Consider the following 113757-nt stretch of genomic DNA (forward strand, 5'->3'; position numbering starts at 1 on the left):
CGTCCACCGCCAGCGAGCACCTGGGGCGGCTGGTCGCGGGCGGGCTGCTGGCCCAGGAGCGGCAGGGCCGTCACCGCTATGTCCGGCTGGCCGACGAGCGGGCCGCGCACCTGGTGGAGGAGCTGGCCTCGCACGCGGCGCCCGAGAGCCCGGAGCGGCCGCGTTCCCTGCGGGCGGCGAGCGTCAGCAGTGCGCTGGCCCGGGGGCGTACCTGTTACGACCATCTCGCCGGACGGCTCGGCATCCGGATCACCGAGGCGATGACGGCACGGGGGCTGCTGCGGCAGGACACCGGGTTCGCGCTGACCGAGGCGGGCCTGGAGTGGTTCGCCGCCCTGGGCATCCCCCTGGACCGGTCGGCCCGACGCCCCCTGGCCCGGGGCTGCCTGGACTGGACGGAGCGGCGGCCCCATCTCGCGGGGGCGGCGGGGGCGGCGCTGTGCGCGCATGTGCTGGCGGTGGGGTGGTGCGAGCGGGTGGGGTCGGGGAGGGCGGTGCGGGCTACTTCGGCGGGGGTGGGAGCGCTGTCGGACCTCCTGGGCATCGCCCCGGGCTCCCTCGACGACCGGCCCTAGCTTCCGGCCTGTCCGGCGGCCACCCAGCGCGTCCGGCGTTCGAGGACCGGCCAGCACCCTCCCAGCCCGTCCGGCGTTCGAGGACCGGCCAGCACCCACTCAGCCCGTCCGGCGTTTGAGGACGGAACCGGGGCTCGGGACGGGCAGCACCTTTGCTTCCGGGCCACGGAGGGGTCGCCCCGTACCACCACCAGGGTTCCGTCCTCAATCGCCGGACGGGCTTAAGTGGGCAGGGCTTCGTCCGTGAGCGGCGGGCGGGAAGCGGGCTTAAGTGGGCAGGGGGCCGTCCGTGAGCGGCGGGTGGACGGGCTTTAACGGGCAGGGCTCCGTCCGTAAGCGGCGGGCGGCCGTCGATTGACGGGGGTTGACAATTCGGTGGGGGGCGAAGCGTTTCGGCTTTACGGTCGTGGCCATGACGACGACCCCGACACCGCTTCCGGCCTCCCCACCGGCCCACCCCTGGCGAGCCACCGCCGCAGCCTGCACCACCGTCGTGCTGTGGGCCTCCGCCTTCGTCTCCATCCGCAGCGCCGGCGAGTCCTACTCCCCCGGCGCGCTCGCCCTGGGCCGGCTCCTGGCGGGCACGCTCGTGCTCGGGGCGATCCTCCTCGTACGGCGGGAGGGGCTGCCCGGGCGCGGCGCCTGGCGCGGAATCATCACCTCCGGCGTGCTCTGGTTCGGGCTCTACATGGTGGCGCTCAACTGGGGCGAACAGGAGGTCGACGCCGGGACCGCGGCGATGCTGGTGAACATCGGGCCGATCCTGATGGCCCTGATGGGCGCCCGCATGCTCGGCGAGGGGCTGCCCCGCCGCCTCCTGCTCGGCATGGGCATCTCCTTCTCGGGCGCCGTCGTCGTCGGCCTCGCGATGTCCGGGCACGGCAGCTCCTCCGTGCTGGGCGTGGCGCTCTGCCTGCTGGCAGCCGTGGTGTACGCGCTGGGCGTGGTGAGCCAGAAGCCGGCGCTCGCGTACGGTTCCTCGCTCCAGATCAACACCTTCGGCTGCCTGATCGGCGCCGTCGCCTGCCTGCCGTTCACCGGGGTGCTGATCTCCGAGGCGGCCGACGCGCCGATGTCCGCCACGCTGAACATGATCTACCTGGGCGTCTTCCCGACCGCACTGGCCTTCACCACCTGGGGCTACGCGCTGGCCCGGACCACCGCGGGCCGGATGGGCGCCACCACGTACGCGGTCCCGGCGATCGTGGTCCTCATGGCGTGGGTGCTGCTGGACGAGGTGCCGACCCCGCTCGGCGTTCTCGGCGGGCTGCTCTGCCTGGCCGGGGTGGCGGTCTCCCGGAGCCGTCAGCAGACTGGGCCCACACGCGGAAATCCCGCTGGGCCGGTGGAGGGAAGCCGTCATGACACGGAGGACCGGAGCGCAGGGCGACCGTAAGAAGGCCGAGAAAGCCGAGAAGGCCGACCGCGAGGAGGCGGGGCGGGCGGCCCGTCACGGCGGGCCGTATCTGGACGGTTTCGGTGTGGTCGACAGCGGGGACGACGATCCGGTCCTCGTGACGCCGAAGGGCCACGCCCGCGACGCCTGGCGCGAGGACTACCCGTACGACCGCAAGCTGCGCCGCCGCGACTACGACAAGGCCAAGCGGGCGCTCCAGATCGAGCTGCTGAAGCTCCAGCACTGGGTGAAGGAGCGCGACGAGCGGCTGGTGATCCTCTTCGAGGGGCGGGACGCGGCGGGCAAGGGCGGCACGATCAAGCGGTTCACCGAGCATCTGAATCCGCGTGGTGCCCGAATAGTGGCGCTGGAGAAGCCGACCGAGCGCGAGCGCACCCAGTGGTACTTCCAGCGGTACACGGCACATCTGCCGAGCGCCGGCGAGATCGTGCTGTTCGACCGCTCCTGGTACAACCGCGCCGGGGTGGAGCGGGTGATGGGGTTCTGCACGACCCGCGAGTACCTGGAGTTCATGCACCAAGCGCCCGGCTTCGAGCGGATGCTCGCGCGCGACGGCATCCACCTGGTGAAGTTCTGGTTCTCCGTCTCCCGCAACGAGCAGCGCAACCGGTTCATGATCCGGCAGATCGACCCCGTACGACGGTGGAAGCTGAGCCCGGTCGACCTGGCCTCGCTGGACAAGTGGGACGAGTACACGGAGGCCAAGGAGCTGATGCTCTTCCACACCGACACGGCGGACGCGCCGTGGACGGTGGTGAAGAGCAACGACAAGAAGCGGGCCCGGCTGGAGGCGATGCGGCATGTGCTGGACCGCTTCGACTACCCGGGCAAGGACCCGGAGGTGGTCGGAGTGCCGGACCCGCTGATCGTGGGCCCGGCCTCCCGGCTGTTCGAGGAGGGCGAGATGGACGCCCGGCTGCTGGGGCCGGTCGCCTCGACCTCCCGGACCACGGACTACTAGAAACGGACTACTGGAAGACGACCAGCGCCCGGCCGCCCTTGCCCGCGATCATGTTGTCGAAGGCGGCGGGGATGCCGTCCAGGGCGATGCGTTCGGTGACCATCATCGACAGGTCGAAACGGCCCGCGCGGATGTGGTCGGCGAGGGCGGGCAGGTCGCGGGCCGGGTCGCTGTTGCCGTAGACGCAGCCCGTGAGCGACCGGCCCCAGTGGAAGATCTCCAGGGCGTTGAAGGTGACTTCCTGGTCCTTGCCGCCGATGCCGACCACCGTGGTGCGCCCGCCGCGCCGGGTGGATTCCCAGGCGGCCCGGATCGTCGCGGGCCGGCCGACGCACTCCACGGCCACGTCCGTGCCCTGGCCGCCGGTGAGCTTGCGGATCTCGCGCGGGGTGGTGGCGGAGGCGATGACGTAGTCGGTGGCGCCCGCCTGCCGGGCCAGCTCCTCCTTGGCCGGGGAGACGTCGACCGCGATGATCCGGGACGCTCCGGCGATCCGGGCGGCCTGGAGCACCGCGAGGCCGACGCCGCCGATCCCGAAGACGACGACGCTCTCGCCCTCGCGGACCCGGGCGCTGTGGTGGATCGCGCCGTAGCCGGTCAGGACCGCGCAGCCGAGGAGGGCGGCGTCGGTGAGCGGGATGCCGTCGGGGGCGGGCAGCACGCAGTTGGCGGCGACGACGGTCTCCTCCGCGAAGGCCGCGACGTTGAGGCCGGGGTGGAGGTCGGTGCCGTCGGCCGTACGGGCGTGGAGGTTGGCGGTGCCCTTCAGGGCGTCGGCGCAGAGCCAGACCTCGCCGATCCCGCAGTGGAAGCAGGAGCCGCAGGAGGGCGCCCAGTTGAGGACCACGCCGTCGCCGGGCGCGACATGGGTGACGCCCTCGCCGACCGCCAGGACCGTACCCGCTCCCTCGTGGCCGAGGACGGCGGGCACCGGGACGCGCATGGTGCCGTTGGACAGGGACAGATCGGAGTGGCAGACCCCGGCGGCGGCGAGCGCGATACGCACCTGGCCGGGGCCGGGGTCCGGCAGGACGATATCGGTGATCTCCAGCGGAGCTCCGACGGCGGGCAGTACGGCGGCGCGGACCACGAACAGGCTCCTTACGAGTTACGAGGAAAGGGTTACGGGGTCAGAACTGGAGCGACTTCGTCTGGAGGTACTCCGCCAGACCGTGCGGCCCCAGCTCGCGTCCCACCCCCGACTGCTTGTAACCGCCGAACGGGGCCAGTGGGTTGAACCGTCCGCCGTTGATGTCGACCTGCCCGGTGTCCATCCGGCGGGCGAAGGCCACCGCCTCCTCGTCGTCGGCGGCCCACACGGCCCCGGCGAGCCCGTACACGGTGTCGTTGGCGATCCGGAGCGCGTCGTCCACGTCCTCGTACCGCAGGATCGAGACCACCGGGCCGAAGATCTCCTCCTGGGCGATCGTCATGTCCGGGGTGACGTCGGCGAAGACGGTCGGGCTGACGTAGTAGCCGGTCTCCAGCGGCGCGTCCGGGCCGCCCGCGATCAGCCGGGCGCCCTCCTCGACGCCCTTGGCGATGTAACCGCGCACCCGGTCCTGCTGCTTGGCGTTGACGAGCGGGCCGACCCGTTCGCCGGGTACGTACTTGGTGACGGCGTTCGCCGCGAGTTCCACGGCCTCGTCGTACCGCTCGGCGTCCACCAGCATCCGGGTCCAGGCGCTGCACGTCTGGCCGGAGTTGGTCATCACGTTGGCGATGCCGACGTTGACCGCCTTGGCGAGATCCGCACCGGGCAGGATCACATTGGCGGACTTGCCGCCCAGCTCCAGGGCGACGCGCTTGATCGCGGCCCCGGCGGTGGCGCCGATCTGCCGGCCGACGGCGGTGGAGCCGGTGAACGAGACCAGGTCGACGCCCTCGTGGGCGGCGAGCGCCTGGCCCGCTACCGGTCCGACGCCGGTGACGAGGTTGAAGACCCCCGGCGGCAGACCGGCGGCTTCGGTGGCCTCCGCGAAGAGCTGGGCGGTCAGCGGGGTGTCCTCGGCGGGCTTGAGGACGACGGTGCAGCCCGCGGCGAGCGCGGGGGCGACCTTGGCGACGATCTGGTGGAGCGGGTAGTTCCAGGGGGTGATCGCGCCGACCACACCGACCGGCTCCAGCAGCACGGTGGAGTTGCCGATGCGCTCCTCGAAGGTGTGGCGGGCGGCCAGTTCGGCGTACGAGGCGGCCACCAGCACGGGCACGCCCGCGTGGACCATCTGCGACAGCGGCAGCGGCGAGCCCAGCTCGGCCGTGATCGTCTCGGCCAGCTCGTCCTTGCGGGCGGCCAGCGCGTCGGCGAGTGCGGTGAGCCGGGCGGCGCGCTCGGCGGGCGGGGTCGCGGCCCAGGCGGGGAAGGCGGCGCGTGCGGCCCGTACCGCCGCGTCGACGTCCTCGGCGGTTCCCGCCGGCACATGGGCGATGACCTGCTCGTCGGCCGGGTTCACGACCGCGATCGTGTCCTGGCCGACGGCGGGCCGCCACGCACCGTCGATGTACATCTGGTCATGGGCCTGCATGGCTGTTTCCTCCCGGACGTGCTGTGCGGAGCGCCGAAGCCGTGCGGCGCGGGCACACGACGCACCCGCCCAAACTAGCGCCGTTAGTTTTCCGGCGCCAGGGAGCCTTCCGAGACACCGGTCACGCCGGGCGCGCACGCCCCGGCGCGGGCCGTCTTGCCGGAACAGCATGAGGCCTTGCCCGGACGGCGGCCGCCGGGACAAGACTGGGACGAGTCCGCGCACCCGGACCGCACGACCGCACGACCGCCTGACCGCACGACCGCCCGGACCGCCCGACCGCCCGACCGCCCACCGAGGAGGCACCATGACCGCCGCGCCCCGCCCTCGCCGACGTCCCCGCCGCCGGGACACCCCGCCGCCACGGACCGGCGGGAGCGAGATCGAGGTGCTGCGCGGCTTCCTCGACTACGTACGCACCTCGGTCGCCGCGAAGGTCGAGGGTGCCCCGGAGCCGGAGGTCCGCACCGCCGGGGTGCCCTCGGGCACGAATCTGCTCGGCCTGCTCCACCATCTGACCTTCGTCGAGCGGTCCACCTTCCTCGGGGAGTCGGTCGCCGACTGGCCGGCGACGTTCCGTGCCGCTCCCGAGGACGGTGTGGCCGAGGTCGTCGCCCGCTACCGGAAGGCGGTCGCGGAGGCGAACGACGTACTCGACATCTGCACCGACCTCGGCTCACCGGTGCCGCACGCGCGACCGAACGGCCCTGCTCCCAGCGCCCGTTGGGCGCTCACGCACATGATCGAGGAGACCGGCCGCCACGCGGGTCACGCGGACATCCTCCGCGAACTGATCGACGGCTCGACCGGGCGCTGAACAGGACCAAGTAACCCCCTAGGGAGTGTCTTCCAGCCCTGGAACGTCGTGGGGCAGCGGGCAGATGCGGCGGCCGTAGTGGTCGAAGACGTACAGATGGGCCAGGTCCACCAGCAGCGGCACCTGTCCCCCGGTCCGCAGCCGCATATCGGGTCCGGTGCGCACGACCAGGTCGCCGGAGGGGGCGGAGGGGTGGTCGGGGCCCCGCATCCCGGTGGGGTCCCCGGCCGGTTCGTCGAGGGCGACGACCGGGCCGCTGACGCGGCCGGCCGCCCGCCCTCTGAGCCGTTCCAGCACGCCGACCCCGCCTCCGCCGCCCGCCGCGGCCCGGCGGCGGCGCGGCATCGCCCGGGGCCGGGCGGATTCGAGGTCCGGCACGACGGCGGGCCGCGAACCGGTCCTGAGGTGGACCAACGCCTCGTGCCCCTGGTACTCGACGTGCTCGACGATGCCGCTGAGGGCGACCTCGCCGGGCCGGGCCCGACTGGGCGGGGCGATCCGGACCGCCTCCGAGCGCAGCCCCACGATGATCCGCCGGCCCTGCTGGATCCGGAGCAACTGGTGGTCGGGGCTGAGGGGTTCGGGCAGGGCGAGGCGCTGACGGCCGAGGTCGATCGACATCCGGCCCTCCAACGGGGCGTGCACGACGGCCTGGAGGAGGTTGATGCGCGGGGTGCCGATGAAGGCGGCCACGAACACGTTGTCCGGCAGGGCGTAGACCTCGCGGGGCGTACCGACCTGCTGGAGGACTCCGCCGCGCAGCACGGCCACCCGGTCGCCGAGGGACATCGCTTCGGCCTGATCATGCGTCACATAGACCGTGGTGACGCCCAGTTCCTTGGTCAGCAGGGCGATCTCGGCGCGCAGATGGCTGCGCAGCTTCGCGTCGAGGTTGGAGAGCGGTTCGTCCATCAGGAACACGGAGGGGCGGCGGGAGATGGCCCGGCCCATCGCGACCCGCTGGCGTTCGCCGCCGGAGAGCTGGGCCGGGTAGCGGTCGAGGACGTGCTCGATCCCGAGCATCCGGGCGGTGGCCTCGACGCGCGCGGTGGTGTCCTCGCGGGGGTTCTCCAGCTTCAGCGGGAAGCCGATGTTGGCCCGGTTGGTCATGCTCGGGTAGAGCGCGAAGTTCTGGAACACCATCGCCATGCCGCGTTCGCGCGGCGGGGTGTGGTTGGCGTACTCCCCGTCGAGGAGCAGTTCGCCCTCGGTGATCTCCTCCAGGCCCGCGATCATGCGCAGCACGGTGGACTTGCCGCAGCCGGAGGGGCCGAGCAGGACGACGAACTCGCCCGGATCGATGGAGAGCGTGAACCGGTCGACGGCCCGCCGGTCCCGGCCGTAGCTCTTGCTGACTTGGTGCAGGGAGATCGCGCGCGTCATGAGGGTCCGCCCGGAGGGAAGTGGTGGCATCGCGGTGGGGAGCGGCTGTGTGGAAGCTAGCCCACCGGGCGGGGTGTGGGAATGACTCGCGCGAAGGTTGGGGCGTACGGGGTGGTCACCCGGAGGGGTCGGCGCCGTTCCGGACGGCCGGCGGTACGGGGGTGGCGTCCGGCGGTACGGGGTCCTGCTCCGCCGGGTCCGGTGGTACGAGAGCCGGATCCGGCGGTACGGGATCCTGCTCCGCCGGGTCCGGTGGTACGAGGGCCGGGTGGGGCGGTACGGGGGTGGGCGCCGTGTCCGCGGCAGGCGGGGCCGGCTTCGTACGGGCCTCGCCGCGCAGTCCGAGTCCGGCCGCGCCGAGCAACAGCACGCCGAGCAGCGCGAACGGGGCCGCCACCCCCACCGCGCCCGCGATCAGGCCCGCCGCGGCGGGGGCGGCGACCTGGCCGAGCCGGTTGCCGGTCAGCCGCAGCGCGAGCGCGGTGGACCGGGCCTGGGCGGGGGCCGCCCGGACCACGGTGGTCATGGACAGCGGCTGGCCGACGCCGAGGCAGAAGCCGAGGACCGCCAGCATGACCGCGAGGACCGGGACGGACACGGGCAGGGCGACGCCCGCGCAGAGGAGCCCGGCGAGCAGGCAGCTGGTGGTCAGCAGGGCCCGGCGGCCCAGCAGCCGCAGCAGCGGTGTCATCACCAGCCGGCAGGCGATCGTGGCGGCGGCCCGCAGGCTGAGCAGCAGTCCGACGGTGGCCGGTGCGATGGAGCGGTGTTCGCCGACGACCGGCAGATAGGCGGTGAGGATGTCGGTGGCGGACAGCACCGCCATGCTGATGAAGATGCCCGCCGGGACGCCGCGCGCGCCCAGGATCGCCCGGACCGGGACCTTGTGGCCGGGGGCCGTTCCCGAGCCGGTGGGCCGGCGGTGCTCGATGCGCCAGAGCGAGGTGAGGGCGACCGCGCAGACCCCCGCCGACACGAGGAGCGCGAGGGCGCTCGTACGGCCCAGCGCACCGCTGTCGGCGGAGATCAGCGCACCGGCCGCGATCGGTCCGATGAGCTGGCCGAGCGAGGCGCCGATGGTGAAGTGCCCGAAGTTGCGGTCCTGTTCGTCGGGGGCGGACTGCCGGGCCACGATCGACTGCGCGCCGATCACGAAGCACAGGTGGCCGAGGCCCATCACCCCGCTCCAGGCGGCCATCGCGGGCAGCGAGGAGACGATGCCGCTGAGCGCGCAGCCGCCGGAGATCAGGAGTACGCCGAGCGGCAGCAGGGGCGCGCACCGGCCGTGGTCGGTGCGGCGGCCGAGCGGCACGGCGACGAACAGCGGAAGCAGGGCGTAGACCCCGGCGATGACGCCGACGGCCGCCTCGTCCGCGCCCAGCGCGAGGGCCCGGTAGGAGACGGCGGGCCGCGCCATCGACACCGCCCCCTGCGCGAAGGCGAAGGCGATGACGAGGCGCAGCAGCCAGCCCCGGCCGGGCCCGGTTCGCGGTCGGACGGTCATCACATGATGCCGAAGAGGATGCCCGCCGCGAGCACCACGAGCGAGGTGAGGACGGCCCACTTGACGGTGAAGCGGGTGTGGTCGCCGAACTCGACCTTCGCCATGCCGACGAGGACGTACACGGCGGGCACGAGCGGCGAGGACATGTGCAGGGCCTGACCGGCCAGCGAGGCGCGGGCGATCTCCAGCGGCGAGACGCCGTGGGCCGCGCCCGCCTCGGCGAGGACGGGCAGGACGCCGAAGTAGAAGCCGTCGTTGGACATGAAGTAGGTGAGCGGCAGGCTGAGCACGCCGGTGACGATGGCCATGTGCGGGCCCATCGCCTCGGGGACCGCGCCGACCACCCAGTCGGCCATGTGCTCGACCATGCCGGTGCCGGTGAGGACTCCGGTGAAGACGGCGGCGGCGAAGACCATGCCGGAGACGTTGAGGACGTTGTCGGCGTGGGCGGCGATCCGGGCCCGCTGGTCGGGCATGTGGGGGAAGTTGACGGTGAGCGCGAGGGCCGCGCCGAGCAGGAAGAGCACCGGGATCGGCATCAGTTCCATGATCATCGCCGTCAGGAGGGCGGCGGTGAGACCGGCGTTGAACCAGTAGAGCTTCGGGCGGAGCGTGGACCGGTTCGGGTCGAGGCCCTGGAACTCTTCGTCGCCGTCGCCGTCCCCGTCGCCATCTGCGGCATCGGCTCCGGCGCCCGTACCCGTACCCGTGCCCGTACCGCCTGCCGAGGCCGCGGCGCCCTTGCGGAGGCGGTCCTCGCCACCGGTGGCTCCGGCGCCGACGCCGGCGGTCACGGTCTCCGGCTCCGGCTCCCGGGCCAGCGCCTCGTCGAGGGTGAGCATGCCCAGACGCTTGCGCTCCCGGCGGCCCAGCACGTACGCCAGCACGAACACGGCGAGCAGCCCCATGGCCAGCGCCGGGATCATCGGCACGAAGATCTCGGAGGCGTCCAGCTTGAGGGCGGTGGCGGCGCGGGCGGTGGGGCCGCCCCAGGGCAGGGTGTTCATGACGCCGTTGGCGGTGGCCGCGACACCGGTCATCACGACCAGGCTCATTTTCAGGCGTTTGTAGAGGGGATACATCGCCGAGACGGTGATCATGAAGGTGGTGGAGCCGTCGCCGTCCAGCGAGACGATCGCGGCGAGCACCGCCGTACCGACGACGATGCGCATCGGGTCGGCCTTGCAGAACCGCAGGATGCCCCGCACGATCGGGTCGAACAGGCCGACGTCGATCATCACGCCGAAGTAGACGATGGCGAACATCAGCATGGCGGCGGTGGGCGCGAGGTTGCCGACGCCTTCGATGACGTAGTCGCCGAGCTGCGCTCCCTGTCCGACGGCGACACAGAACAGTGCGGGGATCAGTACCAGCGCCGCGATCGGCGACATCTTCTTCGTCATGATCAGGACCAGGAAGGTCGCGATCATGGCGAAGCCGAGGATTGTCAGCATGGGGGATACCTAACGTTCATCCTTGAACTCCCACCGGTCTCGGCGGTCGGTCCGGATGACGTTAGGGGCCTCCTCGAAGAGTTAACAAGACGTTGACGCGTGAGCAATACGAGCAAAACCCCAGGTCAACGCGGTAGTGCTAGTGAGCTGGGGTGACGGAGACCGGGATGGCGTTCAGGACCGCCGTGCCGGACAGCGGATCCAGGAGCGTGCCGTCGAGCAGCTGGTTCACGTTCGCCCCGGGGTCGGCGGCGGCGACCGACATCCGGGTGCCGGGGCGGCTGTGGCCCCAGCCGTGCGGGAGGCTCACCACCCCGCTGCGCACGGTGTCGGTGATCTCGGCGGGGGCTTCGATGCCGCCGCCCGACGACTCGATGCGGGCGGTGTCCCCGTCGGCAAGACCGAGGCGGGCCGCGTCGTCGGGGTGGATCTGGAGGGTGCAGACGTTGGACCCGCCGGTGAGCGAACCGACGTTGTGCATCCAGCTGTTGTTGGAGCGCAGATGGCGGCGGCCGACGAGGACGAGCGGGGCGGGCCGGTCGCCCAGCGCCCGGCGCAGCCGCGGCAGGTCGGCGGCGATCGGCTCCGGGAGCAGTTCGATGCGGCCGGAGCGGGTGCGCAGGACCTCGGGGACGCGGGGTTTCAGCGGGCCGAGGTCGATGCCGTGCGGGTGGGCGAGGAGCCGCTCCAGGGTCAGCCCGTACGGGCCGAGGCGCAGCATCAGGTCCAGTCGCCGTTCGGGGCCGTTCTCGCCGGTGAGTTCGGCGGCCAGCTCCTTCGGGGCTCCGGCCCGGGTGAGGGCGGTGTCGACGGCCAGGTCGTCGACGGCGGAGGGCGGCGCGCCGTGCATGCCGCTCACCGCGAGGATCAACCGGGCGTGGATCTCGCTCTCGTCCATCCGCCCGTCCTCCAGGGGCACGGCGGCGCGGGTGTAGCGGACCTGGTTGTGGACGGCGAAGTTGTTGAACGCGAAGTCGAAGTGGGCGCTCTGCGAGGGCGGCGGCGGGGGCAGGACGACGTCGGCGCGGCGGGAGGTCTCGTTGAGATACGGGTCGACGCTGACCATGAAGTCGAGCCCGTCGGCGAGGGCCGCGTCGAGCCGGTCGCCGTCGGGTGCGGAGAGCACGGGGTTGGCCGCGATGACCACCAGGGCGCGGATACGGTCCTCGCCCGGGGTGTCGATCTCCTCGGCGAGGGCGGCGATGGGGAGTTCGCCCTTGGCCTCGGGGTGCCCGGAGACCCGGCTCGCCCAGCGGCCGAGCGCGAAGCCCTTGCCGGGGGCGGCGGGGCGCGGCGCGCGGGCCGTGGCGGAGAGCGGGAAGAGGGCGCCGCCGGGCCGGTCGAGGTTGCCGGTGAGGATGTTGAGGACGTCCACCAGCCAGCTGGCGAGGGTGCCGTGCTCGACGGTGCAGCTGCCGATGCGCCCGTAGACGGCGGCGGTGGGCGCGGCGGCGAGTTCGCGGGCGATGGCGGTGATGGTGTCCGCGTCCACGTCGCAGGCGGCGGCGACCGCGTCCGGGGTGAAGTCCGCGAGGGCGTCGGCGAGTTCGTCGAGCCCTTCCAGATGCCCGGCGAGCGGCCCGGGGTCGGCGAGCTTCTCGTCGATGAGGGTGTGCGCGAGGGCGGCCAGCAGCAGGGCGTCCGCACCGGGCCGGATCGCGACGTGCCGGTCGGCGAGCCGGGCGGTACGGGTGCGGCGCGGGTCGATGACGGTGAGGGTGCCGCCGCGCCGGCGCAGGGCCTTGAGCCGGCCGGGGAAGTCGGGGGCGGTGCAGAGGCTGCCGTTGGACTCCAGCGGGTTGGCGCCGATCAGCAGGAGATGGCCGGTGCGGTCGAGATCCGGTACGGGGATGGCGTGCGCGTCGCCGAAGAGCAGGCCGCTGGAGACGTGCTTGGGCATCTGGTCCAGGGTGCTGGCGGTGAAGACGTTACGGGTGCGCAGGGCGGCGAGCAGCAGGGGCGGGTAGAGGGAGCCCGCCATCGTGTGCACGTTGGGGTTGCCGAGGACCACGCCGACGGCCCCGGGCCCGTACGCCTCCGTCAGGGCCGGCATCCGTGCGGCGATCAGGTCGAACGCCTCGCCCCAGGTCGCCTCGCGCAGCTCCCCGTCGTCGCCGCGCACGAGGGGGACGCGCAGCCGGTCGGGGTCGGCGTCGAGCCCGCCGAAGGAGGCGCCCTTGGGGCAGATGAAGCCTTTGCTGAAGATGTCGTCGCGGTCTCCGCGCGCACCGGTGACGGTGGTCCCCTCGATGGTGAGGGTGAGGCCGCAGGTGGCCTCGCAGAGGGGGCAGATACGCGGTGCGGTGCGGGAGTCGTGGGACATGGGCCCTCCCCGGGGCGGCTGCGGCGACGGCACACGGACATGGGCCGGGCGGGCGTGGAAGCCCCGGCCCGGCCGAGCATACCGACCGGTACGCACAGTGGGGAGGTCTCGCACGGGGAAGAAGAGGGGAGCGGGATGCCGTCGCTCAGTCGAGCGTGTGGGCGAGGTAGGACCTGACCAGGGTCCGGGTCTCGGCGACGATGGCCGCGTCGCCCGTCGGCTCCGTACGGAAGGCCAGTTGCAGCAGCGCGTCCGCGGCCTCCACGCTCACCAGGATCGCCCGGGACAGCCGCTCGTCGGCCCGGCGGCCGAGGTGACCGGCGAGCAGCACGGCGAGCCGGTCCGCCAGCCGCCGGTTGGCGTCGTCCGCCGCGCCCTCGGCGGGAAACGGCGGCCCGAAGTCGACGAGCGCGAACCCGGGGACGCTCCGCTTCATCGCCAGGTACTCGTCGAGCACCGCGTCGATGGCGGCGCGCCAGTCGTCGGCGGGAAGATCCGCGAGCCGGGCGGTGATGCGGTCGGCGTAGGTGTCCAGGTTGCGCAGCGCGAGGGCGTCGACGAGCGCGCGCTTGTTGGAGAAGAAACGGTAGACGGAGCCGATGGGCACTTCGGCGCGCTCGGCGACGGCCCGGGTGGTGAGCTGCTCGTAGCCGGTCTCGTCGAGGAGACCGGCGCAGGAGTCGAGTATCCGGGCCAGGCGGTCGGCGCTGCGCTGCTGCACGGGGGCGCGACGGAGGTTCGGGGTGACATGGGGCTGAGGCACGGGCCCATGATGCCGTGCCCCTACCGCCCGGCGAACGGCAGCCGCCCGGCAGCCGCCCCCGCGGACGGCGCCGCGACCGCCGTGCGGGACGCCGCACACGCCACGAATGGCGCGATGTATGCCGTTGACGTGCCCCGCTCCTATTCCTACGGTGGTGCATAGGATTCGTCGTCCGGCGGGTCCGAGGGCTTTCTTGGGCACCGGGAGTGCGGGATGAGCGCGATCGACCAGGCGAGGAAGACGGCCGAGGGGCTGACGTATTCCTCCGGCTTCGGCAACGAGCACAGCTCGGAGGCGGTGCCCGGGGCGCTGCCGCACGGCCGCAACTCCCCCCAGCGCGCCCCGCTCGGGCTGTACGCGGAGCAGCTGAGCGGCTCCGCCTTCACCGAGCCGCGCGCGGACAACCGCCGCTCCTGGCTCTACCGGATCCGCCCCTCGGCCGCCCACCCGGCGTTCACCCGGACCGACAACGGGGGCCTGCGCTCGGCGCCCTTCACCGAGACCGTGCCGGACCCGAACCGGCTGCGCTGGAACCCGCTGCCCGACCCCGCGCCCGGCACGGACTTCCTGAGCGGTCTGTGGACGCTCGGCGGCAACGGCGACACCACCCAGCGCGCCGGGATGGCGATCCACCTCTACAGCGCCAACGCCTCGATGACGGACCGCGTGTTCAGCGACTCGGACGGCGAGCTGCTGATCGTTCCCGAGCGCGGCGGACTGCTGCTGCGCACCGAGCTGGGCCTGCTGCGCGCCGAACCGGGCCATGTCGCCCTGATCCCGCGCGGCGTCCGCTTCCGGGTGGAGCTGCTGGAGGAGACCGCGCGCGGTTACGTCTGCGAGAACTACGGCCGCCCGTTCGCGCTGCCCGACCTCGGCCCGATCGGCGCCAACGGCCTGGCGAACGCCCGGGACTTCCTCGCCCCGGTCGCCGCGTACGAGGACCACGAGGGCCCGGTGGAGGTGGTCAACAAGTTCTGCGGGAACCTCTGGTCGGCGACGTACGACCACTCGCCGCTCGATGTGGTGGCCTGGCACGGCAACCACACCCCGTACGTCTACGACCTGCGCCGGTTCAATGTGATCGGCACGATCAGCTACGACCACCCCGACCCGTCGATCTTCACGGTGCTGACCTCGCCGTCCGACACCCCGGGACTGGCCGGGGTGGACTTCGTCGTCTTCGCGCCGCGCTGGCTGGTCGGCGAGGACACCTTCCGCCCGCCGTACTTCCACCGCAATGTGATGAGCGAGTACATGGGGCTGATCGACGGGGCGTACGACGCGAAGGCGGACGGCTTCGTGCCCGGCGGCGGCTCCCTGCACAACATGATGTCGGCGCACGGACCGGACCGGGAGACCTTCGACCGGGCGAGCGCGGCGGAGCTGAAGCCGCAGAAGATCGACGACGGTCTGGCCTTCATGTTCGAGACCCGCTGGCCGGTCACGGCGACCGCGCAGGCGGCCGGCGCCGGCCATCTGCAGCGCGGCTACGACGACGTGTGGCAGGGTCTGAGCCGCAACTTCCGGCCGTAGGCGGCGGAAGGCCGGAAGGGTACGGGACGGGGACGACGTGACAGAGAGCCACGGACAGGCCGGGGCGGACCACGGTGCGGAACAGCCGTGCCGGCCGCCCGCGTTCGCCCCCGACTCGCTCGTCCTGAACCGGAAGCTGCCGCTCTGGTACCAGGTCTCCCAGTCCCTGCGGGCCTCCATACTGGGCCGCCCGCAGGACGCCTCCGCCCGGCTGCCCACCGAGGAGCAACTCGCCGCGCACTACGGCGTCAGCGTGCTCACGATGCGCCAGGCGCTCAAGGAGCTGGAGACGGAGGGGCTGATCAGCCGGCACCGGCGGCGCGGCACGTTCATCGAGCCGCGCGCCCGGCGGGTCTCCCCGGTGCGGCTGCTGGGCTCGGTCGACGCGATCGTGGCCCAGCAGTCCGGGGAGGCGACGACCGTTCTCGGCCACGGCCCGACGGCGGTGCCCGGTGATCTCGCCGAGTTCTTCCCGGGCTGCTCCGAGGTGACCTGCTACCGGCGGCTGCGCCGCGACGGCGAGAGCGACGAGCCCACCAACTGGGCGGAGAACGCGGTACGCCCCGACATCGCCGCCCGGATCGACGTGGCCGACCTCGAACGCTGGCCGATGACGAAGGTCCTGCGCGATGTCGTCGGGGTGCGGATCTCCCGGATCACCGACACGGTGGAGGCCCGGCTCGCCGACCCGGTCACCGCCGAGCTGCTCCAGGTCCCGCTGCTCAGCCCGATCCTGCACTACACGGGCGTGACGTACGACGCGGAGGGGCAGGTGGTGGACGTGGCCCGGATCCGGTACCGGGGCGACCGGTTCTCCTTCTCCGTGACGGTGGAGGCCCACTGACCCCGCCCCACGGGGCCACCGCCCGCCGTTACGATGCGAAAGCGTCACGGCGGACAGGGGAAAACGGGACACGGGACAGGGGGACGGCTCGGTGGCAGCGCGCAGGACGGCGGCGGCCGGATCCGGCGGGGACACGGCGTTCTCGCCGCTCGACGCGTTCGTGCCGCTGGACGAGCTGATGCCGTGGTCGGTGCGGCCGCTGCGAACCGGCCGCGCCTGGGTGAGCGGCCCCGACCCGGTGGCGCTCCGGGCCCGCTGGGAGCGGCTGGCCGGTGCCGACGCCGCCGAGCAGGAGCGGCTGTTCGCGCCCACCCGTTCCCGTACGCCGCACACCTCGGTCGCGGCCCTGCCCGGCCAGTCGACCGGTACGGCCCGCTTCGCCCGGACTCCCGGCCCCTGCCCCGACCCCGTACGGATCCTGCACGGCCCCTACGACGAGCAGTGGCTGCTGCCCGACCACCGGCTGATCGACGCGGCCCGTCCGGAGCTGTGGCGGGTCGCCGACGGGCAGCAGCTCTTCGCGGTGGAACACAGCTCCGCCCCCGAGGACGCCGGGCCCGCCCTGTCCGTGACCGCGCTGCCGCCCGACGGGCACTCCCCCGCCGGGCGGCCCGGCCGGATCAGGCCGCTGTACCGCAGGCCCGGCGGCACCGAACCCAACCTCGCGCCGGGGCTCCCGGAGCTGCTGCGCGGGCGGCTCGGCGGTGGGGCGGACCCGGACGCGTTCACCCCGGAGGCGGTGCTGGGCTGGATTCTGGCGGCCGCCCGGCCCGCCGCCACCGGTCTCCATGTCCCGTTGCCGGCCGACGCGGAGGTGTGGTCGTCCGGGGTGGCGCTCGGCCGGGAGCTGCTACGGCTCCAGTCGCGCGGGGCCCGGGGCGGGGAGCGGCCCCGGCTGCCGGGCGGGCGCAGGCCCTATGTGCGGGCGGCGCTCCCGGCCCGGCCCACGGAGCTGTCGTACGACGCCGGGGACGAGGCGCTGGTCGTCGGCGACGGCCGGATCTCGCCGGTGCCCGCGGCGGCCTGGGAGTTCACGGTGGGCGGGGTGCGGGTGCTGGAGCTCTGGTTCGGGCGCCGGGCGGCAGCGGCGGCGGGCCGGGCGCCGGAGGGGGCGGCGCCGGACGGTCTGGACGCGGTCGGTGCGCGCGGCTGGCCCCGGGAGTGGACCTCGGAGCTGCTCGAACTCATCACCGTACTCGCCCTGCTGGACGGCACCGCGGGGCCCCGCAAGGAGCTGCGGGCCGCGCTGGAGGCGGGTCCGCTGATCGGTCCCGCCGAGCTGCGGGCGGCCGGGGTACTGCCGGTCCCGTCCTCGGCACGGCGTCCGGCCTCCGTCCTCGGACACCAGGAGGAGGGCCCGGAGGGGCAGTTCGCGCTGCTGTAGCGGCGGTCCGGGCCACGGGGAGTGGCGAAAGCGCCGGTCAGCGGGTATGCACGGGGGCATGAACTCCTTGCCACTCCCCCTCGACGGCATCACGGTGGTGGCCGTCGAGCAGGCGGTCGCCGCCCCCTTCGCCACCCGTCAGCTGGCCGACCTCGGGGCCCGGGTAATCAAGGTGGAGCGCCCGGACGGCGGCGACTTCGCGCGCGGTTACGACACGGCGGCGCGCGGTCTCGCCTCGCACTTCGTCTGGTGCAACCGGGGCAAGAAGTCCCTCGCCGTCGATCTGAAGGACCCGCGCGGCCTGGCGGTGGTCCGTGAACTCGTCGCCGGCGCCGATGTGTTCGTGCAGAACCTGGCCCAGGGGGCGGCGGCCAGGCTCGGGCTCGACGCCGCCTCGCTCTGCGCGGCGCACTCGCGTCTGGTGGCGGTCGACATCTCCGGTTACGGGGCGGAGGGGCCGTACGCGCACAAGCGGGCCTACGACATGCTCGTGCAGTGCGAGGCGGGGCTGGTCTCGGTGACCGGGACGGCGGAGCAGCCGGTGAAGGCGGGCGTTCCGGCGGCGGACATCGCGGCGGCGATGTACGCGTTCTCCGGGGTGCTCGCGGCGCTGCTGCGACGGGCGACCACCGGGCGGGGCGGCCCGGTGGAGGTCTCCATGCTGGACGCGCTGGCCGAGTGGATGGGCCACCCGCTGCACCAGGGGATGCACGGCTCCGCTCCCCCGGCGCGTACCGGTCTCGCGCACTCGGTGATCGCGCCGTACGACGCGTTCCCCACGGCCGACGGCGAGCAGGTGCTGCTCTCCGTGCAGAACGACCGGGAGTGGCGGCGGCTGGCGGAACAGGTGCTCGGGCGGCCCGAGTTGGCCGAGGATCCGGACTTCGCGACGAACGCGGCACGCACCGCGAACCGGGCGCGGACCGATGCGGCGGTGGGCCGGGCGCTGGCGGGTCTGACGGGGCGGGAGGCGCTGGCCGGCCTGGAGGCGGCGGGGATCGCCTGCGCGCGGCTGAACACGGTGGCCGATGTGGCGGCGCATCCGCAGCTCGCGGCCCGGGACCGGTGGCGGGAAGTGGAGTCACCGGTGGGGCCGTTGCGGGCGCTGCTGCCGCCGATCACGCTGCCGGGGAGTGAGGAAGCGCGGATGGGTGCCGTTCCGGCGCTGGGTGAGCACACCGATGCGCTGCTGCGAGCCCTGGGGATGACGGACGAGCAGACATCGGTGCTGCGCCGGGACGGGGTGATCGCCTGACCTGGTCCGTCCCGAGCGGTGGGCCGGTCCGGGGCGGGTGATGCCGTGCCGTGGGTCAGCGGCGGCTGCCGAAGAGCGAGCGCCGCAGTCGCCGCAGCGGCGCGAAGAGCGACACACGTGCGCTCCTGCTCCGGCGGGTGTGCGCGGCATCACGCGAGGTCAGCTCACGCATCAGCAGCGTCGCTTCCGCCGACTCGCGCTGCGGGACGACGGGGCCGCCGAGCACCGCGAGATGGCGGTCGAGGCGCGTACTGGTCGCACCGCTCCCGCATGTGATGGCAGGCACACGCGGCCTGCTTCGCACCGTTATCTGTTCCATGTCACTCCCCACCCGTACGAGGGCACCCGGTCCGGGCAGGTTAACCCTATCGTCCCGCGGTGACACCCGTGTATCCCGGCCACAGGATTGCGCACACACATACGGAGGTTGACGCCCCGTTACCGAATTCGCGCGATTCCAGGGCGACTTCGGACAGTTCGCACGGTTCACGCGGTTCGGAGGGTTTGCCCGACCGCCCTCCCGCACGGACCGTGCGAGGGGGCGACGGACGAGGGAATCCTCAGGACACGAGGCTTCGGAGAGCGGGGTTTCAGGAGGCGGAGTTTCAGAGAGCGGAGTTGAACACGGGGAGGTAGCCGCCCGACTGTCCGGCGGCGGTCGGGTGGTAGGACTCACCGATGTTGAGCCAGTTCACGCTGTGCAGCCAGGAGTTGCTTGAGCAGATCTCGTGCCCGGTGAAGGTCGTCCTGACGTCGCCGAAGGTGAAGCCGTGGTCCGCCGCCCGCTTGGCGGTGGCCGAGTTGAGGTGGTCGGACGCCCCGTTGATGGCGGCGCGTTCCTTCTCGCTCAGCCCGGCGATGCAGCCGCCGCCGAGCTGGTAGAAGCGGGGGTAGCCGAGGACGACGACCTGTGCGGAGGGGGCCTTGGCGCGGATGGCCGAGTACACGGAGTCGAGCCTGCCGGGCAGGGTGGAGTCGACGTAGGCCCTGGCGGTGGCGATCCGGTTGAGGCAGGTGGCCTCGGACTGGAGCACACAGGTCGTCATGACGTCGGCGAAGCCCGCGTCGTTGCCGCCGATGGAGATCGAGACGAGGTCGGTCGAGGCGTTCAGCCTGCCGAGCTGACTGCCCGTGACGTCTCCGGTCCTGGCTCCGGAGCAGGCCGCGAAGTCGAAGGTGGTGGGAGAGTTGGCGGCCGCCCAGAGGGCGGGGTAGGCGCGGCTGCTGCGCTTGCAGCTGGAGCCGTCGTAGCTGCCGGCTCCGACGCCGGAGGAGTACGAGTCGCCGAGGGCGACGTAGTCGACGGCCGCGGCGGACGAGTCGGCGTTCGCGATCCCCGCACCGGTGAGGGCGAGGGCGGCGCCGAGCAGGAGAGAGGACGAGAACGCCACGAGTCTGGACATTTTCATGGAACCTCCTTGAGCAGGGGGTATCTGCGCTACTCCGTAGTAGCAGCACCCTCACCGCACCGGAAGTGTTCATGCCAAAAATAGGAGTGCTGTGCTTCCGTCCGCCCCCGGAAGTTCAACGGGCGCTCCTCCGAACCTCCTTGTCGCCCTGTGAAACCCGGGTGCACGGGGTGGCGCCGTGCCGGATCATGGGCGCCATGCCTGACTCCCCCGAATCCGCTCTGCCGATCCGGCTCACCGTCGACGACAGCGATTCACCGTCCGACGTCGTCGACGCGCTCTTCCTCGGCCGCTTCGCGACGGGCGAGCAGCCGTACGCGCACAGTTCGTCCCTCGACCGGGTCAAGGCGGATGCGACGCTGCTGCCGCCGGACGCCACCGTGCTGCGGGCCGCCCGGGACGACGACCGCAGCGCGACGCTCGCGGAGGGCGAGGGCTGGACACTGCTGGCCTCCCGCTGGAACCGGGGCGCGGACGTCACCGTCACCGCGACCACCCCGGAGCTGGCGGAGCGGATCCTCGGCCGGGCCACGGACGGGGCGCAGGACGAGCCGGAGCCCCAGCCCGACAACGTGACCATGGGCTTCTGGTACGTCTCGCCTCGCCGCGGCCCGTACCGCACCACTCGCCGGATCACCGCCGGCAGCTGGGACGAGGTCCGGCCCAACTACACCGCGCCGGTGGCCGATGCCATGGGCCGGCTGATGAAGGTGACCCCGGACGACATCGCGGGCCGGCTGCTCCTGCTGCACGGCCCGCCCGGCACCGGCAAGACGTCCGCGCTGCGCACCCTGGCCCGTTCCTGGCGCGACTGGTGCCAGGTCGACTGTGTGCTGGACCCCGAGCGGCTCTTCAACGACGTCGGCTATCTGATGGACATCGCGATCGGCGAGGACGACGGCACGGCGAAGGGGCGGTGGCGGCTGCTGCTCCTGGAGGACTGCGACGAGCTGATCCGCGGCGAGGCCAGGCACACGGCGGGCCAGGCCCTGTCCCGGCTGCTGAACCTGACCGACGGTCTGCTCGGCCAGGGCCGCAACGTCCTGGTGGGGGTCACCACCAACGAGGACCTGGAGCGGCTGCACCCGGCGGTCGTACGGCCCGGCCGCTGCCTGGCCAGGATCGAGGTCGGCCCGTTGACCCGTCAGGAGTCGGTGGCCTGGCTGGGCACGGACGAAGGGGTCGGCCGGGAGGGCAATTCCCTCGCCGAGCTGTACGCGCTGCGCCGGGGCATCGGCCCCGCGTCGGTGCCGAAGCAGGACGCGGGGGCGGACGCGGGGCTGTACCTCTGAGGCTCCGACGCCGGGTGTCGCGGGTGAGACGTCGAGTGCCACGCGCGTGACGCCGGCTGTCATGAGCGTCACGTCGGCTGTCACCGGCGTGACGCCGGGCGTCACGGGCGAGGGCTTCAGTCCCCGTACGCGGCCCGCACCGCGTCCTTCGCCAGCGACAGGGCCTGCTGCCGGGTGAGGCCGAGCCGTTCGGCGGTCTCCGCGTACAACTGTGCGGCGGTGGCGGCCCGCTGCTCGGCCGCTCCCCCGGCGGCCGCGACGAAGGTTCCGTTGCGCCCCCGGGTCTCGATCACCCCGTCCGCCTCCAGGGCCCGGTAGGCCTTGGCCACGGTGTTGGCGGCGAGGCCCAGCTCCTCGGCGAAGCCGCGTACGGTCGGGAGCCGGTGGCCGACCGGCAGCGCGCCGGAACGGGCCAGTTCGGAGAGCTGCGTGCGCAGTTGCTCGTACGGGGCGATGCCGGAGTCCGGGTCGAGGACGATCTTGTCAGTCACGGTGCCGATTCTCCCCCACCGGCGGAAAAAGGGGAGGCGTTCGGGGCGCGGCTGCGCATACGGTCCACCGCATGACTGTGATCGTGCGCGATTTCCGGCCGTCCGACGCGGAGGCCTGGACCCATGCCCGCCGGGCGTCGGTCCCCTGGATGGTGGCCACCCCCGAACAGGTCGTCCACGACCTCGCCCACGCCCATCCCGACCGGCACTACCGGCTGCTGGTCGCCGAGGAGGACGGCGAGATCATCGCCACGGCACAGGCGGGCATCGCCCACGACAGTTCCGAGCCGGGGCAGGGCTACTTCACCCCGCAGACGCTTCCCGGCCGCACCCACCGCGGTGCGGGCTCGCTGCTGCTGCGCACGGCGGAGGAGCACCTGGCCGATGTCGGGGCCAGAGTGGTGTACGCGTGGGTGCTGGACAACCCGGAGAGCCTGGAGTTCGCCCGTAAGCGGGGCTATGAGCCCAAGCGCTCGGCCCACTTCCAGCGGCTGGACCTCGCGGGCGGGGCCCTGCCGCCGCGCCGGGAGCTACCGGCGGGCGTCGAGCTGCGGCCCGGGTCCGACTTCGCGGACGATCCCCGGCCGCTGTTCGAGGCGGACGCCGAGGTGACGGCGGACGAGCCGGGCGACATCACCTCCGAGCTGGACGACTACGAGGACTGGCTGACGAACATCTGGCGGCACCCGGCCTTCGACCAGGGGCTCACCTCGGTGGCGCTGGTGGACGGGAAGGTGGCGGCGTTCAGCGCGGCGACCACCGACGGCGTACGGACGTATCTGAGCGCCATGACCGGCACCCTGCGGGAGTTCCGCGGGCGGGGCCTGGCCAAGCTGGCGAAGAACGACTCGCTGCACCGGGCGCGGGCGGCCGGCTACACGGACGCCTACACCTCCAACGACACCGGCAACGGCCCGATGCTGGCCGTCAACGCCTGGTTCGGCTACGAGATCTGCGCGACGGAGATCCGCCATGTCCGCACCCTCCCCTGAGCCCCGGGCGGGTCGTACGAAGGGCCTGGTCGTCGCCCTGTCCAAGGCGGGCCGCACCAAGATCAGGTACCCGGCGGAGCTGGTCCGCGACGACGGCGTCCGCGTCACCGTCCGGGCGCCCTGGGCCGCGCCCGGGGTACGGGACTTCGGCTTCGTCCGGTTCGAGCCGGGCGACGTGTTCACCGAGCACTACTGGCGGGACCGGTGGTTCGCGGTGAAGGAGGTCCGCACCGGCGACGGTGTGCTCAAGGGCTGGTACTGCGACATCACCCGGCCCGCCGTGCTCGCGGACGGGGTGCTGGCGGTCGAGGACCTGGATCTGGACCTGTGGGTGTCGGCGGACGGCTCGTCGGTGCTGCGGCTGGACGAGGACGAGTTCGAGGAGAGCGGTCTGGCCGGGCGCGACCCTGCCGCGGCCGGAGCGGCGGCCTCGGCCCTGGACGAACTGGAGGCCCTGGCCCGGGCCGAGGGGCTGGCCGGACTTCTCGGCTGACCGGCACGGCGGGGTGCACCGGTCACGTCGCTCTTCTCGGCCGACCGGCGTGGCGGGGTGCGCCGGTCGGTCGGCCGAGCCCGACCGCCGGTGGAACAGCTCTCAGCCCTGCGGCGGCACGTCGGGCCCGTCACGGCGGTCCAGCCGGGAGAGAACCTTGGCGTACACCATGGTCGCCGCCGCGATGACGGTCGCCAGGACCGCCAGCGCGAGGATGCCCAGCAGCGCGGGCCACTGCCGCAACTCGCTGTGGCAGAGGGGGCTTTCGGACAACGGGCCGATCAGCGGACCCCGGCACCTCGCTCTGCCGTCGAACTCCGGGCCGTAGTCGGCGAGCATCAGGAACGCGAACCATCCCCAGACCACCAGGGCCAGGAACATCCACGCGATCGACCAGGAGTCCATCCGGCGGGCGTCCCGCCGGCCCTGATCCGGTGCGACGTCCGTTGCGGGCTCTGTTGCGGCGGGCGTCGGCGGCCCGGTCTCCTCGGCTGTCATCTCTCCCCCGTGACCTCGGTGAACGTACGCCAGTCCATCACGCACGGCACACCGGATGCACGGCGGCCCCGTACGGGCGGGCTCGGCGGCTCAGGGGCGGGGCAGGGAGCCGGCGACCAGCTCGACCTCGTATCCCGCCGGGTCCTCCAGATAGGCGGCGTGGTGGCCGTCGCCGCCCGCGTACGGATGGCGGTCGGGGAACAGCAGCCGCCAGCCGTACACCGGGGCCTCGGCCACCAGGGCGTCGAGGGCGGCCCGGTCCGCGATGTGGAACGCCAGGTGGTTGAGCCCGGGGCGGCGGCGGTCGTGGCCGCCCGCGATCAGGTCCGGCGACTGTTCGAGCACGACATACGCGTCGCCGCGCCGCCAGCTGCGGCCGTGGGCCCAGTGCTGGTACGGCACATGGCCGAGCCGGTCCAGCAGCCAGCCCCAACTGCGCTCCGACGCCGCGAGATCCGCGACCCACAGCTCGATGTGGTGCACCCGGCCGGTGGTCTCCCCGGCGGCGGGCAGCGGGACGGCCCGGCCGACACCGCCCGGGACGTACGCGATCGGCTCCCCGTCCCGATGCCAGTGGATCATGAAGCGCTCGCCCGCCCGATAGCCGTCCAGGCCCGCACGGCAGTACGCGACCATGTCGTCCGGGAGCGCGGCCAGCGGGAACCAGTCCAGCTCGGAGCACTTCTCCGGCTCCGCGTTGCGCGGCGGGCGCTCCGGGTCGTACTCCGCGACGAAGAACCAGCCCATGCGCGCCCCGCCGCCGGGGCCCCGGTGCTGCATCACCAGGGCCACCCGCAGCTCGTCGGGGTCCAGTTCGAGGCCGATCTCCTCGGCGGCCTCCCGGATCATCGCCTCGCGGACGTCCTCGCCGTCCTCCGCGTGGCCGGAGGGCATGTGGAGCAGCCCGTCCGCATACCCGGTGTTGGAGCGGCGGGCCAGCAGGACCTCCGGACCGCGCCGCAGGATCAGATGGACGTCGACCACTTCGGTGTGCCGGTACGCCGGCATCGCGCGGGCGACCAGCGCATAGCGCTCGTCGTCGACCTTCTTGCCCCAGAGCCGGCTGTCGGGGGCCAGGTCCTCGTGGTGGATGCGCTCGGTGTGGGCGGAGAGCAGGGCGGTGAGCGCGGTGGCGGACAGACCTGCGCCGCCCCACACCCCTTCGATCAGCACGAGCCGCCCGCCCGGCTTCAGCAGGCCGAACCAGTGCTCCAGGGCCGCTGCCGGATCGGGCAGCAGCCAGACGACGTGCCGGGCCACCACGACGTCGAACGCCCGCTCGCCGACCGGAGGCCGGGCGGCGTCCCCGACCAGGACCTCCGCGCCGGTCCCGACGAGCTTGGCCCGGGCCTTTTCGGCCATGCGGGGCGAGCGGTCGACGGCGGTGACGCGGTGGCCCTGGCCCGCGGCGAGCAGGGAGAGACTGCCGGTGCCGCACCCCAGGTCCAGCACATCGCCGCGGGTGGCGGGCAGCCAGCTCTCCAGCCGCCCGGCCCAGGCGTCGCGCACCGCGGGGTCGAGGAGCCCGTGGTCGGGCTCCTCGTCGAAGGATCCGGCCGCCGCGTCCCAGTCGATCGTGGTCATGGCTCCGATGCTCTCAGCCACCACTGACAGTGCGGGACTCCTCCGCCGTTTTCCGGCCACCGCGCAGCCGTGCGATCAGCCGGCCGATCAGCGGCCAGGCCACGATCAGCGCCACGATCACGTAGACCGTGACCGAGAACGGGGTGTTGACGAGGCCGGTCACGCTGCCGTCGCTGATCTGGAGCGCGCGGCGCAGCTGCTGTTCGGCGGCCGGGCCGAGGATGACCCCGATGACGGCGGGCAGCACCGGCAGCCCGTACCGCCGCATCCCGAACCCGATCAGCCCGATGACCAGGAGGATCACCAGGTCGAGGGACTCGCCGCCGACCGCGTACGCGCCGACGGCGGCGAAGAAGAGGATGCCCGCGTAGAGATAGGGGCGCGGGATCCGCAGGAGCTTCGCCCAGACGGGGGCGAGCGGCAGGTTGAGGGCGAGCAGCAGCACCATGCCGACGAACAGCGAGGCGATGAGCCCCCAGACCAGCTCCGGTTCGCGTTCGAACAGCAGGGGCCCCGGCTGGATTCCGTACTGCTGGAAGGCGGCCAGCATCACGGCGGCGACGGCGGTGGTGGGCAGCCCGAGGGTGAGCATCGAGACGAGCGTCCCGGCGGCGGAGGCGGAGGCGGCGGCCTCCGGTCCGGCGACGCCTTCGATGGCGCCCTTGCCGAACTGGTCGCGGTGCTTGGAGAGCCGCTTCTCGGTGACGTAACTGAGGAAGGTGGGGATCTCCGCGCCGCCCGCCGGGATGGCTCCGAACGGGAAGCCGATGGCGGGCCCGCGCAGCCAGGGTTTCCAGGTGCGCTTCAGATCGGCCCGGCCGAGCCAGGGCCGGCCGACGGGGATCGGCTTTCCGGTGGAGCGGCGCAGATGGGCGGCGACCCAGAGGGCCTCGCCGATCGCGAAGAGCCCGACCGCGACGATGACCACGTCGACACCGTCGGCGAGTTGGAGCGAGCCGAAGGTCAGGCGCTGCTGGCCGGTCATCTGGTCCAGGCCGACCAGTCCGATGGTGAGGCCGATCAGGAGCGAGGCGATGCCGCGGATGCGGGAGGCGCCGAGGACGGAGGTGACGGCGATGAAGGCCAGCACCATGATGGCGAAGTAGTCGGGCGCGCCGATGCCGATGGCGAGCGACGCGACGGTCGGGGCGAGGACGACCAGCAGGATGGTGCCGATCATGCCGCCCGCGAAGTGGCCGATCGCGGCGGCGGCAAGCGCCTGGGCGCCGCGTCCGGCCTTCGCCATCGGGTTGCCCTCGATCGCGGCGACCACGGCGGCACTCTCACCGGGGGTGTTGAGGAGGATCGAGGTGGTGGAGCCGCCGAACATCGCGCCGTAGTAGATGCCCGCGAACATGATGAACGCGCCGGTCGGGTCGAGTCCGTACGTCACCGGGAGCAGCAGCGCCACGGCCATCGCGGGTCCGATGCCGGGGAGCACGCCGATGGCCGTGCCGAGCAGGACGCCGATGGCGGCCCACATCAGGTTCATCGGGGTGAGCGCGGTACCGAAGCCGTCGATGAGGGAGTTGAGGGAATCCATCGGTCAGAGCACCCCCATCAGCGGGCCGCCCGGAAGGGGGACACCGAGCAGGTTGTCGAAGACGAAGTAGGTGAAGAGGGAGAGCCCGGCCGCGATGAGCGGGTCACGGTCGTGGTGCCGGCTGCCGAGGGCATAGGCGGAGCCCCAGAAGAGCAGCGCCCCGGCGATCGGGAAGCCGAGCGGGCCGATCAGGACGGCGGTGGCGAGGAAGACCCCGGCGAGCAGGAGGACGGTGCGCCAGTCGGCCGGTTCGTCGAGGTCGACGTCCTCGCCGCCCTCGGCCTCGCCGCGTCCGCCGCGCAGCACGTCCACGGCGAGCAGGGCCCCGACCAGCAGGAGCCCGGCGCCGACGACGAAGGGGACGGTGCGGGGGCCGATGGGACCGCGCTGGGCGATGTCGACGTTCATGGTGAGGGCGTCGGTGAGCACGAGCGCGCCGAGCGCGAACAGCAGCACGCAGACGCCGAGTTCGGAATGCTCGCGCAGCCAGGCGCGGGCACCGCCGCCCGCTCCCGCGTCCTCGGCGGGTTCGGTCGATTCGTTGGTCACAGTCCCAGCTCCTTGAGGACGGTGGCGACGCGCCGGTCCTGCTCGTCGAGGAAGTCGCCGAAGGGTTCACCGGCGAGGAAGGCGTCGTCCCAGCCGTTCTTCTTCATCGACTCCTTCCACTGCTTCGAGGCGTGGAGTTCGCGGATGAGACCGGTGAGCTTGTCGCGTTCGGCTTCCGAGAGACCGGGCGGGGCGACGATGCCGCGCCAGTTGGTGAACTCGGTGTCGAGTCCGGCTTCGCGCAGGGTGGGGGCGTCGAGGCCCGGCACCCGCTTCGGGCCGGTCACGGCGAGCAGCCGCAGCTCGCCCGCCTCGATCTGGTCGCGGTACTCGCCGAGGCCGGAGACCCCGAAGCCGACCTTGTTGCCGAGGATGGAGGCGAGGAGTTCGCCGCCGCCGTCGAACGGCACGTAGTTGACCGTCCTCGGGGCGATGCCGGCGGCCTGCGCCATGAGCATCGGGGCGAGGTGGTCCGGGCCGCCGGGCGAGGATCCGCCGCCGACCGGGACGTGGGCCGGGTCCTTCTTCCAGGCGGCGAGCAGGTCGGCGATGGTGCGGTACGGAGACTTCTTGGCAACCACCACGATGTCGGGCTCCTCGGTGAGCCGGGCGATCGGGGTGGTGTCGGCGAGGGTGCTCGGGGACTTGTTGGTGTGGACGGCACCGACGACGCCGAGGCCCATGGAGAGCGCGAGCTTGCCGTTGCCGTGTTCGCCGACGAGCCGGGTCAGGCCGACCGTGCCGCCGGCGCCCGGCAGGTTGAACACCTCGATGTTGTGGGTGAGTCCGGCGTCCTCGGCGTTCTTGGCCATGGTGCGCGCGGTGATGTCGTAGCCGCCGCCGGGGGTGTTGGGGACCATGAAGCGGAGCCCGGGAATCTGGGTACCGGTGTCCGAACCGTCACCGGTGGAGAGCAGGGGCGGCCCCACCACCACCAGCAACGCGGCCCCGAACAGGGCGAGGAGAGTGCGCAGTCGCACGGGTTCCGCCTTTCGCTGTGAAGTGGCCCACATGTTGCCTGCGCGTTAAGAAGCTGTCTCTCTTCCGGTATCAACGGACGTTGTGGTCGTTGCGGTCGCGCCCTAGCGTGTCGGCGTGACAACTGTGCTGGTGGTGGACGACGACTTCATGGTCGCGAAACTGCACAGCCGCTATGTGTCCGCAATGGACGGGTTCACGGTCGCCGGGGTGGCGCACAACGGCGCGGACGCCCTGCGCGCGGCCGAGCGGCTGCGCCCCGATCTGGTGCTGCTCGACATCTACCTGCCCGATATGGACGGGATCGACGTCCTGCGCGCGCTGCGTGCGGCGGAGGAGCGGGACGCCTCACGCCCCAGCACGGACGCCCTGTTCATCACGGCGGCGAGGGACGCCGGGGTCATCCGGGCCGCGCTGCGGGCAGGGGCCCTGCACTACCTGATCAAGCCGTTCAGCCGGTCCGCCCTCCAGGAGCAGATGCGCCATGTCGCCTCGCTGCGCACCCGCCTGGACGAGCTGGGCGAGGCCCGCCAGGAGGACGTCGACCAGATCTTCGGCCCCCGCCCGCCCGGCTCGCGCGAGCTGCCGAAGGGCCTGGCCGCCCCCACGGCCGAGCTGGTGGAACGCACCCTGCGCGACCACCCGGAGGGCCTGTCGGCCTCGGAGTGCGCCGAGGCGGGCGCCCTGTCCCGGGTCAGCGCGCGCCGCTACCTGGAGTACTTCGCCGGTACGGGCCGGGCGGCGGTGACCCTGCGCTACGGAGGCACGGGCCGCCCGGAACGCCGCTACCGCTGGACGGGCTGAGCCCGCACGCCGCACCGGCCCCGGGTCGGCACGCACACAGGCCGGGGCCACCCACCGGCACACCGGCCCGGCCCCCGCGCCCTCAGACGGCACCGCCGCCGCACCGCTCCTCCCAGGTGTCGCGCACGATCGCGTGGGCCCGCCGGAACCGGTGGTCGGGGTCCTCCGCGAGGTCGACGGGGGCCTGGAGCGTCACGGCACGGCTGTCCTGCCGTACGAGCTGGATGAAGGTACGGGCGCTCGGCCCACTGCCGGTGCGCACCGTGGTGACGGCCCGTATCTCCTCCCAGCGGCACAGCTGCCGGGTGGGCCAGACCCCGGTGGTGACCCCGTCCTCGTCGATACGGGTCCCTCCGGCGGACTTGCGCCACGAGTGCACCGCCCCCGCCACCACCGGCAGACAGACGATCGCCGCCACCCACAGCGGCAGAGCGGCCCCGCTGCCCGCGCCCATGTACAGGGCGGCGAGTACATAGGTCGCCAGCCACCCCCCGGCGATCCACCGCCACAGCCGCCGCTGCGCGGGAAGCACGGCGTACTCCAGCGGCAGACGCTCGTCCCGCACCGCCTCGTCCTCGCCCCACCGGTTGACCATGACCGTCCGCCTCCCCCGTCGCGCTTCCGCGCCCTTCACCGTCGAGTATCGCGCCCCCCTTCCTGAGCCCCCTCTTAGCCCCTCCTTAAACGCACCATAAGGATCGCCATCACCCCCTCCCAGCAGGCCTTTTCGACCTTCCGAGCGGCTAGCTTGCTGATCGCCACCCCCCAACAGCTGTGCCGCAGCAGTGCCGTTCAGAAGGAGTCCATCCATGACCGCTCGTCGCAAGGCCGCCGGCATCCTCGCCCTCGGATTCGCACCGCTCGCACTGGCCGGGCTGACCGCCACCCCGGCCGTCGCGCACGGTTCGCTCACCGACCCGGTGAGCCGGGTGTCCGCGTGCTTCGCGGAGGGGCCGGAGAGCCCGAAGTCGGCGGCGTGCCAGGCGGCGGTCGCGGCGGGTGGGACGCAGGCGCTGTACGACTGGAACGGGGTGAACATCGCCAACGCGGCGGGCAAGCACCGTGATCTGATCCCGGACGGCAAGCTGTGCAGCGCGGCCAACGACAAGTTCAAGGGGCTCGACCTGCCGCGCGCCGACTGGCCGGCCACCGCGCTGTCGGCGGGCAAGCACACCTTCCGGTTCCGCGCGACGGCCCCGCACAAGGGGTCGTTCGAGCTGTACATGACGAAGCCCGGCTATGACGCCACGAAGCCGCTGGCCTGGTCGGACCTGGAGGCGAAGCCCTTCGCCGAGGTCACCGACCCGGCGCTGGTGGACGGTTCGTACGTCTTCGACGGAACGATCCCCGAGCGCTCCGGACGGCAGCTGGTCTACACGATCTGGCAGCGCTCCGACTCCCCCGAGGCGTTCTACGCCTGCTCCGACGTGACGTTCGGCGGCAAGTCGGCGGGCAGCGGGTCGACGGAGAAGGAAGAGGGGAAGGGCGAGCAGGGTTCCGGTGGTGACGCCGGCGCCGAGGCTCCGGCAGCGGTTCCCTCCGCGCCGTCCGAGGACGCGATCGCCGAGGGCGCCGAGAAGTCCTCCGTCGAGCACAACGGCCACGGCGACGACGACGCGAACACCGGGGCGAAGGTCAACGTCGCCGCTCCGGCCGCCCCGCAGGACAAGGGTGCGGACCAGGCCGAGGGCAACGCCCCCGAGGTCAACACCGCGAGCAAGGACGAGGTACTGGCCGAGACGGGCGGCTCCGGCAGCAGCACGTACCTGGCGATCGGGGGCGCCGGAGTGCTCGCCGCCGGTGCGGCCGTACTGTTCGCCTCGCAGCGCCGGCGGGCCGCCGCCTCAGCGGGGCGCCACGGCCGCTGACCGCCGCAGCACCCCTCTTCGTACCCCTGCCGCGTCCCTCCGGGACGTCGGGCGCGGCAGGTCATGACGGGCCGGGGTCCGCCGTCCGCACCATCGGACGGCGGGCCCCGGCCCGTTCACGCGCGACGGGTCAGCCGATGACCGAGGCGCAGGTGGTCGGCGTGGCACGGGCCGGGTCGAGGGCGTTGGCCACTTCGTGGAAGGCGATGCGGTCGATGGTCCCGATCGCCACGTGCTCGGACAGGTCGAGCGGGCACAGGTCCTGGAGGAGGACATTGCGTACGTTCGGCCCGTCCAGGTACTGCGTACGGTACGGCGTCACGACCTGGTCGTACTTGGTCGCGATGACGGTGTAGCGGACCCCGGGGACGGTGTCGCCGCCCGCCGTGAGCTTGGTGATGAAGGGCGATCCGGCAACCTGGTCGGCCAGTCCGGGGGTCTTGTCGTTGATGAACTTCTCGACGCCGGGGAAGAACGGCAGCAGTTGGGTGAGGCCGAGCAGCGTGGTGCCGTGGTTGTCCGGGGCGATGCCGACGAGGGCGTTGACCTTGTCTGCGCCGCCGAGGAACTTCAGGTAGTAGTTGGGCATCATGCCGCCCTGGGAGTGGCCGACGAGGTCGGCCTTCGGGGCTCCGGTGGCGTCGAGCACCTTGTCGACGAACACGTCGAGCTGTTCGGCGGACTTGTCGATGGGCCCGAGGCCGTGGAAGAACGGCACACCGGGGAGCTGGCCGTAGTCGAGGGAGAAGACGCAGTAGCCCCGGTTGACCAGATAGGGCGCGAGGACCAGCCAGTTGTCGATCGAGTTCCCGAAGGTTCCGTGGACCAGGACGACCGGGCGGGGATGGGCGGCGGAGGGCTTGCAGGAGTAGTCGTTCCAGCCACGCGATGTGGCCGCTTCGGCGGCGGGGGCCGCGCTCGCGGTCGCCGTGGGGGCGACGAGAACGGTGAGGGCGAGGAGCAGGGCGGCGAGCAGACTGCGCGCGCGGGGAACGCGCGCAGCACGGATCCAGGGCAGCATCGTGGGATCTCCTTGCGGCTCAAGGGAGGTGCGATGGCGGTGCGCCCTGTGGCCCGGACCACAAGCTTTATGTGCTCATGCCAAATTACGCACGAGTAAGGTGGGGAGGGAAGTTACGCGTCGGTAAAAAATGGCGGGGCGGGGAGCGCTCGTTCCCGGCCACCGACCCCGCCGGCCACCCGTCTCCCCCTCTCGACGGGTGACGCGCGGCCGGCCGGTGATGGGCAGTCGGGTCAGGAAGCCGCCGACCCCGCCGTGGACGTCGACTTGCCGACCCCTCCCGTTTCGCCCGCCGCCCCTTCCTGATCCGCGGCTTCACCGGCGCGCCCCACGTTCCGGAGCAGCACCGTTGCCGTGACGGCCAGTGCGAGCATGACCGGGACGGCTCCCATCGCGATCCAGGCGAGGCCCTGGGCGAAGGAGTCCCTTGCCACGGAGACGAGTTGGGCCCCTGTCTCCGCGGGCAGTCGGCCGGCGGCCTCAAGGGCCGCGGGCAGGTTGTCGGTGACCGTCTCCCGGGCGGAGGCGGGTACGCCGTCCGGCACCGAGCCCGTCATCCCGCCGTGGTAGGCGGCGTTCAGCACACTGCCGAGGACCGCGATGCCGAGGGCGCCGCCCAGTTCCTGGGTCGTCTCCCCCACCGCGGCCGCCGAGCCCGCCTGCTCGGGCGGCGCGGCGTCGACGATCATCCCGATCCCGAGGGACGAGACCGGCATCAGGCCGGCGAACAGCAGCGACACGGCCGTGACGACGATTCCGATCCCGGATCCGCTGTCCACCTGCGCGAGCACGGTGAAGCCGACGGCGGCGACGGTGAGGCCGGCGCCGAAGACGTACGCCTTGCCCACCTGGGCCGCCACGCCCTGGGCGATGAACATCGCGAGGGTTCCGCTGACGACCATCGGCAGGCTCCACACCGCCGACTCCAGCGGCTTCATGCCGACCACCATCTGGATGTACTGGGCGATGAGAAACTGACTGCCCAGCATGAACACCACGGTCAAGGTCAGCGTTCCGAGGGAGACGCTGAAGCCGCGGTTCGCGAAGAGCTTCATGTCGAGCAGCGGGTCGGTGAGCCGACGCTGCCGCGCGACGAAGAGGGCGCCGATCACAAGACCGAGCACCAGGGCCAGCAGCGGTAGCCAGGCGACGCCCTCCTTGGCGAACTCCTTCACGCCGAACACGACCAGCAGGACGGCGGCCAATGACATCGCGGCGCTGGTCAGGTCGAGTCGGCCCGCGTCCGGGTTACGGACCTCCGGAAGCACCAGCGGGCCCGCCACCAGCAGGAACACCATCACCGGCACGGCCACGAGGAAGACCGAGCCCCACCAGAACGCCTCCAGCAGCACACCGCCGACCAGCGGGCCGACCGCGCCGCCCAGCATGAAGCTCGTCATCCACACCGTGATCGCGAAGCTGCGCTGTTTGGCGTCGTGGAACATGGCGCTGATCAGCGACAGCGTCGAGGGGCCCAGCACCGCACCGGCGAGACCGAGGAGGGCACGGGCCACGATCAGCGTCTCGGCGGTGGGCGCGTAGGCGGCGAGCACCGAGGCGAGGCCGAAGGCCACGGCACCGATCATCAGCATCCGGCGGCGGCCGATGCGGTCGCCGAGTGTGCCCATGGTGATCATCGCGCCGGCGATGACGAAACCGTAGACGTCGGTGATCCAGAGCAGTTCCGCTCCGGAAGGCTCCAGATCCTTGCTCAGGGTCGGCAGCGACAGATGGAGCACGCTCATGTCCATGATCACGAGCATCGCGGGCAGCGCCAGCGCCGCCAGCCCGATCCACTCGCGCACCCCGGCGCGCGGCGCGGTTTCCGTGTCCACCGAAATCTCCCTTCCGGGCCGCTCGACCCGTCGGGCTTACCCTAGGTTTTGAGCTTTCGATTGGTAAGGGCTTACCTGTCGCTCAGCCCCGGACCGGGCCGATAGCCCGCAGGCCGGACCACCGGTCCGGGAAAACATTCGAGAAGCCGCCCGGCACAGAAAAGCGCCCCGCTCCGGGGAGCGGGGCGCCGGCGAACAGCGGTTCATCTCACGTCGTCATGGCGCTCGCGCGCGGCGACGATGTCTCCGATCCGATGCGTGATCCACTCGACCAGGCCGCTCAGCGTCACCGCCAGTTCCCGTCCCAGGGGGGTGAGCGAGTAGGTCACCTGGGGCGGCACGGTGGCTTCGACCTCGCGGGCGATCAGCCCGTCCCGCACGAACACCCGCAGATTCTGGGACAGCATCTTCTCGCTGATGCCGCCGATCCTGTCCCGCAGCACGTAGAAGCGCATCGGCCCCTCCTGCAACGCGGCCAGAATCAGCACCCCCCAGCGGCTGCTGACGTGGTTCAGCACCGTGCGCGCCGGACAGTCCGCCGTGAAGGCGTCGCTCATCGCGACCGCCCTGCCGTCCTCGACTTCGGGTTTCACGTTCGCATTCACCCCCATAGCTTACTGCTGGGTATGCCCTTACGAAACGAAAGTGAAAGCCTACTCCCTACGCCGTTCGGCCCCGCCCCGACTGCGTGAACCCTGCCCCGCCCGGACGGTGGGGGCATGACTTTCGTCGACGAGGTGAAGAACGCCGTCACCCCACGGGCCGCCCTGCTCGTCATCGGTGTGGTCGCGCTGCAACTGCTGTTCATCGCCTCCTACGTCGGAGCGCTGCACAAGCCGAAGGCGACGGATGTCGCCTTCGGGGTGGTGGCCCCGCAGCAGATGTCCCAGCAGCTCGTCGACCAGTTGGACGGGCTGCCCGGCGGACCGCTGGACCCCCGTGCGGTGAGCAGCGCGGCCGAGGCGCGCCGGCAGATCATGAACCGTGACATCGACGGCGCCCTGATCGTCGCGGCGGAGGGCCGCACCGACACCCTGCTGGTCGCCTCCGGCGGCGGGACCGCTCTGGTCACCGCTCTGGAGCGGATCCTCACCGGGGTTGAGGACTCCCAGGGGCGGGCGGTGCGGACCGTGGACGTCGCCCCGGCGTCCGGCGAGGACTTCAACGGGCTCTCGTCCTTCTATCTGGTCGTCGGGTGGTGCGTCGGCGGCTATCTCTGCGCCTCGATCCTGGCGATCAGCGCCGGCGCCAAGCCCGCCAACCGGCAGCGGGCGGTGATCCGGACCGGAACGATGGCGCTGTACTCCGTCGTCGGCGGCATCGGCGGCGCGCTCGTCGTCGGGCCGGTCCTCGGCGCGCTGCCCGGCAGCTTCTGGGGGCTGGCCGGTCTGGGCGCCCTGGTCGTCTTCGCCGTCGGCATGACCACGCTCGCCCTGCAGGCCCTGACCGGGATCGTCGGCATCGGCCTGGCCGTCCTGATCATCGTCATCGCGGGCAACCCGAGCGCGGGCGGCGCCTTCCCGCTCCCGATGCTCCCGGACTTCTGGCGGGCGATCGGCCCGGCCCTTCCTCCGGGGGCGGGCACCTGGGCGGCCCGTTCGATCGCCTACTTCCGGGGCAACGCGATCACCGGACCGCTGCTGGTGCTCTCGGCCTGGGCGGTCGTCGGTACGGCGCTGACCCTGTTTCTGTCGCTGCGGAAGCGGACGGACGCGGATCCGGTGGACGCCACGGTCACGGCCGCCGCCCCGGCGCCGGGCGCCGGCGGGTCGACCCCGGTCTGACGTCGGGCGGGGTCCTTCCCGCCGCCCTTCGCCTTCGCCCCTTTCCTCCGTGAAGATCCGTCTGTGGGGCCGCCGTGACGGCGGCCCCATCTGACGTACCGCCCAATTCTTGATGTCCGGTCCGTGCGATGACTAGGCATGACAGGTACATGGCTACATGCTGTTCCTGCCCCTCGTACCACCCGACGAGGAGCACGGTCAGGACCCCTTCCTTTCACCCCCACGGAGGTCGCTCATGCTTCGTCGATTCACGGTCCCGCTCACCGCGGTCGCGCTGTCGCTCCCGCTCGCCCTGATCACCGCCGGTTCCGCCTCGGCCGCCCCCGCCGACAAGCCTCAGGTGCTCAGTTCCTGGACCCAGACGAGCGCCTCCAGCTACAACGCGTGGAACGCCGCCCGCAACAACCAGGGCGCCTGGTCCGCGTACGGCTTCGACTGGTCGACGGACTACTGCAGCAGCTCCCCCGACAACCCCTTCGGCTTCCCGTTCCAGAACTCCTGCGCCCGCCACGACTTCGGCTACCGCAACCACAAGGCCGCCGGTATCTTCCCCGCCAACAAGGCCCGGATCGACTCCGCCTTCTACGAGGACCTCAAGCGGGTGTGCGCCGGCTACTCGGGCGCGACGAAGACCTCGTGCAACAGCACCGCCTGGACCTACTACCAGGCCGTGAAGATCTTCGGCGTCTCCCCGGCGGACGCGGGCTCCCGCAACCTGCCCCAGGCAGCCTGAGCCGACCGCGCCACGGCAACGGGAAGGGCCCCCGGCGAACCGGGGGCCCTTCCTCGCGCCGTCGTGCGGTGGAGCGGTGGCGCGTCAGCCGATCTCGGCGCCGTAGGCGGCCAGCGCCTCCGGAACCGGCTGGAAGAAGGTCGTGCCGCCCGAGGAGCAGTCGCCGCTGCCGCCCGAGGTCAGACCGAGCGCGGTGTCGCCCGCGAAGAGGGCGCCGCCGCTGTCGCCCGGCTCGGCGCAGACCGTCGTCTGGATGAGGCCGTTGACGATGTCGCCGTTGCCGTAGTTGACCGTGGCGTCCAGCGCGGTGACCTCGCCGTCGTGCACCTGGGTGGTGGAGCCGCTGCGGGTGACCTGCTGGCCGACCGTCGCGTCGCCCGCCTGGGTGATCGCCTGGGTGGAGCCGTCGTAGAGGTTCACCTCGCTCGGGTGCGCGATGTCCGAGGTGTACTTGACCAGGCCGTAGTCGTTCTCCGGGAAGCTGGAGCCCTCGTTCGCCCCGATCTCCGAGCCGCCCTGGGTGTCCGACCAGCTGGTGACCGACTCGGTGCAGTGGCCCGCGGTCAGGAAGTACGGCTCGCCGTCCTTGACCACGTTGAAGCCGAGCGAGCAGCGGGAGCCGGAGCCCCAGATCGCGTCGCCGCCCGCGATCAGCGGCTTGAACTCGCCCGCCGCCTTGTTCAGTTCGGCCTTGCCGCCGAGACCCTCGACCACGGCCGAGAGCTTCTTCCAGGCCGCGCCGTCGACCGTGCTGTCGGCGGTGACGAGGACCTTGTTGCTCACCGGGTCGACGGCCCAGGAGGTGCCCGGGATGGTCGCCTTGTCGGTGAGGGTCTGCCGGGCCGACTTCAGCTCGGCGAGGGAGTTCTCCACGATTCTGGCCTTGCCGCCCGCCTGGCGGACCCGCTCGGCGCCGGCCTCGTCGACGACGTTCACGACGAGGGCCTTCGCCGTGCTGTCGTAGTACGAACCCGCCGCGGCCGTGCCCAGGTCACGGTCCAGGGCGGTGGCCAGCTTTCCGGCCGCGTTCACGCCAAGGGTCTTGACCGCGAACTCCGGCACATCGTCACTGGCGTTCGCAGACTGGAACGTGAATCCCGCTGCGACCAGAGCGACGACGGCCGAGCCGGCCAGCGTCGCGCGCTTCCTCGATATGCGTCGATGCTTCAACTTCGACCTCCTGTGGGGCCGTGCACGGAGCAAGTGGGGTGCTCGTACACGGAGGATGGGGCGCCCACTATTCCGAGGCCTCGATACGCACACAAGGCCGACTTCCAGACGTGCACACGACACAGACGCTTCGCACGCGAGGCGTTCACCTACCCCGGGTCACGCCACGTCGGTTCCGTTCGCGAACACCCGGTGCAACCGTCGACCGCCCCTGGGTGAGGACTAGGCCTGTCCGATTTTCGCCCCTGCCGGTCCGGATGGTGTGCCCACCCGTCCGGATGGCGACGGACCTCGTCCGCTTCGTCCGCCGGGAGCCTCCCCGTACCTTCACAGTTCCTGTGGTCGAACAGTCCCCGTAACGCCCCTGATGGGTCATCATCGAAAAGGCGGCACGCGCCCGCCGGGTGACCGAGCGGAGGAGGCACGGGGTGCGCAATCGGGTGCTCACGGCGGACGGCCGGCATCTGATGGTGGAGCGGATGGGGGATCCGCGGGGAAGACCGGTGTTCCTTCTGCACGGCACCCCGGGCAGCAGGCTCGGCCCCGCTCCCCGGGGCATGGTGCTGTACCAGCGCCATACGCAGCTGATCACCTACGACCGCCCCGGATACGGCGACAGCGACCGGCACGAGGGCCGCCGGATCAAGGACGTCGTCGAGGACGTCCGGGCCATCGCCGACTCGTTGGGCCTGGAGCGGTTCGCCGTGGTGGGCCGCTCCGGCGGCGCCCCGCACGCCCTGGCCTGCGCGGCGCTGATGCCGGAACGGATCACCCGGACCGCGGCGCTGGTCAGTCTCGCGCCCCCGGACGCCGCCGGTCTCGACTGGTTCGACGGGATGACCGCGTCCAATGTCCTCGCGTACTCCACGGCGGCGGACGACCCGGACAGCCTGGCGGAGTCCTTCATCGTCCGCTCCGCGCAGATCCGGCGGAACCCGGTCCGGCTCCTGGACGATCTGCGCCGGGAGCTGACCGACTCCGACCGGATGGTGGTCAACGACGCGGGGATCCGGTCCATGCTGCTGCGCAACTACAGCGAGGGGCTGCGCCATTCGGCGTACGGCTGGATCGACGACGCCCTCGCGTTCTGCAGCCCCTGGGGGTTCGATCCCTCCCGGATCACCGGCGAGGTGCTGCTCTGGCACGGGGTGCAGGACGTCTTCGCCCCGGTCGGCCACTCCCGCTGGCTGGCCGGGCAGATCCCGGGCGCCACCGCCGTACTCGAACCGTCGGCGGCCCACTTCGACGCGTTCCCCATGCTGCCCCGGGTCCTGGACTGGCTGCTGGACGCGCGGGAGCACCCGCACCGGACGCCGACGGCCGTGCCGGGAGGGTGAGCCCTCCCGGCACGGCCGGTCCACGGCCGGTCACACCGACATCGGCTCCAGTTCCCGCCGGAACCGCTCCTCGGTCCGGGCGACGCGGACCAGCGGATGGTCGTCGCCGAGCTGCCGCGACAGCTCGGGGACGATCTCCGCCCGCAGCTGCACCGCCTGGTCCTCCCGCCCCATGGCGTCGAGTGTGACCGCCATGTTCGAGGTCATGGCCAGGGTCTCGGGATGGTGCGGACCGAGCGCCTCGCGCAGCTGCCCGGACAGCCGCTGCTCGGTCTCCAGCACGATGTCCAGCTCGCCCCGGTCCGCGGTCGCGCTCGCCAGGTTCATCACGCAGAACAGGGTGTTGGGATGCTCCCGGCCGAAGGTCTCCCGCATGGCGGCGACGACCAGCTTCAGCACCCGCTCCGCCGCCTCCGGCTCCCCGGCCCCCGTCAGATAGACGCCGAGGTTGTTCTGCGCCGCCAGCGTGTACGGGTGCTTCTCCCCCGGCACCTTCATGTACTGGTCGACGACCTCCTGCGCGGTGTCCCTCGCCTCGGCGCTCTCGCCCGCCGCGAACAGGTCGGCGGCGAGGTTGAGGTCGCAGGCCAGCGAATCGGGGTTGGCGATGGTGTACTTCGCCCGGTAGCGGGCCCGGGTCGCCACCGTGAGACGGCGCGCGTCCTCCAGCCGGCCGGCCCTGCGCAACGACACCGCGAGGCTCTTCGCGGCGCTCAGCGTGGCCGGGAAACTGCGGCCCATCGTCTCCTTGAAGCTGTTGTACGTCGTGCTGAGCAGCCCCACCGAGTCCTCGTACCGCCCGACCTCCCGCAGGTCACGGGCGAGGTTCATGGCGGAGGAGAGGCTGTAGGGGTGTTCGGCTCCGAGCACCTGGGAGCGCAGGTCGTAGACGTCCTGGTCGATCTCCCGGGCACGGGCGTACTGGCCGACGCTGCGCAGGTTCAGGGCCAGGTTGTTGGCGGCGGCCAGGGTCCGCGGGTGGGAGTCGTGGAAGATCTGCCCGAACCCCTCGTGGGCCTCGGTCGCCATCTCGATCGCCCGCGCGTAGTCCCCCAGCAGACCGAGGTCGATGGCCAGGCTGCTGGTGGTCATGTACGTGTGCGGGTGCTCGGGCCCCAGCACCGCCCGCTGGCGTTCCAGGGTGAACTCGTCCAGCTCCTTCGCCTCCACGTAACGACCGCGGGTGCGCAGGATGTTGGAGAGGTGGAAGCAGAGGTAGAGGTACTGCAGATCGCGTTCGCCCAGCTTCTCCTTCCAGATCTCCCGCAGTTCGTCGCCCAGCGCCCCGGCGGTCCTGACGTCGCCGCGCTTCCAGAGGTAGCGGACCCGGTCGATCAGGAGCCTGCGGGTCTCCGGCTCCTTGCAGTTGCGGGCGTCGGAGGGGCCGAGGTGCGGCCAGATCGTGGCGAAGCGCGGCCAGGTCTCCGGGTTGTCTATCGGCTCGTCGTCGTCGGGCCGGGCCCCGGCGAGGATGCGGTGGACGACGTGCCGGGCCTCGCGCTGCTCCTCCTCGCTGAGCTGCGCCTTGATCACGGCCTGGACGAGGCGGTGCACCTGGATGGAGTTGGAGACCTGGTCGACCTTGGCCAGGGCGAACCGGCCGATCTCCCGGATGACCCGGCCCAGCACCAGCTTCTCCTGGAGCGAGGAGTCGTACGGCTTCAGCGCGTCGATCATCTCCTTGCTGTAGAGGAGGTTCGCGGAGATCGGCTCCGGGGCGAAGAAGGCGCAGAGCTGGAGCAGCCGTACGGCGGCGGGCGAGCGCTCCTTGAGCCGGGCGATGGAGATGTTCCAGGTCGCGGCGACCGGTTCCGGGTAGCCGGCCGGCTGGTTGAGCGCGAGGACCTGGGGCGCCTGCTGGGCGAGCTGTTCGAGATAGGTGTCGATGGGGGTGGCGGTCTCCGCGATCCAGGCGGCCGCCTGCTCCACGGCCAGCGGCAGGTCGCCGACCGCGGTCGCCACCTGGGCGGCGTCCTCGTCGCTGAGCCCCGGGGCCCGGCGCTGGAGGTGCTCGATGGACTCCTCGCGGAGGAAGACGTCCACGGGCAGCGCGTCCCCGTGCTGGGACCAGCTCTGGTTGCGGGAGGTCACCAGGATGTGGCCGGAGCCGCCCTGCGGGAAGTAGCGGCGCAGCTGCTCGGGGTCGTCCGCGTTGTCGAAGACCAACAGCCAGCGGTCCGAGGGCACCCCGCGCCGCAGCAGGTCGACGGCCTCCTGGGAGGCGGCCGCCATGTCGTCGCCGCCCTGGGCGCCGAGCCGGACGGCGAGTTCGGCGAGCGAGGCGACCACGTCGTCGGGCTGCTCGGACGATATCCACCACACCAGGTCGTAGTCGGCCATGAAGCGGTGCACGTACTCCAGGGCCACCTGGGTCTTGCCGACGCCGCCGAGTCCGTACAGCGTCTGCGGCTGTGGCAGGACGACGGCGAGGCCGCCGCCGAGCTGGTCGCGCATCCGCTCCAGGACGAGCGAGCGTCCGGTGAAGCCGGGGTTGCGGGGCGGCGCGTTCCAGATCCTCGGCACGGTGCCGGGGAAGCGGGGTCCGGGCGACACCCCGTCGGCCACCTGCACCGGGCGGTCCAGGGCCCGCATCACGGCGGTGGTGGCGTGCACCTCGTCCAGCCGGAACAGGTCGACGGGGTTGCGGTCGATGTACGGAGAGGTCAGGCGTACGTCCCCGACCCGCAGCGGGACCAGCCGGCGGCGGCCGCTGCCCACGGCCTCGGCGGCGGTGCGTTCCCACAGCTCGACCGCGCGCTGGGACTTCAGATAGGCGCTGGAGAGCAGGACGACGGTGCGGGCGGCGTTCTCGGCGTTGGTGTCGGCCTGCTCCTCGGGCGGGCGTTCGGCGGAGACGTCGCGCGGCACGACCCGGAAGCCGGCCCGGGTGAGAATCGATTCGAGCCAGTCGGCCCACATCCGGTTCTCCGCCACATAGCTGAGGTGGAGATCGGCGGGCAGGGCGGGCCTGCGCCGGGTGAAGGCGTCGCGGATCCGCAGCCGGATCTCCTCGCCGATCGGGGGCATCGAGGTGATCTCCCGGTCGGTGATGACCGCGGTGAGCCGTTCGAAGGCGGAGAGCAGCGAGTTGGTGAGACCGGCCTCGTCGCCGAAGGTGGCGAGCGTCTCCTCGTAGGCGTAGTACGGGCGGTAGGGGATCTCCACCGCGCCCCAGTAGGCGGTGAGTTCGTCGCCGGACAGATCGCGGGGCAGCCGGTCGAACTTGAGCCGGGCCAGCGCCCGTCCGGCGTCGGCCTTCTCCTTCTCGCCCTCGTCGATGCGCATCGGGACGGGGTAGAGGGCGATGGGGCGGCCGGTGTTGCGCTCGGCGATCTGGCGGGCGACGGAGGCGGCGCCGTCGATGGACTGGTCGCTGAGGGTGAAGCAGTCGACGAGCACGTCGGGGAGGTGGACGGTGCAGATGTCGGCGATGTCGCTGAGGCCGGTGCGGCTGTCGATGAGGACGTAGTCGTAGTTGGCCTTCATGTCGTCGCGCAGCGCGTCGAAGAAGTGGCCGCCGCCGAAGCGGTCGTAGAAGTTGTCCCAGTCGAAGGTGGAGACCGTCGCGGAGTACTCGCGGTTCTGCCGTCCGGCGGAGACGAAGTCGAGCGTGCCGCCCTGCGGGAACTCCCAGCCCAGCGACTCCGGGGTCAGCGACACGGCGTGCGGCTGGATGCGGGCGTAGTCGCGGTGCCAGTCCTCGGCGCGCTGGGCGGGGCTGGTCGCGGCCCAGGCGTACTCGGTGATCAGGTCGATCACGCCGGTGGTGGCGCCGAGGGTGGCCGGGTCGAGGAAGGGGTGGAAGAACCGGTGCAGCCCGGGGGCCTCCAGGTCCCAGTCGACGGCCAGCACCCGCTTGCCGTTGGCCGCGAGGATCCAGGCGACGTTGGCGAGCGCCATGGTGCGCCCGGTACCGCCCTTGTACGAGTAGAAGGTGACGATGCGCCCGTCACGACCGGCACTCATAGGTCCTCCGCTTCCGTCGCAGGGTCGTGCGGGTCGGGTATGTAGCTCGTGGCGCCCATGGGGCCGGTGAGCCGGGTCCGCTCGCCGGATCCGCCGCCGGGTCCGGGCGGGTAGGCCTTGGCGTGCTTCAGATACTGCTGGGCGGCCACCTCGACGACCTGGGGCAGGAGCTGGCCGAACGCCTCCATCGTGGGCACTCCCTTCGCCGCCGCGCGGCACAGGGCCCGGCCCTGGCCCATCTTGATCGGCATGGTCGCTTCGAGCTTCTCGATGAGCTCGGTCTCGGCCGCTCTGCTCTGGTGGTCGTCGCGGCTCCACGGCACGACCATGGTCACCCAGGGCCGGTTCTCGGCGTCGAAGGCGGCGAGCCTGCGGCGGTGGTCCTCGTCCCGAAGGGCCCAGCGGTCGACGAGCAGGATCTCGGGGGTGCTGGGCGGGGCCTTGCCGTCGTGCCGGTCCTCGTCGAACGAGGTGATGACCGCCTGGTAGTTGAGCGAGCGGACCAGTTCCTCGGCCACATAGGCCAGTGGGCGGGCGGCGGCGGGGTAGTAGGGGTTCCAGTCCTGGGGGTGGTCGCCGTAGTGGTCGCTGTTGCGGCCCTCGGGCAGATCGTGGCGGGTGGGCGCCGCGATGGTGATCTGCATCGGCCGGGGTGCGCCGACCCCGCTGCTGGGCGAGCCGAAGGCGCTGGGCGCGAGGCGGTAGTCGACCGGCCGGCCGGTGTCGATACGGACCGAGTCGGCGACGCTGACGATGCGTTTGGCCAGTTCGTAGACGGCCCGTTCGTACTCCTCGGCGAAGAGCCGGAGTTTGATCAGACCGTAGAGGCCGTCGCTGACGTACCGTTCCCCGAAGTCGCGGTGGTTGAACTGCAACCGCTCGGCGGAGCCGGGCAGTTGGCTCGGCGGCACCGGCACCCAGAGGGCCGGGACGATGGCCTCGGCGGGCTGGTTGGAGCGGGCCCGGTGGTGGATGGCCCGCTGTTCGAAGGCGTACCACTCCTTGCCGCACATCTCGCTGGCGAAGTAGCGCGGCGAGAACAGCGGAACGAAGACCCGGCAGGTGGCGAGGACATCACCGAGCCGTTCCGACCAGCCCTCGCCGGAACGTATCTCCCGGTCCATGAATCCCGCGGGCGCGCCCGCGGGTAAGTCGGTCATGGCCATCACATGACCGCAGAGATCCTGGAATAGCCGCTCGACCCACATATCGGGGTCCGTGCCGCCGCCGTACCCCGGTGTGTGGGCGTAACTCAGAAAGAAATACGGCCGATGGCCCACCGCTCGCTGTTGCGTCGATGCGTGCACACGACCCCCGTCCTGTGTGAGCACTCGCATCCCAGAAGGAGGAAGGGAGTGCAAGCGAACTCATCATTCCGGAGCGGACCGCTTTCCACCCCCCTGCCGTTCGGTCATTCGAACGTCACTTTCCGGTCAGACGACAGGACGTTCGAAGGATGACCGGACGGCGGGACGGTCCTGCCGCGATTCTTCCCGGCCGCACTCCGTGTTCCGCTGATCTCCTTGCGGACAGCGGCGATCAGCTGTTTTCCGTCGACCGTCACCTCCGCCGCGTTCTCGATCATGTCGAGGGCTTCCGGAACACCCGTGAGGAAGCGCGGATCGTAAAGCCCGAGCCCCGCCCGTTCGAATGTCTCCGCCAGCAGTCGGGAGAACGTCACGTGTTCGCTCCCCCAAGGCGTCCGATGTTCCCAGGTACCGTCCAAGGCGTAAAGATCCGTCACTTCACCGAGCGCCCGCAGTTTCGCCCGGCGGAATCCGCTGAGCAGGCCGAGTGCCAGCTCCTTGCCGTCGGCCGCCTGGCCGACGCCGAGCGCGCCGTGGCCGTGCCGGCCCGGCTCGGCCGTACCGGCGGCCAGCGGGGTCACCGTGGTGAGCGTCCGGGCGGCCTCCGCCGCCTGCTCCGGAACGGCGTCGGCCAGCAGCGCCCAGGCGTCGGCGATCCGGTGCCCCCAGGCGTCGGCCCGCTCCGCGGTGAGCCGGTCGGCCGGGGCGGTGCCGAAGCCGTCGCGGAAGGGGTCGAGGTCGTCCAGCAGGAGGGCCGGAGCGGGTGTCCGCCGCAGGACGCGGACGGGACGCCAGTGCGGGCCCTCCGGTTCCTCGTGCGCGATACGCAGCTCCGGGCCGCGAACCGCGGGAGCGGCGGAAGCGGCGGGAGCGCGGGGCACGGCGGCCACGGCGTCCGGCCGGCGGACGAGGAAGCCGTCGTCCGTGGCGCGCACCACCGCCACGCCCCGCTCCCCCGGCCCGCCGACGACCGCGGTGCCGAGGGTAGGCAGATGCAGGCTTCCGTCGCGGTACGCCACCGGCACCGGCAGGTCGAGCCCGGCCCGGACGGCGGCGGCGGCCACACAGGCGCCGAGCCGTTCGGCGGCGGGCCCGGTCAGCCCGCGGCCGGCGTGGACGTCCTCCAGGGCGCCGACCAGCCAGGTGCGGGTGTAGGGGTGGGCGAGCACCGTGTCGAGCGCGTCGGCGCCCGGAGCGTCGGCCTCCACGCTCGCCGCGAGCCGCCAGGCCTCGTCCCAGAGCGCTCCGCCCTGTCCGTCGAGGGTGTCGTGGAGCGCCGCGAGCAGAGTGCGGGTCAGGTCGAGGTGGGCGGCGAGCAGGGCGTCCGGCGCCCGGACGGCGGGCGACTCGGTGGCGGCGGCGGTGCGTTCCTCGATGCCGCGGATCAGGGCGGCCAGGTCGGCGCAGTAGACCGAGGGGTTGTCGAAGCCGCCGTCGGAGCCGGGCCCGGAGCGGTACCGGTGGGTGTAGAGCCCGCCGCCGCACGACCGCACGACCGGGCAGCGGCGGCAGGTCTCGCTGACTCCGGCCAGGCCGAGCTGGCGCGCCCGGACGCCGGGGTGGGCGGCGACCTCGTCGAACGTATTGCTGAAGACGTCGAACCCGGTGGCGGCGGCTCCCTCGTAGGCGCTCTTGAGCGAGTCGACCTGTTCCAGCTTTCCGTCGGTCTCGATGACGACGAGGTCGGTGGGGGCGAGGCCGAGTGATTCGGTGAGACTGGGGCCGCCGTTCAGGCTGGAGAGCACCGAGGCGAACATCCGGACGGGCATGGGGCGGCCCTGTTCCGTCCAGCGGTCGAAGACCGCCAGGAGCCATGCGGCGTACGCGGTGGGCGAGCCGTCCGGGCGTGGCGGCGGGTCGTCCCAGGTGGCGTGCGGCAGCAGGAAGTCGACGAGCGGGGGTTCGAGTTCGGCGAGGGCGTCGTGCACGGCCACCGGGTCGTTGTGGATGTCGACCGTGCAGAGCAGGCCGAGGTCCAGGTGGCGGTAGCGCTCCTCGCGGAGCAGTTCGACCGCCCGCATCACCATCGGGTGGCTGCTGCGTCCGTTGGCGAACCGGCGGTGGCGGTCGTTGGCCGCGCGGTCGCCGTCGAGCGAGATCCCGACCCGGACGTGGAACTCGTCGAAGAGGTCGAGATAACGGGGGCTGAGCTGGACGCCGTTGGTGTGGATCCTGAGGTCCAGCTCAGCGATGCCGTTCAGGGCCGAGCCGAGCTCCTCGCAGACCCGTCGCAATCGCGCGGGCCCTGCCAGGAGCGGTTCCCCGCCGTGCAGGATCACTGTGACGGAGGGAAGCGCATGAGTCGTCGCATGCTCGGCCAGACGCCGGGCGGTCCGCGAAATCGCCTCGTCGGAGATGGTCTTGGGGCGGGTCAGCCAGCTCTGATCTGCGTGTTCGTAGACATAACAATGGTCGCAGGCAAGATCACACCTGCTGTGCACTTTGAGCACGAATTCACGGAAGGGGACCAGGGGTCCTGTCATTCCGCCATTCTATCCACTTCTGACGCCGGCTCAGAGAGCCGAACTGAAAGTGGAAATCCGGGTGGACCGGGCCGTTGTCGCACCGATTGCACGGTCGAGCTTCCTGGCGGCCTCGGCGCTGCGGACGTCGGTCGCCGCGAGGGTCGCGCGGGTCTTCGCAGAGGCGAAGGCGGGGGTGGTTCCGTAGGTCTTCACGGCCGTCCTAGGGGGATCCTGAAGGGGTCTGTTTCCGGACATTGAAACGCTGCGCGGATTCCGTGTCATCACACGGCCCGGCACGCGCACTTTACTACCGCTGGAGCCCCCGCACATGCCGGCGGACCAGCCTTCACATCGGGTTTTTCCCGTCGAAACATCTCTTTCGCGCGACCGCTCGGGTGAGCGGCGGACGAGCGGCGGATTCCACGGGCCGGAGGGCCGTCCGCACTTTTGCCGGCCCGTGCAGGTGAGAGGCTTTCCGTCGCCGTCGGGGCGGCGCGCACAGGTGGCGGGCGGGCGCATCCCGACGGGCCCGCCCCGGCCCCGGCCGTACCCGCCGGGACGTCTCGATGGGGACGGCAGTTCACTCGTTCACCGGTTCCGCGCCGGGCACGTTGTGCTCCACCCGGGAGCCGCGCATGCAGTCCAGGACGCGTTCGTGGCTGTCGCCCACGACATCGGTGACCCGCACCCGGATCTGGAGCGCGTCGACCCGCTCGACGAACCGCTGCGAGAACACCCCCACCGGCACGGTCTCGTAGTTCCCGGTGCCGACCAGCGGAAAGCCCTTCCCGAAGGCGATGAGCTGGTAGTCCTGCCCCACCGAGAGACCGTCCGCGGTCAGGGTGGTCACGACGTCCGGGACGGCCACCCAGGGCGCCGTGGCCGCGTCGGGCCCGCCGCGCAGCACCACGCGGCACTCCCAGCTCTCGATCACGGCGATGTGCTGACCACCGTTCAGTATCCCGACGCGCCACGCGGGTTTCCCCTCGGCGAGCAGCCCCTTGCGCCAGGAGCCGCGCCAGCCGAGGTAGGGCCGGACCGTGCGGGCGTACTGCGCCCTGGCCAGTACGGCGCCGGCCGCCACGGCCAGCAGGCTTCCGAGCGCCTCCATGTCCAGCAGCTGCAGCCGCCAGGGCCAGTCGTCCCGGGCGCCGGGCGAGACATTGGCCCGGACGGCCTCCCACAGGAGGATCAGGATCAGGACCGCGAGCAGTACCAGGGGAGCGGTGAAGAGCAGCGGGCTGCGGCGCACCCTGCGCTGGCTGTCCCGGAGCGGGATGTCGTCATCCACTCCGCCGGCTCCGTCACCCTCGATGGCCCCTCCCCCGTCAGGCGGTGATCGCGACCGCCGAGTAAGGCGGCAACTCACCTGCTGTTCAGTCCAGTTGGGCCACCTTGCCACAGCGCCGCCGGGCGCGGAAGAACACCTGCGCGGAAGTGGCCGAACCCTGCCACACGGACCCTCCGCGGAGCCGGTACGGTCTTGCCGCGTCCGGCCCTCCCCCCTACTCTCGTGGCCCCGGGCGGGGCAGGCGCGACGGCCGGCCGGGTCATACGACAACTGCAGACGGAGGCGACCATGACGGCGTTGCCCGAGCCGCTGAGATCCATGGTCTTCAGGAACGAGGACCTGCCGGCCCTGTTCCACCACACGGACGCGGTCGCCGTGGCCCGCCAGCGCGAGGCCGTGAACACCACCCGGGTGCAGCTGGCGCTGCTCGTGGCCGGCACGGTGCCGGCGGCGCTGCCCTGGCACGCCGAGGACGGTCCGGTGCCCAGGGCCCTGTACGGGGCCGCGGTGCTGGCGTACCTGGGCGTGCTCTTCGCGACCTTCCTCGCCTCCCAGCGCAAAGCAAAGTCGCATTGGCAACTGAACCGTTCCGCAGCGGAGTTCATCAAGTCCAACTGCTGGCGTTACGCGGTCCACGGCGCGCCGTTCGACAGTGCGTCCGGGCACCCGGAGGCGCTGTTCGCCAATCGGCTGGAGGACGGCCTCCAGGAGTTGCGGAAGGTGGGCTGGGCCGATCCGCGCGAGGAACTGCCGGATTCCGGCGGTCTCATCACGGAGTCCATGCGCGCGTTACGGGACAAGGCCTACACGGTCCGCAAGGAGACCTATGTACGGGACCGGCTCATCGAACAGCGGCGCTGGTACCGCCGGCGTCAGCAGGCCTCCCGGCGCGGGGCGTTGCTGTGGTCGGGCGCCATCGTCGCGCTGACGCTCCCGGCGCTGGCGCTGAGTGTGCTGCAGACCTTCGGGGTGGGCCGGTCGTTCGGTCTGACGGGGGCGCTGTCCGCGGCGGCGGCGGCCTGTCTCGCCTGGAACGAGATGCGCCGGCACCATCCGCTGATCTCGGCGCACTCGCTGGTGGAGAAGGACCTGGAGTCGATGCAGGCCGCCATGGAGACCACCCTCACCGAACGGCACTGGCCGGCGGCGGTGTTCGAGACCGAGCGGATCGTGTCGCCGGAGCACACCGACTGGCTGGTCCGGCACCGCGTGTGAGCTGTCGCCCCGGCCCGGGTCAGCCGCGCAGGACTCCGTCGCGCCAGATCACGGTGACCGGGCGGCCCAGGGTGCGGGCGTAGGTGACGATGTCGCCCGTGCCGCCGAGGCCGCGCGCCGGGAGGCCGTCCCAGACGGCGAGCAGCCGGTCGCAGTGGTCGGCGATGTAGGCGCCCGCGGCGTAGTAGGCCTCGTCGGTGGAGTGCGGGAAGTCGAGGCGGACCTCCCGCACCGCGCGGGCCTTGAGCATCCGGTAGCGGGCGAGGTCGGCGGCGTTCTCGAAGCAGGCCTCGTAGTCGCCGCTGGGGATCACGGCGGTCAGTTCGGCGCCGCAGGTGAGGGCGAGGTCGGCGAAGAGCTGGTCGGCGCCGACCGCCAGACTGGAGAGCGCCTGGGTCGCACCGTCGAGGCCGCACAGCGCGGCCCGCAGTCCCGCGAGCACATGCGCCTCGGCCTCGGCGGGGATGGAGCGGTGACCGGTCACTCCGATGCGATTCACGGACCTGCAACCCCCTGATGCCGGCGGAGCACACCTCGGGGGCGGGTCTGCCCCCGTCGCCCCGTCACGACGACCCGTCGTGGCGACATCCTCTCAAGAGCCCCCGGCGAGCGGGAGCCCCCGTCCGGAATTCCGGACGGGGGCACGTATGTACGGACAGCTCCGTACACTGCCGGGCGGGGCCGGTCAGTACACGCTGACGCCGTACGCGCTCAGCGCCTCGGTGACCGGCTGGAAGAAGGTCGTTCCGCCGGAGGAGCAGTTGCCGCTGCCGCCGGAGGTGAGACCGATCGCCCGGGTGCCGGAGTAGAGCGGGCCGCCGGAGTCGCCGGGCTCGGCGCACACGTTGGTGCGGATCATGCCGTAGACGACGTCGCCGCCCCCGTAGTTGACGGTGGCGTTGAGCGCGGTGACCGAACCGCTGTGGGTGCCGGTGGTGGAGCCGCGGCGGGTGACGGCCATGCCGACGGTGGCGTTGGCGGCGCTGGTGATGTCCTGGCCGCCGACCGTGCCGTCCTTGGGGATGGTGGTGTTGGTGTAGCGCACGATGCCGTAGTCGTTGTTCGGGAAGCTCGATCCGGCGGTCGTGCCGAGCACGGTGGTGCGGGCCGAGTTGGCCCACCAGGTGGTGGCGCCCTGGGTGCAGTGACCGGCGGTGAGGAAGTAGTAGGTGCTGCCGCTGCGGACGTTGAAGCCGAGGGAGCAGCGTCCGGTGCTGGAGTAGATCGCGTCGCCGCCGGAGATGAGCTTGGTGAACTTACCGGGGGTGCGCTCGATGCGCAGGGCGTCGGCGTTGGCTCCGGCCGACTTCTTGATCTGGTTGATCTCCGCCTGCGAGACCGTGCTGTCCACGGTGACGACGAGGCGCTTGGACTGCGGGTCGATGTTCCAGGCGGTGCCCGCGATGTCGGCGCCGAGCACGGCGTCGCTCGCCGCGGTCAGCTGGTTGGCGCTGAACGTACGGGGGGCTTCGGCGTTCGCGGTGGGGATGGCCATCGCCGCGACGGCGGCGAGCCCCGCGAGAACGGCCGTGGTACGGACGCGTCTCGCCGCGTTGGAGCGGATGTTGGTGCGCTTGATCCTCACTTCGGGTTCCTCCGAGGGGAATCGGGGGCCCTCCTGTGGGGTGGCGGGCCCGTGAGGCGCAGTCGGGGGCCTGTCCGGATTCCGGAGTTGCCGTGCCCCTGACAATCGCTGACCGGAGTATCGAGGGGGCCGGTCAGGAGACGCAAGAATGCCTTTCGGCCACCTGGACCCCCTACGCATCCGGCCCCGGGAGCCGTGGGGCTGCCGGGGCCGGAGGGACCGCTTCCGCGGCTCAGGCGTCGATCCGGTTCCGCTCCCCCGCCGGGACCGCGACGGCGAGCGTGTTGCCCGGGGGCGGGAAGGGGCAGATGAAGTGATCGGCGAAGGCGCACGGCGGCAGCAGCGCGCGGTTGAAGTCGACGTCCACGCTGCCGTCGGCGGCGGGCGCCCCGGGCCGCAGGAAGCGGAAGCGGTAGCTACTGTTCCCGCTGGTCGTGTCGGCGAAGACGGCCCACAGCGACCCGTCCGGTTCGACCGCGACCTGGAGCGTGCGCTCCTCGCCGTCCACCGTGAAGGCGATCTCGCCGCCGAGCCCGAGACCGCGCTCGACCCCGTCCGCGTTGGCCACCCGTACGGTCCGGTCCGCGCCGTACGGACGGAAGGTCCCGGGCAGCGCCCAGCGGGGGTCGTACGGAGTGGCCTCGATGGTCGAGAAGGCGTGCCGGGCAGCCGATCCCGGGTCGAAGTCCCGTACCGCCCAGAGCCCTTCGCGACGGAGCACCACCAGCCGCCGCGCGCCCTGCGCCACCCGGGAGTCGTCGATCGGCCCGCGGTCAGCGCCGAGCCGGACCTCGCCGGTCAGCGGCTTGCCGTCGACGGCGATGCCGTCCTCGGCGGAGGCCGTGAGGACCACCTCGTCGCCGTCCTCGCGCCAGTGCCCCGGGACGGCCGGAATTCGCCCTTCCGGGTAGTCGGAGAGCCAGTGGGTTCCGGTCAGGGAGAGCGGGCCGTACGGGGCGGCGACGGCGACGACGCGCTCCTCGTGCCACCGCTGCCAGTCCTGTGCGGCGTCCGGTCCGCCGGCCTGCTCCTGCTGCGTTGCGTCCGTGCTCATGCGGTCAACCTTTCCATACCGGCTCCGGCAGGCCGAGGTGCGACCGCAGCGTGGAGCCGGTGTATTCGGAGCGAAAAGCTCCGCTCTCCTGGAGGAGCGGCACGACCCGGTCGACGAAGTCGTCCAGGCCGCCGGGGGTGAGATGGGGTACGAGGATGAAGCCGTCGGCGGCCCGTTCGTCGACGAACGCGGTCAGCTCCGCCGCGACCGTGGCGGGCGAGCCGATGAACGACTGCCGGGTGGTGGTCTCGATGACGGTCTGCCGCAGCGACAGCCCCTTGGCCTCGGCGAGCGCACGCCAGCGGGCGACGATCGCGAAGGGGTCGCCGTGCCGGACCCGGCCCTGGGTGATCTCGGAGTCGGGGACGGGGTCGATGTCGGGGAGCGGCCCGTCGGGGTCGTACGCGGAGAGGTCGGTGCCCCAGATCTGTTCGGCGGTGAGGATCGCGTTCTGCGGCGAGACCTGCTGCCGGCGGATCTCGGCGGCGTTCTCCTGGGCCTCGGCGTCGGTGTCGCCGGTCACCACCGTGACACCGGGCATGATCTTGAGGTCCTCGGGCTGCCTGCCGTACGCCGCGAGCCGCGCCTTGACGTCGGCGTAGAAGGTGCGGCCCGCCTCCAGGGTGCCGTGCCGGGTGAAGATGATGTCGGCGGCCGAGGCGGCGAACTCCCGGCCCTCGTCAGAGTCCCCGGCCTGGATGACCACCGGGTGGCCCTGCGGCGAGCGCGGCACGGTGAACTCACCGGAGATCGTGAACTGCGGCCCCTCGTGCGTGAAGGGCCTCGATGTGCCGTCGGGCGTCCAGGAGTCCCACAGCTCCCGGGCGGTGGCGACGAACTCGGCGGCCCGGGTGTAGCGGTCGGCCCGGTCCAGATAGCCGCCGCGGCGGAAGTTCTCCCCGGTGAAGGCGTCGGAGGAGGTCACCACGTTCCAGGCGGCGCGCCCCGCGCTGAGGTGGTCGAGGGTGGCGAGCCGGCGGGCCAGTTCGTACGGCTCGTTGAAGGTGGCGTTGACCGTGGCGGCCAGGCCGAGCCTCTCGGTGACGGCGGCCAGCGCGTTCAGCACGGTCAGCGATTCGGGCCGGCCGACCACGTCGAGGTCGTGGACGCGGCCGTTGTGCTCGCGCAGCCGCAGCCCCTCGGCGAGGAAGAAGAAGTCGAACTTCCCGCGCTCCGCCGTCCGGGCCAGGTGCTCGAAGGAGGAGAAGTCGATCTGGCTGCGGGAGCGCGGATCGGCCCACACGGTGGTGTTGTTGACGCCGGGGAAATGGGCGGCGAGGTGCATCGGACGGGGCACGGTCAGGCCTCCTTCGCGGCGGTCCTGGCGGCGGCGTACCGGCTGACGGGGCGCACGAGCCCCAGATGTTCGCGCAGGGTGCCGCCGGGGTGGAAGGTGCGGAAGAGGCTGCGGTGCTGGAGGAGGGCCACGGTGCCGTTGACGATCCTTTCGAGGTCGCGTTCGGGGGTGATGGGCGTGAGGTGGAAGCCGTCGACCGCTCCGGCGCGGTGCCACTGGGCGATGAGGTCGGCGAGGTCGACCGGGCCGCCCCGGAAGTAGGTGCCGCGCCCGGCCAGCTGAGGTCCGCTCTCCAGGCCGGGCTCCGGCGCGGTCTCGACGTCGCCGAGGTCGACGGTGAGCGCGACCAGGACCCGCAGGGCCTCGGGGTCGCGCCCGTGGGCGGCGGCCTTGGCGCGCACCTCGTCGCGGACGGCGGCCGCCTGCTCGGGGCTGGTGGCCCGGATGTGGACGACGTCGGCGTGCCGGGCGGCCGCCTCGCGGGCCGGGCCCGTGGTGGCGTCGATGACGGTGACGGGGCGGCCCTGCGGCGGCCGCGGCACGATGGCCGGGCCCTTCACCGTGAAGGTGGAGCCCTCGAAGTCGACGTAGTGCAGCTTCTCCCGGTCGATGAAGCGGCCGGTGGCGGTGTCGCGGATCTCGGCGTCGTCCTCCCAGCTGTCCCACAGCCGCCCGGAGACGTCGGCCACCTCCCCGGCCTCCTGCCACAGCGCGGCGGGCGGCGCGGCGGAGCGGCGGCCGAAGAGCCGGGCCTCCGCCTCGGTGGTGGAGACGTCCGCGCTCCAGCCGGCGCGGCCCCGGCTCACCCAGTCCAGGGTGGCGACGGCCGAGGAGACGTGGAAGGGCTCGGTGTGGGTGGTGGTGACGGTCGGGACGAGGCCGATGCGGTCGGTGGCGGGCGCGACGCGGGCGAGGACGGCGAGCGCGTCGAGCCCGGGGCGGGCGAACGAGTCGCCGAGGGTGACGTAGTCGAGCGCGCCGTCCTCGGCGAGCTTGGCCAGCCGGAGGTAGTGACCGGCGTCGTAGTGCGGCGGGCCGCCGATCTCGGCGGCCAGGTGGAGGGATGTACGGGCGGACATAACGGGGACCTCTCGGGTCGACGGTCGGTCGGGGCCCAGGGGGGTGTACGACACCCCCCTGGCCGGTCCGCTTCCCGGCCGCGCGCCGGACGGGACGCGCGGCCGGGAAGCGGGCCCGGCGGCCCCGAGGTCAGCTCTTGGTCTTGGGCAGGCCGGGCGGGTTGATCTCCGACTTCTCCACGGCCTCGCCGCTGAGCCCCCAGCGCTCCAGGACCTTGCCGTACGAGCCGTCCTGCACGATGTGGTTGATCGCGGCGGCGTACGCCTCGACCAGGCCGCTGTCCTTCTTCGTGGTGGCGGCGATCTTGCCCTGGAGGTCGCCGCCGGCGCCGGAGAGCTGGCCGACGATCTCGGACTGGCCCGCCGTGGCGACGTGGTAGGCGGCGGTGGGGCTCGGGCCGAGGTGGGCGTCGATGCGGCCGGACTGGAGGGCCAGGTAGTAGTCGGTGTCCTTCTGGAAGTACTTGATCTCCACCGGCTTGCGCCCGGCCTTGACGTTCTCCTCGCTCCACTCGACGAGGATCTTCTCCTGGTTGGTGCCGGAGGAGACCGAGATCGTCTTGCCCGCCACGTCGGCCGGCTCCTTCACCTTCCAGCCGGAGCCCTTCTTGGCCTCGAAGGCGATGTTGTCGAGCCGGTAGGTGGCAAAGTCGTACTTCTCCTTGCGCTCCTCGGTCACGGTGACGTTGGACAGGACGGCGTCGAACTTGGCGCTGTCCAGGCCGACGAAGAGGTTCTCCCAGGAGACCTCCTCGAACTGTGGCTTCAGGCCCAGGGTGTCGGCGACGAGCGTGGCGATGTCGATCTCGGAGCCGATGCGGGTCTTGTCGTCGGTGGCGTAGAAGCCGAGCGGCGGCGAGGCGTCGGCGCTGGCCCCGATCTTCAGCGTGCCGCGCTTGCGGATCGCCTCCGGTACGAGGTCGGCGGCGGCCGCGACTTTCTTGCCTCTGATGCGGTCCTGGTCGGGTCCGATGTTGACCCCGGTGTCCTTGTGGCCCTTGGGGGCGGCCAGGTCGCTGGAGGGGTCGGAGCCGCAGGCGGTGAGCAGACCGGTGGCGGTGAGTGTGGCGAGAGCGAGGGTGATGCTGCGGCGGACGGACACGTGGGTACTCCTTGCGAGGGTGCGGAAGGGTGAGGGCGGGTCAGAGAACCTTGGAGAGGAACGCGCGGGTGCGTTCCTGGGTGGGGTGGTCGAGTACGTCGGCGGGCGGGCCCTGCTCGACGATGCGGCCCTCGTCCATGAAGACGACGGTGTCGGCGACCTCGCGGGCGAAGCCGATCTCATGGGTGACGACGATCATCGTGGTGCCGCCGTGGGCCAGGTCCTTGATGACGTCGAGGACCTCGCCGACGAGTTCGGGGTCGAGCGCGGAGGTCGGCTCGTCGAAGAGCAGCAGACGCGGTTCCAGGGCCAGGGCGCGGGCGATGGCGACGCGCTGCTGCTGGCCGCCGGAGAGCTGTGCGGGGTAGGCGGCCGCCTTGTCGGAGAGGCCGACCCGGTCGAGCAGCTTCTCGGCCGCCGCGACGGCTTCCTTGCGGGGGCGGCGCAGCGCCGAGACCGGCGCCTCGATGATGTTCTCCACGACGGTGAGGTGCGGGAAGAGGTTGAAGTTCTGGAAGACGAAGCCGATCTTGGTGCGCTGGCGCAGCACCTCGCGTTCGCGCAGCTCGTAGAGCTTGTTGCCGTCCCGGCGGTAGCCGACCAGGGTGCCGTCCACGCTGATCCAGCCCTGGTCGACCTTCTCCAGGTGGTTGATGGTGCGCAGCAGGGTGGACTTGCCGGAGCCGGAGGGGCCGAGGATGACGGTCACCTCGCCGGGCCGGACCGACAGGTCGATGCCGCGCAGCACCTCCAGGGAGCCGAACTTCTTGTGCACGGAGCGGATCTCGACCATGGCATCGCTGGGTGCGCTCATCGCACGGCCCCCTTGGCGTAGTGGCGTTCGACGTAGTACTGGAGGACGGAGAGCGCGGTGGTCAGCAGGATGTACCAGACGGTGGCGACCATCAGCAGGGGCACCACCCGGCCGTTGCGGCCGTAGACCACCTGCACCTGGTAGAAGAGTTCGCCGATCGCCATGACGGAGACGATCGAGGTGCCCTTGAACAGCGAGATGATCTCGTTGGCGGCGTTGGGCAGGATGGAGCGCATCGCCTGCGGCAGGACGATCCGCCGCAGCTGCCGGAACTTGGGGATGCCGAGGGCGGCCGCCGCCTCCAACTGGCCCGCGCCGACGGCCAGTACGCCGCCGCGCACGATCTCCGCCGCATACGCCGCCTGGTGCAGGGCGAGGCCGAGGACGGCCGCGCTGGTCGCCCCGACGAGGTTCATGGTGTCGAAGGAGAAGAAGCCCGGCCCGAACGGGATGCCGAACTGCAACTCCTTGTAGAGATAGGCGAGGTTGAACCAGAACAGCAGCTGCACGATGAGCGGGATCGAGCGGAACGCCCAGATGTAGCCGTACGCGACCGTCCTCAGGAACACGCTCGCCGACAGCCGCATGAAGGCCAGGACGACACCGAGCGCGAAGCCGATCGCCGTGCCGTAGACGGTCAGTTGGAGCGTGACCCAGACGGCCTTGAGGATGGTCGGCGCGGTGAAGAACTGCGCGAAGACGTCCCATTCCCAGCCGGGGTTGGTGATCAGCCCGTTGAGGAACTGCGCCACCAGGACGGCCGTCGCGACGATGGCGACCCACCGCCAGGGGTGGCGCACGGGGACGACGGTCAGCGCTTCGTGGTCGGCCGCCTCGTCCGTGGGCGGGCCGGCGGTCGGGTCGGACGGCTGGTCGGGTTTGGTGGGTGGGTCGATGGGTGGATCGCTGGTCAGCGACATGAGAGGAGTCCTTGGGCGCTCAGGCGGCGGTGGTACGGGAAAGAGGCGGGCGGGCAGGTCAGGAGGCGAGCCGGCCGCGACAGGAGAGGTCGCGCAGGAAGGTGAGCGCGGCGCGCGCGGCGGCGTCGTTCTGCCGGAAGGCGGGCCCGCCGGTACGGGGCCGGGTGAACGCGCCGCTGCTGCGGGCGGTGGTGAACGGGCCCAGGGCGAAGCGGCGCGGGTGCGGGCGGCCCTCGCGGTCCAGCACCCGGCTGTCGGCCGGGTCCACGGAGAGCAGACCGGTCTCGGTGACGGCGGCCCCGTCGTCGCGCAGGGCACGCAGCAGCGGGCTCGCGGTGTGCCGGAGCGAGGGGTCGGGCAGGCGGGCCTCGACCAGCGCGCGGGCCTCGGTGTGCGCGCCGGGGACGGTGGCACTGATGGCCCGGAAGACGCCGTGCTCCTCGTCTCCCTCCACGGTGAGGTCCGCGCCGAGGAAGCGGACGACTCCGGCCCGGGAGAGGGCCAGGAGCTGCTGGAGGCGGGGGCCGGGCGGGCCGGAGGCCAGATAGCTGAAGAACCCGTGCCACCAGCCGCCGATGTCGCCGAGCCGGACGAGCTGGGCGTAGGCGGAGAGCAGCCCGAGGAAGACCGCGAGATCCTCGCTGTGCGCCGGGTCGTGACGGCGGGTCAGGTCGGCGGTGATGTAGTCGCGCAGGGCTTCCTGGAGAGCCTCGGGCGAATCGAGGCGCACTCCGTCGAGGGGCCGGTCGATGGCGTCGAGGTCGAGCCGGTCGGCGGGGTCGGGTACGGCCTCGGCGACGATCCCGGCCAGTTCGGCGCTGCCCGGTTCTGCGGCGGCGTACTTCTCGGCGAAGACCTCGTGGGCCAGGGCGGTGCGCTCGGGGTGGGCGGTGAACAGCCGGTGGTAGTGGGCGTGGCCCAGCTCCTTCGCGACCGCCGGCCAGACGTCGCGCCGGAAGTCGAGCGGCCCGGTCCGGCTCAGCAGCTCGTCGGCCCAGGGCTGGTCCACGTACCGCGGCAGCGGCGGGCGTTCGCCGGTCCAGCCGTAGCCGATCTTCGCGTGGTACGGGACGCCGCGCCGCGATCCGACGTACAGCACGGGTTCGCGGCCGGAGGGCAGGTAGACGCCGTCCTCGTGGCGTCCGCCGCGCCCTTCGGTGAGGAGCACCATCAGGTCGATGAAGGCGAGCCCGAAGCCGCGGACGATGACCGGCTCCCCGGGGCGCAGGGCCGCCAGGTCGCTGTCGGCGGTGAAGTCGGGCGGCAGGTGCACCAGTTCGTGCCGCCGGGCGAAGGTGCCGAGCTCCTCCTGCTCGGGGTCCTTCTCTGCGTCGAGGTGGCCCACGGTCAGCACGACGAGATCGGCGAGCAGGGGTTCGGCGCGGTCCTGGAGCCGGACGCGCTGGCGGCCGCCGCGCGGGCCGGTGACGGCGAGGGCGGTGGTGCGGTGCTCGTGCACGGTGATGCCGGGCGGCAGGGCGGCCAGGGCGCGGTCGTAGGTCCAGCGCAGATAGGCGCTCTGGAGGCGGCGGGTGGGGAAGTCCGCTCCGGCGAGGCCGTGTATCTCGGCCAGCACGGCGGGGTCCGCGTCCGGGACGACGCGGCCCGCGCGGACGTCCTCGGCCCAGGCGTCCAGGGCCGGGCCGGTCACAACGGGTCCGGCCAGTTCCACCGTCTCGTCGGTGAACATGGTGACGTCCTCGGCCATGGAGTTCATCCACAGCAGCGGCGACTGGTCGGGGCGCCAGATCCGTCCGCCGCCCGCCGGGTGGGGGTCGACCAGATGGATGTCCAGGCGCTGGTCCCCGTACAGCTCACCGGCGTTGGCGGCGATGCGCTCGATGACGCCGGTGCCCCGGGGGCCGCCGCCGATCACCACGACGCTGGGTGCGGAGCTCATCGCGCACCCGCCGAGCCACGGGCGTAGTACCGCTCCACATAGCGCTGGCCGATGCTCAGCAGCGTGGTGACGAGCGCGTACCAGACGGTGGCGACGAGGAGCAGCGGGATGACCTGGTAGGTGCGGTGGTAGACGAGCTGGACGGAGTACAGCAGGTCCTGCACGGCGATGATGCTGACGATGGAGGTGCCCTTGAGCGTGCCGATCAGCATGTTCCCGGCCGGCGGCACGATGGAGCGCATCGCCTGCGGCAGCACGATGCGCCGGAACCGCCGCCAGGGGCCGAGGCCGAGGGACTGGGCGGCCTCGACCTGTCCGCGCTCGACGGAGAGGATCCCGCCGCGCACGACCTCGGCGGCGTACGCGGCCTCGTGCAGCGTCAGCCCGATGACGGCGATGGTGACCGGGCCGAGGAGGCTGACCGTGGAGACGCCGAGGATCTGCGGGTACAGCGCGCCGATGTTGAACCAGAACAGCAGCTGGACCAGGATCGGCGTGGACCGGAAGAGCCAGACGTAACCCCAACTGACCGCCTGGAGAACGGGGTTGCCGGAGAGCCGCAGGACGGCGAGGAGCGCGCCCAGCGCGAAGCCGAGCACCAGGACCACCGCGGTGAGCCAGAGCGTGAGCCAGAGTCCGCGCAGCACGGGGACGGTGGCGAAGTAGGAGAGCACGACGTCCCACTGGAAGGCGTCGTTGCGGATGACGGAGTTCAGCGCCAGCGCGAGCAGCACCAGGACGACAACTGCCGCTGCCCAGCGGCCTGTTCGGCGTACGGGGACGATGCGCGGCACGACGTCGGCAGCGTCCTTGGCAAGCGTCGGCGAAGAGGATGGGGAAGGGGGCAGCGAGACGGTCTGCGGGGGCATGCGGGAGCTCCGTGGATGCTCAGATCGAACACGGGGCGTACCTTCACACCGGAAACCACACACGGACCGGGCCCCTCAGCGCCGGTCCGTCTTCGAGATAAGCGGCGCACACCGGGCGTTGTCAAGCCTGTCCACACTGTGAGCCGTACATCTCACCTTGGTTGACGTGCACTCGGATGCCTGTTCCACTTGGCCCATGCATCCGCAGCAGTGGCTGGTCACCCGCTCCCACATCGACTTCGGTCGCGTGTGGTCCTCTTCCTGTTGAGCTGACTCTCTGCTGTCCGGTTCTTCCTGCTCACGCCGCTCTTCTCGGCGTTCGAGCCCCGTTCCTCGCGTGACTTCACCTTCACCACACCGCTTCGCCCTCCCCTCGCACCGCTGAACGTTCCCGCCGCCCCTCCGTGCCGCTGTGGCCCCGTGCCGCCGTGACCCGGAGGCGGTCGGCCTACCCTGACGAACCCGGAGAAGCACCGCCATGTCCCGATCCCGACATACCGCCCTGTTCGCTCTGATCACCGTGGCCGCACTGACGCTCACCTCCTGCGCCGAGCCGAGCGACGCGGCGGGCGACGGATCCGACAAGGGCGCCGCCAAGGGAAAGACCCCGACGACGGACGTGGTCTCGAAGGTGGAGAAGGACGAGGCCGCGGCGAAGCTGCTGCCGGCCGGGGTCCGTGAGGCGGGCACGCTGCGGATCGCCTCCTCCGTCGGCGCCCCGCCCGGAGCCTTCTACGAGGAGGACGGCTCCACGCTGGCCGGTGCGGACATCGACTTCGCGGACGCGGCGGCCCGGGTGCTCGGGCTGAAGCTGAAGCGCGAGGTGGCGTCCTTCGAGGCGATCCTGCCGGCGCTCGGCAGCGGGAAGTACGACCTGGGCACGGGGAACTTCGGCGTCACCGACGTACGCCGCAAGACGATCGACTTCGTGACGTACATCAACGACGGGCAGGGCTTCGCGGTCCGCGAGGACAGCGAGCTGAAGAAGGTCACCGACCTCACCCAGCTGTGCGGGCTCGACGTGGCCACCGGGGCGGGCACCACCTTCGAGGTGACCCTCCAGGAGAATCTGCCCCGGTGCGCGGAGGCGGGCAAGAAGCCGTACAAGGTCAAGACGTACTCCGACCAGGCGGCCGTCTGGATCTCGCTCCAGCAGAACCGCGCCGATGTGGTGATGTCCACCATCAACGGGCTGCGGTACGCGGTGAGCCAGCAGGAGGGGCTGCGCTTCCTCAACGAGTTCAAGCGGCTCGACGTGGGCTTCGCCTTCAAGAAGGGCACCCCGCTGGCCCCCGCCTTCCAGGCCGCGGTGAACCGGCTCAAGGAGGACGGGACCTACGACCGGATCCTGAAGAAGTGGGGCACCACCGAGTCCGGGATCGAGGCCTCCGAGATCTCGCCGCCCGAGCTGAAGTGAGCTGCGGCGAGGCGAGGTGAGCCGACGTCAGCCCGGCAGCCGACGTCAGCCCAGCGGTCCTCAGCAGTCGCAGCCGCAGGAGTCCCCGCAACAGCAGCAGCCCTCGCCGCAGTCGCCGCAGCAACTGCACGCCTCGCAGCAGTCGCCGCAGTTCTGGCACGGCGCCTGCCGGGGCTCCCTGGTCCAGGGGTCCTCGAAGCTCCCGCAGCACATCTGGCAGGTGCAGGCGAGCCCGACCCACACCAGGCAGCCGGCGATCAGCCCGCGCCGGTCGCGCGGCGGCGGAGGCGGGGAGCCCGGGCCGCCGGGGGCGTACGGGTTGCCGGGCGGCGCTCCGTACGGGTTGCCCGGCGGAGGCCCGAAGGAGTTGTCGGGCACCAGCAGCCCCTGCTGCCCCTGGTGCGAGCAGGAGGAGGTGCCGAACGCCCGGTCGACCGAGCGCCGCAGCTCATGGGCGAGCAGGACGTGGACGAGCTTGCCGTCGGTGAACTCCACCTCGCGCAGGGCGAGCCGTACGCCGTGCAGCGCGTCGTCGCAGAGCCGGCGCGCCTCGGTCAGCGGGGTGCCGGTGGCGGTGAGCGGGTTCCAGGCGCCCGACGCGGCGTCGGCCTCCCGGTCCTCCACGGCGTCCAGCAGATGCGCGAGCCGCCCGAAGAGCCGACCGGCCTCCGCGAGCGGTGCGGCGTTCTGCGGCTTCCCGGCGAGCACGGCGGTGTGCGCGAAGGCGGCGGCGGTGGCGGTCTCGGTGGGTTCGGTGACCGTCAGCAGCGGGGTGCCGAGCCCGGCGAGCGTCTCGATGCCGGTCTGCCGGTCGACCGCGTCGACCAGGAGCGCGGTGTCGAAGCCGAGGGCCGCCCCGGTCCGCGCGCCCGCCCGGTCCCAGCCGGCGGCGACCCGGCGTGCGGCGGCGGCGACCGGGCGGCGGGCCAACAGCCCGTCCCGGTCGGCGACGTGGTCGCGGACCTTGGCCGAGGCCAGGACGAGCGAGACGGCGGCGGCGAGCCTGGCCCCCTCGCCCTTGGCGACCGGCGCGGTGCGCATGGCGCGCAGCGGGCAGGGGCCCGCGGTGCGGCGGCCCTCGGGCGTACGGCCCGCCTGAGCCTCCGTCAGGACGGAGACGATCAGGCCGTCATAGTTCGTGACGATCCGGGCGAACTGTCCGTGATCCGCCCTCAGGGCCAGGCAGAGACCGCAGAGATGGGCCATCCACTCGGTCCTGAGGCCCTCGGAGAGCCGATGGGTGCAGGGCCTGACGATTCCGAACACGACGATCCCCCGGGATCCGCATCGCCGGTGCGCGCCGCTCGCTGCACCGGACCGTCATGCATCGTATCCAGCCATCCGTTCACCCGTCCGTCGGCAGGATCACCCGTACGGCCCGGAGCATCATATTTTCTTTTCGCAACCCCCCTTATGCGGGACCAACCCTGACGAATCGCCACATCCTCTGCACCAGTAGCGTCACGAATCGCCTGCGAGCCGACTATCTACTTGGCGCGGTATCCGCATCATGGACGACCATAGGGATACGAAAGAGATGCGGAACGCCACAGAACCGCGGTGAGAGGAGGCGTCCATGGGATCGGTGCGCAAGGCGAGTGCCTGGCTGGGCCTCGTGGAGGACAACGACGAGCGGTACTACGACGACGAGTACGCCGAGGGTACGGAGACGGGCACGGGCAACCAGGCCTGGGTCACCGACCCGCGGGTGCAGGTGGCCGCGGAGGCGGCCGAGGAGCGGGACCGCCGGATCGCGACGGTGACCCCGGACAGCTTCCGGGACGCGCGGGCCATCGGTGAGCTCTTCCGGGACGGCGTCCCGGTGATCGTCAACCTCACGGCCATGGACCCCGCCGACGCCAAGCGCGTGGTGGACTTCGCCGCCGGGCTGATCTTCGGCCTGCGCGGCTCGATCGACCGGGTGGCCACCCGGGTCTTCCTGCTGTCCCCCGCCGACACCCAGGTGGTGGCGGGCGAAGCCGCCGGCCGCAAGGCCGACGGCTTCTTCAACCAGAGCTGAGCAGGGCGCTCGCCGGAAAGATCCGGTCAACGCATCCGGTCGGCGCGCGCGTACCGGCGCGCCCCGCTCACCGGAAGGCGTCGAGACCGGTGAGCGCCTTGCCCAGGACCAGCTGGTGCATCTCCACGGTGCCCTCGTAGGTGAGCACCGACTCCAGGTTCGTGGCGTGCCGCATCACCGGGTACTCCAGCGAGATCCCGTTGGCCCCGAGGATCGTGCGCGAGGTGCGGCAGATCTCGATCGCCTCCCGCACGTTGTTCAGCTTGCCGAAACTGACCTGCTCCGGCCGGAGCCTGCCCGCGTCCATCCGGCGGCCCAGGTGGTGGGCGAGCAGGATGCCCTTGTGCAGCTCCAGGGCCATGTCCGCCAGCTTGGCCTGGGTGAGCTGGAAGCCGCCGATCGGCCGGCCGAACTGCTCCCGGCTCCGCGCGTAGTCGAGGGCCGACTCGAAGCTGGCCCGCGCCGCGCCCATGGCGCCCCAGACGATGCCGTAGCGCGCGTGGCTCAGACAGCTGAGCGGGCCGCGCAGCCCCTTCGCGTCCGGCAGCACCGCGTCGGCGGGCAGCCGCACCTCGTCCATGACCAGCTCGCTGGTGACCGAGGCGCGCAGCGACCACTTGTGGTGGATCTCGGGCGCCGAGAAGCCGGGGGTGTCGGTCGGGACGACGAAGCCGCGGATGCCGCGGCCGTCCTCGCCCTCGTCGGTCTGCGCCCAGACGACCGCGACCCCGGCGACCGAGCCGTTGGTGATCCACATCTTGCGGCCGGTGAGGATCCAGTCCTCGCCGTCGCGCTTGGCGTACGTCCGCATCCCGGCCGGGTCGGAGCCGTGGTCGGGCTCGGTCAGGCCGAAGCAGCCGATGGTCTCGCCCGCCGCCATGCCGGGCAGCCACCGCCGCTTCTGCTCCTCGGAGCCGAAGCGGTGGATCGCGTACATGGCGAGCGAACCCTGTACGGAGACGAGCGAGCGGATCCCGGAGTCGGCGGCCTCCAGCTCCAGGCAGGCCAGCCCGTACTGGACGGCGCTCGCCCCGGCGCAGCCGTACCCGTCGAGCGACATGCCGAGCGCGCCCAGGGCGCCGAGCTCGCGGGCCAGCTCGCGGATGCCGGGCAGCTCGCCCTTCTCGTACCACTCGGCGATGTGCGGCAGGACCCGGTCGGTGGCCCAGATGCGGACGGTGTCGCGGATCGCGAGGTCGTCCGGGCCGAGCAGGTCGTCGATGCCGAGGGGATCGGCGGCGTCGAACGGCGGGAGCTTCGACGGCTTCGCGGACTCGGTGCTGGACATGAGGGTGCCTCCGGCGGCTCGCACGGTGCTCGGAGGGACCGGGAGACGCCCGCCCTCCGAAAACTAGCAGTGGTAGTCAGGGCGTCGTGCTGACGTTACGGCTCAGTGTGCCGCTCGTCCAGAGCCGGTCGCCTCGGCCGGCTCGCGCCGTGCGGGCAGCAGCCGGCGCGGGGCCGGGCGTTCCCGGCCGGCCGGACGGACGGCTTCCGCGGACCTCGGGCCGGGGGCGGTGATCTTCGGGGCCCGGGACCCGGCGGTCTCCGGCTCGGCCGCGTGGGCCTCGGCCTCGGCCCGGCGGCAGGGCTCCTTCGGCGGACAGTCCATGACCTTCGGCAGCCGCAGCGCGGCCAGCGCCCCGAGCAGCAGCAGCCCCGCGCTGACGAAGAGCGTGATGTGGAGGCCGCCGATGAAGGCGTGCCGGGCCGTGGAGCGCAGCAGATCGCCCATCGGGCCGCCGAGCTGCGCGGCCACCTGATAGGCCTCGCCCAGCGAGTGGGAGGCCTCGGCCCCGGCGCGGGCGGGGACGCCCTTCTCGCGCAGGGAGGCGAGGCCGGGGGCGTAGGCGGCGTTCATGACACTGCCGAGCAGGGCGATGCCGAGGCCCGCGCCCAGCTGGTAGGAGGTCTCGCCGATCGCCGCCGCGCCGCCCGCCCGCTCCGGCGGGGCGTCGCTGAGCATCGACTCGTACGCCCCGAAGAGCGTGGTCTGCAGCCCGAAGCCGAGCAGGACGAAGGCGCAGGTCAGCAGCGCGGGCCGGTCGTGCTGGCCCATCGAGGTGAGCAGCAGCACCGAGGCCGCGGTGAGGACGAAGCCCCAGCCGACCATGCGGCGGGGGCCGATGCGGCGCAGGGTGTACGAGCCGGTGGCGCCCGCGGCCATCGCCGCGAAGGTCAGCGGCAGCAGCCGCAGCCCGGTCTCCAGCGGGCTGAGCCCCAGCACCAGCTGGAGGTACTGGACGGCGATCAGCTGGAGGCCGACCAGCGCCAGCATGGCGAGCACGATGCAGCCGACGGCGGTGGAGAAGGCCGGGCGGGCGAACATCGAGATGTCGATCAGCGGATGCCTGCGGCGCTTCTGGCGGCGCACGAAGAGGATCAGCAGCGCGAGTCCGAGGGCCAGCGGGCCCAGCGAGACCGGGTCCAGGAGCCCCGCGCCGCCGCCCAGGCGCTTGACGCCGAGGACGACTCCGAGCACGCCCGCCGCGGCCATCAGCGCGCCCAGCACGTCCCACGGGCCGTCCTCGCCGCCGCGCGACTCGGGCAGCAGCCAGCGGCCCAGCGGCAGGATCACGGCCATCAGCGGGATGTTGATCAGGAAGACCGAGCCCCACCAGAAGTGCTCGACGAGGAAGCCGCCGACGACCGGTCCGGTGGCGGCGCCGACCGCGGCGACCGCGGTCCACACCCCGATGGCGAGCGCCCGCTCCCGGCGGTCGGGGAAGACCTGGCGCAGGATCGACAGCGTGGCGGGCATGATCATCGCGCCGCCGACGCCGAGGAGCGCGCGGGCCGCTATCAGGACGGCTGGGGTGTCGGCGGTGGCGGCGAGCGCGGAGGCGACGCCGAACAGCGCGTAGCCGATCAGCAGCACACGCCGTCTGCCGATCCGGTCACCCAGCGTGCCGAAGAGGATGAGCAGCGAGGCGCAGACGAGGGGGTAGGCGTCGACGATCCAGAGGAGGGCCGTACCGCTCGGGCGCAGGTCCTCGGTGAGGGAGGGAACGGCGACATGGAGCACGGTCGCGTCGAGGGCGACGACCAGAAGACTGAGACAGAGGACGACGAGGACGACCCAGCGGTTGGCGTCGTCGGCGGCTTTGCGCAGCCGGACCCCGGCCGTGGTCGTCCCGGACATCTACGTACCTCCCGATGAGTCCCTCGCGCTCGGCGGACCGACGGTGACGTGGGGTGCGTCCCTCGGGCCCGGCATCGACGGGCGAGTGAGCCGTCAGCGTACGCGAGTTCGGTGTGGTCACACGTGGTGCACGTCATACCGCGGTCCGCCGCTCAGTGTGGCGTACGCCATTCCGGGTGCGGTCGGGGGGCTCCCGCCGGAGGGGCCCGGAGCCCCGCGGGGGCGGGGTCCGGGCGGGTGGGACGGGGCGTGACGCGACGGCGCGCGCCTCCCCCGAATGGCGGGATCAAATGCCACGGATTTTGATGCGACTCTTTTTCCGAGAGATCAAACACGCTTACGAACGGAACCCGCGGGCTATTGGCCGCAAGATCACGGAGATTCTTCTCCGCGCCCGGAAAAGACGCCGTTCCGAGACAAAGTCCACATCACATCGTCATCACAAAGAGCCCGGATTGGCCTGCTCGCACACTCACTCGCTGTAACGTCGATTGGGTGCGTACCGACATCTTTGCCCGGCTGGACCGGGAGCCGGAACCGCCGAAGATAGAGGCACCGCGGATGAGCCGTCACCGCATCGCCCTCTTCGGCGGGACGTTGGCGTTCTATCTCGCCATCGTCTGGGCGGTGCTGATCACGTCCTGGCTGGTCGCCCTGGACTGGAAGGTCATGCTGTTCCGGCCCTACCAGCAGTGGCCCGAACTCCACGCCTTCCTGGACTACTACGTCGTGCTCGGCCAGCGCGGCCCCACAGCGGTGATGGTCGCCTGCTGGCTGGGCTGGCGCTCCTGGCGTCAGCACACGCTGCGGCCGCTACTGGTCCTCGGCACGGCCCTGCTGCTGCTCAATGTGACGGTGGGCGCGGTCAAGCTGGGGCTCGGGCGGCTCGGCCCGCACTACGCGACGCAGATCGGCTCGGCCGAGATGTTCGCCGGCGGCGATATATTTCCTTCCGGGCACACCGCGAACGCCGTCGTGACCTGGGGAATCCTCGCCTATCTGGCCACCACGCCGCGGGCCAGGCGCTATCTGTCGGCGGTGTCCGCGACGGTCTCGCTGGGTGTCGGCCTCACCACCGTGTACATCGGTACGCACTGGCTCAGCGATGTCGTGCTGGGCTGGGCGGCCGGGCTGCTCATCCTGCTGGCGCTGCCCTGGTTCGAGCCGCTGATCGCCCGGACCGAGGCCTGGATCTTCGCGATGCGCGAGCGGTGGCGGGAGCGGCGTGGCGGCGTCCGTCCGACGCCCGTGGCCGACGCCGGGCCGCAGCCGGTACTGCTGCCGCAGTCGATGGCCACCGACGGTCTCACCGCCGAGGCCGTGACCGCCCCGGTCGAACCGGTGCTGCCCGCCGGGCATCCGGCGGGCGCCAGGGCGCGGGCGCACACCGGGCACCCCGCGCGTCCGGGCGGTATGCCGGTCGCCCCGGCGGGCGTACGCCGTCCGCCGCCGCACACGGAACGGGGCCCGCGCGGCACCGGCAGCCCGGCCCGCCCGCTGTCCGGCGGCTGATCCACCGCTCCCCCGAACCCTCGGGGGCGGCACGCACCACCTCACTCCGTACGCCGAAGGCCCCGACCGCGGTCGGGGCCTTCGGCCGTCGGGGGCCCGGGTGCGACGATGCGGGTCAGCCCACCCAGCAGCGCGTCACGGTGTCGCCCTCGACCTGGAAGTTGATCCGGCCGTGGCGGAACTCCATGGTGAGGAACGTGCCCGGAGGGACGGCCCGGACCGTGTCCCAGCCACGGCTTCTGGCCTGCCGCTCGGCTGCGTCGGCGGCGAGGCCGACGTAGGACTCGGCGGCGTCGTCCGGCTGTGCTGGAGGGGTCGGTAGAGATGCCATGCCTTCACCGTAGGCGGCCCCGGACCGTGACGGAAGGCCGGGCCGGAAGGGCGTTCGACTGCATCCCCACATGCCGTGGCGGTCACGCTTGTGTCACAGGATCCCCACACGCGTATACGCGGTTCCATTCACCCGTACGGACCGGCCGGAAGCATCGGCGCGTATTAACGAGAACCTCCGTTCACCGGCGGGGAGAGTGCTCCGGCAGCGATCCGGAATCACCGGGGTGACCTGCTTCTTTTCCCATCACGGGGGATCATCGCCCGAATGGCCGGGGTACCGGAATTTCCCGCCCGCTTAAACCGGTCTTTCCTTTCCGCACGTTTCCCTCACCCCGCCCGGAGTCTCACGGAGCGTCGAGCGCGCGCGTGAGCCGGTCCCGCGCTTCCCGCATCAGGTCGGTGAGGCCGGAAGGCTCGACGACCTCGAAATCGATGCCCATCATCAGCACATGGATCACCAGCACGGTGAGGTCCGGCGCCCCCGTGATCAGCCGGCAGGTGTCCTCGTCCACCGCCTCCAGCACCCCGGCCGACGGCGACACCCGGCGGGCGGCCTCCGCGAGCGGGGCCTTGAGCAGGATCACGGCCCGGGCCGCGTACGCCGAGACCGCGACGCCCCGCGAGACGTACGCCGCCAGATCCTCCGCGGGCGGGGTGCGCGGGGTGAAACGGGGGCCGTGCGGCGGGGTCGGGGTGATCCGGTCCACCCGGAAGGTGCGCCAGTCCGCCCGCTCCAGGTCCCAGGCGACCAGATACCAGCGGCGCTCGGTGCAGACGAGCCGGTGCGGTTCGACCGTACGCCGCGAGGCCTCCCTGTCATGGGTCCGGTAGGCGAACCGGAGCCGCTCGGAGTCCCGGCAGGCCCCGGCCAGCTCGGTGAGCACCCCGGGGTCGACCGCGGAGGCCTCCGGGCCGTGCAGCATCGGCACGGTGAACGCGCCGAGCGCGCCCACCCGGCGGCGCAGCCGGTTCGGCAGCACCTGTTCGAGCTTGGCCAGCGCGCGCACGGAGCTCTCACCGATGCCCTCGATGCCGTGTCCGGCCGCCGTGCGCAGACCGACGGCGACCGCGACGGCCTCGTCGTCGTCCAGCAGCAGCGGCGGCAGCTCCGCGCCCGCCCCGAGCTGGTAGCCGCCGCCGGTGCCACGGCTGGCGTTCACCGGGTAGCCCAGTTCACGCAGCTTGTCGACGTCCCGGCGCACGGTGCGCGGGGTGACGCCGAGCCGGTCGGCGAGGTCGGCGCCGGACCAGTCCCGGTGGGCCTGGAGAAGTGAGAGCAGGCGCAGCAGTCGTGCGGAGGTCTCCAACATGCGGCGAGTCTGCCAGGAGCAGCGGACAGCTCCTGTCCGCTGGGCCCGGCCGCCCCGGCCGTCCGCTGCCCGTGGTCCGCTGTCCCCCGGCTACGGCGACGGGGCCGTCATGCGGACCTCTTCCCGCGGAGCACGTCGGCCGCCTTGTAGCGCAGGGCGTAGGCCCCGTCGAGGACGCTGCCCCGGGTGCGGTGCAGCGCGGTGCTCAGGGCGCTGTGGCCGCGCCCCTGGGCCCCACGGGCGAGGAGCTCGGTGTACAGGCTCTCGTGGCGCTCGGCGATCCGCGCCGGGTCGAAGCGGGCCGAGGCGCTGAGCGCCGCCCCGCCCATCCGGTGGCGCAGGTCGTCGTCCTCGATCAGCTGGAGCAGCGCGGCGGCGGTCGCGTCCGGGTCGCCGACCGGCACCAGACGCCCGTCGACCCCGTCCTCGATGATCTCGGCGGGTCCGTGCGGGCAGTCGGTGGCGACGACCGGCAGACCGGCGCGCATCGCCTCGACGATCGTCATGCCGAAGGACTCGCGCTCCGAAGTGACGGCGGCGATCGACGCCTTGGGCCACTCGGCCTCCATCGGGTTGACCGAGCCCATCAGGAACACCTGGCTGTGCAGGCCGAGTTCGTCGATGAGGGTGCGCAGCGACGCCTCTTCGTTCCCGGTCGCGTCCCCGCCGCCGTAGATGCGCAGCCGCCAGTCGGGGCGGGCCGCGGAGACCTGGGCGAAGGCCCGCACCAGGAGGTCGTAGCGCTTGACCCGGTGCAGCCGGCCGGCCGCGACGACCCATTTCAGGTCGCCGCCCGCGGGCGGACCGGCGGGCTCGGGAACGGCGTTGGGGATGGTCTCGATCCGCAGGCCCGGCAGCTTCAGCCGGCTGCGGTAGTCGTCCGCGTCGGCACGGGTGACGGTGGTCAGCGCGTCGAGCAGGGTGTACCGGTGGGCGATCTCGCGGCGCAGCCGGTAGCCGTGGCTGTCGAGCGTCAGATGCTCCTGCCCGACGCGCACCGGTCCGCGGCGGGTCTGCCGGCTGATGTGCACATTGAGACCGGGGCGGGTGCCGACGACGACGTCCGCCTCGATCGTCCGGAGATGGGCGGCGATCCGGGCGTCGGTGAGCCTGCTGTACTGCTTGTGCCTGCTGTCCCCGCGCGGGAACACCACGGCGGGCCGGGCGTGTTCGGCGTCGCCGCCGTCGTACGTCGCGCTCTTCTTCCGCAGATCGACGAGGTGGCGCATCGTCACGCCCTCGGGCGCGCCGAGGACGGGTGCGTCACGGTGCCGGAAGACGGACACGATCTCGACGTCGTGCTGCTCGGCGAGCGTACGGGCGAGGGTGAACGTCGTCCGGATCGTTCCTCCGATTCCGTAGGCATTGTGCAGAAGAAAAGAGATATGCATGGTGTAGCTGTTTCCCCCAGTCGATCCGGTCTGCCAAAGCTGTACTTCCGAGCGCATTCCCGTCCGGAATACACCGGGAATCCCGGAGCGTCCGGAAAGGCGCGCACGGGATCCCCGTCCCGCTGCCGGGACCACCACTGACCTGCGGGTTCCGGAATGTTTCGATCCGGATGGCCGCAGGCCCGAAAGTCACGAGAACGCGCCCGCGGGCCACCGGTGCGGTTGCCCGGTCGCCTGCCCCGTCATCCGTTGGCCAACGCTTTCCTTCGAGCTTGACGAGGCTCAATGCCGGTAGGTTGCCTGCGCCCGGGTAAAAGATTCCGGGCGGGTGCGACGGGCCGTACGCCGGGCCACGCGACGAGCCGGGCGACGAGCCGTACGCCGGCCGTGGGTCGACTCCTCGACGTACCGATGTGTCGACCTGTTCCTCACTTCCGTACGCCCCGGTGCGTGACCCCGGCCACGGATCCCGCGTTGTCTCTTCATGAGCCGGGAACCACCCGGCCCACGCACCGAGTTCGAGGAGCCCCCGTGCCGCGCATGCTCGACGTCAGCCAGGACGTACGCGCCGAGATCGGCGACGACGAAGCCGACCGGCTGCTCGTCGGCGACAACGCCCCGGGCAGTTACGACTGCACCTCCTGCCGCACCCCCGGCGACTCCGACCAGGAACGCACCAGCACGGTGCTGTTCATCGGCGACGAGACCGCCGTCCTCGCGTTCGCCCACGCGACGTGCATCCCCTCGCAGGTCGTCAAGGTCGCGGAGGACCAGCTCCAGGGCGCGGTGCGCAGCATCACCGGCAGCGAGCAGACGAATACGGAGGGGCTCATGCCCGAACAGGCCGTCCTCGGCATCACCAGCGGACTCGTCCTCATCGAGGACGATCTCCGCCCGGCCCTGGTCGTCGAACCGACCGGCCCGGTCGCCCGGCCCGGCACCGACGGCAGCGGGGGCGACGAGTTCCTCCAGCTGCTGCTGGAGCAGGGCTTCCGCCCCGCCCCCGACATGAACCGGCTGCCGGAGGTCCTTCCGGGCTGGTCCGTGCTGCTGGCGGTGGGCCAGCTGCACGCCGTGCTCCAGCCGAGCGCCGGCGGCGGCAACCCGGTCGCCTGGTGGCAGGCGCACCAGCCGCTCCAGGTGACCGACGGCTGGCGGGCCGCGGTCAACAAGTCGCAGACGGTCCTCGTCTTCGCCGCCCCGGCCGGCACCATCGGCCAGCAGCCGCGCGAGGACCTGCTCCGGGACGCCCTGGAGAAGGCCGCGGTCAACGGGCTCCTGGTCGCCGCGTCGATGCCGCTGGCCGGGACCTGATCATGTCCGCCCAGCTCGGGCACCCCCGCCGAACAGCGATTTCTCCGGCGGGGCCGCATCCGACGGGCGCTGAGGTCGTTGGCACCTACGTGCACTCATACGACTCCTCCCGCCAGCATCAGAGTCAGATCCCTGCCATGCGTCCTTCGCAGGATCCGTCGGGGGGCGTGTCCCCCACCCCGATCTACGACGCGCTGTACTCCGAGTACCGGCGCTCGTTCCGGGCGCTGCCGGGTGACCGCAGCGGCGAGGAGAATCTCGGCTTCCCGGCCTTCGGCGCCGGTCTCTTCGCCTCCCGGGCACCGTTGAGCGGTCACTCCACCGCCTCCGGGCACGGCAGCGGCCACGGCGGGCACAACGGCCAGAGCGCAAGCAGCGGCGGCCAGAGCCAGCACACCGGGACGCTCGGCTCCTGGCAGCGGGTGGGGCGGCACGCGGGGCGGCCCCGGCCCGCGGCGCTGCCGCCGGGGTCACGCGACTCCTGAGGCCGTACGAAGGTCGGGCAAGGCCGCGCAAGGCCGGGGGACGCAAGCCGCACGACGAAGCCCCGGACGCTCTCGCGAGAGCGTCCGGGGCTTCGTCGTGTGCCGGTGCTACTTGTTGCGGCCGCGCTTCTCGCGGACCCGGACCGAGATGTGGATCGGGGTGCCCTCGAAGCCGAACTCCTCGCGCAGCCGGCGCTCGACGAAGCGGCGGTAGCCGTGCTCCAGGAAGCCGGAGGCGAAGAGCACGAAGCGCGGGGGCTTGGTGCCCGCCTGGGTGCCGAAGAGGATGCGCGGCTGCTTGCCGCCGCGGATCGGGTGCGGGTGGGAGGCGACGATCTCACCGAGGAAGGCGTTGAGCCGGCCGGTGGGGACGCGGGTCTCCCAGCCCTCGATCGCGGTCTCGATGGCCGGGACCAGCTTCTCCATGTGCCGGCCGGTGACGGCCGAGACATTGACGCGGGGCGCCCAGGAGATCTGCGCGAGCTCCGTCTCGATCTCGCGCTCCAGGTAGTAGCGGCGCTCCTCGTCGAGGGTGTCCCACTTGTTGAACGCGACGACCAGCGCGCGCCCGGCCTCCACGGCCATGGTGATGATGCGCTGGTCCTGGACGCTGATGGACTCGCTGGAGTCGATCAGGACGACGGCGACCTCGGCCTTCTCCACGGCGGCGGCCGTACGGAGCGAGGCGTAGTAGTCCGCGCCCTCCTGGAGGTGGACCCGGCGGCGGATACCGGCCGTGTCGATGAACTTCCAGGTGATGCCGCCGAGGTTGATCAGCTCGTCGACCGGGTCGCGGGTGGTGCCGGCCAGTTCGTTGACGACGACCCGGTCCTCGCCCGCGACCTTGTTCAGCAGGGAGGACTTGCCGACGTTCGGGCGGCCGATCAGGGCGATCCGGCGGGGGCCGCCGAGCGCGGTGCCGAACTTCTGGGCCGGGGCGTCCGGCAGGGCCTCCAGGACCGCGTCCAGCATGTCGCCGGTGCCGCGGCCGTGCAGCGAGGAGACCGGGTAGGGCTCGCCGAGGCCCAGCGACCACAGGGCGGTGGCGTCGGCCTCGCCGCTCTGGCCGTCGACCTTGTTGGCGCAGAGGACGACGGGCTTGCCGGCCCGCCGCAGCAGCTTGACGACGGCCTCGTCGGTGTCGGTGGCGCCGACGGTGGAGTCGACGACGAAGACGACCGCGTCGGCCGTCTCGATGGCGTACTCGGCCTGGGCGGCGACGGAGGCGTCGAGGCCCAGCACGTCCTGCTCCCAGCCGCCGGTGTCGACGACCTTGAAGCGGCGTCCGGCCCATTCGGCCTCGTAGCTGACGCGGTCGCGGGTGACGCCGGGCTTGTCCTGCACGACGGCCTCGCGGCGGCCGATGATCCGGTTCACCAGGGTCGACTTGCCGACATTGGGGCGGCCGACGACGGCGAGCACGGGGAGCGGGCCGTGGCCGGCCTCGCCGAGGGCGCCCTCGACCTCCTCGGGGTCGAAGCCCTCCTGCGCGGCGAGCTCCATGAACTCCGCGTACTCGGCATCGCCAAGTTCTCCGTGCTCGTGGCCCGAGCCGTCGGAGTGAATCTGGTCGTTCATGAAGTCCGTTCCTCTTTGCATCATCATCGATGGGCCGCGATCAGCGCGGCCCACTACTCAAGTACTCAAGTCTGGCCTATCGCCCGGTGAGGCGCTTGGCACTTTCCAGGTGGGCGGTGAGCCTCGCCTGGATCCGCAGGGTCGCCTCGTCCAGCGCCTTGCGGGTCCGCCGCCCGTCACCGGCGCTCGCGTCGAACGCGTCGCCGAAGACGATGTCGACCCGGCTGCGCAGCGGGGGCAGCCCTCGTATCAACCGTCCGCGGCGCTCGGTGCTTCCCAGGACGGCCACGGGGACGATGGGCGCCCCGCCCCGTACCGCGAAATACGCGAGTCCGGCCCGCAGCGAGGCGAAGTCCCCTTCGCCCCGGGTGCCCTCCGGGAAGATCCCGAGGACTCCGCCGTCCTCCAGTACGCCGAGCGCGTGGCTGATGGCGGTGCGGTCGACGGTCGTACGGTCCACCTCGATCTGGCCGATCCCGTGCAGGAACGGGTCGAGGGGGCCGACGAACGCCTCCTTCTTGATCAGGAAGTGCACCGGCCGGGGTGCGGTGCCCATCAGCATCGGTCCGTCGATGTTGTGGGAGTGGTTCACCGCGAGTATGACGGGTCCGGCGGCGGGCACCCGCCAGGCGCCGAGCACCCGGGGCTTGAACAGCCCGTACATCAGGCCGATGCCGATGGTCCGCCCGACGGCCGCTCCGCGCAGCGTGGGCGCGCCTGTGGCATCGCTCACGCGGCGACCCGCTTCCCCTCGACGAGGGTGACGACGCACTCGATGACCTGCTGGAGGGTCAGCTCGGTGGTGTCCACCTCGACGGCGTCGTCCGCCTTGGCGAGCGGGGAGGTCTTGCGGCCGGAGTCGGCCGCGTCGCGCTTGATCAGGGCCTCGCGGGTGGCGGTCAGGTCCGAGCCCTTGACCTCGCCGCTGCGGCGGGCGGCGCGGGCCTCCGGGGAGGCGGTGAGGAAGATCTTGAGGTCGGCGTCGGGCAGCACGGTGGTGCCGATGTCCCGGCCCTCGACCACGATGCCGCCGGTCGCGGCGGCGGCGATGGAGCGCTGCAGCGCGGTGATGAGGGTGCGCACCTCGGGGACCGCGCTGACGGCGCTGACCTTGGAGGTGACCTCCTGGGTGCGGATCGGTCCCGAGGCGTCCTCGCCGTCGACGGTGATCGTCGGGGCGGCCGGGTCGGTGCCGGAGACGATCACGGGCTTGGCGGCGGCGGTGGCGATCTCCTCCGGGTTGCCCACGTCGATGCCGTTGTTCAGCATCCACCAGGTGATGGCCCGGTACTGCGCGCCCGTGTCCAGGTAGCTCAGGCCGAGCTTGGCGGCGACGGCCTTGGAGGTGCTCGACTTGCCGGTGCCCGAGGGCCCGTCGATGGCGACGATCACGGAGGGGCGTGCGGTTTCCACGGTGGTGGACACCTTCCTGGTACACGGGGCGGGGCGGACGGGCCTGCGGGCGGCCTCGTACCAGGTTACCGAGTACCGGGCGTGCCCTTGTACCCCGTACGGGGGAGGCGGGCCACCCGCGCGGGGGTGGCGCCGCTCCCTTCGTACGTGACCGGGGTCGGCCGTTCGTACGGGACCGGGTCAGCCGCGGATCGACCAGCCGCGTTCCTGGAGGGCCGCGCCGAGGACCGGGGCGGCGCTGGGCTCGACCATGATCTGGACGAGGCCCGCCTGCTGGCCGGTGGCGTGCTCGATGCGGACGTCCTCGATGTTGACCCCGGCCCGGCCGGCGTCGGCGAAGATCGCGGCCAGCTCGCCCGGCTTGTCGCCGATGAGGACGGCGACGGTCTCGTAGACGGTGGGGGCCGCGCCGTGCTTGCCGGGGACCCGGACGCGGCCCGCGTTGCCGCGTCGCAGGACGTCCTCGATGGCGTCGGTGCCCGCGCGCCGCTTCTCCTCGTCGGCGGAGTGCAGACCGCGCAGCGCGGCCACGGTCTCCGCCAGGTCGGCGGCGACCCCGGCGAGGACGTCGGCGACCGGGCCGGGGTTGGCGGAGAGGATCTCCACCCACATCCGGGGGTCGGAGGCGGCGATCCGGGTGACGTCGCGGATGCCCTGGCCGCACAGGCGTACGGCGGTCTCGTCGGCCTCCTCCAGCCGGGCGGCGACCATCGAGGAGATCAGCTGCGGGGTGTGCGAGACGAGGGCGACGGCCCGGTCGTGGGCGTCGGCGTCCATGACGACGGGGACGGCCCGGCACAGGGCGACCAGCTCCAGCGCGAGGTTGAGCACCTCGGTGTCGGTGTCCCGGGTCGGGGTGAGGACCCAGGGGCGGCCCTCGAAGAGGTCGGCGGTGGCGGCGAGCGGCCCGGAGCGCTCCTTGCCCGCCATCGGGTGCGTGCCGATGTACGGGGCGAGGTCGAGGCCGAGCGCCTCCAGCTCGCGGCGCGGGCCGCCCTTGACGCTGGCGACGTCGAGGTAGCCGCGGGCCACCCCGTCGCGCATCGACCGGGCGAGAACGGCGGCGGTGTGGGCGGGCGGTACGGCGACGATCGCCAGGTCGACGGGGCCCTCCGGCGCCTCGTCCGTACCGGCGCCGAGCGCGGCGGCGGTGCGGGCGGAGGCGGGGTCGTGGTCGACGAGGTGCACCTGGATACCTCGGCCCGCCAGCGCGAGGGCGGCGGAGGTGCCGACGAGCCCGGTTCCGATGACGAGGGCGGTTCTCACTGGGCGATGTCCTTGCGCAGGGTGGCGGTGGCGCCGAGGTAGACGTGGCTGATCTCGGCGCGCGAGAGGTAGGTCTCGACGTGCACGAGGATACGGACGACCCGGGGCATGGCCCCGTCGATGTCCAGCTCCTGGGCACAGATCAGGGGGACGTCGACGATGCCGAGGCCGCGGGCGGCGGCGGCCGGGAAGTCGCTGTGCAGATCGGGGGTGGCGGTGAACCAGATGCTGATCAGGTCGTCGGCGACGAGCTCGTTGCGCTCCAGGACGGCGGTCAGCAGCTCACCGACCCGCTGGTCCATGTGCCCGGCCTCGTCCCGGTCCAGCTGGACCGCGCCCCGGACCGCTCGTACCGCCACGTCGTACTCCTCGCTCTTCGCCGCTCCACCGCGTCCCCGGCCCGGCGCCCGATGGCGCGGCCGGCTGCTCTCCTCAGCCTAGAGCGGCCGGGGCGGCGGCGATCACGGTGTTCCGTCCGTGAGACGGGCGGTGGCGTGCACGGCCAGGAGCATCCGCCAGATCCGGGCGGCGAGAGCGTCGGGGGCGGCGGCAGTGTGCCCGTGCACCCAGTCGGCGAGCACTCCGGTGAAGAGTCCGGCGACGGCGCTCGCGGTGAGGTCCTGGCCGGGGCCGCCCGGGCGGCGGGCGCGCAGCTCGTCGAGGCTGCGCCGGCGGAGTTCGGCGTGGAGCAGTTCGCCGAGCGGTCCGCCGCCGCCCTCCCGCAGCAGGCTGCGGTAGACGGGCGTACGGGCGCCGACCTCGGCGAGCAGCTCGCCGAGCGGGGCCGGCGGGTCGTCGGGGCCCGGGGGCGCGCCGTCCCAGGCGTGCAGGGCGTCGACCGCCCGGGTGACGATCTCGGCGCAGGCGTCCACGGCGAGGGCGTGGAGATCGTCGTAGTGGAGGTAGAACGTGGCCCGGCCGACCCCGGCGCCCCGGACCACCTGCGAGACGCTGACCCGGTCCAGCGGCCGCTCCTCGCAGGCGGCGAGCAGGGCGGCGCGGAGCCTGGCCCTGGTGCGCGCGGTCCGCGGGTCGCCGCTGCCGTCCGTCACCGCGGGGCCCATCGGCCTCAGCCCGCCAGGAGGACGAGAGCGAGGGCGAGGGCGGCGGGCCCGGCCTGGACGAAGAGGATCTTCCGGCTGACGGTGGCGGCCCCGTAGACACCGGCGACGACCAGGCAGATGAGGAAGAAGATCTGCGTCTGGTGGGCGACCGGATCGCTCGCGAAGAGGCTCCAGATCAGCCCGGCGGCCATGAAGCCGTTGTAGAGGCCCTGGTTGGCGGCGAGCGTGGCGCTCTCACGGGAGAAGGCTGCGGTCGTGCCGAAGGCCTTGCGGCCGCGTTCGGTGTCCCAGAGGAACATCTCCAGGACGAGGAAGTAGAGGTGGATGACCGCGACGAGCGCCACCAGAACCTGAGCTGCGACATACATGACGAAGGGCCTCCTGGTCGATTTCCTGGACAACTGTACAGGAAATCGGCCCGGGGAGCCGGACGGTCAGGGCTTCTGCTGTTCGGTCAGGTCCAGATCCGCCACTCGGGCGGGCGCACGGTCCGCCCGGTTGCTTCACCCGGGGGCCCGCCGCGACGACGATGGCTCACACCTCCCACCGCACCACCCCTGCCACCGAAGGAGAACCATGAACGCACGGCGAAGGACGGTGCTGGCCGCGGGTGCGGCGGGCGCCGCGGCCCTGGCCACCGGCTGCGGATCCTCCGACGAGGGCGGCGGCGGTGACACGAGCGGTACGCCCACCGCGTCGGACGGCGCTTCGGAGGGGGCGTCTCCGGGCGCTTCGGACGGCGTGGAGCTGGCCGGGACCGGGGACGTCCCGGTCGGCGGCGGAACCATCTTCAAGGAGCGCAAGGTGGTGGTGACCCAGCCGGAGGAGGGCGAGTTCAAGGCGTTCTCCGCCGTCTGCACCCATGCGAGCTGTCTCGTCTCGACGGTCAGTGACGGCACCATCAACTGCCCCTGCCACGGCAGCCGGTTCAGCATCACGGACGCGGCGGTCGAGGCCGGCCCGGCGACCCGGCCGCTGCCCGCCGAGCGGATCAGCGTCTCGGGCGGAACGATCCGGCTGGGCTGAGGCCGGCCCGAATATCCGGGGCGCGGCGGCCGCCGCGCCCGTACCCTCGCGGGCATGATCACTCCAGCCGAGGACGCCGGGACCGCCGACGGGGCCGGGCAGGCGCTCGTACGCGACCACACGGTCTACGCGTGCGTCATGGGCTCGCGCGCCTTCGGGCTGGCCACCGAGGACAGCGACACGGACCGGCGCGGGGTGTTCCTCGCGCCGACTCCGCTGTTCTGGCGCTTCGAGAAGCCGCCGACGCATGTCGAGGGCCCCGCGCCGGAACAGTTCTCCTGGGAGCTGGAACGCTTCTGCGAACTCGCGCTGCGGGCCAATCCGAATGTGCTGGAGTGCCTGCACTCCCCGCTGGTGGAGTCCGTGGACGACACCGGCCGCGCACTGCTGGCCCTGCGCGGAGCGTTCCTCTCGCGGCTCGCGCACGGCACGTTCGTCCGGTACGCGCTGGGCCAGCGCAGAAAGCTGGAGGCGGACGTACGGATCCACGGGGCGCCGCGCTGGAAGCACGCGATGCATCTGCTGCGGCTGCTGGCGAGCAGCCGTGATCTGCTGCGTACGGGCGAGCTGCGCATCGAGGTCGGCGACGCACGCGAGGAGCTGCTCGCGGTGAAGCGCGGCGAGGTGCCGTGGCCGGAGGTGGAGCGCCGGATGAACCGCCTCGGCGCGGAGAACGACGAGGCGGCGGCCCGCTCCCCGCTGCCGCCGGAACCCGACCGGGCGGCCGTGGAGGACTTCCTCGTCCGGACCCGGCGGGCCTCGGCGGCACGGGAGACGGCCCGGCCCGGCCGCTAGCGGGTGCCTAGCGGGTGTGCGGGGCCGCGAGCCTGGCCCGTACGACGAGGTCGTGCAGGTCCTGAAGGACGGTCACCGCGTCCGGCAGCCGGGAGCGGGTCCGCGCCTCGTCCAGGACGCGGTGCAGCTCCGTCACGTCCCGGGTGAGGGTCTCCTCGTCCGGGCCCGTCGTCGCCGTGCCGTGTTCGGCCTCGGCCTTCGCGGCGATCAGGTCCGGGAGGTACGCGGGGGCGTCGGTCCGGTCGAGCAGGGTGGGCAGATGGGCCAGCACCTCGCCGGTGCGCATCAGGTGGATGCCGGTGAGCAGGGCCCGGAAGGTGTAGAGCAGCGGCTTCAGTTCGCCGGTGTTCCCGTACAGCCGCCACTGTGTCACCGCGAAGCCCCGGTAGTGGTGGGCGTGGTTGCGGGTGAGGACGCCCGGGGACAGCGCGGTCAGCTCCGTGTGGAGCGGACCGGTCCGCACCACCAGCGGGGACAGCAGCTGCTCCAGGACATAACCGTTCGGCCGGAGCATCAGGCGGACGAACTTGCGCAGGTCGTGGGTGACGAGATCCAGCTCGACCCCGTCGCGCTCCCACATCCGGGTGCGGGTCTCCTCCGGCTCGTGCAGCCCCAGCAGGTCCTCGGCGGGCAGGACATGGACCCCCCGCAGGTCCACGTCCGAGTCCCGGGAGGGGAAGCCGTACAGATGGGCGCCGGAGACCGTGGCGAAGGCCAGGGGGCCGGGGGCGTGTTCGAGATCCGGGCTCAGGTCGGTGACCGGGAGCCCGGCCCGCGTCAGGAGGTCGTCGATGGCGGTGGTCATGACTCAAGCGTCCCAGAGTGCCGCGAGGGACAGCAGATCGCTGCGGTACTCGATGCGCTCGGACCACTCCTTGGGCCAGGCCGCCGCGCCCAGGTGCGCCCCGGCCAGCGCCCCGGCCAGACAGGCGATCGAGTCGGAGTCGCCCCGGGTGCAGGCGGCGCGGCGCAGGGCGGTGACGGGCTCCTCGGGGAAGAGCAGGAAGCAGTGCAGGGCGGTGGCGAGGGCCTCCTCGGCGATCCAGCCGTCGCCGGTCCGCTCGCACGGGTCGGTCTCCGGCGACGGGTCGCGCAGGGCGTCCCGTACGGTCTCCAGGGCCGCCAGGCACTCGTCCCAGCCGCGCTGGATGTACGCCTGCGGGGTGGCGTCGCCCGCGTGGCGCCAGAGGTCGCCCAGCCAGCGGGTGTGGTAGCGGCCCCGGTTGTCCACGGCGTAGCTGCGCAACTGCCCGATCAGGCCGAGCGGTTCGGCGCCCTGGGCGAGCAGGAACACCGCGCGGGCCAGCAGGTCGGAGGCGGCCAGGGCGGTGGGGTGGCCGTGGGTGAGGGCGGCCTGGAGCTGGGCGGCGCCGGCCCGCTGCTCCTCGCTGAGGCCGGGGACCAGACCGACGGGGGCGACCCGCATGTTGGCGCCGCAGCCCTTGGAGTGCGTCTGGCTGGCCTCCTGCCAGACGCGGGTGTGTTCGAGCAGCCGGCAGGCGGTGAGGCAGGTGTTGCCGGGGGCGCGGTTGTTGTCCGGCGAGTGGTACCAGGCGACGAACTCGTCGCGGACCGGGCCCACCAGCCGTTCGGGGGTGAGCAGTCCGCTGTCCATGGCGGTGCGGATGGCGCGGCCCAGCGCGATCGTCATCTGGGTGTCGTCGGAGACGACGGCGGGGTTCAGGAGAGGAATCCGCCGCCAGGGGCCGAACTTGGCGAGGATGGCGGGCACATCGTTGAACTCGGTGGGGAAGCCGAGCGCGTCGCCGATGGCGAGCCCGGTCAGGACGCCGGTCGCGGCCTGCTTGGTGAGGGGCGGGGTGGCGATGGTCATCTGTCTCGTCCTTCCGGTGCGGAGTGGGGAGCGTCGGGCTGCGGCGGGCGCAGGAGCGGCGGGTGCAGGGCGGTGGCGTCGCCCGCCCGGTAGAGGGCGGCCGGTTTGCCCCGTCCGCCGGTGCGGCGCGGCGGGCCCTCGACGGCTTCGACGAAGCCGGGCGCGTTCAGGACCTTGCGCCGGAAGTTGGGGCGGTCCAGCTCGACGCCCCAGACGGTCTCATAGACCTGCTGGAGCTCGCCGAGGGTGAACTCGGCGGGGCAGAACGCGGTGGCCAGACAGCTGTATTCGAGCTTGGCGCCGATCCGGTCGTGGGCGTCGGCGAGGATCGTGTCATGGTCGAAGGCCAGCGGCCCGGTGGCGCCCGCGTCCCACCACCGGGCGCTCGCCGCGTCGCCGCCGCCGCGCGGTTCGGGCAGGTCCGGCAGGAGTGCGGCGTACGCGACGGAGACGACCCGCATCCTCGGGTCGCGGTCCGGGTCGGTGTAGGTGCGCAGCTGTTCGAGGTGGAGGGCGCCGATCGTGCCGGGGCCGAGGCCGGTCTCCTCGGCGAGTTCGCGGCGGGCGGCGTCCTCGGCGGACTCGCGGGGCAGCAGGAAGCCGCCGGGCAGCGCCCACCGGCCCCGGAAGGGTTCCTGGCCGCGTTCGACGAGCAGGACGTGCAGCCGGGCCTCGCGGACGGTGAAGACCGCGAGGTCGACGGTGACCGCGAACGGCGCGAAGGCGTGGGGGTCGTAGCCCTCGGGGGCGGGGGTGCTCATCGTTTCTCCGGGAGGGGTGCGGCGAAGTCCCAGCCGGTGGCGAGGAGTTCGTCGACGGCGGTGACGGCGGCGGCGAGCCGCGCCTCGGGCGGGCCGGTGACCTCGATGAACCGCCGTCCGGTGCGGGTGAGTTCGGCGCGGAAGCGGTCGGTCATCCAGGGGCGCAGCTCCTCGCCGTCGCGCAGCCCGTCGTCCTCGAAGGCGACGCCCTCGTGGTCGGTGAGCAGCCACAGGTGGTGGGCGGCGCGGTCGGCGATCTCCTCGACGAGGGGGTTGCGGCCGCCGACGTACCGCTCGTGCCAGACGGTGGTGGCGAAGGAGTCGGTGTCGCAGACGAGGACCGGGGACCCGGCGCGGGCGGCGGCCTCCTCGCGCTCGTTCTGGGTCTTCGCGATGAGCGGGAAGTCGTCGGTGGTGAAGGTGACGTCCTCCCAGGCGGCCCCGGGCCACCGCTCGCGCAGGGCGGCCAGCTTGTGTTCGCTGTACTCGCGGCCGTACTCGGCGACGTACCCGGTGCGCGCCCAGACCCCGCCGCGTGCCCGGTAGTGGGCGGCGAGGGCCCGCGCGAGGGTGGTGGTGCCGGTGGACTCCGCGCCGAGGACGACGACGCGGCGGGCGAGGGCGGCCCGTACGGGCGGCCGGAGGAAGTCCCAGCAGCCGGCCGGGTCCTGGCGCACGGCGGTGCCGGAGACCGGGAAGAGGGTGCGGTCGGGGTCGACGAGGACGGACGCGGCGCCGAAGCGGCGGCCCAGCTCCTCCCCGTACGCCTCCGAGGTGAAGACCGCGTCCACCCGCTCGGGCACGGCGGCGGTGAAGACGGCCATGTGCGCGTCCCAGACGGCCGGGTCGCGCACGTCCATGTGCGTGTCGTCGACCGCGCCGACCACCGTGACGTCCGGGTGGACCTCGCGCATCCAGGCGACCCGGTCGGCGAGGGGTACGGACTCCACGGAGGCGGCGCAGACCAGTACGGTCAGCCGTTCGCAGCGGTCCCGGGCGGTCTCGACGAGGTGGTGGTGGCCGGCGTGCGGCGGGTAGAACTTGCCGAGGACCAGGCCGTGTTCGTAGCGCTTCATACGGCGGCCGCCTCCGGGGTCCGTGCGGTGCGTGCGGTCAGGTCGCGGTGCCAGTCGCGCAGGCCGACCAGGCAGAGCGCGAGGAATCCGGCGTACAGCAGCGAGGTCAGATACAGCCCCTTGTGGGCGTAGAGCGGGATGTAGACCAGGTCGGCGGCGATCCACAGCCACCAGGACTCCAGCCGCTTGCGGCACTGCCCGTACGTCGCCATCAGCGACAGCGAGGTCGTCAGCGCGTCCCAGAACGGGACGGTGGAGTCGGTGGCCCGGGACAGCAGCAGGGTGATCCCGGCGGTCCCCACCACCCCCGCCGCGAGCAGCCAGGCCCATTCGGTGCGGGTCGTCCCGCGCACCGGCAGGACCGATGTCCCTGGTCCACCCCCGTGGGTCCAGGTCCACCAGCCGTACGCGGCGAGGGTGATGAAGACGATCTGGAGGCCGGCGTCGGCGTACAGACCGGACTGGGCGAACAGCAGGATGAAGAAGAGGTTGTTGGCGATGCCGATCGGCCAGTTGGCGAGGTGCTGGCGGGCCACGAGCCAGACGCACAGCGCCCCGCTGCCGAAGCCCAGCACCTCGGTCCAACTGACCGGGGTGTCCAGGATCGTCACCAGGGGCTGTTGCAGGGGATCGAGTAGGTCCGCGAGACTCACGCCCGCCTCCTTTTTAATAGTCACTCTGACTATAAAGGCTGGGCGGGGAACGCAAAAGGCCCGCGGCCGGTTCCGTCCGAACTTTCCGGACGGCTACCGGCCGCGGGCCCTGGGAGCGTGCCGCTCAGAGGCCGACCTCGCGCATCAGCATGCCGACCTCGGTGTTGGTGAGGCGGCGCAGCCAGCCGGACTTCTGGTCGCCGAGCGGGATCGGCCCGAAGGACGTCCGCACCAGCCGCTCGACCGGGAAGCCCGCCTCGGCGAGCATCCGGCGGACGATGTGCTTGCGGCCCTCGTGGAGGGTGACCTCGACCAGGTAGTTCTTGCCGGTGTTCTCGACGACGCGGAAGTGGTCGGCGCGGGCGTAGCCGTCCTCCAGCTGGATGCCGTCCTTGAGCCGCTTGCCGAGGTCGCGCGGCAGCGGGCCCTGGACGGCGGCCAGGTAGGTCTTCTTCACGCCGTACTTCGGGTGCGTGAGGCGGTGGGCCAGCTCACCGTGGTTGGTGAGCATGATGATGCCCTCCGTCTCGGTGTCCAGCCGGCCGACGTGGAACAGCCGCGTCTCGCGGTTGGTCACGTAGTCGCCGAGGCACTGGCGGCCGTCCGGGTCCTCCATCGAGGAGACGACACCGGCGGGCTTGTTCAGCGCGAAGAAGAGATACGACTGGGCGGCGACGGTCAGGCCGTCGACCTTGATCTCGTCCTGGTGCACGTCGACGCGCATGCCCTGCTCGACGACGATCTCGCCGTTGACCTCGACGCGCGCCTGCTCGATCAGCTCCTCGCACGCGCGGCGCGAGCCCATGCCGGCCCGGGCGAGGACCTTCTGCAGCCGCTCGCCCTCCTGCTCGGCGCCCGGGTGGGTCTTGGGGAGGTTGATCTCGGGCTTGTTCGCGTACCGGTCGCGGTTGCGCTGCTCGATCTTGGCGTCCAGCTCACGCGGGCGCGAGGGGGCGCCGCCGCGCCGGAAGCCGCCGCGGTTGCCGCCCTGCGCGGGCTTCGGGCCGCCCTTGGCGCCGCCGCGGGCCGCCGAGCCGCGGCCCTTGCGGGGGCCGTCCTCGCCGCTCCGGGCGCCGGGGGCGTCGTTGCCGACGTCGTAGCGGCGCTCCTCCGGGCGGGGACGGCGGGGGCGCTGCTCCTGCTCGTCGCGTCCGCCCTGGAAGCTCTTGCGCCCGTCCTGAGAGCCCGGACGGCCGCCCTGGCCGCCGGGACGCCCGCCCTGGCCACCGGGACGCCCGCCCGGGGCTCCGGGGCGCCCGCCCTGGCTGCCGCCGCGTCCGCCGCCGCTCTGGCCGCCGGAGCGCCCGCCCGGGCCGCCGCCCTGGCCCTGGCGGAAGGACCCGCCGCCGTCACGGCCGCCCTGGCCGCGCCCGCCGCCCTGACCGGGACGACCGCCCTGGCCGCCGCTCCGGCCACTGCCGCCGCTGCCGCTTCCGCTGTTCCTGCCACTGCTTCGCATCAAAATTCCGTCTTGTCGTCTGCGTGAGTATCCGGGGTGTCCGGTGCGTCCGGATCGAACGACGGCACACCCTCTAGCGTCTCAGCCTCGATCGCGTCCGCCTCCGGGAGGAAGGGCGCGAGCTCCGGGAGCTCGTCCAGGCCGCGCAGGCCCATTCGCTCCAGAAAGTAGTTCGTCGTCCTGTACAGGATCGCACCTGTTTCGGGTTCCGCGCCCGCCTCGGCCACCAGGCCCCTCTGGAGGAGGGTCCGCATGACCCCGTCGCAGTTCACTCCGCGCACCGCCGAGACCCTGGACCGGCTCACCGGCTGCCGGTACGCGACCACCGCCAGGGTCTCCAGCGCGGCCTGGGTGAGCCGGGCGTGCTGGCCGTCCAGGACGAAGCCCTCCACGGCCGCCGCGTACTCGGGCCGGGTGTAGAAACGCCAGCCGCCCGCGACGAGCCGCAGGTCGAAGCCCCGGCGCTGCACGGTGTACTCGTCGGCCAGCTCCCGCAGCGCGTCCGCCACGGCCCTGCGGGGCCGCTGGAGCACCTTGGCGAGGTGGTCGACGGTGGCGGGCTCGTCGACGACCATGAGGACCGCCTCCAGGGCGGGCTTGAGGTCGAGCGAGGCGACCGCGCTCCCGTCGTCCGGTCCGCCGTCGTCCTGTGCGGTGGGCTGCGCGCTCATTCCCGTACGCCTTTCTCGTCCGTGCCCCCGTTGAGTTCCTGGTCGAACTCGTCCGTCACCACCGGCTCCGCGTCCGCCCCGCCGCACCAGGCCACCAGCAGATCGCCCAGCGCCTCGTCCTGGTCGAGGGTGACGGCCTTCTCGCGGTAGAGCTCCAGCAGGGCCAGGAAGCGGGCGACCACGGTCAGGGTGTCCGGCGCGTCCTCGGTCAGCACCTGGAAGCTCACCGCCGCCCCGGCCGCACGCAGCCGCTCCACCACCAGGCCCGCCTGCTCCCGGACGCTGACCAGCGGGGCATGGATGTGGTCGACGTACACCTGGGGCTTCGGCTTCGGCTGCATCGCCTTCACCGCGAGCTTCGCGAAGCCCTCGGGCCCGATGCTGATGACCACCTCGGGCAGCAGCGCGGCGTGGTGGTCCTCCAGGCCGACGGTACGGGGGTGGCGGCGGGCCTCCGACTCCAGGCGGCCCTGGAAGATCTCGGCGATCTGCTTGTACGCGCGGTACTGCAGCAGCCGCGCGAAGAGCAGGTCCCGCGCCTCCAGGAGCGCGAGATCGGCCTCGTCCTCGACCTCGGCGGCGGGCAGCAGCCGGGCGGCCTTGAGGTCGAGCAGCGTGGCGGCGACGACGAGGAACTCGGTGGTCTGGTCGAGGTCCCAGTCGGGGCCCATGGCACGGATGTACGCCATGAACTCGTCGGTGACCTTGGAGAGCGCGACCTCGGTGACGTCCAGCTTGTGCTTGGAGATCAGCTGGAGGAGGAGATCGAAGGGGCCCTCGAAGTTCACCAGGCGGACGGTGAACCGCTTGTCGTCCGGCTCGGGATCGGTCGCGGGTTCCGGCTCGGCCGCCGGTACGGGAACGGCCTCCGGCTCCGGTACGGGCTCCGGCTCGGTCGCGGGCTCCCGTACGGGCTCCGGTACGGCTTCGGGCTCCGGGAACGCCGCCACGCCCGGTCCCCGCCCCAGAGCACGGCGGCGCGGGGTGGCGGGGTCGTCGGGCGTGGGCATGGAGGTCCAGGGGTGGGGCGGTGGCGGGCGGTGGGTCCTGCGGGGCAGGCTACCCGCGCCGTGCCGCTCAGCGGCCGCGCAGCCGCCGTACGAGGATGCTCGCGTCGCCCCGGGACTCCAGGTCGGCCAGGACCACCGCCACCGCCTCGCGGACGATGCGGCCGCGGTCGACGGCGAGGCCGTGTTCGCCGCGCAGGACGAGCCGGGCGTGTTCGAGGTCCATCAGCTCCTCGGCGGAGACGTAGACCGTGATCTTCTCGTCGTGGCGTTCCCGGCCGCTGGGGCGGCGGTTCGCGCCGCGTCCGCCGCCGCGCCTGCGCTGCTGCTGGACCGCCGGGGGCTGCTCGGCCGGGGCCGCGGCGGGCACGGGGCGCTCACCGGGGGCGGCCTTGGCGGCCGGCGGGCGCTCGGCCTCGGCGCGGCCGCGCGAGTCGCCGCCGTCGGCGTCGGCCGCGGCATGCTCCTCGTGGTCGGCGGACGGGGTCGGGCCGGAGGGGTCGCTCTCCCCGGCGGGTGCGGGCACCCGGGGTTCGCCGTTCGCCTTGCGCCGCCGCTCCGCCGGGGAGGACGACTGGAGGCCCATCCCGCCTCCGGTGGTACGGAACAGTTCGTCGGCCCCCGGCAGACTCACTCGGCGTGACACCGGGCGAGCACCTCCCTGGCGAGCTGGCGATAGGCGGCTGCGCCGACCGAGTTGGAGGCGTAGGTGGTGATGGGCTCACCGGCGACCGTGGTCTCCGGGAAGCGGACCGTGCGCCCGATGACCGTGTGGTAGACGTGCTCGTCGAAGGCCTCGACGACGCGCGCCAGGACCTCACGGCTGTGCACCGTACGGGAGTCGTACATGGTGGCGAGGATGCCGTCGAGCTCCAGCTCCGGGTTGAGCCGCTCCTGGACCTTCTCGATGGTCTCGGTGAGCAGCGCCACCCCGCGCAGCGCGAAGAACTCGCACTCCAGCGGCACTATGACCTTGTGAGCGGCCGTCAGGGCGTTCACGGTGAGCAGGCCGAGCGAGGGCTGACAGTCGATCACGATGTAGTCGTAGTCGGCCATCAGCGGCTTCAGGGCGCGCTGGAGCGTGGACTCGCGGGCCACCTCGCTGACGAGCTGCACCTCGGCCGCGGAGAGGTCGATGTTGCTGGGCAGCAGGTCCATGTTGGGGACCGCGGTCTTGAGCAGGACGTCGTCGGCCGCCATGCCCCGCTCCATGAGCAGGTTGTAGACGGTGAGGTCCAGCTCCATCGGGTTGACCCCGAGGCCGACGGAGAGCGCGCCCTGCGGGTCGAAGTCGACGAGCAGGACCCGGCGTCCGTACTCCGCGAGCGCGGCGCCCAGGTTGATGGTCGACGTGGTCTTGCCCACGCCGCCCTTCTGGTTGCACATCGCGATGATCTTCGCGGGGCCGTGGTCGGTCAGGGGGCCCGGGATCGGGAAGTACGGCAGCGGCCGTCCGGTCGGGCCGATGCGCTCGCGGCGCTGACGCGCGGCGTCGGGCGCGAGGGTGGCCGCGTACTCCGGATCGGGCTCGTACTCGGCGTCGGGGTCGTAGAAGTGCCCCTCGGGCACCTCGGCGAAGTCGGCGAAGCGGTCGGTGTCCCGGCTGCTCTCGTTGCCGGCCGTGGCGTTCACGTGTAGGCCGTCCATCATCTGGGGGGCTGTCGTCATGTGCTGTTGGGTGGCGAAGGTGCGGACCGCGACGGAGCCGACAGCTTCGAGCCCGATCGGGCTCAGACCCCGTGCAGGCATCCCTGGTTGACCACCCCCAGGAGTAATTGTCGACTCATTCACAAGTCGTCTTACCTCCTTGGACGTGACCAGGAAACTTATCGATAGGTCAGCGTGGCACCATGCCGACGATTGGCGACTCTATGGCGTGTCACCGGTCCGCAGCAACACAATCCGCCGGACCCGGCCCGATGTGTCGGCAATCGAACGCCTCGCTGTCAAGGGTGCACAGCGGCCAAGCCGCACATTTCACCGCAGCACGAAACGGGTAAAGGGTTACGTTCGGCGCGAGTTGCGCAAGGGCCTCACAGGGCCCGATACGCGTCCGGCCGGACCTTGCTCGGCAAGGTCCGGCCGGAGTCCCGATGTTGACGAGAGGAGTTGACCCGTCAGCCGAGGAGCGTGCTCAGCTCGACGTGCGGGAGGCCGTGCGCCTCGGCCACCTCGCGGTAAACCACCTGGCCCTCATGGGTGTTGAGGCCCTTGGCGAGCGCGGCGTCGCGGCGCAGGGCGTCGGCCCAGCCGCGGTTCGCGAGCTCCACGATGTAGGGCAGCGTCGCGTTGGTGAGCGCGTAGGTGGAGGTGTGGGGCACCGCGCCGGGCATGTTGGCGACGCAGTAGAAGACCGAGTTGTGGACCGGGAAGGTCGGCTCGGCGTGGGTCGTCGGACGCGAGTCCTCGAAGCAGCCACCCTGATCGATTGCAATGTCGACAAGTACACTTCCGGGCTTCATCTTGGCGACGAGCTCGTTGGTGACCAGCTTCGGGGCCTTGGCTCCGGGGATCAGCACGGCGCCGATGACGAGGTCGGCCTCGACGACGGCCTTCTCCAGCTCGAAGGCGTTGGAGACGACGGTCTGCACCTTGGTGCCGAAGATCTTGTCGGCCTCGCGCAGCTTGTTGATGTCGCGGTCGAGCAGCGTGACGTGGAAGCCGAGGCCCACGGCGATCTGGGTGGCGTTCCAGCCGGAGACGCCGCCGCCGATGACGACGGCCTTGCCGGCCGCCGTGCCGGGCACGCCGCCGGGCAGCACACCGCGGCCGCCGACCGAGCGCATCAGGTGGTACGCGCCGACCTGCGGGGCGAGGCGGCCCGCGACCTCGGACATCGGGGCGAGCAGCGGGAGCGCGCGGTTCGCGGTCTCGACCGTCTCGTAGGCGATGGCGGTGGTGCCGGAGGCCAGCAGCGCGTCGGTGCACTCGCGGGAGGCGGCGAGGTGCAGGTAGGTGAAGAGCGTCTGGTCCTTGCGGAGGCGGTGGTACTCCTCGGCGACCGGCTCCTTGACCTTCAGCAGCAGGTCGGCGGCGGCCCAGACCTCGTCGGCGGTGGCCAGGATCTGCGCTCCGGCGGCGACGTACTCCTCGTCCGGGATGGACGAGCCGACGCCGGCGTCGTGCTCGATGACGACCTGGTGGCCGTGGCGGACGAGCTCATGCACTCCGGCGGGGGTGATCGCCACCCGGAACTCGTTGTTCTTGACTTCGCGGGGGATGCCGACCTTCACGTCGATCACGGTCCTTGGCTCGGAGGGTTACCCGGGCACAACGGAGCACACCCGGACATATACATCATAAATGGAGACGCCACGGAGGAACGCGGCAGAGCCAGTCTAATGAAGGACTTCGCGCTGTCTAGCCTTACAAAGCTTTATTTTTCTGTCGAAGCACTGCGGATTTCGTAGGCTGAAGCCTCCTCGCCCAGCAATCTGTCGGCCGCGCCCCGGTGCAGCCCAGCCGCCGCGGGGTCCCCGAGCCGGTCCAGGGTGTCGGCGAGCCGCAGCTGCAGCGCCGCTTGAAGCCGCACGTCACCCGCGCGCCGGGCCAGCTCGACGGCCTCCCGGCAGGTCTGGAGCGAGTCGTGCGGCCGGCCCGCGTACTCCTGGACCCGGGCGGCCTCGCTGAGCGCCCGCGCCTGGGCCGCCGGATCGCCGAGCCTGCGGTGGCCGGAGGCGGCGGCCCGCCAGTTCCGCAGCGCCTCGCCGTAGCGCCCGGCGTACGTGTGGACGGCCCCGAGCCGCCCGTAGAGCCGGGCCTCGTCCGCGCGCTCCCCCTGGGTGAGGCGCTGGGAGAGCGCCCGGCCGTACCAGTCGGCGGCCCGGTGGTAGTCCCCCAGCTCCTCGTACGCGCCGCCTACGGATTCCATCGCGCGGCCGGTGGCGTACAGGTCCTTCGCCGCCTTTCCGGCGTCCAGCGCGGCCCGGTAGCGGGTCAGCGCCTCCCGGGTGCGGCCGGTGCGGGCGTCCAGGTCGGCGAGGTTCAGCAGGGCGGCGGCCTGTTCGCGGGGCAGCTCGCGGCGGAGCGCCACGTCCAGGACGAGGCCGTGCAGCCCGTACAGCTCGGGGGCGGCCTCCTCCGTGCCCCGGTGCGCGGCCAGGGCCCGGACCAGGGCGGCCACCAGGCGTCGCGCCAGGGTGTCGAGCTCGCCGTCGGCCACGGCGAGCCGGGCCGAGGCGAGCAGGGCTGGCTGGCGGACCCGCAGCCAGGCGCCCGCCTCCTCGGCGCTCGGGAAGCGCAGCGAGCGGGGCAGTCCGGCGAGCTTGCGGCGGGCGGTGGAGCCCTCCGGCTCGGTGATCGCCCGGCAGGCCTGGAGCCGGCGCACGGTCCGCTCCAGCATCCGGGCGCGGGCCAGCTGGATCTCGCCCGGCCGGTCCCGGTCCTCCAGGAGGGCCAGCAGCATCGGGGCGAGGCAGCCGGGCACCGCGTACTGGGGGTGGGCCGCGCCGTCCGTCCGCAACAGCCCGAGCTTCACGAAGTCGTCGAGCGTGGAGCGGGCGGCGGATACCGAGCAGCCGGCCAGCGCGGAGGCCGTGTGGGCGTCGGCGAGTCCGGCGGGGGCGAGGGCCAGCAGACGCAGTATCCGGGCGGCGGCCTGCGGCAGGGAGTCGTGGACCAGCCGGAAGACCCGGGCCAGCGGGCGGGCCCCGGTGGGCTGCGGCTCGCCGGAGTCGGGCAGCTCGTGCAGCTGCCCCGCGACATCGGCGACCGAGGCCATGGGGTGGGCGGCGAGCAGGCCGCCCACCAGGGCGAGCGCGGCGGGCTGTCCCCCGCACTCCTCGGCCAGGGTCTCCGCGGTGCGGGGGTCGACGGTGATGCGGACCTGGCCGATGGCGCGGGCCAGCAGCCGCACCGCCGCGCCCTTCTCCAGTCCGCCGAGGGTGCAGGGCCGCACGTCGGGGATGCCGGTGAGCGGTCCGGTCGCGGTGGCGAGGACCAGGCAGTCCGGGTTCTCCGGGAGCAGCGGGTCGACCTGTTCGGCGTCGGCCGCGTCGTCGAGCACCAGGACGAGCCGGCGTACGGCGAGGGCCTCGCGGACCATCTCGGACAGCTCGTCCTGATCGGCGCCGGGCGGGACCGCCACCCCGAGGAGGCCGAGGATCTCGCCCGCGGTGCGTTCGGTGGGGACGCGTCCGCCGCCGGGATCGGTGAGGCCGACCCGGAGCACCCCGTCGGGGTAGTCGCCGGAGCCCGTACCGGGAACGGCCCAGGGCAGTGCGCCGGTCGCGCTCGCGGCGGCCCCCGCGGCGTCGGTTCCGGTGAGCGCTCCGGCCAGCTCCTCGGCGAGGGCGCTGCGGCCGGATCCGGGGCGTCCGGCGATCAGCAGGACCCGGGCGCGGGGGGCCTTGCGGCCGGCCAGGGTGTCCAGACCGGCGCGCTCGATGTCCGCCCGCAGAGCCTTCAACTCGCGTTCACGGCCGAAGAATCGGGGTGGGGCGGCGCCGGACGGCTCCTCGGTCCCCGGGGCCTTTGCCGGGCCGCTGGTGTCCACCGCCTGATCGGTCACGAGCCACGCTCCACTTCGCTGCACGCGGTGCCCGCCGGAGCTCCGGTCGGGACCTTTCGAGCGTAGTTCAGCGACGGGGACGATCACTGCGGAGCGGGGCGGGACCGGCCCCGACATCCCCCGATCGGATCAGCATTTCTTCATTTAGTCATCTCTTCGGATGGACCGTCAGGCCGTCGGACCGTCAGGCCGTCAGGCCTCGAAGGGGCGGGCCGGCCAGGGCGCCTCGGCCGGGCGCAGCGAGTCGATGCCGTCGCCCGCGCGTACGGCGGTGAGCGCGAGCGCCCCGACGACCAGGCAGTTGTTGTGCACGTCCCCCGCGATCACCGAGCGGACCAGCTCGGGCAGCGGCACCCGGGCGTGCTCCATGTCGGCCTCCTCCTCGGAGACCGCGTACCGCTCGCCCTCCGCCTCGGAGAGATCGCGCGCGAGAAAGATGCGCACGGCCTCGTCGCAGCCGCCGGGCGTGGTGTAGACGTCGGTCAGCACCCGCCAGTCCTCGGCCTTGACGTGCGCCTCCTCGTACAGCTCGCGCTGGGCGGCGTGCAGGGGGTTCTCGCCGGGGATGTCGAGCAGTCCGGCCGGGATCTCCCAGAGCCGGTGGCGTACCGGGTGGCGGTACTGGCGCAGGACGATGACCCGGTCCTCGTCGTCGATCGCGAGGACGGCGACGGAGCCCGGGTGGACCTGGTAGTCACGGCCGTGGACGGATCCGTCGGGCATCACCACCTGGTCGGTGCGGACGCTGGTCTTGTTGCCGGTGAAGGGGGTGACGGTCTCGGTGACCTGCCACTCCTCGGGCGTGTCCTGGATACCCATGTGCGTCCTCCCGCGTACAGAACGAAAAACCGGGGCACGGCGTCCGTGAAGGATCCGTACCCCGGTCAACCGTAATGCCTCGGAACTACTCGCCCGCGCCGACCTTGCGCGCGACGGCGGCCTTCACCAGACCCGCGAAGAGCGGGTGCGGGCGGGTCGGGCGGGACCGCAGCTCCGGGTGCGCCTGGGTGGCGACCAGGTAGGGGTGCGTCTCGCGCGGGTACTCGACGTACTCGACCAGCTTGTTGTCCGGGGAGGTGCCGGAGAAGACCAGTCCGGCCTTCTTCTCCAGCTCGGAGCGGTAGGCGTTGTTGACCTCGTAGCGGTGGCGGTGGCGCTCCTCCACGTACGGCTCACCGGCGTAGGCCTCGCGCACCAGCGAGCCCTCGGCGAGCTTGGCCGGGTAGAGGCCGAGCCGCATGGTGCCGCCGAGGTCGCCCGCGCCCTCGACGAAGGCGAGCTGCTCCTCCATCGTCGAGATGACCGGGTGGGAGGTGGCGGCGTCGAACTCGGTGGAGTTGGCGTCGGGGATCTCGGCGAGCGAGCGGGCCGCCTCGATCACGATGCACTGGAGGCCGAGACAGAGGCCGAGCAGCGGGACCTTGTTCTCGCGGGCGTAGCGGATGGCGCCGACCTTGCCGTCGACACCGCGCTCGCCGAAGCCGCCCGGGATGCAGATCGCGTCGACGTCGCCCAGGTGCTCGGCGGCGCCGGCGGCGGTCCGGCAGTCGTCGGAGGTGACCCACTTGACCTTGACCCGGGCCTTGTTGGCGAAGCCGCCGGCGCGGATCGCCTCGGTGACCGAGAGATAGGCGTCGGGCAGGTCGATGTACTTGCCGACCAGCGCGACGGTGACCTCGTGGTCGGGGTTGTGGACCCGGTCCAGCAGGTCGTCCCAGGTGGTCCAGTCGACGTCGCGGAACGGCAGGTCGAGCTTGCGCACGACGTAGGCGTCCAGGCCCTCGGTGTGCAGCACCTTGGGGATGTCGTAGATCGACTTGGCGTCGATCGCGGCCACCACGGCGGCCTCGTCGACGTCGCACATCAGCGAGATCTTGCGCTTGATGGCGGTGGGGACCTCGCGGTCGGCGCGCAGCACGATGGCGTCCGGCTGGATACCGATGTTGCGCAGGGCGGCCACCGAGTGCTGGGTGGGCTTGGTCTTCAGCTCGCCGGAGGGGCCGATGTAGGGCAGCAGCGAGATGTGCACGACGAAGACGTTGTCCCGGCCGACCTCGTGGCGGACCTGGCGGACGGTCTCCAGGAACGGCAGCGACTCGATGTCGCCGACCGTGCCGCCGACCTCGGTGATGACGACGTCCACGTCGTCGGTGGCCATGCGGCGGATGCGGTGCTTGATCTCGTTGGTGATGTGCGGGATGACCTGGACGGTGTCGCCCAGATACTCACCGCGCCGCTCCTTGGCGATGACCTGGGAGTAGACCTGGCCGGTCGTCACGTTGGCGGAGCCGTCGAGGTTGACGTCGAGGAAGCGCTCGTAGTGGCCGATGTCCAGGTCGGTCTCGGCGCCGTCGTCGGTGACGAACACCTCGCCGTGCTGGAAGGGGTTCATCGTGCCGGGGTCGACGTTGAGGTAGGGGTCGAGCTTCTGCATGGTGACCCGCAGGCCCCGTGCCTTGAGCAGCGCACCCAGGCTGGAGGCAGTCAGACCCTTGCCGAGGGAGGAGGCGACACCCCCGGTGACGAAGATGTGCTTGGTCGTCGTGGATGTGGGCTGCATAGCCAAAGGGGGCTCCCGTGGTCGCGGTTCTGAGGTGCGTACCGGCAGCCGAACCGGAGATTCCGGGGGTGCCGTCGCTGCGGTTCGGGGGCCTCGTGCGCTGTCGCGAACGACCACCGGTCCACGGGCTACCAGGGTAACAGCGACGACGGGAGGCTGCTTCCGGCCACACCCTGCACAAGGGCGTCACACCTTCACCTCAGGCACTTCACGTCCCACCCGATCAGCTCAGAGATCTTGCTGAGACCGTCGCGCGGATCTTCGTGGTGCGTCGTATCCTGCTCAAACACTCGCTGCCGAGACGGCCGGGCGGCGGCACCACCCAGGCCGCCCACCCGGTACAGGAACTCGTCGGATCTTCCCGGGTGAAAGACCCTACGACCCCCTTGACCCGCAGTAAGCGCCCTTTGACGGGGCGACATGGCCGTTCGACTGGAGACGCACGTGGCCGGGCGCATCGAGGATTACGCACTCATCGGAGACATGCAGACCGCTGCCCTGGTCTGCCGGGACGGCACAGCCGACTGGCTGTGCCTGCCCCGCTTCGACTCGCACGCCGTCTTCGCGGGGCTGCTGGGCACCGAGGAGCACGGCTTCTGGCGCCTGGGCCCCGCGAGAGCGGAAGGAACAGAACCGGCCTTCGCCGACCGGCGGCGCTATCGCGGCGACTCCCTCGTCCTGGAGTCGGAGTGGGACACGCCACGCGGCACCGTACGCGTGACCGATTTCATGCCCCCGCGTGACGGTGCGCCGCAGCTGATCCGGATCGTGGAGGGCGTCAGCGGCCGGGTGCCGATGCGCTCGGAACTGCGGATGCGTTTCAGCTACGGCCGCGTGACGCCCTGGGTGCACAAGGTGGACAACCGTACGGTCGCCGTCGCCGGGCCGGACTCGGTCTGGCTGGACACCGAGGCGGAGACGTACGGCAAGAACCTGACCACCTACTGCGACTTCACCGTCGGCCCCGGCGACCGGGTGGCGTTCACGATCAGCTGGCAGCCCTCGCACCACGAGCCGCCGGCTCTCCCGGAGCCGGAGAACTCGCTGGAGGCGACGGAGAACTTCTGGCGTGAATGGGTCGATCAGTGTACGTACCACGGGCCCTACCGGGAGGCGGTCGTCCGCTCCCTGATCACACTGAAGGCCCTGACGTACGCGCCGACCGGCGGCATCGTGGCGGCCCCGACCACCTCGCTCCCGGAGGAGATCGGCGGCGTACGGAACTGGGACTACCGCTACACCTGGCTGCGGGACGCCGCGATCACCCTCTCCTCGCTGCTGCGCACCGGGTACCGGGAAGAGGCCCGGGCCTGGCGCGAGTGGCTGCTGCGGGCGGTGGCGGGCGACCCGGAGAACCTCCAGATCATGTACGGCATCGCCGGTGAGCGCGAGCTCGGCGAGGCGGAGCTGGACTGGCTGCCCGGCTACGAGAACTCCGGCCCGGTCCGCGTCGGCAACGGCGCGGCCAACCAGCTCCAGCTCGATGTCTACGGCGAGGTCACCGAGGCGCTGCACCTGGCGCACATGACGGGTCTCACCCGCAACGACTACGCCATGGGCCTCCAGCTCAAGCTGATCGAGTATCTGGAGAAGCACTGGGAGGAGCCCGACGAGGGCATCTGGGAGGTGCGCGGCCCGCGCCGGCACTTCGTGCACTCCAAGGTGATGGCCTGGGTCGCGGTCGACCGGACGATCAAGCTGGTCGAGTCCGGCGACGTCGAGGGCCCGCTGGAGCGGTGGTACCAGCTGCGCGACGACATCCACCGGGATGTCTGCGAGCGCGGCTACGACAAGGAGCGCAACACCTTCACCCAGTCCTACGGGTCGAAGGAGCTGGACGCCTCGCTGCTGCTCATCCCGCAGATGGGCTTCCTGCCGCCGGACGACAAGCGGGTCATCGGCACGATCGAGGCGATCCAGCGGGAGCTGTCCACGGAGGACGGCTTCATCCTGCGCTATCCGACCGAGGGCGAGGACGCGGGCGTCGACGGTCTGGCGGGCGACGAGGGCGCGTTCCTGGCCTGCTCGTTCTGGATGGCCGACGACCTGGCGATGATCGGCCGGGTCGACGAGGCGCGCCAGCTGTTCGAGAAGCTGCTGGCGCTCCGCAACGACCTGGGCCTGCTGGCCGAGGAGTGGGACTCCAACCTCCAGCGCCAGGTCGGCAACTTCCCGCAGGCGTTCAGCCACGTCCCGCTGATCGACACGGCCCTGCGGCTGACGGCGAGCGGCGCGTACGTGGGCTGAGCCCTCACCGGACCGCCCATCGCGCCCCTCACGGCGCGGTGGGCGGTTCGGCTGTGTACGCCCGGTGCAAGGTCTCCAGGAACCGGGGCGCCGCGGGCAGGTCGGTGGCGCCGATCCGGTGGACCGCCACGCCCGGGGTCCAGGAGTTCATGACGGCCGCGCCGGCGAGGGCGGGCAGGTCGTCGAGGGTGATCGCGGCGGTCCGCTGCTCGACTCCGAGCCGGTCCAGCTGCCGGCGGACGATGCCCAGCGTCGTACCGGTCAGGATGCGGGCCTCGGGCCAGACCACCGCTTCGCCGTCCCAGAAGGCCAGGTTCCAGATCGTCGCCTCGCCGAACCGGCCCGCGCGGTCCAGGAAGGCGGCGTCGTCGAAGCCCTCGGCGACGGCCTGACGGAGCAGGTGGGTCTTGGCGATCTCGCCGACGTGCTTGATGTGCGGCAGGAACCGCTCGTGCTCGACCGCGGCGAGCGCCAGCGGGCCGCCGGGGCCGGTCGACGGGGGCCCGGTGCGTACCAGCAGCGCCAGGTCCGCTTCGGTCGCGGTGAACTCGCCGGCCGTGGAGAAGACCGTGGCCGTCAGGGAGAGGTCGGCGGCCGGTGCGGCGGCGAGAGCGGTACGGAGGTGGGCGCGGACCAGGTCTTCGGGCAGGGCCCGGCCGAACAGCTCCACCGACGCGGAGCGCAGCCGCTCCAGGTGGAGGTCGAGGCCCCGGGCCCGGCCGTCGCGGATCTGTACGGCGGTGAAGTGGGCGTGGCCGGCGAAGGCGAGCGGGGCGAGGTCGGCGCCGGTCGTCGGCCGGCCGTTCAGGTGCGCGATGTGCGGGGAATCTTCGTTCATGGCTGGGACGTTAGAGCTTGACACCGGTGTCAAGGTCAAGCGTCGAGGGCGGGGAGCCATGCTGATCGGGGAGTTGTCGCGCCGGACGGGCGTCAGCGCGCGGTCGTTACGGTACTACGAGGCGCAGGGGCTGCTGACGGCCCGGCGCGGCACGAACGGCTATCGCGCGTACGACGAGGACGCGGTCGCCTCCGTACGGAAGATCCGCGCGCTGCTGCGGGCCGGGCTCTCCACCGAGGTGATCCGTCAGGTGCTGCCGTGTGCCCGGGGCGAGCAGGCGGGCTTCGACTGGTGTGCGGAGCTGCGGGCGATCCTGTACGGGGAGCTGGCGGACCTGGACGAGCGGATCGAGGCGTTGCGACGCAGCCGGGGGGCGTTGGTGGGGTTGTTGGAAGCGCGGGGGTGAGCGGTACGGCCCCGGGGTGCCCGGGGCCGTACCGCTCGGGTCTATTCGAAGGCCGCCGCCGCCTCCTTGAGCGCGGCGGCCACCGCCTCCGGCGCGTCGGGGCCCGGTTCGCCGGGGGTGTAGGTGACCGAGCGCAGGGTGCCCTCGTAGCGGAAGGTCCGGTGGCGCTCGAACAGGGGCCAGGAGACCGGGGACTTGCGGTCGACGCCGATGCTGATGCCCTGGAACGGGGCCATGCCGATGAGCTGGTGGACGCTGGGCGGGGTGGCCCGTACCTCGCCGTCGACGCTGACCGTGAACGACCAGCGCAGCCCCTTCTCCGCCGTGGCGGCGAGGACGATGACGTGTGCGCCCGGGGCGAGCGGCCCGGCGTCGGTCTCGTGCAGGACGCCGTACTCGTTGTAGGCCAGGCGCAGCCGCCCGTCCTCGACGTACAGGCTGTAGCCGCCGCCCTGGTCGCCGTGGGAGACGAGCACCCCTTCCCCCGTCCCGTCGATGACGACGGTGATCTCGAAGGAGCGCAGCGCGATGAGCCGGGAGGAGCGGTAGCGCTCCAGTTCCGGGGTGCCGGGCAGCAGGGTCAGCGGGCGGGCGAGGCGTTGTTCGGCGGGGTTGCGGCGAGCGAGGGCCCCGCTGCCGTCGGGGAGCGGGAAGACCCCGTTGCGCCAGGCGGCCGCCTCCCAGGCCTCGGACAACTCCTTGACCAGGTCGGGGCGTTCGGCGGCGAGGTCGTGGACCTCGGTGGGGTCGGTGCGGATGTCGTACAGCGCCCACTCGGAGTCGTCGTAGGGTGCGCCGGGCCGGTGGAGGGTGACGAGCTTGTGGCCGCCCCGGTAGTAGCTGCGGTTGCCGGTCATCTCGCAGTACTGCTCGGGGTGGGTGGAGGCGTGGTCCGGGTCGGCGAGGACCGGGGTGAAGCTGACGCCGTCCGGTTCCTGGAGGGTGATCCCGCGCCGCTCGGCCGGGCGGTCGAGTCCGGCGAGCCGCAGCAGGGTGGGGGCGATGTCGGTGACGTACTGGTACTGCGTGCGCACGCCGGGGGCCAGCAGCTCCTCGCGGGCGCCCTTGGGCCAGGACAGGACGAACGGGACGCGCACCCCGCCGGCGTACGTGTGCCCCTTGTACAGCCGGAAGGGGGTGTTGGAGGCCATGCCCCAGCCGCGCGGGTAGTGGACCAGGCTGCGCGGGCCGCCGATCAGTTCGGGGTCGCGGTCGACGTCGGGGGTCCAGTCGCCGGGCAGGGCGGGGTGGTGGACGAAGCGGCTGAAGTAGGAGCGGGTGCCTTCGAGGCCGCCTTCGCCGGTGCCGCCGTTGTCGGAGGTGAAGACGATGATGGTGTTGTCGAGTTCGCCGAGCGCTTCGAGGGTGTCGGTGAGCCGGGCCAGGTTCTGGTCGATGTTGTCGACGAGTGCCGCGTAGACCTCCATGTAGCGGGCGTAGAGCCGCTGTTGCTCCTCGGTGAGGCTGTCCCAGGCGGGGACGTCGAGGCCGGCCTCGCTGTTGCGGTCGGGCAGTTCGGTGCCGGGCGGCAGCAGTCCGGCGGCGAGCTGGGCGGCGAAGCGGCGTTCCCGCAGGACGTCCCAGCCCTCGTCGTAGCGGCCCCGGTGGCGGGCGATGTCCTCGGGCTTGGCCTGGAGCGGTCCGTGGACGGCGTTGTGGGCGAGGTAGAGGAAGAACGGTTTGTCGGGGTCGTGGGCGCGCAGCGACTTCACCATGGAGATGGCCTGGTCGGTGATGTCGTCGGTGTAGTAGTAGTCGTCGGCGAAGTCGTCGATGTCCAGCGGGCTGTTGTCGCGGACGAGTTGGTGGGGGTGGAAGAGGCTCGTGAGGCCTTCGAGGACGCCGTAGTACTGGTCGAAGCCCTTGTTCAGCGGCCAGTTGTCCCGGTCGTCGGCCGCGTTGGAGGCGGAGTCGCGGACCAGGTGCCATTTGCCGACGGCGTAGGTGGCGTAGCCGGTGTCGTGGAGCAGTTCTGCGAGGGTGGGGATGTCGTCGGCGATCTCCATGCCGTAACCGGGGAAGCCGGGGTCGGAGTTGGCGACCATGGCGTAGCCGACGCGGTGCGGGTTGAGGCCGGTGAGCAGGGCGGCGCGGGCCGGGGAGCAGAGCGGCATGGTGTGGTAGTTGGTGAGCCGTACGCCGTTGTCGGCGAGCGCGTCGAGGGTCGGGGTGGCGATCTCGGAGCCGAAGGGCCCGATGTCGCTGTAGCCCATGTCGTCGACGAGGACGACGACGATGTTGGGGGCCTTGCCGCCGGGGGTGGTGCGCGGCGGCCAGGAGGGCTCCGACTCGGCGAAGGTGCGGCCGACCCGGCCGGGGAAGCCGGCGTAGGGGTCGCGTCGGGTGGCGTCGGTGGTCATCGGCGGGGCTCTCCGTCATGGCGGGGGTGGTGGTCGTCGGGCAGCGGGAACAGCCGGGCCAGTTCATCGGCCACGGCCGTGAGCTGGGGGCGTCCGGGGTGGCCGGTGAAGGCGGCGATCTGGAGCAGGGTGGAGCCGCCGCGGACGGTCAGCAGCTCGGTGTCGAGCAGCCCGGGCACGATCCGGCGGACCGCGTCGGCAGCCGCCGGTTCGGCCAGCAGATCCGCCAGCGGTGTACGGAGGTTGAGCGCGCCCTCGGTGAACTCGTCCGAGCGGGCGGCGGGTTCGCGGGCCGCTTCCGACCGTGCGCGCTGGGCGGCGACGAGCAGGTGGGCCTCGGTCACCCGGTCCGGATCGTCCGGGACGCCGAGGCGCGCGTACTGGTCGGCGGGGGCGTCGTTCTCGCGCAGCCCTTCCACCAGCAGCCGGAGCATGCGCAGCTCGACCGCGTCGTCGACGACCGGCTTCTCCTGACGCGGGTCGGCGGCCAGGTCGAAGAGGAGGGTGCCGAAGCGCTGCGGGCCCAGGAGCGGGGAGGGGCGGGCGGGGATGCGGAGGGTGGGCACGCCCTTGGTGAACGCGAACGGTTCGGCCAGGGTCAGCCCGGTCAGCTCCTCGGGGGTGAAGCGGCCGCGGATACGGGTCGGCATGAGGGTGTGTTCGTACAGCGGCTGGTTGGTGTCGTCGTGGCAGGCCCGCATGTAGACGTAGCGCCCGTCGGTGACGTTCACATGGCCGCCGAACATGCCGAACAGGGCTGATTCTCTGGGCTGTTGCGCGTCGGCGGTCTCGCGCAGCGGGCGGCCCTGGACGTCCGGCGGGATGTCGGCGCCGAAGAAGTCCAGCAGGGTCGGCGCGAGGTCGACGGTCTGGACGAGCGATCCGTCGCGGGTGCCGGCCCGGTCCGGGCGGCGCGGGTCGTGGACGAAGAGCGGGGTGTGGACCAGCTCTTCGTACCAGGGGGTGACGACCTTCGCCCACCAGCCCTTCTCCCCGAGCAGATAGCCGTGGTCGGTGCAGACGATCAGCAAGGTGTCGTCCCACAGGCCGTGTTCGTCCATCGCGTCGAGGACCCGGCCGAGCGAGTGGTCGCACATGGAGAGCAGGGCCGCGTACTCGTAGCGGGCGTGGCTCTCCTGCTCCTCGGTCTCGGTGACCCGGTTGTAGTCGGGCCAATCGAAGTGCGGGCCTTCGTAATCGTGCGGGTAGAGGTCCTTGTAGTGGTCCTGGGTGAAGAAGGGTTCGTGCGGGTCGAAGGTCTCGATCTGGACGAACCAGTCGTCCTCGGCGTGATTGGTCCGCAGGAATTCCAGCCCGGCGTCGAAGGTGAGGGTCTGCGGCTGTTTCGCCTCGGTGTCCAGGTGCTGCCGGTTGACCCAGTCCTGCCGCCAGAGGTCGTTGCGGGTGGCGCGCAGGTTCTCCGGGATGTCCGGGTCGGCGACCTGGCCCTTCCAGGCGTCGCCCTCCTGGCCCCGGAAGAACTCCCAGGAGTTGTAGCGGCCGTGGTAGGTGGCCCCGCCGTCCTCCCAGTAGTGCTGGTGGTCGCTGACCAGGTGGGTGTAGACGCCGTGCCGCTTCAGGATCTCGGGCATCGAGTCGTCGAACGGCTCCAGCGGGCCCCAGCCCCGGTGCAGGAAGTTGTGGCGTCCGGTGTGCAGTTCACGGCGGGCCGGCATACAGGGCATCGAGCCCGCGTAGCACTGGTCGTAGGTGACCGTACGGTCGGCCAGGCGGGCGAAGTTGGGGGCGTGGATCCAGTCGGCCCCGTAGGGCGGCAGCAGATGCCGGTTGAGGCTGTCGAACATCACCATGACGGCCTTCACGCGGTGTTCCGTCCTTCCGCAGGATCAAGGGGGTCCAGGTCACGGGCGCGACGGAAGCCGCCGTGGCCGGTCGAGGAGTCGGGGGTGTTGTGGGAGCGGGCGGCGACCCGGTAGCGGTTGCAGTACGAGGCGTGGCAGAGGTAGGAGCCGCCCCGGATGACGCGCTCACCGGGTCCGAAGGCGTCCGCGCACCACTCCCAGACGTTGCCGGAGGTGTTGTGGAGCCCGTGGCCGTTGGGCTCGTACGCGGTGACGGGCACGGTGCCGGTGCGGCCGCCGGGCCGCTCCGAGCGGTGCGGGAAGCGGCCGAGCCAGGTGTTGCACATCTCGCGGCCTTCGGGGGTGAAGTCGTCGCCCCACGGATAGCGCGCCCCGTCCAGGCCACCGCGCGCCGCGTACTCCCACTCCGCCTCGGTGGGCAGCCGGGTGCCGGTCCAGTCGCAGTAGGCGAGGGCGTCGTCGTACGAGATGTGGACGACCGGGTGGTCGGACCGGTCCATGACATCGGAGCCGGGCCCTTCCGGCGCGTCCCAGGTCGCGCCTGCGACGCCGAGCCACCAGGGCGCGCCGGGCACCCGCCCGAGGATGTGGCGCTCGGCGGCCTTCGGGTGGACCAGCAGATGGAAGACGTAACTGCTGCCGTGGCGTTCGGCGTCGGTGCGATAGCCGGTGGCGGCCGCGAAGGCCGCCCAGTCGGCGTTGGTGACGGCGGTGGTGTCGATGGCGAAGGGGGCCACGGTGACGTCCCGCACCGGGCCCTCCCGGTCGGCGGGGTAGCCCTCGCCGAAGGCGTCGCCCATCCGGAAGGTGCCGCCGGGCAGTTCGGCCATCACGCCTCGGGTGGTGGCGGCAGTGCGGCGGACGGCCGGGAGCGGCAGGAGGGCCGTCGACGCTCCCGTACAGGCGCGTCCGGGCGCGCAGCAGGCGTTCACGCGAGCACCTCGGACTTCTCCGGCAACGGCTTCACGGGTACGGGCACGGGCTCGGGCGCCGCTGCCAACAGGGCCCGGGTGTACGGGTCCTGGGGGTGCTCGCAGACCTCGTCGGCGCCGCCGGTCTCCACGATCCGGCCCCGGTGCATGACCGCGATGCGGTGGCTGACCTGGCGGACGACGGCGAGGTCGTGGGCGATGAAGACCAGGGCGAGGCCCAGATCCCGCTGGAGGTCGGTGAGCAGGCCGACGATCTGGGCCTGGACCGAGACGTCGAGCGCGGAGACGGGTTCGTCGCAGATGAGGACGGACGGGCCGGGGGCGAGCGCCCGCGCGATGCCGATGCGCTGGCGCTGGCCGCCGGAGAACGAGCGCGGGTGCCGGTCGGCGACGGCCGGGTCGAGACCGGCGAGCGTGAGCAGCTCGGCGACCCGGGCCTCCCGCCCGTCCCGGTCGCCGAGGCCGAAGGCGATCAGCGGCTCGGCGACGATCTGCCCTACGGTCATCCGGGGGTTGAGGGAGGCGTAGGGGTCCTGGAACACCATCTGGACCTGCCGGCGCACCGCGTGCAGCGCCCGCCGCGAGGGCCGGGTGACGTCCTCGCCGCGCAGCCGCAGCGTGCCCCCGTCCGAGGGGTGGGCGTGCGCCAGCACCCGGGCCAGGGTCGACTTGCCCGAGCCGGACTCCCCCACGATGCCCAGGGTCTCCCCCTCGGCCAGGGTCAGCGACACCCGGTCCAGCGCGGTGAACCCGGCCCCCCGAACGCCACGCCGCCGGTACGTCTTGACCAGCCCCTCCGCCTCCAGCACCACGGCCCCGGGCGCGGGCCGGTCGATCCGGGCGGGCGGCGGGGGCGCGGGCAGCGGTTCGGTGCGCCCGGCTGCGGGCAGGCAGGCGGCCCGCACCCCGTCGGTCAGCTCGACGAGCGGGGGCGTCCCCGTACGGCAGCGGTCCTCGACGAGCGTGCAGCGCGCGGCGAACGCGCAGCCGTCGCCGAGCAGCGCGAGGTCGGGCGGGGCGCCGGGGATGCCGGTGAGCCGGGTGCCGGAGGGGGCGGAGAGCCGGGGCACGGCGGCCAGGAGCCCGGCGGTGTACGGGTGGCGGGGGCGGGTGAGCACCTCGGCGGTGGGCCCGTCCTCCACGACGGTGCCGCCGTACATGACGAGGACGCGTGCGCAGGAGCGGGCGACGACGCCCATGTTGTGGGTGATGAGGACGAGGGCGGTGCCGGTCTCGCGGTTGAGGTCGGCGAGGAGGGTGAGGATCTGCTCCTGGACGGTGGCGTCGAGTGCGGTGGTCGGTTCGTCGGCGAGCAGGATGTCCGGTTCGCCGGCCAGGGCCATGGCGATGAGGATGCGCTGGCGCTGGCCGCCGGAGAACTGGTGCGGGTGGTCGTCGATACGGCGGTGGGGTTCGGGGATGCCGACCCGGTCCAGGAGGTCGACCGCGCGGGCCCGGCGTGCGTCGCGGGCTCGCCTGCCCCGTTCCCCGCCGTGCGCCCGGAGGACTTCGTCGAGGTGGCGGCCGACGCTGAGCACCGGGTTCAGGGCGGTCATCGGGTCCTGGAAGATCATGCCGATGCGCGCGCCGCGTACCGCCCGCAGCTCCTCGTCGGTGGCGGCGGCGAGGTCCTGGCCGTCCAGCAGGACGGAGCCGGTGGCGATGCGGCCGGTGCCGGGCAGCATCCGGGTCAGGGCGAGCGCGGTGGTGGACTTGCCGGAGCCGGACTCGCCGACGACGGCGAGGGTCTCGCCCCGGCGCAGGGTGAAGGAGAGGTTGCGCACGGCGTGCAGGGGCGAGCCGTCGGGGCCGGTGAAGTCGACGCCGAGGTCGCGGACTTCGAGGAGTTCGCGAGGCGGCCGCGAGGAGGCGGAGTCCGGTGCGGTCATCGGCGTATCTCCCGGTTGAGCGCCTCGGCGATGAGCGAGAGTCCGAGGACGAGCGCGGTCACGGTGATCAGCGGCCCGGCGGCGAAGTGCGGGGCCTGGTCGAGGTAGGGCATCGACTGGCTGAGGACGGAGCCGAGCGTCGGCTCCGGCGGCCGGACGCCCACGCCGAGGAAGCTCATCGCGCCCTCGATGAAGACGGCGACGGTCAGCGACACGGCGATCTGGACGATCAGCGGGTCGGCGGCGTTGGGCAGGATGTGCCGGACGAGCACCCGGGGGCCCGAACTGCCGCCGACCCGGGCGGCGGTGACGTACTCCCGCTCCCGCTGGACGAGGATCCCGCCGCGCAGCAGCCGTCCGAACGCCGGGATCTCGGCGAGCGCGATGACCAGGACGACGGGCAGCCGGCCGGGGCCGAGGATCGCGGTGACGGCGAGCGCGAGGATCAGGCCCGGGAAGGCCAGGACGAGGTCGAAGACCCGCTGGACGAGGGTGTCGGCGACCGGGTGCGCCGCCGCTGCCAGGGCGAACAGGCAGCCGAGGGCCGCGCCGAGGGGGACGGCGATCGCGATGATCCCGAGGTCGGCGCGGATGCCGTACAGCACTCGGCTGAGCAGGTCGCGGCCGAGGTCGTCGGTGCCGAGCGGGTGGCCGGGCGTGCCGAGGGCGGCGAGGCTCTGGCCGCTCTGGTCGGTGGGCCCGTGACCGGCGAGGAGCGGGGCGAGCAGTCCGGCGAGGACCACCACGCCGACGAGGACCAGGCCGGTCCGGGCGCGGGCGGTGGAGAGCGCGGCACGGTAGGGGTGGCGGGGGCGTACGGCCTTACGCGCGCTCACGGGTTTCCGCGGGCTGTCGGGCAGGGCCTCCGGGGACGCCGGGGCGAGGTCGGGGGTCGAGGTCATGGCGGTCACTCCCACCTGATCCGGGGGTCGAGCCAGGCGTACACGAGGTCGGTGAGCAGTTGGACGACGACGAACACGGCGACCAGGAGGAGCAGCAGGTCCTGGACGACGGGGTAGTCGCGGCGCTGGAGGCCCTGTTCGGCGAGCTGGCCGAGGCCCGGCCAGGCGAAGATCGCCTCGACCAGGACGGCTCCGCCGAGCAGGTGTCCGGTCTGCATGCCGAGCAGGGTGACGACGGGCGGGAGGGCGTTGGGCAGGGCGTGCCGCCACAGCAGTCGGCGCGGGGCGACTCCGGCGGCCGTGGCGGTGCGGATGTAGTCCTCGGCCAGCGCGCGTTCGATCCCGTCCTTGAGGTAGCGGCCGAGGACGGCGGCGCTGGGCAGGGCGAGGCAGAGCGCGGGCAGCAGCAGGTACTGCGCGGCGAGGTCGGGGGCGTCGAGGAAGGCCACCCGGCCGCCCGGCGGCAGGACGCCGAGGACCACGGCGAACAGCACCACGAGGAGCACCCCGCTGACGAACGGCGGCACGGCGAGCGCGGCGGTCGTGGTGACCCGGATCGCACTGCGGACCCAGCGGCTGCGCGAGACGGCCCCGAGGATGCCGAAGGCCGTACCGAGCACGATGACGAACAGCAGGGCGGCCACGGTCAGTTCGGCGGTCGCACCGAGTCCGTCGCCGATCAGGTCGGAGACCTCGCCGCCGATCGCGTACGAGGGTCCGAGGTCGCCGGTGAGCAGCGAGCCGATCCACCGGGCGTACTGGGAGACCAGGGGCGCGTCGAGGCCGAGCCGGTCGCGGATCGCGGCGACGGTGGCCGGGGAGGCGTCGGGCCCGGCGAGGGAGGTCGCGGGGTCGCCGGGGACGAGCCGCAGGATGGCGAAGATGAGGAAGGAGGCGGCGAACAGGACGAGGAGGGCGGAGGGCAGCCGCCTCAGCAGATAGCTGCGCATGTCACACCAGGTAGGCGTCGTCGAGGTTGAGATAGGAGAACTTGTTCTGGGCGACGCCGTGCAGCCGGCCGGCGCTGACCTCGACCTGGCCGCGGACGACGAGGTCGATGATGAACGCCTCCTCCAGGAGGATGCCGGAGATCTTCTCGTGCAGGGCGTTGGCCTCGGCCACGCTCGACTCCGGCTTCGTCCAGGCCTCCCGGACGACCTTCGTGTACGCCGGGGAGCGGTACTTGGAGGTGTTCTTGGCCTCGTTGAACGGATAGGCGCTCACCGCGAGCGTGGAGGGCTGGACCTGGGCGAAGCCGTGGCCCATGGACCACAGGGCGGGCATCTGCTGCGAGATCAGCTTCTTCTGCGCGGTGGCCCCGTCGGTCGGCTCCAGGGTGACGTGGACGCCGATCTGCTTGAGGTCGTACTGGATGGATTCGGCGATGGCGGTCTCACCGGGCAACGCGATGTGCAGCAGCGGCAGTTCGAGCTTGCGATGCCCGGCCGACCTCAGCAGCTCGCGGGCCTTGGCGGGGTTGTGGGTGTAGTGGGTGCGGTGTGCCTCGCTGAAGGCGGGCGAGGACTTGGGCCACGGGGCGGCCGAGGCGATTCCGTAGCCGCCGAGGGTCTGGGCGAGGAGCCGCTCACGGTCGACGGCCCAGGCGAGGGCCTGGCGTACGGTTCGGTCGTTCAGCGGGGCGACGGTGGTGTTGACGCCGAGGTAGGCGGCGCCCGCCCCGGTGTCGTAGTCGACGATCCTCAGCCGGGAGTCGCTCTTGACGGTGCCGAGGCTCTTGCCGGGCACATGGAAGGAGAGCTGGGACTGACCGGAGCGCAGCGACGAGATCAGCGCGTCGGCCTGGGGTATGACGCGCAGTTCCACGCCGTCGAGGTAGGGGCGGTCCGGCAGCCAGTAGCGGTCGTTACGGGTCAGGGTCAGGCCGGAGCCGGGGCTCCACTTCTTCAGCCGGAACGGTCCGGTGCCGATGAGCTTCTTTCCGGTGACGGCTTCCTCGACGCTCTTCTCATCCGTGATGATCATGAATTCGAAGAGGTCGAAGAGGTTGTTCACGGGGTGGGCGAGCTTGAGGACCAGCTCGTGGTCGCCGCGCTTCTCGAAACCGGTGATCGCGGCGGCCGTGCTGCGCAACTGGGCGGCCCGGACCGGGTTCTGGAGGTTCTTCACGGCGAAGATCACGTCGTCGGCGGTGAAGGCCCGGCCGTCGTGGAAGGTCACGTCGTCGCGGAGGCTCAGCGTGATGCCGCGCCCGTCCTTCGCGTACGTCCAGGAGGTGGCGAGTTCCGGCTTCGGGGTGAGGTCGTCGTCGTAGCGGGTGAGGGTGTTGTAGATCAGCCGCTGCTGGAGCGACTGGCCGCTCTGGGCGAAGAGCAGGGCGGGGGTGAAGTCGGCGTTGATGGCGACATTGAGGATGCCGCCGCGCTCGGGCGCGGCCCCGGCCGCCTCCTTCGGGTCGGACGAGGCCTCGGAGACCGCCGAACGGCAGCCCGCCAGGCCCAGTCCGAGCAGCAGGGAGCCGCCGCCCGCGGCACGCAGGGCGGTGCGCCGGGAGGGCCCGGCGGACGGAAGCGGGGACGGGGGCGGGGTGGGGTACAGCTCGGTCATCGGAAGCCTGCCTGTGAGTAATTAATTCCGCTGCGGGAGCAATTCAGTGCCGACGGACGCAGGGGGTACGGAGGTGGCGCGGAGCAGCACGGGGATCGGCACGGGGTGCGGACCGCCGACGATGCACCGGCGGATCGCCGGCGGTCGTCGACGGACGTACGGGAAGCTCGCGGATCTCAGCGAACGTCAGGGCGCGAGGTCACGGGTGCGCGGGGCCCCGGAGGCGCGGGTGGTGCGGGGATCCGGTGTCAGACGCGGACGGCACAGACCGCGCTGGCCTGCCGACAGAGGTCGACGTGCCTGCGGGAGACGAGGCGCATGTCCGGGTTCACGGGAGCAATATGACAGTGGCTTCGGCGGGAGGTCAACCGGGTCTGTCCGGATCCTGGTACGAAGTCCCCTCCTGCTCCGTTACGCACGCCTACCGTTCGAAGGCCGTCAACGGGCTCCTGAACAGCGGGTTCAGCAGAATCGTGCCGCCCGCGACGGGCAGGACGGTCATCCCGGCATGCGGACCGACGATCCGTTCGGGGTCACCGCAGACATGGGACAGGTCGACCGCGGCGCCCCGGATCTCCTCCAGGTACTCCGGGTTGAGCAGGCTGGAGTGCTCGGTGACCACGACCAGGTCGGGGTTGAGGACGTCGAGCAGCAGTGCGGTGGCCCGGCCCACCGCGCGGGCCCGCTCGCGCAGCAGCCGGTCGGCCCGCCGGTCACCGGCCGCCGCCGCGTCCACCAGCAGGAACACATCGGCTTCGGGCACGATCCCGCGCCGCACAGCGGTCCGGCCGACCGCCACGTTGGAGGCCGTCGCCTCCAGGCAGCCGGTGCGCCCGCAGGGGCAGGCGACCGTGGAGTCCGGTACGGGCAGATGGGCGACGTCCCCGGCTCCGGAGCCCGGCCCCTGGTGGACCACCCCGGCGATGCCGAGGGCCGCGTCGACCACGTTGCCGATGAAGAGATGGACCAGGCTGCGGCGGGCGGCGGGGTGCCCGAAAAGGATCTCGGACTGGGCGATGGCGCGGGCGTGGTTGTCGATGCGGACGTCGATTCCGCCCAAGCCGCGGGAGAGTTCGGCGGCGAGCGGCCGCTGGTGCCAGCCCAGCGCGTCGTGCCGTACCGCCGTGCCGAGCGCGGGATCGACCCAGCCGCCGAGCGCCGCGCCGACCCCCAGCAGCCGGCGGCCCCGGACCGCCTCGTCGAGGAAGGTCCGCAGCCCGGCGAGGACCCGGCCGGACAGCTCGCCCGGGCCGATGCCCTCGTGCGGGAAGGTGCGGCGGGCGAGCAGCCGGCCCCGCAGGTCCAGCAGGCCGAACGTCGATCCGGGCACCCCGATGTGGACGCCGCCCGCCACCGGCCCCTCGTCCTCACCGGTGTTCAGATCGACCGGGATCTGCGGTCTGCCGACGCCGCTGCTCTCCACCAGCTCGGGCAGTTCACGGACCAGGCCGAGGCGGACGAGATCGGTGCACTGACGCGAGACGGCGGCGGGGCTGAGACCGGAGAGGGCGGCGATCGACCGCCGGGCGACGGGCCCGTGGTCGAGCACCGCGCGCAGGACGGTCGCGGCGTTGGCCTCGCGGCGGCCGTCGCCGGCGGTCCGGAAGAGCTGGGGGGCGGCGGTCATGGGGGCCTTCCTTCGGTCCTGCGCCACGGGGGCGCTCGCAACGTTACGGCGGCGTGAAATCGCGCGGGAGCCCGTACCCGGTCGGGGGACGGGGTGCGGCACCGGTCCGGAATCATGGAGACAACCGCAGGTCAGAGGCGTTCCGGCGGTATGTGCTCGGACGGGTCCCGGGCCGTGCGCAAGCGCCGATTCAACCACCGCCGGAAGCGGCCCGGGAGGCGGGCCGGTGCTTGACGGGCGGCGCGGGGCGCTGGAATTCTCCGGGGCATGTTCGCGACGGCCGTTTCCGACGCGCGGCCCGCCCACGCCGGCCGCACCGCAGCAGTGGCTGCGTGTCCGCGCCGCTGTACCGCCGGCTGATCCGCCGCACCGCTTCACCACTTCTGAGGCACACCGCGCCACGCCACGCCTCTCACCTCACTGCACCCCGCTCCACCGCTCCCCCGCTCCTGCCTCGCCCTGGCCCAATTAATTCCGCTCCAAGATTAATCAATGGATGGTCTTGGTACCCGAAAGGAACCCGCCATGTCCTCGGCAACCACCGCGCCCGCCTCCACCGCGTCCACCCTCACCGTCCGGAAAGTCGGCGGCCGGCTCGGGGCCGTGATCTCCGGAGTGCGGCTCGGCGGCGACCTCGACGCCGCGACCGTCGCGGAGATCCGCTCCGCGCTGCTGGCCAACAAGGTCGTCTTCTTCCGTGGCCAGGACCACCTGGACGAGGACAGCCACGAGGCGTTCGGCCGGCTGCTCGGCGCTCCGGTCGCGCACCCCACCGTCCCGTCCGCCGACGGCCGTTACTCCCTCGGCATCGACTCCGACCACGGCGGCCGGGCCAACCAGTGGCACACCGACGTCACCTTCGTGCCCGCCTACCCGGCCTTCTCCATCCTGCGCGCCGTCGTCGTCCCGCCCTACGGCGGCAACACCCTGTGGGCCAACACCGCCACCGCCTACGACGGGCTTCCGGAGCCGCTGCGCGTCCTCGCCGACTCGCTGCGGGCCGTGCACTCCAACGACTACGACTACGCGGCGCTGCGCCCGCAGGCCGTGCCGGAGGCGCTGAAGCAGTACAAGGAGGTGTTCACCTCGACGAAGTTCCTCACCGAGCACCCGGTGGTGCGGGTCCACCCGGAGACCGGCGAACGCGTCCTGCTGCTGGGCAACTTCGTCCAGCGGATCGCCGGGCTGACCGGCCAGGACTCCCGTACGCTCCTGAATCTCTTCCAGTCCCACATCGAGCGGCCCGAGAACACCGTGCGCTGGCAGTGGCAGGCCGGCGACGTCGCGATCTGGGACAACCGCGCCACCCAGCACTACGGCGTCGACGACTCCGACGCCCACGAGCGCAAGCTCCGCCGCGTCACCGTCGACGGGGACGTGCCCGTCGGCGTCGACGGCCGCTCCTCCACGCTGATCTCGCCCGAGGAGGTCCCCGACCCGGCGTTCGGCATCGCGTCCGGAGCGTCCACGGCGGCCTGACCACGAGCTGACCACGGTCGTCACGCCTCCCCTGCCATGCGCACCCGGCCTCCCGGGCGGTAGCGTCCTGAACAGGACAGTCCGGATCAGGACGACCGCCCGGGAAGCGGGCAGAGCACCAGGGGAAAGCGGGCCGGGTACGTGGAGAGCCACAGCGGAATCACCGTGCAGCGGGCGCTGGAGCTGCCGGGGCTGCGCGCCGGGCTCCCGGAGGTGGTGGCCGGCGCCGACCGGCTGAACCGTACGGTGCGCTGGGTGCACGCGGGCGAGGTCCCGAACATCGCATCGCTCCTCAAGGGCGGCGAGCTGCTCCTGACCACCGGCCTGGGCCTGGGCGCCCGCCCCGCCGAACAGCGCGCCTTCGTCCGCCGCCTCGCCGACCGGGGCATCGCCGCCCTGGTGGTGGAGCTGGGCCCGCGCTTCGGCCGGCTGCCCGCCTCCATCGTGGACGCCGCCCGCGCGGCCGGGCTTCCGCTGGTCCAGCTGCACCGCGAGGTGCCGTTCGTCGCGGTGACCGAGGAGGTGCACACCGAGATCGTCAACGGGCACTACGCGCTGCTCCAGCAGGCGGAGGAGGTGCACCGGCGCGCCACCCGGGCGCTGCTGGACGGGGGCGGGGTGCCGCAGGTTCTCGGGATCCTCGCGGACTTCACCGCCAACCCGGTCTTCCTGGAGACGCCCGACGGCCAGCTCCTGTACGCGGCGTCCACCGGGACCGGCCCGGTGGGCGCGGACCCGCTCCAGGTCTGGGAGGGCATGCGCGGCGACCGGGCGGCGCGGGAGAGCCCGCCGACCGGTGCGGTGCTGGTGGATGTGCCCGGCGGCGGGCCCGAGACCGGTTCGGTACGGGCGCGGCTGGTGCTGCTCGCGGTGTCCGGGCCGCTGGCGACCGTGCACCAGATGGCGGCGGAGCGCGCGGCGGGGCTCCTCGCGGTCGTCCTGATGCAGGCCCGGCAGGAGGAGGAGCTGGCCGCCCGGGGCCGGGGCGACTTCCTCACCGACCTCGCGGAGGGCCGGATCGCCCCGGAGGACGCCCCGGCCCAGGCCCGGGTGCTCGGTTTCCGGCCCGGCGACACCCCGCTCCTCCCGGTGGTGATGCGGCTGGCCCCC

The 113757-nt window shown here is 72.2% G+C and carries 99 protein-coding genes (2 of these 99 only partly in view); 28 read left to right on the top strand and 71 right to left on the bottom strand.

Annotated elements, in window-relative coordinates:
- The 3 genes from ACSMXR_RS05675 to ppk2 form a co-directional block, all read left to right on the top strand.
- Nucleotides 1–575, top strand: the 3' portion of a protein-coding gene (locus ACSMXR_RS05675) for an ArsR/SmtB family transcription factor (protein WP_473171345.1). 169 nt of this gene lie to the left of the window's left edge; the window shows 575 of its 744 coding nt (coding positions 170–744); the start codon falls outside the window, past its left edge; the stop codon is at nt 573–575.
- A gap of 412 nt (nt 576–987) precedes the next feature.
- On the top strand, nt 988–1971 hold the full coding sequence (locus tag ACSMXR_RS05680; RefSeq protein ID WP_473171346.1) for a DMT family transporter: 984 nt from the start codon (nt 988–990) through the stop codon (nt 1969–1971).
- Entirely contained in the window at nt 1937–2953 is a 1017-nt protein-coding gene (ppk2, locus tag ACSMXR_RS05685) for a polyphosphate kinase 2 (protein WP_376187125.1), read from the top strand. The genes ACSMXR_RS05680 and ppk2 overlap by 35 nt, the downstream gene beginning before the upstream one ends.
- A gap of 7 nt (nt 2954–2960) precedes the next feature.
- Here ppk2 and ACSMXR_RS05690 read toward each other — a convergent pair whose 3' ends face one another.
- Both ACSMXR_RS05690 and ACSMXR_RS05695 read right to left on the bottom strand, forming a co-directional pair.
- Nucleotides 2961–4043: a Zn-dependent alcohol dehydrogenase gene (locus ACSMXR_RS05690; protein WP_376187127.1), complete on the bottom strand. Its 1083-nt coding sequence runs from the start codon at nt 4041–4043 to the stop codon at nt 2961–2963.
- A 40-nt stretch (nt 4044–4083) separates the two neighbouring features.
- Nucleotides 4084–5478, bottom strand: a complete 1395-nt coding sequence (locus tag ACSMXR_RS05695) for an aldehyde dehydrogenase family protein (RefSeq protein WP_473171347.1) — start codon at nt 5476–5478, stop codon at nt 4084–4086.
- A 307-nt stretch (nt 5479–5785) separates the two neighbouring features.
- Here ACSMXR_RS05695 and ACSMXR_RS05700 point away from each other — a divergent pair, with 307 nt between their 5' ends.
- Complete coding sequence (locus tag ACSMXR_RS05700; protein ID WP_473171348.1) at nt 5786–6295, top strand: DinB family protein; 510 nt, start codon at nt 5786–5788, stop codon at nt 6293–6295.
- Nucleotides 6296–6313: 18 nt separating this feature from the next.
- Here the strand turns inward: ACSMXR_RS05700 and ACSMXR_RS05705 are convergent, their stop codons facing one another.
- The 5 genes from ACSMXR_RS05705 to ACSMXR_RS05725 form a co-directional block, all read right to left on the bottom strand.
- Nucleotides 6314–7678, bottom strand: a complete 1365-nt coding sequence (locus ACSMXR_RS05705) for an ABC transporter ATP-binding protein (protein ID WP_364888642.1) — start codon at nt 7676–7678, stop codon at nt 6314–6316.
- A 115-nt stretch (nt 7679–7793) separates the two neighbouring features.
- Entirely contained in the window at nt 7794–9182 is a 1389-nt protein-coding gene (locus ACSMXR_RS05710; RefSeq protein ID WP_473171349.1) for an MFS transporter, read from the bottom strand.
- Entirely contained in the window at nt 9182–10636 is a 1455-nt protein-coding gene (locus ACSMXR_RS05715) for a CitMHS family transporter (protein ID WP_473171350.1), read from the bottom strand. Before ACSMXR_RS05715 ends, ACSMXR_RS05710 begins: the two co-directional genes overlap by 1 nt.
- A 139-nt stretch (nt 10637–10775) precedes the next feature.
- Nucleotides 10776–12959 (bottom strand): molybdopterin oxidoreductase family protein, encoded by a 2184-nt coding sequence (locus ACSMXR_RS05720; RefSeq protein WP_473171351.1) that lies wholly within the window; start codon nt 12957–12959, stop codon nt 10776–10778.
- Between the two features lie 145 nt (nt 12960–13104).
- Nucleotides 13105–13722, bottom strand: a complete 618-nt coding sequence (locus tag ACSMXR_RS05725) for a TetR/AcrR family transcriptional regulator (RefSeq protein WP_473171352.1) — start codon at nt 13720–13722, stop codon at nt 13105–13107.
- A 213-nt stretch (nt 13723–13935) separates the two neighbouring features.
- Between ACSMXR_RS05725 and hmgA the strand changes: the two genes are divergently transcribed.
- The 4 genes from hmgA (at nt 13936) to ACSMXR_RS05745 (ending at nt 18738) form a co-directional block, all read left to right on the top strand.
- Nucleotides 13936–15255: a homogentisate 1,2-dioxygenase gene (gene hmgA / locus ACSMXR_RS05730; RefSeq protein WP_030631085.1), complete on the top strand. Its 1320-nt coding sequence runs from the start codon at nt 13936–13938 to the stop codon at nt 15253–15255.
- 37 nt (nt 15256–15292) lie between these two features.
- Nucleotides 15293–16099, top strand: coding sequence for a GntR family transcriptional regulator (locus ACSMXR_RS05735; RefSeq protein WP_137232132.1), 807 nt, complete (start codon nt 15293–15295; stop codon nt 16097–16099).
- Nucleotides 16100–16190: 91 nt separating this feature from the next.
- Complete coding sequence (locus ACSMXR_RS05740; RefSeq protein ID WP_473171353.1) at nt 16191–17483, top strand: type ISP restriction/modification enzyme; 1293 nt, start codon at nt 16191–16193, stop codon at nt 17481–17483.
- Between the two features lie 58 nt (nt 17484–17541).
- The gene (locus ACSMXR_RS05745) at nt 17542–18738 is read left to right on the top strand and encodes a CaiB/BaiF CoA transferase family protein (protein WP_473171354.1); all 1197 of its coding nucleotides are present in this window, start codon (nt 17542–17544) and stop codon (nt 18736–18738) included.
- Nucleotides 18739–18793: 55 nt separating this feature from the next.
- Here the strand turns inward: ACSMXR_RS05745 and ACSMXR_RS05750 are convergent, their stop codons facing one another.
- Nucleotides 18794–19057 carry a hypothetical protein gene (locus tag ACSMXR_RS05750; RefSeq protein WP_003970092.1) on the bottom strand — a complete coding sequence of 88 codons (264 nt, stop codon included), beginning with the start codon at nt 19055–19057 and terminating at the stop codon, nt 18794–18796.
- 286 nt (nt 19058–19343) lie between these two features.
- On the bottom strand, nt 19344–20147 hold the full coding sequence (locus ACSMXR_RS05755; protein WP_137232129.1) for an SGNH/GDSL hydrolase family protein: 804 nt from the start codon (nt 20145–20147) through the stop codon (nt 19344–19346).
- A gap of 197 nt (nt 20148–20344) precedes the next feature.
- Here ACSMXR_RS05755 and ACSMXR_RS05760 point away from each other — a divergent pair, with 197 nt between their 5' ends.
- Nucleotides 20345–21439 carry a DUF5925 domain-containing protein gene (locus ACSMXR_RS05760; protein WP_473171355.1) on the top strand — a complete coding sequence of 365 codons (1095 nt, stop codon included), beginning with the start codon at nt 20345–20347 and terminating at the stop codon, nt 21437–21439.
- A 116-nt stretch (nt 21440–21555) separates the two neighbouring features.
- Here ACSMXR_RS05760 and ACSMXR_RS05765 read toward each other — a convergent pair whose 3' ends face one another.
- Nucleotides 21556–21930: a GntR family transcriptional regulator gene (locus tag ACSMXR_RS05765; RefSeq protein ID WP_098024561.1), complete on the bottom strand. Its 375-nt coding sequence runs from the start codon at nt 21928–21930 to the stop codon at nt 21556–21558.
- Nucleotides 21931–22001: 71 nt separating this feature from the next.
- On the opposite strand from ACSMXR_RS05765, the gene ACSMXR_RS05770 reads away from it, so the two are divergent.
- Nucleotides 22002–22922 (top strand): GNAT family N-acetyltransferase, encoded by a 921-nt coding sequence (locus ACSMXR_RS05770; RefSeq protein WP_381796923.1) that lies wholly within the window; start codon nt 22002–22004, stop codon nt 22920–22922.
- A complete protein-coding gene (locus tag ACSMXR_RS05775) occupies nt 22903–23415 on the top strand; it encodes a ribonuclease FAU-1 family protein (protein WP_364888661.1) in 513 nt (170 codons plus the stop codon). The genes ACSMXR_RS05770 and ACSMXR_RS05775 overlap by 20 nt, the downstream gene beginning before the upstream one ends.
- Nucleotides 23416–23517: 102 nt before the next feature.
- Here the strand turns inward: ACSMXR_RS05775 and ACSMXR_RS05780 are convergent, their stop codons facing one another.
- The 5 genes from ACSMXR_RS05780 to ACSMXR_RS05800 form a co-directional block, all read right to left on the bottom strand.
- The gene (locus ACSMXR_RS05780) at nt 23518–23913 is read right to left on the bottom strand and encodes a hypothetical protein (RefSeq protein WP_218526646.1); all 396 of its coding nucleotides are present in this window, start codon (nt 23911–23913) and stop codon (nt 23518–23520) included.
- A gap of 90 nt (nt 23914–24003) precedes the next feature.
- Nucleotides 24004–25497, bottom strand: a complete 1494-nt coding sequence (locus tag ACSMXR_RS05785) for a methyltransferase domain-containing protein (RefSeq protein WP_473171356.1) — start codon at nt 25495–25497, stop codon at nt 24004–24006.
- A 13-nt stretch (nt 25498–25510) separates the two neighbouring features.
- Nucleotides 25511–27040 (bottom strand): tripartite tricarboxylate transporter permease, encoded by a 1530-nt coding sequence (locus ACSMXR_RS05790; protein WP_137232123.1) that lies wholly within the window; start codon nt 27038–27040, stop codon nt 25511–25513.
- 3 nt (nt 27041–27043) lie between these two features.
- Nucleotides 27044–27589 carry a tripartite tricarboxylate transporter TctB family protein gene (locus tag ACSMXR_RS05795; protein WP_364888667.1) on the bottom strand — a complete coding sequence of 182 codons (546 nt, stop codon included), beginning with the start codon at nt 27587–27589 and terminating at the stop codon, nt 27044–27046.
- The gene (locus ACSMXR_RS05800) at nt 27586–28569 is read right to left on the bottom strand and encodes a Bug family tripartite tricarboxylate transporter substrate binding protein (protein WP_473171357.1); all 984 of its coding nucleotides are present in this window, start codon (nt 28567–28569) and stop codon (nt 27586–27588) included. The genes ACSMXR_RS05795 and ACSMXR_RS05800 overlap by 4 nt, the downstream gene beginning before the upstream one ends.
- 148 nt (nt 28570–28717) lie before the next feature.
- Between ACSMXR_RS05800 and ACSMXR_RS05805 the strand changes: the two genes are divergently transcribed.
- Entirely contained in the window at nt 28718–29371 is a 654-nt protein-coding gene (locus ACSMXR_RS05805; RefSeq protein WP_240805915.1) for a response regulator, read from the top strand.
- Nucleotides 29372–29453: 82 nt separating this feature from the next.
- Here ACSMXR_RS05805 and ACSMXR_RS05810 read toward each other — a convergent pair whose 3' ends face one another.
- Nucleotides 29454–29966, bottom strand: coding sequence for a hypothetical protein (locus tag ACSMXR_RS05810; RefSeq protein ID WP_364888669.1), 513 nt, complete (start codon nt 29964–29966; stop codon nt 29454–29456).
- A 214-nt stretch (nt 29967–30180) separates the two neighbouring features.
- Between ACSMXR_RS05810 and ACSMXR_RS05815 the strand changes: the two genes are divergently transcribed.
- Nucleotides 30181–31239: a lytic polysaccharide monooxygenase auxiliary activity family 9 protein gene (locus ACSMXR_RS05815; RefSeq protein WP_473171358.1), complete on the top strand. Its 1059-nt coding sequence runs from the start codon at nt 30181–30183 to the stop codon at nt 31237–31239.
- 130 nt (nt 31240–31369) lie between these two features.
- Here the strand turns inward: ACSMXR_RS05815 and ACSMXR_RS05820 are convergent, their stop codons facing one another.
- From ACSMXR_RS05820 to ACSMXR_RS05830, 3 genes are all read right to left on the bottom strand, one after another.
- Nucleotides 31370–32260 carry an esterase/lipase family protein gene (locus ACSMXR_RS05820; protein WP_137232118.1) on the bottom strand — a complete coding sequence of 297 codons (891 nt, stop codon included), beginning with the start codon at nt 32258–32260 and terminating at the stop codon, nt 31370–31372.
- Between the two features lie 233 nt (nt 32261–32493).
- Entirely contained in the window at nt 32494–34095 is a 1602-nt protein-coding gene (locus tag ACSMXR_RS05825) for an MFS transporter (protein WP_473171359.1), read from the bottom strand.
- Between the two features lie 203 nt (nt 34096–34298).
- Complete coding sequence (locus ACSMXR_RS05830; RefSeq protein ID WP_473172342.1) at nt 34299–34652, bottom strand: winged helix-turn-helix transcriptional regulator; 354 nt, start codon at nt 34650–34652, stop codon at nt 34299–34301.
- A gap of 162 nt (nt 34653–34814) precedes the next feature.
- Here ACSMXR_RS05830 and ACSMXR_RS05835 point away from each other — a divergent pair, with 162 nt between their 5' ends.
- A complete protein-coding gene (locus ACSMXR_RS05835) occupies nt 34815–35879 on the top strand; it encodes an ABC-2 transporter permease (RefSeq protein ID WP_473171360.1) in 1065 nt (354 codons plus the stop codon).
- A 235-nt stretch (nt 35880–36114) separates the two neighbouring features.
- Nucleotides 36115–36612 carry a phospholipase gene (locus ACSMXR_RS05840; RefSeq protein ID WP_364888678.1) on the top strand — a complete coding sequence of 166 codons (498 nt, stop codon included), beginning with the start codon at nt 36115–36117 and terminating at the stop codon, nt 36610–36612.
- Between the two features lie 84 nt (nt 36613–36696).
- On the opposite strand, the gene ACSMXR_RS05845 is transcribed toward ACSMXR_RS05840, so the two are convergent.
- Nucleotides 36697–37782: a S1 family peptidase gene (locus ACSMXR_RS05845; protein WP_455431475.1), complete on the bottom strand. Its 1086-nt coding sequence runs from the start codon at nt 37780–37782 to the stop codon at nt 36697–36699.
- A gap of 428 nt (nt 37783–38210) precedes the next feature.
- Here ACSMXR_RS05845 and ACSMXR_RS05850 point away from each other — a divergent pair, with 428 nt between their 5' ends.
- The gene (locus ACSMXR_RS05850; protein ID WP_218526638.1) at nt 38211–39119 is read left to right on the top strand and encodes an alpha/beta fold hydrolase; all 909 of its coding nucleotides are present in this window, start codon (nt 38211–38213) and stop codon (nt 39117–39119) included.
- A 30-nt stretch (nt 39120–39149) separates the two neighbouring features.
- Here ACSMXR_RS05850 and fxsT read toward each other — a convergent pair whose 3' ends face one another.
- From fxsT to ACSMXR_RS05870, 4 genes are all read right to left on the bottom strand, one after another.
- Nucleotides 39150–43085, bottom strand: coding sequence for an FxSxx-COOH system tetratricopeptide repeat protein (gene fxsT / locus ACSMXR_RS05855; protein ID WP_218526637.1), 3936 nt, complete (start codon nt 43083–43085; stop codon nt 39150–39152).
- The gene (gene fsxC, locus ACSMXR_RS05860; protein WP_170994531.1) at nt 43082–44422 is read right to left on the bottom strand and encodes an FxsC protein; all 1341 of its coding nucleotides are present in this window, start codon (nt 44420–44422) and stop codon (nt 43082–43084) included. Before fsxC ends, fxsT begins: the two co-directional genes overlap by 4 nt.
- A gap of 74 nt (nt 44423–44496) precedes the next feature.
- Nucleotides 44497–46875 carry a radical SAM/SPASM protein FxsBH, inactivated beta-hydroxylase extension form gene (gene fxsBH / locus ACSMXR_RS05865; RefSeq protein ID WP_473171361.1) on the bottom strand — a complete coding sequence of 793 codons (2379 nt, stop codon included), beginning with the start codon at nt 46873–46875 and terminating at the stop codon, nt 44497–44499.
- A 562-nt stretch (nt 46876–47437) separates the two neighbouring features.
- Nucleotides 47438–48148, bottom strand: a complete 711-nt coding sequence (locus ACSMXR_RS05870; protein WP_137232109.1) for a hypothetical protein — start codon at nt 48146–48148, stop codon at nt 47438–47440.
- A gap of 288 nt (nt 48149–48436) precedes the next feature.
- Here ACSMXR_RS05870 and ACSMXR_RS05875 point away from each other — a divergent pair, with 288 nt between their 5' ends.
- Complete coding sequence (locus tag ACSMXR_RS05875; RefSeq protein WP_473171362.1) at nt 48437–49363, top strand: DUF4231 domain-containing protein; 927 nt, start codon at nt 48437–48439, stop codon at nt 49361–49363.
- 19 nt (nt 49364–49382) lie between these two features.
- Here the strand turns inward: ACSMXR_RS05875 and ACSMXR_RS05880 are convergent, their stop codons facing one another.
- From ACSMXR_RS05880 to ACSMXR_RS05925, 10 genes are all read right to left on the bottom strand, one after another.
- A complete protein-coding gene (locus ACSMXR_RS05880) occupies nt 49383–49862 on the bottom strand; it encodes a hypothetical protein (RefSeq protein WP_137232107.1) in 480 nt (159 codons plus the stop codon).
- 186 nt (nt 49863–50048) lie between these two features.
- Nucleotides 50049–50948, bottom strand: coding sequence for a S1 family peptidase (locus ACSMXR_RS05885; protein WP_473171363.1), 900 nt, complete (start codon nt 50946–50948; stop codon nt 50049–50051).
- Between the two features lie 232 nt (nt 50949–51180).
- Nucleotides 51181–52002, bottom strand: coding sequence for a DUF1684 domain-containing protein (locus ACSMXR_RS05890; protein ID WP_473171364.1), 822 nt, complete (start codon nt 52000–52002; stop codon nt 51181–51183).
- Nucleotides 52003–52006: 4 nt separating this feature from the next.
- Nucleotides 52007–53287, bottom strand: a complete 1281-nt coding sequence (locus ACSMXR_RS05895; RefSeq protein ID WP_473172343.1) for an NtaA/DmoA family FMN-dependent monooxygenase — start codon at nt 53285–53287, stop codon at nt 52007–52009.
- A 14-nt stretch (nt 53288–53301) separates the two neighbouring features.
- Nucleotides 53302–54378, bottom strand: coding sequence for an LLM class flavin-dependent oxidoreductase (locus ACSMXR_RS05900; protein ID WP_218526633.1), 1077 nt, complete (start codon nt 54376–54378; stop codon nt 53302–53304).
- 130 nt (nt 54379–54508) lie between these two features.
- Nucleotides 54509–55480: an ABC transporter substrate-binding protein gene (locus tag ACSMXR_RS05905; RefSeq protein WP_137232103.1), complete on the bottom strand. Its 972-nt coding sequence runs from the start codon at nt 55478–55480 to the stop codon at nt 54509–54511.
- Between the two features lie 40 nt (nt 55481–55520).
- Nucleotides 55521–56273, bottom strand: coding sequence for an amino acid ABC transporter ATP-binding protein (locus ACSMXR_RS05910; protein WP_137232331.1), 753 nt, complete (start codon nt 56271–56273; stop codon nt 55521–55523).
- Nucleotides 56274–56290: 17 nt separating this feature from the next.
- On the bottom strand, nt 56291–57214 hold the full coding sequence (locus tag ACSMXR_RS05915; protein WP_387989969.1) for an amino acid ABC transporter permease: 924 nt from the start codon (nt 57212–57214) through the stop codon (nt 56291–56293).
- Between the two features lie 58 nt (nt 57215–57272).
- Complete coding sequence (locus ACSMXR_RS05920; RefSeq protein ID WP_473171365.1) at nt 57273–59114, bottom strand: FAD/NAD(P)-binding protein; 1842 nt, start codon at nt 59112–59114, stop codon at nt 57273–57275.
- Nucleotides 59111–59983: an amino acid ABC transporter permease gene (locus ACSMXR_RS05925; RefSeq protein ID WP_473171366.1), complete on the bottom strand. Its 873-nt coding sequence runs from the start codon at nt 59981–59983 to the stop codon at nt 59111–59113. Before ACSMXR_RS05925 ends, ACSMXR_RS05920 begins: the two co-directional genes overlap by 4 nt.
- Nucleotides 59984–60461: 478 nt before the next feature.
- Between ACSMXR_RS05925 and ACSMXR_RS05930 the strand changes: the two genes are divergently transcribed.
- The gene (locus tag ACSMXR_RS05930) at nt 60462–61400 is read left to right on the top strand and encodes an ABC transporter substrate-binding protein (protein WP_473171367.1); all 939 of its coding nucleotides are present in this window, start codon (nt 60462–60464) and stop codon (nt 61398–61400) included.
- A 60-nt stretch (nt 61401–61460) separates the two neighbouring features.
- Here the strand turns inward: ACSMXR_RS05930 and ACSMXR_RS05935 are convergent, their stop codons facing one another.
- On the bottom strand, nt 61461–62666 hold the full coding sequence (locus ACSMXR_RS05935; protein WP_473171368.1) for a DUF5685 family protein: 1206 nt from the start codon (nt 62664–62666) through the stop codon (nt 61461–61463).
- Nucleotides 62667–62976: 310 nt separating this feature from the next.
- On the opposite strand from ACSMXR_RS05935, the gene ACSMXR_RS05940 reads away from it, so the two are divergent.
- Nucleotides 62977–63420 carry a cell division protein SepF gene (locus tag ACSMXR_RS05940; protein ID WP_030085780.1) on the top strand — a complete coding sequence of 148 codons (444 nt, stop codon included), beginning with the start codon at nt 62977–62979 and terminating at the stop codon, nt 63418–63420.
- A 67-nt stretch (nt 63421–63487) separates the two neighbouring features.
- Here the strand turns inward: ACSMXR_RS05940 and ACSMXR_RS05945 are convergent, their stop codons facing one another.
- A complete protein-coding gene (locus ACSMXR_RS05945) occupies nt 63488–64708 on the bottom strand; it encodes an acyl-CoA dehydrogenase family protein (protein WP_473171369.1) in 1221 nt (406 codons plus the stop codon).
- Nucleotides 64709–64810: 102 nt separating this feature from the next.
- The gene (locus tag ACSMXR_RS05950; RefSeq protein WP_473171370.1) at nt 64811–66562 is read right to left on the bottom strand and encodes an MFS transporter; all 1752 of its coding nucleotides are present in this window, start codon (nt 66560–66562) and stop codon (nt 64811–64813) included.
- Nucleotides 66563–67057: 495 nt separating this feature from the next.
- Between ACSMXR_RS05950 and ACSMXR_RS05955 the strand changes: the two genes are divergently transcribed.
- Nucleotides 67058–68074, top strand: a complete 1017-nt coding sequence (locus ACSMXR_RS05955) for a phosphatase PAP2 family protein (protein ID WP_137232094.1) — start codon at nt 67058–67060, stop codon at nt 68072–68074.
- A 115-nt stretch (nt 68075–68189) separates the two neighbouring features.
- Here ACSMXR_RS05955 and ACSMXR_RS05960 read toward each other — a convergent pair whose 3' ends face one another.
- The 3 genes from ACSMXR_RS05960 to ACSMXR_RS05970 form a co-directional block, all read right to left on the bottom strand.
- The gene (locus tag ACSMXR_RS05960; protein ID WP_030085788.1) at nt 68190–68405 is read right to left on the bottom strand and encodes an I78 family peptidase inhibitor; all 216 of its coding nucleotides are present in this window, start codon (nt 68403–68405) and stop codon (nt 68190–68192) included.
- A gap of 346 nt (nt 68406–68751) precedes the next feature.
- Nucleotides 68752–69717 carry a helix-turn-helix transcriptional regulator gene (locus ACSMXR_RS05965; protein ID WP_473171371.1) on the bottom strand — a complete coding sequence of 322 codons (966 nt, stop codon included), beginning with the start codon at nt 69715–69717 and terminating at the stop codon, nt 68752–68754.
- 107 nt (nt 69718–69824) lie between these two features.
- Nucleotides 69825–71108 (bottom strand): glycosyltransferase family 4 protein, encoded by a 1284-nt coding sequence (locus ACSMXR_RS05970; protein WP_473171372.1) that lies wholly within the window; start codon nt 71106–71108, stop codon nt 69825–69827.
- Nucleotides 71109–71639: 531 nt separating this feature from the next.
- Between ACSMXR_RS05970 and ACSMXR_RS05975 the strand changes: the two genes are divergently transcribed.
- Together ACSMXR_RS05975 and ACSMXR_RS05980 are read left to right on the top strand one after the other, a co-directional pair.
- Nucleotides 71640–72422: a hypothetical protein gene (locus ACSMXR_RS05975; RefSeq protein ID WP_030085794.1), complete on the top strand. Its 783-nt coding sequence runs from the start codon at nt 71640–71642 to the stop codon at nt 72420–72422.
- Between the two features lie 137 nt (nt 72423–72559).
- Nucleotides 72560–72907: a hypothetical protein gene (locus ACSMXR_RS05980; RefSeq protein WP_376189063.1), complete on the top strand. Its 348-nt coding sequence runs from the start codon at nt 72560–72562 to the stop codon at nt 72905–72907.
- Nucleotides 72908–73015: 108 nt separating this feature from the next.
- Here ACSMXR_RS05980 and der read toward each other — a convergent pair whose 3' ends face one another.
- The 7 genes from der to ACSMXR_RS06015 form a co-directional block, all read right to left on the bottom strand.
- Nucleotides 73016–74485, bottom strand: a complete 1470-nt coding sequence (gene der, locus ACSMXR_RS05985) for a ribosome biogenesis GTPase Der (RefSeq protein ID WP_030631001.1) — start codon at nt 74483–74485, stop codon at nt 73016–73018.
- A 76-nt stretch (nt 74486–74561) separates the two neighbouring features.
- Nucleotides 74562–75218, bottom strand: coding sequence for a lysophospholipid acyltransferase family protein (locus tag ACSMXR_RS05990; RefSeq protein ID WP_137232090.1), 657 nt, complete (start codon nt 75216–75218; stop codon nt 74562–74564).
- Nucleotides 75215–75910: a (d)CMP kinase gene (gene cmk, locus ACSMXR_RS05995; protein ID WP_030085802.1), complete on the bottom strand. Its 696-nt coding sequence runs from the start codon at nt 75908–75910 to the stop codon at nt 75215–75217. The genes ACSMXR_RS05990 and cmk overlap by 4 nt, the downstream gene beginning before the upstream one ends.
- A 168-nt stretch (nt 75911–76078) precedes the next feature.
- Nucleotides 76079–77164, bottom strand: coding sequence for a prephenate dehydrogenase (locus tag ACSMXR_RS06000; protein ID WP_376188376.1), 1086 nt, complete (start codon nt 77162–77164; stop codon nt 76079–76081).
- Nucleotides 77161–77523: a chorismate mutase gene (gene aroH, locus ACSMXR_RS06005; protein WP_103512746.1), complete on the bottom strand. Its 363-nt coding sequence runs from the start codon at nt 77521–77523 to the stop codon at nt 77161–77163. Before aroH ends, ACSMXR_RS06000 begins: the two co-directional genes overlap by 4 nt.
- Before the next feature lie 102 nt (nt 77524–77625).
- Complete coding sequence (locus tag ACSMXR_RS06010) at nt 77626–78228, bottom strand: TetR/AcrR family transcriptional regulator (RefSeq protein ID WP_473171373.1); 603 nt, start codon at nt 78226–78228, stop codon at nt 77626–77628.
- A gap of 5 nt (nt 78229–78233) precedes the next feature.
- Complete coding sequence (locus ACSMXR_RS06015; protein WP_473171374.1) at nt 78234–78596, bottom strand: DUF1304 domain-containing protein; 363 nt, start codon at nt 78594–78596, stop codon at nt 78234–78236.
- A 208-nt stretch (nt 78597–78804) separates the two neighbouring features.
- Here ACSMXR_RS06015 and ACSMXR_RS06020 point away from each other — a divergent pair, with 208 nt between their 5' ends.
- Nucleotides 78805–79254 carry a Rieske (2Fe-2S) protein gene (locus tag ACSMXR_RS06020; protein WP_137232086.1) on the top strand — a complete coding sequence of 150 codons (450 nt, stop codon included), beginning with the start codon at nt 78805–78807 and terminating at the stop codon, nt 79252–79254.
- Between the two features lie 54 nt (nt 79255–79308).
- Nucleotides 79309–80049: a nucleotidyltransferase domain-containing protein gene (locus ACSMXR_RS06025; protein WP_473171375.1), complete on the top strand. Its 741-nt coding sequence runs from the start codon at nt 79309–79311 to the stop codon at nt 80047–80049.
- A 7-nt stretch (nt 80050–80056) separates the two neighbouring features.
- On the opposite strand, the gene ACSMXR_RS06030 is transcribed toward ACSMXR_RS06025, so the two are convergent.
- The 14 genes from ACSMXR_RS06030 to ACSMXR_RS06095 all read right to left on the bottom strand — a co-directional run bounded on the left by ACSMXR_RS06030 (nt 80057) and on the right by ACSMXR_RS06095 (nt 95579).
- The gene (locus tag ACSMXR_RS06030; RefSeq protein ID WP_473171376.1) at nt 80057–80854 is read right to left on the bottom strand and encodes a nucleotidyltransferase domain-containing protein; all 798 of its coding nucleotides are present in this window, start codon (nt 80852–80854) and stop codon (nt 80057–80059) included.
- A gap of 3 nt (nt 80855–80857) precedes the next feature.
- Complete coding sequence (locus ACSMXR_RS06035) at nt 80858–81883, bottom strand: ADP-ribosylglycohydrolase family protein (protein WP_364888734.1); 1026 nt, start codon at nt 81881–81883, stop codon at nt 80858–80860.
- Nucleotides 81880–82644: an NUDIX hydrolase gene (locus ACSMXR_RS06040; RefSeq protein WP_137232082.1), complete on the bottom strand. Its 765-nt coding sequence runs from the start codon at nt 82642–82644 to the stop codon at nt 81880–81882. Before ACSMXR_RS06040 ends, ACSMXR_RS06035 begins: the two co-directional genes overlap by 4 nt.
- Nucleotides 82641–83720, bottom strand: coding sequence for an AAA family ATPase (locus ACSMXR_RS06045; RefSeq protein ID WP_473171377.1), 1080 nt, complete (start codon nt 83718–83720; stop codon nt 82641–82643). Before ACSMXR_RS06045 ends, ACSMXR_RS06040 begins: the two co-directional genes overlap by 4 nt.
- Nucleotides 83717–84373: a nicotinamide riboside transporter PnuC gene (gene pnuC / locus ACSMXR_RS06050; RefSeq protein ID WP_381852847.1), complete on the bottom strand. Its 657-nt coding sequence runs from the start codon at nt 84371–84373 to the stop codon at nt 83717–83719. Before pnuC ends, ACSMXR_RS06045 begins: the two co-directional genes overlap by 4 nt.
- Nucleotides 84374–84497: 124 nt before the next feature.
- On the bottom strand, nt 84498–85832 hold the full coding sequence (locus tag ACSMXR_RS06055) for a pseudouridine synthase (protein WP_218528012.1): 1335 nt from the start codon (nt 85830–85832) through the stop codon (nt 84498–84500).
- Nucleotides 85832–86503, bottom strand: coding sequence for an SMC-Scp complex subunit ScpB (scpB, locus tag ACSMXR_RS06060; RefSeq protein ID WP_030630960.1), 672 nt, complete (start codon nt 86501–86503; stop codon nt 85832–85834). Before scpB ends, ACSMXR_RS06055 begins: the two co-directional genes overlap by 1 nt.
- A complete protein-coding gene (locus tag ACSMXR_RS06065) occupies nt 86500–87513 on the bottom strand; it encodes a segregation and condensation protein A (protein ID WP_473171378.1) in 1014 nt (337 codons plus the stop codon). The genes scpB and ACSMXR_RS06065 overlap by 4 nt, the downstream gene beginning before the upstream one ends.
- A 67-nt stretch (nt 87514–87580) precedes the next feature.
- Entirely contained in the window at nt 87581–88144 is a 564-nt protein-coding gene (locus ACSMXR_RS06070) for a hypothetical protein (protein WP_381797083.1), read from the bottom strand.
- The gene (locus ACSMXR_RS06075; protein WP_003970030.1) at nt 88141–89259 is read right to left on the bottom strand and encodes a ParA family protein; all 1119 of its coding nucleotides are present in this window, start codon (nt 89257–89259) and stop codon (nt 88141–88143) included. The genes ACSMXR_RS06070 and ACSMXR_RS06075 overlap by 4 nt, the downstream gene beginning before the upstream one ends.
- 368 nt (nt 89260–89627) lie before the next feature.
- The gene (gene ald / locus ACSMXR_RS06080; protein WP_086778799.1) at nt 89628–90743 is read right to left on the bottom strand and encodes an alanine dehydrogenase; all 1116 of its coding nucleotides are present in this window, start codon (nt 90741–90743) and stop codon (nt 89628–89630) included.
- A gap of 143 nt (nt 90744–90886) precedes the next feature.
- Nucleotides 90887–93019, bottom strand: coding sequence for an ATP-binding protein (locus ACSMXR_RS06085; RefSeq protein WP_218528011.1), 2133 nt, complete (start codon nt 93017–93019; stop codon nt 90887–90889).
- Nucleotides 93020–93211: 192 nt separating this feature from the next.
- On the bottom strand, nt 93212–93838 hold the full coding sequence (locus tag ACSMXR_RS06090) for an NUDIX domain-containing protein (protein WP_473171379.1): 627 nt from the start codon (nt 93836–93838) through the stop codon (nt 93212–93214).
- Nucleotides 93839–93923: 85 nt separating this feature from the next.
- A complete protein-coding gene (locus ACSMXR_RS06095; RefSeq protein WP_030085836.1) occupies nt 93924–95579 on the bottom strand; it encodes a CTP synthase in 1656 nt (551 codons plus the stop codon).
- 444 nt (nt 95580–96023) lie between these two features.
- Here ACSMXR_RS06095 and ACSMXR_RS06100 point away from each other — a divergent pair, with 444 nt between their 5' ends.
- Entirely contained in the window at nt 96024–97826 is a 1803-nt protein-coding gene (locus tag ACSMXR_RS06100) for a glycoside hydrolase family 15 protein (RefSeq protein ID WP_103509813.1), read from the top strand.
- Nucleotides 97827–97854: 28 nt separating this feature from the next.
- Here the strand turns inward: ACSMXR_RS06100 and ACSMXR_RS06105 are convergent, their stop codons facing one another.
- Nucleotides 97855–98664: an aminotransferase class IV family protein gene (locus ACSMXR_RS06105; RefSeq protein ID WP_473171380.1), complete on the bottom strand. Its 810-nt coding sequence runs from the start codon at nt 98662–98664 to the stop codon at nt 97855–97857.
- A gap of 58 nt (nt 98665–98722) precedes the next feature.
- Between ACSMXR_RS06105 and ACSMXR_RS06110 the strand changes: the two genes are divergently transcribed.
- Nucleotides 98723–99070 (top strand): MerR family transcriptional regulator, encoded by a 348-nt coding sequence (locus ACSMXR_RS06110; protein ID WP_473171381.1) that lies wholly within the window; start codon nt 98723–98725, stop codon nt 99068–99070.
- Between the two features lie 41 nt (nt 99071–99111).
- On the opposite strand, the gene ACSMXR_RS06115 is transcribed toward ACSMXR_RS06110, so the two are convergent.
- The 9 genes from ACSMXR_RS06115 to ACSMXR_RS06155 form a co-directional block, all read right to left on the bottom strand.
- On the bottom strand, nt 99112–101430 hold the full coding sequence (locus tag ACSMXR_RS06115; RefSeq protein ID WP_473171382.1) for an arylsulfatase: 2319 nt from the start codon (nt 101428–101430) through the stop codon (nt 99112–99114).
- A complete protein-coding gene (locus tag ACSMXR_RS06120) occupies nt 101427–103253 on the bottom strand; it encodes a sulfatase-like hydrolase/transferase (protein WP_473171383.1) in 1827 nt (608 codons plus the stop codon). Before ACSMXR_RS06120 ends, ACSMXR_RS06115 begins: the two co-directional genes overlap by 4 nt.
- Nucleotides 103250–104185, bottom strand: coding sequence for a formylglycine-generating enzyme family protein (locus ACSMXR_RS06125; RefSeq protein ID WP_473171384.1), 936 nt, complete (start codon nt 104183–104185; stop codon nt 103250–103252). Before ACSMXR_RS06125 ends, ACSMXR_RS06120 begins: the two co-directional genes overlap by 4 nt.
- Nucleotides 104182–106074, bottom strand: a complete 1893-nt coding sequence (locus ACSMXR_RS06130) for a dipeptide ABC transporter ATP-binding protein (protein ID WP_473171385.1) — start codon at nt 106072–106074, stop codon at nt 104182–104184. The genes ACSMXR_RS06125 and ACSMXR_RS06130 overlap by 4 nt, the downstream gene beginning before the upstream one ends.
- Nucleotides 106071–106976, bottom strand: coding sequence for an ABC transporter permease (locus ACSMXR_RS06135; RefSeq protein WP_218528005.1), 906 nt, complete (start codon nt 106974–106976; stop codon nt 106071–106073). The genes ACSMXR_RS06130 and ACSMXR_RS06135 overlap by 4 nt, the downstream gene beginning before the upstream one ends.
- Before the next feature lie 5 nt (nt 106977–106981).
- On the bottom strand, nt 106982–107926 hold the full coding sequence (locus ACSMXR_RS06140) for an ABC transporter permease (protein WP_218528004.1): 945 nt from the start codon (nt 107924–107926) through the stop codon (nt 106982–106984).
- A gap of 1 nt (nt 107927) precedes the next feature.
- On the bottom strand, nt 107928–109541 hold the full coding sequence (locus ACSMXR_RS06145; protein ID WP_473171386.1) for an ABC transporter substrate-binding protein: 1614 nt from the start codon (nt 109539–109541) through the stop codon (nt 107928–107930).
- A 248-nt stretch (nt 109542–109789) separates the two neighbouring features.
- Complete coding sequence (locus ACSMXR_RS06150) at nt 109790–109861, bottom strand: putative leader peptide (RefSeq protein WP_326674653.1); 72 nt, start codon at nt 109859–109861, stop codon at nt 109790–109792.
- Between the two features lie 101 nt (nt 109862–109962).
- Nucleotides 109963–111168: an ROK family transcriptional regulator gene (locus ACSMXR_RS06155; protein WP_137232066.1), complete on the bottom strand. Its 1206-nt coding sequence runs from the start codon at nt 111166–111168 to the stop codon at nt 109963–109965.
- 525 nt (nt 111169–111693) lie between these two features.
- On the opposite strand from ACSMXR_RS06155, the gene ACSMXR_RS06160 reads away from it, so the two are divergent.
- Together ACSMXR_RS06160 and ACSMXR_RS06165 are read left to right on the top strand one after the other, a co-directional pair.
- Nucleotides 111694–112647 carry a TauD/TfdA dioxygenase family protein gene (locus ACSMXR_RS06160; protein ID WP_364888772.1) on the top strand — a complete coding sequence of 318 codons (954 nt, stop codon included), beginning with the start codon at nt 111694–111696 and terminating at the stop codon, nt 112645–112647.
- A 141-nt stretch (nt 112648–112788) separates the two neighbouring features.
- Nucleotides 112789–113757, top strand: partial view of a PucR family transcriptional regulator gene (locus tag ACSMXR_RS06165; protein WP_473171387.1) — the 5' portion only. 657 nt of this gene lie beyond the right edge of the window; only the first 969 of its 1626 coding nucleotides appear in the window; it begins with the start codon at nt 112789–112791; the stop codon falls past the right edge of the window.

Source organism: Streptomyces sp. DSM 106670 (assembly GCF_055792845.1).

Excerpts from the sequence above, each read along its gene's own strand:
- ACSMXR_RS05925 (WP_473171366.1), bottom strand. The coding sequence starts at position 59,983 with ATGCCCCCGCAGACCGTCTCGCTGCCCCCTTCCCCATCCTCTTCGCCG.
- fxsBH (WP_473171361.1), bottom strand. The coding sequence starts at position 46,875 with ATGACAGGACCCCTGGTCCCCTTCCGTGAATTCGTGCTCAAAGTGCAC.
- ACSMXR_RS06040 (WP_137232082.1), bottom strand. The coding sequence starts at position 82,644 with ATGAGCACCCCCGCCCCCGAGGGCTACGACCCCCACGCCTTCGCGCCG.
- ACSMXR_RS05920 (WP_473171365.1), bottom strand. The coding sequence starts at position 59,114 with ATGAGCTCCGCACCCAGCGTCGTGGTGATCGGCGGCGGCCCCCGGGGC.
- ACSMXR_RS05745 (WP_473171354.1), top strand. The coding sequence starts at position 17,542 with ATGAACTCCTTGCCACTCCCCCTCGACGGCATCACGGTGGTGGCCGTC.
- ACSMXR_RS06055 (WP_218528012.1), bottom strand. The coding sequence starts at position 85,832 with ATGCGAAGCAGTGGCAGGAACAGCGGAAGCGGCAGCGGCGGCAGTGGC.
- ACSMXR_RS06030 (WP_473171376.1), bottom strand. The coding sequence starts at position 80,854 with ATGACCACCGCCATCGACGACCTCCTGACGCGGGCCGGGCTCCCGGTC.
- ACSMXR_RS05710 (WP_473171349.1), bottom strand. The coding sequence starts at position 9,182 with ATGACCGTCCGACCGCGAACCGGGCCCGGCCGGGGCTGGCTGCTGCGC.
- fsxC (WP_170994531.1), bottom strand. The coding sequence starts at position 44,422 with ATGCGAGTGCTCACACAGGACGGGGGTCGTGTGCACGCATCGACGCAA.
- ACSMXR_RS05895 (WP_473172343.1), bottom strand. The coding sequence starts at position 53,287 with ATGCACCTCGCCGCCCATTTCCCCGGCGTCAACAACACCACCGTGTGG.
- ACSMXR_RS05750 (WP_003970092.1), bottom strand. The coding sequence starts at position 19,057 with ATGGAACAGATAACGGTGCGAAGCAGGCCGCGTGTGCCTGCCATCACA.
- ACSMXR_RS06025 (WP_473171375.1), top strand. The coding sequence starts at position 79,309 with ATGATCACTCCAGCCGAGGACGCCGGGACCGCCGACGGGGCCGGGCAG.
- ACSMXR_RS05940 (WP_030085780.1), top strand. The coding sequence starts at position 62,977 with ATGGGATCGGTGCGCAAGGCGAGTGCCTGGCTGGGCCTCGTGGAGGAC.
- ACSMXR_RS05755 (WP_137232129.1), bottom strand. The coding sequence starts at position 20,147 with ATGAAAATGTCCAGACTCGTGGCGTTCTCGTCCTCTCTCCTGCTCGGC.
- ACSMXR_RS05840 (WP_364888678.1), top strand. The coding sequence starts at position 36,115 with ATGCTTCGTCGATTCACGGTCCCGCTCACCGCGGTCGCGCTGTCGCTC.
- ACSMXR_RS05930 (WP_473171367.1), top strand. The coding sequence starts at position 60,462 with ATGTCCCGATCCCGACATACCGCCCTGTTCGCTCTGATCACCGTGGCC.
- ACSMXR_RS05805 (WP_240805915.1), top strand. The coding sequence starts at position 28,718 with ATGGTCGCGAAACTGCACAGCCGCTATGTGTCCGCAATGGACGGGTTC.
- ACSMXR_RS06155 (WP_137232066.1), bottom strand. The coding sequence starts at position 111,168 with ATGACCGCCGCCCCCCAGCTCTTCCGGACCGCCGGCGACGGCCGCCGC.
- hmgA (WP_030631085.1), top strand. The coding sequence starts at position 13,936 with ATGAGCGCGATCGACCAGGCGAGGAAGACGGCCGAGGGGCTGACGTAT.
- ACSMXR_RS06135 (WP_218528005.1), bottom strand. The coding sequence starts at position 106,976 with ATGACCTCGACCCCCGACCTCGCCCCGGCGTCCCCGGAGGCCCTGCCC.
- ACSMXR_RS06020 (WP_137232086.1), top strand. The coding sequence starts at position 78,805 with ATGAACGCACGGCGAAGGACGGTGCTGGCCGCGGGTGCGGCGGGCGCC.
- ACSMXR_RS05970 (WP_473171372.1), bottom strand. The coding sequence starts at position 71,108 with ATGCATATCTCTTTTCTTCTGCACAATGCCTACGGAATCGGAGGAACG.
- ACSMXR_RS06010 (WP_473171373.1), bottom strand. The coding sequence starts at position 78,228 with ATGGGCCCCGCGGTGACGGACGGCAGCGGCGACCCGCGGACCGCGCGC.
- ACSMXR_RS06110 (WP_473171381.1), top strand. The coding sequence starts at position 98,723 with ATGCTGATCGGGGAGTTGTCGCGCCGGACGGGCGTCAGCGCGCGGTCG.
- ACSMXR_RS05950 (WP_473171370.1), bottom strand. The coding sequence starts at position 66,562 with ATGTCCGGGACGACCACGGCCGGGGTCCGGCTGCGCAAAGCCGCCGAC.
- ACSMXR_RS06015 (WP_473171374.1), bottom strand. The coding sequence starts at position 78,596 with ATGTATGTCGCAGCTCAGGTTCTGGTGGCGCTCGTCGCGGTCATCCAC.
- ACSMXR_RS05715 (WP_473171350.1), bottom strand. The coding sequence starts at position 10,636 with ATGCTGACAATCCTCGGCTTCGCCATGATCGCGACCTTCCTGGTCCTG.
- ACSMXR_RS05960 (WP_030085788.1), bottom strand. The coding sequence starts at position 68,405 with ATGGCATCTCTACCGACCCCTCCAGCACAGCCGGACGACGCCGCCGAG.
- ACSMXR_RS05890 (WP_473171364.1), bottom strand. The coding sequence starts at position 52,002 with ATGAGCACGGACGCAACGCAGCAGGAGCAGGCCGGCGGACCGGACGCC.
- ACSMXR_RS06035 (WP_364888734.1), bottom strand. The coding sequence starts at position 81,883 with ATGACCATCGCCACCCCGCCCCTCACCAAGCAGGCCGCGACCGGCGTC.
- scpB (WP_030630960.1), bottom strand. The coding sequence starts at position 86,503 with ATGAGCGCGCAGCCCACCGCACAGGACGACGGCGGACCGGACGACGGG.
- ACSMXR_RS05680 (WP_473171346.1), top strand. The coding sequence starts at position 988 with ATGACGACGACCCCGACACCGCTTCCGGCCTCCCCACCGGCCCACCCC.
- ACSMXR_RS05835 (WP_473171360.1), top strand. The coding sequence starts at position 34,815 with ATGACTTTCGTCGACGAGGTGAAGAACGCCGTCACCCCACGGGCCGCC.
- ACSMXR_RS05720 (WP_473171351.1), bottom strand. The coding sequence starts at position 12,959 with ATGTCCCACGACTCCCGCACCGCACCGCGTATCTGCCCCCTCTGCGAG.
- ACSMXR_RS06130 (WP_473171385.1), bottom strand. The coding sequence starts at position 106,074 with ATGACCGCACCGGACTCCGCCTCCTCGCGGCCGCCTCGCGAACTCCTC.
- ACSMXR_RS05790 (WP_137232123.1), bottom strand. The coding sequence starts at position 27,040 with ATGGATTCCCTCAACTCCCTCATCGACGGCTTCGGTACCGCGCTCACC.
- ACSMXR_RS05820 (WP_137232118.1), bottom strand. The coding sequence starts at position 32,260 with ATGCTGCCCTGGATCCGTGCTGCGCGCGTTCCCCGCGCGCGCAGTCTG.
- ACSMXR_RS06105 (WP_473171380.1), bottom strand. The coding sequence starts at position 98,664 with ATGAACGAAGATTCCCCGCACATCGCGCACCTGAACGGCCGGCCGACG.
- ACSMXR_RS06115 (WP_473171382.1), bottom strand. The coding sequence starts at position 101,430 with ATGACCACCGACGCCACCCGACGCGACCCCTACGCCGGCTTCCCCGGC.
- ACSMXR_RS05945 (WP_473171369.1), bottom strand. The coding sequence starts at position 64,708 with ATGTCCAGCACCGAGTCCGCGAAGCCGTCGAAGCTCCCGCCGTTCGAC.
- ACSMXR_RS05830 (WP_473172342.1), bottom strand. The coding sequence starts at position 34,652 with ATGAGCGACGCCTTCACGGCGGACTGTCCGGCGCGCACGGTGCTGAAC.
- ACSMXR_RS05770 (WP_381796923.1), top strand. The coding sequence starts at position 22,002 with ATGACTGTGATCGTGCGCGATTTCCGGCCGTCCGACGCGGAGGCCTGG.
- ACSMXR_RS06045 (WP_473171377.1), bottom strand. The coding sequence starts at position 83,720 with ATGAAGCGCTACGAACACGGCCTGGTCCTCGGCAAGTTCTACCCGCCG.
- ACSMXR_RS05785 (WP_473171356.1), bottom strand. The coding sequence starts at position 25,497 with ATGACCACGATCGACTGGGACGCGGCGGCCGGATCCTTCGACGAGGAG.
- fxsT (WP_218526637.1), bottom strand. The coding sequence starts at position 43,085 with ATGAGTGCCGGTCGTGACGGGCGCATCGTCACCTTCTACTCGTACAAG.
- ACSMXR_RS06075 (WP_003970030.1), bottom strand. The coding sequence starts at position 89,259 with ATGCCTGCACGGGGTCTGAGCCCGATCGGGCTCGAAGCTGTCGGCTCC.
- ACSMXR_RS06090 (WP_473171379.1), bottom strand. The coding sequence starts at position 93,838 with ATGGGTATCCAGGACACGCCCGAGGAGTGGCAGGTCACCGAGACCGTC.
- ACSMXR_RS05900 (WP_218526633.1), bottom strand. The coding sequence starts at position 54,378 with ATGTCCGCCCGTACATCCCTCCACCTGGCCGCCGAGATCGGCGGCCCG.
- ACSMXR_RS06095 (WP_030085836.1), bottom strand. The coding sequence starts at position 95,579 with ATGCAGCCCACATCCACGACGACCAAGCACATCTTCGTCACCGGGGGT.
- ACSMXR_RS05695 (WP_473171347.1), bottom strand. The coding sequence starts at position 5,478 with ATGCAGGCCCATGACCAGATGTACATCGACGGTGCGTGGCGGCCCGCC.
- ACSMXR_RS05700 (WP_473171348.1), top strand. The coding sequence starts at position 5,786 with ATGACCGCCGCGCCCCGCCCTCGCCGACGTCCCCGCCGCCGGGACACC.
- ACSMXR_RS06160 (WP_364888772.1), top strand. The coding sequence starts at position 111,694 with ATGTCCTCGGCAACCACCGCGCCCGCCTCCACCGCGTCCACCCTCACC.
- ACSMXR_RS05815 (WP_473171358.1), top strand. The coding sequence starts at position 30,181 with ATGACCGCTCGTCGCAAGGCCGCCGGCATCCTCGCCCTCGGATTCGCA.
- ACSMXR_RS05980 (WP_376189063.1), top strand. The coding sequence starts at position 72,560 with ATGCGTCCTTCGCAGGATCCGTCGGGGGGCGTGTCCCCCACCCCGATC.
- ACSMXR_RS06145 (WP_473171386.1), bottom strand. The coding sequence starts at position 109,541 with ATGACCGAGCTGTACCCCACCCCGCCCCCGTCCCCGCTTCCGTCCGCC.
- ACSMXR_RS05915 (WP_387989969.1), bottom strand. The coding sequence starts at position 57,214 with ATGTCGCTGACCAGCGATCCACCCATCGACCCACCCACCAAACCCGAC.
- ACSMXR_RS05810 (WP_364888669.1), bottom strand. The coding sequence starts at position 29,966 with ATGGTCAACCGGTGGGGCGAGGACGAGGCGGTGCGGGACGAGCGTCTG.
- der (WP_030631001.1), bottom strand. The coding sequence starts at position 74,485 with ATGAACGACCAGATTCACTCCGACGGCTCGGGCCACGAGCACGGAGAA.
- ACSMXR_RS05910 (WP_137232331.1), bottom strand. The coding sequence starts at position 56,273 with ATGGTCGAGATCCGCTCCGTGCACAAGAAGTTCGGCTCCCTGGAGGTG.
- ACSMXR_RS05760 (WP_473171355.1), top strand. The coding sequence starts at position 20,345 with ATGCCTGACTCCCCCGAATCCGCTCTGCCGATCCGGCTCACCGTCGAC.
- ACSMXR_RS06065 (WP_473171378.1), bottom strand. The coding sequence starts at position 87,513 with ATGCCCACGCCCGACGACCCCGCCACCCCGCGCCGCCGTGCTCTGGGG.
- ACSMXR_RS06140 (WP_218528004.1), bottom strand. The coding sequence starts at position 107,926 with ATGCGCAGCTATCTGCTGAGGCGGCTGCCCTCCGCCCTCCTCGTCCTG.
- ACSMXR_RS05775 (WP_364888661.1), top strand. The coding sequence starts at position 22,903 with ATGTCCGCACCCTCCCCTGAGCCCCGGGCGGGTCGTACGAAGGGCCTG.
- ACSMXR_RS05780 (WP_218526646.1), bottom strand. The coding sequence starts at position 23,913 with ATGACAGCCGAGGAGACCGGGCCGCCGACGCCCGCCGCAACAGAGCCC.
- ACSMXR_RS05965 (WP_473171371.1), bottom strand. The coding sequence starts at position 69,717 with ATGTTGGAGACCTCCGCACGACTGCTGCGCCTGCTCTCACTTCTCCAG.
- ACSMXR_RS05705 (WP_364888642.1), bottom strand. The coding sequence starts at position 7,678 with ATGACGCGCGCGATCTCCCTGCACCAAGTCAGCAAGAGCTACGGCCGG.
- ACSMXR_RS05875 (WP_473171362.1), top strand. The coding sequence starts at position 48,437 with ATGACGGCGTTGCCCGAGCCGCTGAGATCCATGGTCTTCAGGAACGAG.
- ppk2 (WP_376187125.1), top strand. The coding sequence starts at position 1,937 with ATGACACGGAGGACCGGAGCGCAGGGCGACCGTAAGAAGGCCGAGAAA.